The organism is Achromobacter maghribensis (assembly GCF_057334215.1).
The window spans coordinates 33732-125101 of the sequence record NZ_JBHFII010000009.1 but is presented as its reverse complement, the minus strand read 5'-3'; the positions used below and the strand labels follow the sequence as shown (position 1 = coordinate 125101).

Genomic DNA, 91370 nt, shown 5'->3' with positions numbered 1-91370 from the left:
GTGGACGCCCGAGCGACCGACGCGCGGCACGCCAGCGCGAACTGCAGGCACCAACGCCATTGATGCAGGTCCAGCCGAGGCCGGAAACGCAGTGGCGAATCCTGGCGCAACAACCAGCCGGGCACGTTGGGCAATACGCCCGGGCCGGCCAACGGCGCCACATAGCTATAACTGAGCTGGCCGCCGTTGGCGTAGCTGGACACTTCCGCCGGGCGCGCCTGGCTGTCCACCAACACCACATCGTGCCCTTGGCGCGCCAGGAAATAAGCGGAGGTCACGCCAACAACGCCCGCACCAATTACGCAAACGCGCATGCCCGAGTCCTAAAAAAAAAGGGTTTATGCCCCCACGCCGCTATTCTGGAACGTGCAGCGCCCGCGCGGCAAATGCCAAAGCGGGCAGCATCCATAACAAAACGTCATGCCCCGCGTCAGGCGGCGCGGTGCAGCTTGATGATGGCCGCGGCGGTAGGGTCTCGCACCAGGTCAGCCAGCGTGTAGGCGTTAAGGGCGTCGTAGAAGGCGTTCAGGGTTTGCGCCAGCACGCCGGACAGGCGGCAGGAGCCGTCCAGGGCACAGGGCGGTTCGCGGCAATCGATCAAAGGCCCCTGCTGTTCAAGTTCGCGGATCAGGTCGCCCACCCGGTATTCGGAAGCTGGCCGGGCCAGATTCAGGCCCCCGCCCTTGCCGCGCGTGGTGTTGACCCATTCCCGCTGCGCCATGAAGTGCACCACCTTGACCAGGTGATTGCGGGACACGTCGAAGCGTCCGGCGATCTCCGGGATGGTGACGGCGGCGTGCCGGTCGCGGCATTGCGTCAGATACATCAAGACGCGCAGGCCGAAGTCGGTGAATCGGGTCAGTTGCATAGGAGGAAGACGGGTGCCTGGCGGCCCAGGCGGATCAGGCCGCCAGGATACACCGTCAGGCCGGCGCGCCGCCGGTGCCGAAAGCTTCGGCATGGATGCGGTCAGGCCCCACGCCTAGCGCCAGCAGTACTTCGCGCTGAGCCAGCATGAACGGCGCGGGTCCGCACAGGTAGTAGTCGGCGCCGGGCACGATGACGTCATCGCGGATGGCGCGCAAGTCCAGGCGGCCGGCGTGATCGTAGTCGCGCCCCGGTTCATCATCGTGGCCGATTTCTTCATAGAACACAGCCTTGCGCACGTTGCCGCGCTCGGCGGCGATGCGGTTGACGTGGTCTTTCATGGCATGCACCGACCGGTTGCGACAGCCGTGCACGAAGCGGATCTGGCGCTCATCGTTGTTGCGGACCAGATGGTTCAGGATCGACACCATCGGCGTCAGGCCAACGCCGCCACTGAGCAGCACGACGGGCGCGTCGCTGTCCGCCTTCAGGTGGAAATCGCCTTGCGGCGGCGCCACGTCCAGCACGCCGCCCTCTTCCAGCCGGTCGTGAAGGGCATTGGACACGCGCCCCGCCGGCGTCTGCGCCCCGGCGGGTTCGCGCTTGACCGAAATACGCAGGCGGTCTTGCCCGGGTGCGTCCGACAGGCTGTATTGGCGGGGCTGCATCAGCCCCAGTTCCGGCACGTAGACGCGCACGGACACGTATTGCCCGGGTTGATACGCGGGCACCGCGCCGCCATCGGACGGCGCCAGGTAGAACGACGTGATCTCAGCGCTTTCGGCCTGCTTGCCCACCACGCGGAACGCCCGCCAGCCCGTCCAGCCGCCCGGCTTCCCGGCGGATTCGGCGTACAGGCGTGCCTCTTCGCCGATCAGCAGATCCGCCAACTGACCATAGGCGGCGCCCCAGGCGTCGACCAGTTCGTCGGTGGCGGCCTCGCCCAGCACCTCGCGAATGGAGGCCAGCAGGTGCTTGCCCACAATGGCGTAATGCTCGGGCCGGATGCCCAGGCTGACGTGTTTGTGCACGATGCGAGTCACGACCGGCATCAGCACCGACGGATCGTCGATGTGTTCCGCGTAGGCGGTGACCGCCCCCGCCAGTGCGTGCTGCTGCTGCCCACCGGCCTGGTGGGCCTGGTTGAAGATGTGCTTCAACTCGGGATTGTGTTCGAACATACGCGCATAAAAATGGCGCGTCAGCGCCACGCCGTGCGTCTTCAGGACAGGGGCCGTGGCTTTGACCAGCGCACGGACTTGGGGGCTCAACATCAGGGGCTCCTTGCGTTGCGAGCGGGCTCGCTTTTAAAGATATATTCATAATACATCTTTAAAAGCGCATGGCAAAACGCCCGGGGGCGATCACCCTGCGGCAGACGCCCAATGACCGATAAGCGTCACCGGCGGCAACGGACAGACGGTTGGCGCCCGCCACTGCGGTGACATTGCGTTATCACTGAACGCCAACCAGACCATCGACGCCATCCACGCGCCCCCCACCCGCCAACTGCATGCCCGCCACGCGCCCGCCGGCGCGTTCAGGCGCCACTCCCCGCCCGCGTCCGGCGCCAGACCCACGGACGCCATGTCCGCCGGAAAGTCCAGGTTGGCCGCCTTGATGAAGGCTTCTTTCAAGGTCCAGAGCAGATAGAAGCGCTCTCGTTGCGCGTCACCGTCCAGGGCCGCCAGCGCGGCGGCTTCGGCCGGCGAACAGACCCAGTCCGCTAACCGGAGGACGTCGCGCGGCCGCATGTGTTCAAGGTCGGCCCCCAATTTCCAGCCTGCCGGCGCCTGGGCGCAGATGGCATGGCCGCCGCTGTGGCTCAGCGACAACACCGCGCCAGGCGTCATCGCCGACCTGGCTTCGTGCAGTAAGACGCGGCTGACCTGCCAGTCGTCCTTTCTTGCCTGCCGGCTATCGCTCGCGGGCACCCGGCGCGCGTCCTCGGCGGACACGTTCTCGTCCTGATAGAGAACGGCGGCGCGATGGTCCGCCCAGTACATGAATAGTTCCTGAATTTCCACAGCAATACGTAACCAATTATTCCAGCCAAACAGATGCTTACAGTGACGAATTGGCCATAAAGTAACCATCCAAAACAAAATCAACGGGTAGCGGCATAGTAGAATCGCGCGCTATGTTGACGTTCTCAATCGCGCAATGGCAGGGGTGGGCGCAAGGAATCGATACGCCCACCGACTGGTTGCAGTGGGCCGAACATCCTTACTGCCCCCTCGCGGACCAATGCGCGCCCCGCCTGGATTTCCTGCCTCCGATGCAGCGCCGCCGCCTCAGCTCGCTGGCTCGCGCCGTGTTCGCGTGCGCCTGGCCGCTGGCTGCGGAAGGCGCGGGCATGCCGCTGGTATTCGCGTCGCGCCACGGGGAAACCACCCGCAATTTCGGCCTATTGCAGTCGCTGGCGGCCGATGAGCCGCTATCGCCCACCGCCTTCGGCCTGTCCGTGCACAACGCCATCGCGGCGCAATGGTCGATCATACGCCGCGAAACCACCGAATCCATCGCCCTGTCCGTGGAAGACGACGGGCTTGAGCATGCCTTTATCGAAGGCGCGATGCTGTTCGCCCAGGGTCACGAAGACGTCCTGGTGGTGCTGGCGGAAGAACGCCCTCCCGCTCCCTACGCCCCCTGGATCGACGACGTGCCATATACGTATGCGACGGCGTTCCACCTGCGCCCCGGAACGGAATGGACGCTGGCGATGGCAGCCTCCCCGGACGGCACGCCGCCTGACGCCGCGCAGACCTGGCCCAATCCGCTGAACCTGCTGCGTCACCTGACTTTGAAAACACCCGCCTGGACGCATCAGAATCACGCCCGACGCTGGACCTGGACACGCACGGCATGACAAGCCCCCCACAATCCCGGCAGGACTTCTGGCTTTGGCGCCTGGTCGCCACCGGCATGGCCTTCACGATGTTCGGGCTGGGCGGCGTGCTGCTGCGCGTGCTCGTCTTTCCGCCGCAGCGCCTGCTGCCGGGCGGCAAGGCAGACCGCCAGCGCCGTGCGCGGTCGGCGCTGAACCGTACTTTCCGGTTCTTCATCCGTTTCATGGTCCGCGTCGGCATCCTGACGGTGGAGTTCAAGGGCGCCGACCGCCTGGGCAAGCCGGGCCAGATGATCCTGGCGAACCACCCCTCGCTGCTCGATGTCGTGTTCCTGGTCGGCCACGTCAAGAACGCCAACTGCATCGTCAAGCACGGCCTGGCCACCAACCCGTTCACGCGCGGCCCGATCGCCAACGCCGGCTACATCACCAATGATGAGAGCTTCGACATGTTCGACCGCGCCGCCGACGTGCTGCGCAATGGCGAAACACTGATCGTCTTCCCAGAGGGCACGCGCACGCCTCCCGATGCGTCGCCGCAATTCCATCGCGGCGCCTGCGCCATCGCGCTGCGCGGCGCGAGAGTCGTCACGCCCGTAGTCATCCGGATGACCCCGCGCAGCCTTACCAAAGGCGAACCCTGGTACCGGATTCCACCGCGCCGCATGCGCTATGTGATCCAGGTGGGCGAGGATATCGACCCGGCCGTGTGGGGCGACGCGCATCCCCTGCCGATCGCCGGGCGCAAAATGAATGCCTGGCTACATGCCTATTTCGAAGCCGAGCTGGCGCGCCCCGCGCCGGCCGGCGCTCTCATGAACGAACCCACCCAGCACGGTGGTAGCGGAGTCTAAGCGGGATGAATGAATTGGAACTTGAGCTCAAGATGCTCGTCATCGAATCGCTGGGGCTGGAAGACATGACGCCCGCCGACATCGCGTCCGACGACCCGCTCTTCGGTGACGGACTCGGGTTGGACTCGGTGGACGCGCTGGAGCTGGGCCTGGCGGTGCAAAAACGCTACGGCATCACCATCGATCCCGAAACGCGCAACATGCGCGATCACTTCACCAGCATCAATAGCCTGGCGGCCTTTGTCGCCGCGCAACGGCGCGCCTAACGCATACGGAGTCCACGATGCATACCCGCGAGGACATCTTCAATACGCTGCGCGATGCGCTGGTCGAACTCTTCGAGATCGAACCGGATCGCGTCACGCCGCAAGCCAATCTGTATACGGACCTGGAGATCGACAGCATCGATGCCATCGACCTGATCGACCACGTCCGCCGTCAAACCGGCCGCAAGCTGGACGCCAACGATTTCCGCACGGTACGCACCGTCGAAGACGTCGTCCAGGCGATGTGGCAAAAGCAGGCGCCCGACGCATGAAACGCGGCGTCGCGGCCGGCCTTGCCGCCGCCGGCGTCGCGTATCCCTTTGCCGTCTACGCGACGCTGGGGCACGTGAATCCGGCCTGGCTGGCACTGCCGCTGGCCGCGCTGTGGCTGGCGCGCGGCCTGACCGCGCGCGCCGCGCAACCCGGCGGACGGTTGCTGCCCGCCGTCGCCGTCGCGTTCTGTCTCGTGCTTGCCGCGACCAACTCCGAAGCCTGGCTGCGCTGGTATCCCGTGCTGGTCAACGCCATGATGCTTACCGTTTTCGGCATTAGCCTGCGGGTGGGCCGCCCGGTCATCGAGCAACTGGCGCGCCTGCGCCATCCCGACCTGCCGCCCGAAGGCGTGCGCTATACCCGCAACGTAACTCGCGTGTGGTGCGCGTTCTTCGCGGTGAACGGCGCCATCGCGGCGAGCTTGGCCGCGTGGGCGCCCTGGAGCTGGTGGGTCGCTTACAACGGGGCCGTCAGCTACGGCCTGATGGGCCTGCTGATCGCGGGCGAATGGCTGCTGCGCCCGGCAGCCGCCAAGGCGGCCTGAGCATGCGCTGGACGCCGCTGGAACGCCTGTTGCTGCCGTCGGCCGATGCCGGCGGCGTGCCTGTCGCCGACTCCCCCCCATTGACGCGCGCCGCCTTCGCAGAAGCCAGCCTGCTGGCCGCGGGTGCGCTGCGCGCGCGCTCGGCGCGCCGGCTGGCGCTGTGGTTTGACGACGCCGCCGCACTGGCCACCGCCCTGTTTGCCTGCTGGCGCGCGGGCGTGGTCGCCGTGCTTCCCGGCGATGCGCAGGCGCAGACTTGCGCCACGCTGGACACGAACGTCGACGCCTGGTTGACCGACAGCGCTCTGCCCTTGCCCGCCGAAAGGCAGTGGCGCCTGTCCGGCCTGCACGACGGCGACGCCATGACGCCCGCCCAGCTGGATCCCTCCCTGACGCTGGTGCTGTGCACCTCGGGTTCAAGCGGCAGTCCCAAGCACCTTGTCAAACAATGGCGGCAACTGGCGGCGGAAGTCTCCGCGCTGCAACAGCAATGGCCCGAGCCTGACTCGCCGGTGTTGGGCAGCGTGTCGGCGCAGCACATGTACGGCCTGCCGTTCCGCGTGCTGTGGCCGCTGTGCGCGGGCCGGCAGATCGACCGCCGCCAGCGGCTCTACCCCGAAGAGCTGCAGCAGGCCAGCCTGCGCTACCCGTCCTTCACCTGGATCGCAAGCCCCGCGCTATTGCGCCGCCTTGGGCAACGGCTGGATTGGGCCCAACTGCGCGGCCGGCTCGTCCGCATCCATACGTCGGGCGGCGCCTTGCCCATCGAGGTATCCGACGCCATCGAGCGCGACCTGGGGCTGCGCCCCACCGAAATCTACGGCAGCTCGGAAACCGGTGCCGTGGCGTGGCGCACGGGTTCGGACGATTGGCAACCATTGCCTGGCACGGCCGTCAGCCTCAACGCCGAAGGCGCCTTGCGCGTGCAGTCGCCGTGGGTGAATCCCGCCGACCAGCAAACCTCCGACGGCGCGTGCCTCACGCCAGGCGGCTTCCAATTGCTGGGCCGGCTGGACCGCATCATCAAGATCGAAGAAAAGCGCATCTCGCTGCCCATGCTGGAGCAGTTCCTGATGCGCCATGCCTATGTGGACGACGCCCGGCTGGGCCGGCCTTCCGGCGCCGCGCGGCTGACAGGGCTGGTCGCCTTGTCAGCCACCGGTTTGCACGCTTTGCGCAACCAGGGCCGCAAAACGGTCGTGGACACCTTGCGCGCGCACATGGGCACCGGCTTCGAATCGCTGGCCATTCCCCGCAGCTGGCGCTTCTATCGGCACCTGCCCGCCAATGCCCAGGGCAAGCTGCCGCAGGCCGACTTCGACGCGGCGGCCGGCGCGCGCGCCGTCGATCCCATCGCGGTGGAATTGCCCGGCCAGCCCGCTGGCGAACGCCGCTACGCGCTCGACATCCCCTACGACCTGGCGCACTTCAGCGGGCATTTCCCGTCGGTGCCGGTCGTGCCTGGCGTTGCCCAGATCGGTTGGGCGGTATCGCTGGCGCAACGCGACCTGCGCCCGGACTTGCGCGTGGGCGGCATGGAAGCCCTGAAGTTCCAGAAGCTGCTGCGCCCGGGCGACGTCGCCGTGATGGCGCTGCGCTGGGACGAAACGAAGCAGAAGCTGTATTTCACGTGCACCGTCGACGACGCGCCTTGCTCGTCGGGCCGCATTCTGCAGGCGGACAGCCATGCCGGAACATAAGCTCTGCGCGGTCATTCCGGTCTACAACCACGGCGCCACGGTCGCGGCCGTGCATGCGCGCCTGGCCGCGCAGGACCTGCCTTGCGTCCTGGTCGACGACGGCTCGGACGCGGACTGCGCGGCGGCCCTGGACGCGCTGGCCAGGCTGCCCCGTACGCATCTGGTGCGCCGCATCGTGAACGGCGGCAAGGGCGCCGCGGTGCAGGACGGCCTGCGCGCCGCCGCCGCGCTGGGATACACCCACGCCTTGCAGGTGGACGCCGATGGACAGCATGCGCTGCCCGACGCAACCGCGTTTGCCGATGCCTCGCGGGCCCGGCCGCAAGCCGTGATCTGCGGCGCACCCGTCTACGGCGACGACGTGCCGCGCAGCCGCCTTTACGGCCGCTGGCTGACGCGCGTCTGGGTCTGGATCAACACCCTGTCGCTCGAAATCCCCGACGCCATGTGCGGTTTCCGCGTCTACCCGCTGGCGCACGTGCTGCCGGTGATCGACGGCGCTCGCGTGGGCCGCCGCATGGACTTCGACATCGCCATCCTGGTGCGTCTGCATTGGCGCGGCGTCGCCATGACGTGGCTGCCCACGCGGGTGGTCTATCCCGAAGGTGGCATTTCGCATTTCAAGGGCCTGCGCGACAACCTGCTGATCAGCCGCATGCACGCGCGGCTGTTCTTCGGCATGCTGGTCCGTTCGCCCGCCCTGCTGTGGCGCCGACTGGCGCGAGGGCCGCGGCCTTGAGCGCCGCCGATCCCCATTGGGCCGCTCAGGCCGAACGCGGCAGCCCCGTGCTGATGCGCCTGACGGCGTGGGCGGCCCGCCGGCTGGGCCGCCGCGTCGTCGCCCCCGTGGTCTGGCTGGTGGTGCTGTACTTCTACGCCTTCGGCGGCCGCGCCCGGCGCGCCATCGCGCAATATCAGCAACGGCTGACCCAAGCCGGCGGATTGCCCGCGCCGCTGCCGCGCGCCGCGCCCGTCTACCGCCAGTACCTGGCGTTCGCCCACGCCATGCTGGACAAGCTGGACGTATGGCAAGGCAAGATCACGCTGGCCGACCTGGACATTGCCGACCCCGACGGCCTGCACGGGCAAATGGGCACCGGGCGCGGTCAGATCCTGGTGGGGTCGCACCTGGGCAACATCGAAGTCTGCCGTGCGCTGGCGGAACGGTCCGGCGCGCTGCGCCTGAATGTCCTGGTCCACAGCAAGCACGCCGTCCACTTCAATCGCCTGCTGTCGGAGGCCGGCGGGGGCCCGCGCATGATCCAGGTCAGCGAGCTGGACGCGCCAGCCATGCTGGACCTGGCGCAGCGCCTGGATCGCGGCGAATGGCTGGCCATCGCTGGCGACCGGGTCCCGCTGCAAGGCGACCGCACCACGCCCGTGCAGTTCCTGGGCGCCAGCGCCCCGCTGCCGCAAGGGCCCTGGCTGCTGGCCGGCCTGCTGCGCTGCCCGGTCAACCTGCTGTTCTGCACCCGCCACGGCGCGCGCTACCGCGTCGCGATGGAACGCCTGTCCGACGGCATCGAATGGACGCGCGCCACGCGCCAGGCGCGCATCGCCCATTGGGCGCAGCGCTACGCCGACCGCCTTGCCGCGCATTGCCGCGAGGCGCCGCTGCAATGGTTCAACTTCTACCCCTTCTGGAAAGACGATGCGTAAACGAGGCCTAATCGGCGCCGAAGTGGAAGTCCGTGTCCCGTTCTTCGACGTCGACTCGCTCAACGTCGTGTGGCACGGCCACTACGTGAAGTACCTGGAGCAAGCGCGCTGCGAACTGCTGGACCAGTTGGGCCATAACTACGAAGCCATGCGCGCCAGCGGTTACGCCTGGCCGGTCATCGATATGCACCTGCGCTACGCGCAGCCCGCCCAATTCGGCCAGCGCCTGACGGTGCGCGCCGAACTGGTCGAATGGGAAAACCGCTTGAAGATCAACTACCTGATCCTTGATGCAGCGACCGGCACCCGGCTGACGCGCGCAACCTCGGAACAGGTTGCGGTCTGCATTGAAACGCGTGAAATGCAACTGGCGTCGCCCGCCGTGTTCGTGGAAGCGGTGCAACGCAAGCTGCAATCCCTGGAGGTCCGCGCATGACGATGGCTTTCCTGAAGACGGCGACGCGCCTGTTCCTGCTGCTGGCGTTGACCGCCCTGCCCTGGACCGCCCGGGCGTTCGACCTGAACGACTTGCAGGCCCAGTTGCGCGCCACGCCGGTGGTCCGTGGCCATTTCGTGCAGCAGAAATTCCTGCGTTCGCTCCCCCAGCCGCTGACCAGCCGCGGCGACTTCACGCTGGCGGCCGGCAAAGGGCTGTTGTGGCTGCTGCGCACGCCTATCGCCCAGGATCTGCGCATCAACGCCAACGGCATTTCGCGGCGCGATGAATCCGGCGCCTGGCAGGCGCTGCCGCAACAGACGGGATCGGGCCGCGAAAACCGCCTGTTCCTGTCGGTGCTGGCGGGCGACACCCGCGGGTTGCAAGAGAACTTCGACCTGGCGCTGACGGGCCAGGCCGATGCCTGGCAATTGCTGCTGACGCCGCGTTCGGCCTTGCTGCGCCAGATTTTCGACAACATCCAGATCAACGGCGGCAAACTCGTCGACCGCATCGAACTGCGCGAAACGCAAGGCGACCGAAGCGTTCTGCAGATGACGGACGCGGCCGCCGCCGACCGGTTGACCCCCGAGGAGCAACGTGCGTTTTCAGACTGAACGCTGGCTGCCGCGGCTATTCAAGCTGGGCCTGCTGCTGGTGCTGTGCGCCGGCGTCTGGCAGTGCCGCAACGGGTGGCCGGTATCCGCCAACCTGATGGATCTGGTGCCGCGGGCAACGGCCGACGCCACGCACAAGTTGGCCGAAGCCCGCATCCAGGAACCGCTATCGCGCCAGATCGTGGCGCTGGTGGCGGCGCGGCCGGACGCGGACCCGGTGGCCCCTGCGCGCCTGCTGGCCGAACGCTGGACCCGCAGCGGGCTGTTCTCGTCCGTGCAGATGGAACTGAACGTGGACGTTGCCGCGTTGCGCGCGCAGTTGCTTGCCAGCCGCCTTGCCATGCTGCCCGCAGCGGACCGCGAACAATTGGCATCCGACCCCGCCGCCTACGCCCAGCGGCGCGCCCGCGAACTGTCGGACCCGTTCTCGTCTTCCGGCCTGGTGCCCGCCGATCAGGATTGGCTGGGCCTGACGCGCCGCGCCGAACAAGCGCTGCGCCCCGGTGGCACGGTGCAGTACGACATGGGCACTGGCACGCTGCAAGCCGAACACGGCGGCAAGCGCTGGGTGCTGATACGCGCCGAAACCCGCGCCGACGCCTTCGACAGCGACGCGCCTCAGGGCATTTCGCAGCAGATCGATCAGGACCGCCAGGCGCTGCACGCCAGCGGCGCCCAACTGCTAATGGCGGGCGGGCCGCTCTACGCGGCCGCCGGGCGCGCGCAGGCCGTGGCGGAAAGTTCCTGGATCGGTTCAAGCGCCATGGTCGGCATCGTGCTTGTGCTGCTGCTGGCCTTGCGCCGCGCGCGTGCGCTGCTGGCGTTCGTGCCGGTCGCGGTAGGCCTATTGACCGGCGCCGTGGCCTGCGTCGCGGTGTTCGGTTCGATCCACGTGCTGACGCTGGTGATCGGCGCCAGCCTGATCGGCGTGGCGGTCGACTTCCCCATGCACTGGCTCGGCAAAAGCTACGGCATGGCCGACTGGCAGGCATGGCCGGCGCTGCGCCGCGTCTTGCCAGGCCTGACGATCAGCCTGGCGGCCAGCCTGGTGGGTTACATCGCGCTGGCCTTCACCCCCTTTCCCGCGTTGACGCAGACGGCCGTATTTTCCGCGGCCGGGCTGTTGGGCGCCTATGCCTGCACGGTGTGCCAATTGCCCGCCTGGATGGACGGCTGGCGTCCCCGGCCCTGGCCCCCGCTGCTGCGCGCAGCCGATGCGGCGTTGCGCCTGCGCGCGCGGCTGGCCGGCCGGCGCGCCCTGCTTGGCGTGGGCGCACTGGCGCTGGCAGCGGCAACCATCGGCGGCATCAGCCGGCTGGCCATCCAGGACGACCTGCGCCAGTGGCTCAGCCTGCCCGCGCCCCTGCTGCAACAGGCGCGCCAGATCGGCGACATCACCGGCTTTACACCGACCAGCCAGTTTTTCCTGGTCCGCGCCGACAGCGAAGACGCGCTGCTGCGCCGCCAATCGCAGGTCGCCCAAAAGCTGGACGCGCTGGTCAAGCGCGGCGACCTGGCGGCCTACAGCGCCCTGAGCCAACTGGTCTCGCCCGCCGGCGATCAACTTGCGCTGGGCCAGCGGCTGGCCGCCCTGGCCTCGCAGCCCGGCACCTGGAAGCCGCTGACGGACATCGGCATTCCTTTCGACCTGCTGCGCCAGGAGCTGCAAGCGATGGCCTCGCTACCCGCGATCACGATCGACGGCGCGCTGCAAGGCCCCCTGGCCGAACGCTGGCGCGCGCAATGGCTGGGCGTGCGCGATGGCGAAGCGGCGGGCATGGTTACCCTGCTGGGTCTGCGCGATGCGGCCGCGCTTGAGGGCATTGCGGATGGCCTGCCGGGCGTCATGCTGGTGGACCGCAGCGGCGACCTGAACCGGATGTTCGCCTCGACCCGCATCGAAGCCGCCGAACTCAAACTGCTGTCGTACGCCGTGGCCGCGGTGCTGCTGCTGCTGACCCTTGGGCGCGCCGCCGCCTGGCGCATCCTGGCGGTGCCGCTGGCCGCCACCGCCTGCTCGCTGGCCGCCCTGGGCTACCTGGGTCAGCCGTTGACCTTGTTCAGCCTGTTCGGCCTGCTGCTGGTGTCCGCCATCGGCGTGGACTACGCCATCTTCATGTATGAGCGCGTCGCGGGGGCCGCCGCCAGCCTGGTGGGCATCTTGCTGGGCGCCGTCACCACGCTGCTGTCATTCGGGTTGCTGGCCATCAGCCAGACCCCAGCCATCGCCAACTTCGGACTGGCGGTAGCCCTTGGCGTGGCTTTCTCCTTGCTATGGGCCCCCTGGATCCGTCCGCCGGGCACGGCCTGAGCCCCTTCCTCCCCTTTTCTTCGTACCGACATGGAATCATTCCGCATGGAACATCGTGAAGTCGTCGTCATCGGAGCCGGCCCCGCCGGCGCCGTCGCCGCTGCCCTGCTGAAACGGCAAGGGCACGATGTGCTGATGCTGGAGCGCCAGCAGTTCCCGCGCTTTTCCATCGGCGAAAGCCTCCTGGCGCACTGCCTGGAATTCGTTGAGGAAGCCGGCATGATGCCCGCCGTCGCGGCGGCGGGTTTCCAGGTGAAGAACGGCGCCGCCTTCGCGCGCGGCGACCAATACACGTATTTCGACTTCCGTGACAAGTTCACCGCGGGCCCGGGCACGACCTTCCAGGTGCAGCGCGCGCAGTTCGACAAGGTGCTTGCCGACGATGCCGCCCGCCAGGGCGTGGACGTGCGCTACCTGCAGGAAGTCACCGCTGCCGATTTCAGCGGCGACACCCCCGTTCTGGACGTGCGCGGCGCAGACGGCGCCACCTACCAGGTCAAGAGCCGCTTCGTGCTGGACGCCAGCGGCTACGGCCGCGTGCTGGCGCGCCTGCTGGATCTTGAACGCCCGTCGTCGATGCCGCCGCGCAAAGCCATCTTCACCCATATCGAAGACCGCATCGACGACCCCGGTTTCGACCGCGAAAAAATCCTGATCAGCGTGCATCCCGAGCAACCGGGCATCTGGTATTGGCTGATCCCGTTCTCGAACGGCCGCTGCTCGTTTGGCGTCGTCGGCGGGCAAGACCTGTTCGGCGCGCCCGACCAGGACCTGATGAGCACCCTACGCGCCATGGCCGACGCCGCGCCCAACCTGAAGCGCATCCTCGCGAACGCGGTCTGGGATACGCCCGCCAATACCATCGGCGGCTATTCGGCCAGCGTCACGCGCTTGCACGGCCCGGGCTACGCGCTGCTGGGCAATGCCGCCGAATTTCTGGACCCGGTGTTCTCGTCCGGCGTCACCATTGCCCTGCGGTCGTCCAAACTGGCCACCGACGCCCTGCACCGCCAACTGGGCGGAGAACCGGTCGACTGGCAACGCGATTTCGCCGATCCGCTGATGGTGGGGGTCGAGACGTTCCGCGCCTACGTGCAAGGCTGGTATAGCGGCGAATTCCAGGATGTGGTCTTCTACAAAAACGCGCAACCGGACATACGCCGCATGATCAGCTCGATCCTTGCGGGCTACGCCTGGGACGCCGACAATCCTTTCGTCGCCAGCCCGCAGCGCCGCCTGCGCATGCTGAGCGAACTTTGCCGCGGCGCCAATGCGCAGGCGGAACCCGCCTGATACCGACATGCGCTCGTCCTTGCCCCTCCTGTCCCCCTGCCGCGTCATCGCCGCGGTGATCGCCATCGCGCTGCTGGCGGGCTGCGCCGGCGCGCCGCCCGTGCCTGCGCGCGAAACGGCTTTCACCGTGCCGCGCCAGTTGCACGTAGTGCAAGCGGCCGCCGGCCAGCCGTCACTGGATACGATGCTGGTGGTGCAACGCGAAGGCGCCGCGCTGCGGTGGTCGCTGTTCGACCCGATGGGCGTGCCCCAGGCCCGGCAGATGTACGAGCACGGACAGTGGCGCAACGATGGATTTCTTCGTCCGAACGCCCAGGCTCGCAGCCTGTTCGCGGCCCTGATGTTCGCCTGGACGCCGCAAGCCGAACTTGACGCCGCCTACGGCGTCGGCGCCTGGCAGGCCCGCCACACTCCTGACGGCGCGGCCGAACGCAGCTTGCGGGATCGCGGCGCCACACGCTGGACCGTCCGCTGGCCGCAGGCCGCCGACCCGGACGTCTTTTCCATCACCGGCGCCGACGGCAACACCTGGCGGATCGCGCCGCTCAAGGAGCAGCCATGAACAGCTGGCTGGGCACACCCGGCATCGTCTGCGCGCTGGGCGCCGGCATCGATGCGGCGGCGCAAGCCGCGTTCAACGGCGATACGGGCGGCATGGTGGCCCAGACGGGCTGGGTCGACGGACGCAGCCTGACGCTGGGCGGCTACACCGGCGCCTTGCCGGCAATACCCGACACGCAGCCCGCGCAGCATCACAGCCGCAACAACCAATTGCTGCTGGCCTGCGCCGCGCAGATCGAACCACAGCTGCAACGTGCCATCGACCGCTATGGCCCGGCGCGCGTCGCCGTCGTGCTGGGCACCAGCACGTCGGGAGTCAACGACAACGCGCCCGCCTTCCGCCAGTTGGCCGCCCAGGGAGCCTGGCCCGCCAGCTACGACTATCGCCGCCAGGCCCTGTCTTCGCCCGCGGCTTTCCTGGCGGCCTATCTGGGCGTGTCAGGGCCGGCCTACACGCTGTCGACGGCCTGCACGTCAAGCGCCCGCGCGCTGTTGTCGGCGCACCGGATGCTGGCCGCCGGCCTGTGCGACGCCGTGGTCTGCGGCGGCGCGGACACGCTGTGCCGCTTGACGATCAACGGCTTCGCCACGCTGGAAGCCGTGGACGACGCGCTGTGCCTGCCGTTCTCGGCCAACCGCCGTGGCATCAACATCGGCGAAGCCGGCGTCCTGTTCCTGATGGAACGCGATGCCGCCGACCCGCACGCCGTCGCCCTGCTGGGTGGCGGGGCCAGTTCCGACGCTTGGCACATGTCCGCCCCCGAGCCCTCCGGCGCCGGCGCGCGCCTGTCCATGCAGGCCGCCCTGCGCGCCGCCGACGTGTCACCCGCCGACATCGGCTGGGTCAACCTGCACGGCACGGGCACGACCCACAACGACGCCATGGAAAGCCAGGCCATGCATGCCGTGTTTCCGGAAGGCGTGCCCTGCGCCTCCACCAAGGCGCTGACCGGCCACACGCTGGGCGCCGCGGGCGCCATGGAAGCTGCGCTGGCATGGATCACGCTGTCGGCGGGCAACCCCGACGGCCGCTTGATGCCCCACGTCTGGGACGGCCACCCCGACCCCGCGCTGCCTGCGCTGGACTTCAGCACCGGCCAGCACCGCTACGCCCAAGGCCGGCCGCGCATCGCCATGAGCAACTCTTTCGCCTTCGGTGGCAACAACGCCAGCCTGATCTTCGGAGCCCGCGCATGAACCCATGCCCCTGGCCCGTCGCCAGCCTGCTGCCTCACGCCGGCAACATGATCCTGATCGACGACGTGCAAGCCTACGACGCCGACAGCCTGAGCGCGCGCGCCGTCGTTCGCCCCGGTCCCTATTCATGGCCCGACGGCTCGCTGCCGCCCTGGCTGGGCATGGAACTCATGGCGCAAGCCGTGGGCGCCTGGGCCGGCTGTCAGGCGCGCCAGGCAGGCCAGGCCGTCAAGCTGGGCTTTCTGCTTGGCACGCGGCGCTACGACTGCCACGCCGACCGCCTGCCCGCCGGGGCCGCGTTAACCATCCATGTTCGACGCGGCCTGATCGACGCCAGCGGCATGAGCGTCTTCGAATGCGAACTGCACGACCAGACCCGCCTGCTGGCCCAGGCCCGGCTGAATGTCTATCAGCCCAAAGATCCCACCGCATTTATCCAGGAAGCCCCCCTTCAATGAGCGCTGCCCCTATCCTCGTAACCGGCTCCAGCCGCGGCATCGGCCGCGCGATCGCGCTGGCCCTGGCCGACGCCGGCCATGACCTGGTGCTGCATTGCCGCCAGCAGCGCGACCAGGCCGAGGCCGTGCTGGCCGACGTCCTGGCCCGTGGACGCCAAGCCCGTATCCTGCAGTTCGACGTGGCGGACCGCGCGCAATGCGCCGCCGTCCTGCAAGCGGATGTCGATGCCCACGGCGCCTACTATGGCGTCGTGCTGAACGCCGGCCTGACGCGCGACGGCGCCTTCCCCGCCTTGACGGGCGACGACTGGGACCAGGTGCTGCGAACCAACCTCGACGGCTTCTACAACGTGCTCAGTCCGCTTGCGATGCCGATGATCCGGCGCCGTGCCGCGGGGCGCGTGGTCTGCATGGCTTCGGTCTCCGGGCTGGTGGGCAACCGCGGCCAGGTCAACTACAGCGCATCCAAGGCCGGTTTGATCGGCGCCGCCAAAGCCCTGGCCGTTGAACTGGCCAAGCGCCAGATCACCGTTAACTGCGTCGCCCCCGGCCTGATCGATACCGACATGATCGACGAGCACGTGCCCGTGGAAGAAATCCTGAAGGCAGTGCCGGCCCAGCGCATGGGCCGGCCTGAAGAAGTGGCCGCCGCCGTGGTGTTCCTGATGTCGCCGGGCGCGGCCTACATCACCCGCCAGGTCATTGCCGTCAACGGAGGCCTGTGCTGATGAAGCGCGTCGTCATTACCGGCATGGCCGGCATCAGCGCCCTGGGTTCCGATTGGGCCCACATACAGCAGGCGTTCGCGTCGGGCCGCAGCGCCATCCGGCACATGCCGGACTGGTCCCGGTACGCCGAACTGAATACCCGGCTGGCGGGCCCCGTCGAAGATTTCCAGGTGCCCGCGCACTGGACCCGCAAGCAATTGCGCAGCATGGGGCGCGTTTCGCAGTTGGCCGTCCGCGCCGCCGAACTGGCGCTGGCCGACGCCGCGCTGCTTGGCGACCCGAGCATCACCGACGGCCGCATGGGCGTGGCCTGCGGGTCTTCCGTGGGCAGCACGGCCGAAATCCGCGCCTTCGGCAACATGCTGCTCAACGGCGTCACCGAAGACCTCAACGCCAACTCGTACGTGCGCATGATGCCGCACACCACCGCGGCCAACGTCGGCATCTTCTTCGAACTGAAGGGCCGCATCATCCCCACGTCCAGCGCCTGCACGTCGGGCAGCCAGGGCATCGGCTACGCCTACGAAGCCATCCGCTACGGCCGCCAGGAAATGATGCTGGCCGGCGGGGCGGAAGAGCTCTGCGCCAGCGAGGCGCTGGTGTTCGACGCGCTCTACGCCACCAGCCAGCAGAACGACACGCCGGAACTCACGCCCCGCCCCTACGACCGCGACCGCGACGGGCTGGTGATCGGCGAAGGCGGCGGCATGCTGGTACTGGAATCACTGGACCACGCCCTGGCCCGCGGCGCCCGCATCCATGCCGAGGTCGTCGGGTTCGGCAGCAATTCGGATGGCACGCACATCACCCGCCCCGAGGCCCGCACCATGCGCATCGCCATGGAAATGGCGCTGGCGGACGCGGCGTTGCCGCCGCAGGCCATCGGCTATGTCAACGGACACGGCACGGCGACCGAACAGGGCGACATCGCCGAAACGCAAGCCACGCACAGCCTGTTCGGCAGCGGCATGCCCATCAGTTCGCAAAAGAGCTACCTGGGGCACACCCTGGGCGCCTGCGGCGTACTGGAATCCTGGTTCAGCATCGAGATGCTGAACAGCGACTGGTACGCCCCCACGCTGAACCTGCGCAACGTCGACCCCCGCTGCGGCGAACTCGATTACGTGCAGGGCGAAGGCCGGCGCATGAACAACGAATACGTCATGAACAACAATTTCGCCTTTGGCGGCATCAATACTTCCCTGATTTTCCGGCGGTGGCGCTGAACACGGCGCCCGCCCTTTTCAACTTTCCATCCATGGAGCGCGTTTGATGACCTTCCCTTCCCGGCTGCTTGGAGCCCTGTCCCTTTCACTGGCTTGCTCGGCGCAGGCGCTGGCCGCCGACCGCACCGTGTTCCTGCCGTTGCAGCCCGCCATCGATGCGGCCCTGGCCGCCGGCAAGATCGACGGAAGCGTCAAGTTCTATCTGGCAGGCACCGGACCCAAGGGACGCGTCCTGGAAGCTGGCGTCGTGACCAACCGCAAGACCAATGCGTTCGCGAAGAAAGACGCCGAGGCCTGCGAATGGGTAGCGCAGTCCGCCGTCATCGCCATGCACGAAGCGGCCAAGAAGGCCAATGCGAACGCCGTGACCAACATCGTCAGCTACTATCGCAAGAACGAATACGCCAGCAAAACCGACTACGAATGCCATGCGGGCGCGGTGGTCGCCGGGGTGGCCCTGCGCGGCGACCTGACCCAATTGAAGTAGGCCCGTCCGGTTTACACTTCCCATTTGCCGCAACACCATACAAAAGGTTCCCCGATGAGCACTGCTACGCTCAAGACCCGCCTCTCCGATTCCGTCAAGGATGCGATGCGCGCCAAGGCCGCCGAGCGCCTCACGACGCTGCGTTTCCTGCTGGCTGCCGTCAAGCAGAAGGAAGTGGACGAACGCCGCGACCTGACCGACGCTGAAATCACCGCCATCATCGAAAAGCAGGTCAAGCAACGCCGCGAATCGATCGCCGCGTTCGAACAGGCCGGCCGCACCGAAACGGCAGAGCAGGAAAAAGCCGAAATGGCCGTGCTGCAGGAGTTCCTGCCGCAAGCCGCCACGCCCGAGGAAGTGGCCGCCGCCATCGACGCCGCCCTGGCCGAAGTTGCCGCGCAAGGCGTGACCGGCGCGCCCGCGATGGGCAAGGTCATGGCGCTGCTGAAGCAGGCCCTGGCCGGCCGTGCCGACATGACCGCGCTGTCCCAGCAAGTGAAAGCCCGCCTGGCCTGATCCAGCCAGTCAGAACGCGCCGCCGAACAGATCCGGCTGGCGCGACTGCTCGGCGGGATCGGCAAAATTGCTCATCCCGACCCCGGCCAGCCGGTACAGCGTTTCCGGCGGCAATTCCACGCGTTCGCACAACAACCGCGCCACGGCGGCCAGCTCGGCCGCCGATGCCGGCGGATTCGGGCTGGTCTGGCTGCGCGTCAGAATGCGGAACCGGTCCGTCTTCAACTTCAGCACCACCGTGCGTCCCAGCGCGCCTTTCTTCAGCGCCTGGTCCCATACCCGGTCGGCCATGCGGTCGATCGCGTCGCCCAGCGCATCCAGCTGGATGTCTTCCGAAAAGGTCGTCTCCGCCGAAACCTGCTGCAACGGCTGGTCGGTCTGCACCTCGCGCTCGTCGATGCCGCGCGCCAATTCGTACAAGCGCCTGCCATAGCGGCCAAAGTAATGCTCAAGCTCTTCGGCGCTGTGCGTGGCCAGATCGCCCACGGTAAGGATGCCCAGCTGCTCCAGCCGGGCCTGCGTCACTTTGCCTACCCCGGGCACTTTGCGCACCGGCAAGGGCTGCAGGAAGGCCAGCACCTTGCCGGGCCGAACGACGAACTGCCCGTCGGGTTTGTTCCAATCCGACGCGATCTTGGCCAGGAACTTATTGGGCGCGATGCCCGCCGACGCGGTCAACCCCGTCTCTTCCCGGATCTGGTGCCGGATGACCTGCGCCACTTCCGTGGCCGACGGCAGCCCGCATTTGTTGATCGTGACGTCCAAGTAGGCCTCGTCCAGCGACAGCGGTTCGATCAGGTCGGTATGGCGGGCGAATATCTGGCGGATCTGGCGCGAGACTTCGCGGTAGCGGTTGAAGTCCGGCGGCACATAGATGGCCTGCGGACAGAGCCGTTCCGCCCGGACGGCGGACATGGCCGAATGGATGCCGAAGCGCCGGGCCTCGTACGACGCGGCGCACACGACCGAACGCGGGCCGGTCCAGGCCACGACCACCGGCTTGCCACGCAGTTCAGGGTTGTCGCGCTGCTCCACGGACGCGTAGAACGCATCCATGTCCACATGCACGATCTTGCGCATTAATTGAGACATTCCGCTCGGAACACCGTGGCCGGCGCAGCGATGCGCTGGCGGCCACTGCAAAAAAATATATTATGACCGGCTGATCCCGCTATCCCTTTCCGCTCACAACCGTTCCATGACCGCACCCGCCCAAACTGATTACTTCGGCCTGACGATACCCTTCATGAATTTCATCGGCCTGGTGCCCGAGAGCATCGCGCCGGCTTACGCCCGCACCACGCTGCCGTGGCGCCAGGACCTGACCAACAGCCGTGGCGACGTGCATGGCGGCACACTGATGAGCGTGCTGGACTTCACCCTCAGCGCTGCGGCTCGCGGTTCGGCCAACGCCACCGAAGGCATGGCCACCATCGACATGAACACCACGTTCCTGTCGCCTGGCACGGGCGATCTGGTCATTGAAGCGCGCTGCCTGCGCCGTGGCGCGTCCATCGCCTTCTGCGAAGGCGACATCCGGCGCGCCGACGGCGAACTGGTCGCCCGCGCCACCGCCACCTTCAAGATCATCCGCCGCCGTCCCGGCGGCGATTGACGCTAGTTCGGCAGGTCGCGCGACGGTTTGACCGGCGGCCGCGGATCCAGCGGCATGTAGGTGCTGCATGACGTGATGCTGTAGTAGATTGCGTCCTGCATCGCGCGCATCGCCGCGGCGTCCCAGGTGCCCTTGCCCCACATCACGATGCGTACATCCGTGGACTTCTCGCCCGCGGCCTTCAGGTCGACCCGCGACATCTCGTTATCGCTGTACGGCGCCAGCACGCGCACCACGGCCGACTGCGCGCCTTCGTTCAGTTCGGGGATCACGCGGTAGGCGTTGTCCGTGCTGCGCAGGCAGTTGTTCGACTGCCGGATCACCGTGGCGTAGGCATCCTTGAAGGCGACCGGCGCCTTGAACTCGCTGTGCGGCGACGCGCTGTCCTGCGAAATGCCCAGCGAGCAGCCCGCCAGGCCCAGCGCCAGCGCCGATGCCGCGACCAGATTCCTGTACATGTAATTCTCCAGATGAATTGCCGCGATTATCCCGCAAACCGTCCGGCGGCATAAGTGGGGCCGGTTCGACACCGCCCGCGCGACTATGGCATTATCGACGAGCCGCCGGCGCCCGGCGCCGGCACGCGCCGCAGTCCGCCAATGCCCATCACGTATTGCCATAACGTAAGGCATTGAAATCACGGAGGTCTCCCCTTGTTTTCATTCATGACGCGCACCGTTCTCGCCGCCAGCATCGTCGGCACCACACTGGGCGGCTGCGCCACGCCGCCGCCCCCTCGCGCCTACCCCCTGAAAGACTTCTTCCGCAATCCGGAACGCGGTTTCTTCCGCCTGGCCGAAGACGGCCAGACGCTGGCGTTCATGCAGCCCACCAGCGTGGACGGCAATCCGGCCCGCATGAACATCTATGTGCAGCCGCTGGAAGGCAGCAAGCTGGTGGGCGAGCCCCGCCAGCTGACCCGCGAAACCGCCCGCGACATCAGCAACTATTTCTGGAAGGGCGGCGACGTCGTGCTCTACCAGAAGGACTTCGGTGGCGACGAGAACTACCATGTGCTCGCCGTCAACGCCAAGACCGGCCAGATCACCGACCTGACCCCGTATGAAGGCGCCCGCGCCAGCATCGAAGACGACCTGGAAGACGATCCCGACCACGTCCTGATCAGCCACAACCAGCGCAACCCTGAAGTCTTCGACGTCTACCGCGTCAACGTCCATACCGGCGCCGCCGTGCTGGTGGCGCAGAACCCCGGCAACATCGTCGGCTGGCAGACGGACCACGCGGGCAAGGTGCGCGCCGCCGTCACCAGCGACGGCCTGAACACCACCCTGCTCTACCGCGATGACGAAGCCTCCGAGTTCCGTCCGCTGATCACGACCGATTACCGCACCAGCGTCAGCCCGTCCTTCTTCACCTTCGACGACAAGAAGATCTACGCGCTAAGCAACCGGGGCCGCGACAAACTGTCGCTGGTCGTTATCGACCCCGCCAAGCCCGACGCCGAAGAAGAAGTCTTCACGCCGGATACCGTCGATCTGGACGGCGCCGGCTATTCGCGCAAGCGCCGCGTGCTGACCTTGGCCGCCTACCAGACCGACAAGCCGCAATACAAGTTCTTCGACGCCCAGTCCGAAGCGCTGTTCAAGACCTTGTCGACAAAGCTCAAAGGCTATGAGGTCGCGCTGCAGGGCTCCAACCGCGATGAAAACAAGTTCATCGTCGCGGCCTACAACGACCGCACGCCCGGATCGCGCTACATCTACGACGCCGCCACCGACACGCTGACCAAGCTGGCCGACATCAACCCGGCCATCCCGGAAGCGGACATGTCGCGCGTGCGTCCGATCAGCTACCAAAGCCGCGACGGCCTGACCATCCACGGCTATCTCACGCTGCCGGCCGGCCGCGACCCGAAGAACCTGCCCTGCATCGTGAACCCGCATGGCGGCCCGTGGGCGCGTGACGGCTGGGGCTACAACCCCGAAACGCAGTTCCTGGCCAACCGCGGCTTCTGCGTGCTGCAAATGAACTTCCGCGGATCGACGGGCTATGGCCGCGCTTTCTGGGAAGCCAGTTTCGGGCAATGGGGCCTGAAAATGCAGGACGACATCACCGACGGCGTTCAATGGCTGATCAAGGAAGGCATCGCCGACCCCAAACGCATCGGCATCTACGGCGCCAGCTACGGCGGCTACGCCACGTTGGCCGGCGTGGCCTACACGCCTGACCTCTATGCCGCCGCGGTCGATTACGTGGGCGTGTCGAATCTGTTCACGTTCATGAAGTCCATTCCGCCGTACTGGAAGCCCATGCTGGACAAGATGCAAGACATGGTGGGCCATCCGGAGCGCGACCGCGACCGCCTGGCCGCCACGTCGCCGGCGCTGCACGCGGACAAGATCAAGACGCCGCTGTTCATTGCGCAGGGCGCCAAGGACCCCCGCGTGAACAAGGATGAAAGCGACCAGATGGTCAAGGCGCTGAGGGCCCGCGGCATCGAAGTGGAATACATGGTCAAGGACAACGAAGGCCACGGATTCCACAACGACGAGAACAAGTTCGAGTTCTACGAGGCAATGGAAAAGTTCCTGACGGAACACCTCAAACCCTAGGCCCCAGCCCACACCAGGAGGCGCCAGGGCTGCTAGTCGCCCGACGCCTCCTGGACGGCCAACGGCGCGTTGGCCGCCTGCCCAGTCACGTGCACCCGGCCGGCGCCGCGGCCTGAAAAGGCCATCTCCACACGGTCGCGCCCTTGCTCCTTGGCGCGGTACAACGCCACATCCGCGCGCGCCAAAATCACATCGGCGCTGTCACCCGCCTGGTAGGACGCCAGGCCCCCGCTGGTGGTCATTGGTACTTCGCACCCCTGCAGGTACAGCGGCGTATCCCGCAATGCGTCGCACACCCGCTGCGCGTGGATCAACGCCCGCGCGGGATCGCAGTCGTACATCAGCAGTACGAATTCTTCGCCTCCCAGCCTGCCAAAGCGGTCCGACGCCCGCACTGCGTTCTGCACCACGTGCGCGTAGTGCCGCAGCGCCGTGTCGCCGGCCGCGTGGCCGTAGCGGTCGTTGATGGATTTGAAATGATCGATGTCCAGCACCAGCACCGCCAATTGGCCGCCCGTGCGGCTGCACCGCTGCAGCTCATGCTCCAGTTCGTCCAGGATGCTGCGGCGCGAGTAGGCGCGCGTCAGGCTGTCGAACGTCAGCGCGGCCTGCATCTGTTCCGACAGGCGGGTCTGGATCAGCAGCAGCAGCCCCAGGAACAGGGCCGGCACGGTGGCCGACCCGCATACGATGAAGAACAGCCCCCATGCCGACGGCTGCAGCAGCGACACCGGGGGTTCCAGGCCGGTGCTGTAGACCACGACGCGCAGCCCGTGCAGGCCGGCCAGGCCGCCCGTCGCCAGCATCAGATAGAGCGTCACGCCGCGGGTCAGGATCTGCTTGCGCTGGCGGAAAATCACCCGCCCCGCCATCGCCATGTACCCGCAGGTGTAGATGGAAAACAGCATCATGCGCCCGCTCATGTTGTCGTTGCCGTACAGCATCAGCGCAAGCGCCAGCAGACAGGCCGCGCCGATGCCGACGGTGCGCGCGATGTGCGGACGCAGGCCGAAGAACTGGCGCAGGCCCACGTAGACCAGGCCCACCGCGCACACCCACGCGGCGTTGGACACCATCACATAGACGCCGGGCGCCAGGAAGTCGCCCGACGCATACGACAGCAGGGACAGCACGGCCAGTGCATTCGCCACGATGAAGGCCCGGACGCCGCCCACGCCGCGCGCCAGGAACGGCAGCAGCAGCGGCAACGCCAACGCCGTGGCAAGCCCCCACATCAGGAAGAACAAGGAAGTCGTCATGGTTTTTACGGCTTGCGCCGCAGGGCGCTTACCGTCGCTTGGAATTGCCGTTGCACTGGGTTCGTAAGTGGAGACGCGTTACACGTCAGCATTTTTGATGCTTTTTGTTACCAGACGGACAAATAGCCGCATTGCACGCAAGACGGCCAATGGCCGACGCGAGGCGAATGCGATGTGTCCAGAACCTTTACTACCCGCGCCAGGACGATTGCACGGTATGCGACGAAGAATACGCCAAGGGCAACGCGCCTGGCCCCCCCTTTGCAGTAATTGACAGTTGAATTGGCGGAAAACCCCTACATTCTCGCTTGTCGAAGAAGCCAGAAGAAGCTCCTCGACCACGCCCCACGGGCGTGGCGCGTACTAGCCATGCACCCGCCTCAGCGCGCGTGCGAAGGTCCCCGTAGCGGGCGCCGCGCAGTCCAAACCACATGTTCGTTTCGCCTTCCGAGCGCGCCTTGCGCGCCGCTCGCGTCGCTGCCGGTTCGTCCGCCAGCGCGCCCGCCGGGCGGCGGAGCCATGAACATCCCTAGTCGCAACTGCGGAAGTACAACCGATGCAAAGAAGAGGCCCCAAGCAACCCCAGGTTGCCCGAACGACACTTCGCCGCCTGGCCGCCTGTGCAGCCCTGGCTCCGGCCCTGGCCCTTGCGGGGCCATCAGCCGATTACGACGCGCTGATCCTCCGCGCCCGCGCCGGCGACTACGAACCCGCGCTGGCCATGCTGCGCCAGCAAGGCCCGACGGCCAGCACACGGGCGATCCACGATCACATCATCATTGCCGGTTGGGCCGGCAAGCCCGCCGAGGCCATCACGGCCTATGAACGGCTACCGGCCAGCGCGGTTCTGCCCGCCGACGTGCAGTTGGCGGTGGCCCGAGCCTATCGCGATGAACAGCGTTGGCAAGATGCCCTGGCCCGCTACCGCGAAGGACTGCGCCGCCATCCGGCGCAGCCCGCTTTCGCCGCGGGTGAAATCATGACCCTCGCGGACGCCGGCCAGTTCGACGCGGCCCGGGCCGCCGGGCTGAAATGGGTGGCGCGCCAGCCCCGGAACCCGGACGCGCGGCTGGCGTTGGCCTATGTCCACGCCCGCCAAGGCCAGCCGTTCGAAGCCCTGCACCAGGCAGACTTGGCGCAGGGTCTTGCGCCCGAATCCCCTGCCGTGCAGCGCGAGTACATCTACGCGCTGCAACGCGCGCGCATGGCCGACGTGGCGCTGGAACGCGCGCAGCGGCGCCCGGACCTGTTCAATGCCGCGCAGATGCGGGGCTTCGAAGCCGACGCGCTGGCCCAGCAGGTTCGCCTGGCCGCAATGCCGACCCGCAGCGAGGCCGAACGCTTCGCGATCGCCGACCGGGCGCTGGCCGGCTATGACGCCCTGATCCCCGCGTGGCGGCAACTGGGCGAGGCGGCCCGCGACGATGTGGCTCGTGCCCGCATCGACCGCCTGCACGCCTTGCATGCCCGCGCGCGCATGGCGGACCTGACGCAGGAATACGAAGCGCTCATCGCCGAAGGCATCAGCGTGCCGCGCTACGCCTTGAACGATGTGGCGTCGGCCTATCTGTACCAACGCCAGCCCGAACGCGCGCGCGACCTCTACCGGCAGGTCGCCGCCGACGACGCCTTCGACCACGACGACCCCGAGCAGCGGCTGGCCAACCAGACCGGACGCTACTACGCGCTGGCCGAAGGCGAGCAATACGACGAGACCGGCGCCGTGACCGAAGCCGTGCAGTCGGGCTACGCCCCCTGGCTGTACCCCAAGGGCCAGGCCACCCGCATTCCCAACGACCTGAAGCTGGAAAGCAGCCAGACCCTTGCGGCGGCCCGGCTGCAGGCCGACGATACCGTCGCCGCGCAGCAGCACCTGGAAGACATGGTCGCCAACGCGCCCAACAATTCCGGCCTGCGCAGTGACCTGGCCATCGTCTATCGCGCGCGTGAGCTGCCGCGTGCTTCAGAGGCGGAACTGAAAATGGCGGAAACCCAGTCACCCCGCAGCCTGGGCGTGGAAAACGGCCAGGGCTTCACCGCGCTGGACCTGCAGGAATGGCGGCAGGCGGAAGCGCTGTCCGCCGACACGCTGGCGCGCGCGCCGGAAAACCTGACCAGCCGCCGCCTGGCGCGCGAATGGGAGGTCCACAACAAGGCCGAACTGCGCATTAGCGGCTACCGCGGCCTGGCCTCGGACAGCCCCGTCAATGGCAATGGCGACTTCGGCATCGACGCCGTGCTCTATTCATCGCCCATCCACTACAACTGGCGCGTATTCGGCGGCGGCGGCTATGCAACCGGCGACTTCGAGGAAGGCCGCGGCGACTACCGCTGGCTGCGGACGGGCGTGGAATGGCGGGGCCGCGACCTGACGGTCGAGGGCGAAGTCTCGACCCACGATTACGGACATGGCGTGAAGCCCGGGGTACGCCTGTCGGCCGCCTACGACCTGGACGACCACTGGCAAATCGGCGGATCGGGCGAAATCATGTCGCGTGACACGCCCCTGCGCGCCTTGACCAACGATATCTCGTCGAATCGCTTGACGGGGTACGTGCGCTGGCGCGCCAACGAACGGCGCGAATGGACGTTGGCCGTGGCGCCTTCCCGTTTCAGCGACGGCAACCAGCGATGGGAACTGGGCATCAACGGCCGCGAACGCGTCTATACCGCCCCCCACCTCAAGGCCGATCTGGAACTGGAGCTGTCATCCCAGCGCAATACACGCGACGACGCCCCCTATTTCAACCCCAGCGCCGACTTCATGGCGGTGCCCGGCGTGCGCCTGACGCACACACTCTACCGCCGCTACGAAACCGCATGGGAACAGATCGGCACGCTGGGCGCCGGCGCCTACAGTCAGCAAGGCTACGGCACCGGCGGCGTCATCGCGCTGGGCTATGGCCAGCGCTACCGCGCCAACGACGTGCTGGACATGGGCGCCATGGTCACCGGCATCAGCCGGCCCTACGACGGCGTGCGCGAACGCGAACTGCGCATCGTGTTCGACCTTGCCTACCGCTTCTGAACCTCCATCCGAACCCGGACCCGGAACCCGTCATGCCGCTTAACACCCCTACCCGTTTGATCCTGGCAGGCTTGCTGCTGCTGGTCATCCTGGCGTTGACCGCCTGTGCCAAGGACATTCCCGTCTACACGCCGCCGGCCGAACGCCCCCTGGCCGCCTCGGAACAGCCCTGGAAACCCGACCAATTCCTGGTGCTGGCCTATCACGACGTCGAAGACGAAGACCCCGACCAGGGCTTTCTCAGCGTCCGCACCGACCGGCTGGTCGAACAGTTGGCCTGGTTGCGCGCCAACGGCTACCAGGCCGTGTCCGTCGACCAGATCCTGACGGCGCGCCAGGGCGGCAAGCCGCTGCCCGACCGCGCCGTGCTGCTGTCGTTCGACGACGGCTACCGCAGCTTCTACACCCGCGTCCTGCCCATCCTGAAAGCCTATGGCTGGCCCGCGCTGCTGGCGCCCGTCGGGGTCTGGATGGATACGCCGGCAGGCCAGCCGGTGGACTTCGGCGGCAGCCCCGAGGCACGCGACCGCTTCTTGAACTGGGACGAAATCCGCGAGATCTCGAAATCCGGTCTGGTGGAGATCGCCGCGCACACCAACGCGTCCCACTACGGCGCGCTGGCCAACCCCCAGAGCAATACCGAACCGGCCGCGGCCATCCGCGCCTACAACGCGCAGACACGCCAGTACGAAACCGAAGCCGAATTCAACGCCCGCATGGGCCGCGACGTGGCCGCCATCACCGACAAGATTCGCCGCGCGACCGGCCGCGCGCCGCGCGTGTGGGTCTGGCCTTACGGGGCGGAAGGCGGCTCCACGCTGCGCATCGCGGGGGAACACGGCTATCAACTGGCGCTGACGCTGGAAGATGGCGCCGGCCGGCTGGGCCGCCTGATGTCCACGCCACGGTTGCTGCTGGCCAGCGACCCCGCGTTGAAACCCTTCGCCAACAGCGTCATCGGCATGGAAGCCAGCCCTTTCATGCGGGTGGCGCACATCGATCTGGACTACGTCTACGACCCCGATCCCGCGCAGACGGACCGCAACCTGGGCGAATTGGTGCAGCGCATCCTCGACATGCAGATCAACACCGTTTTCCTGCAGGCCTATGCGGACCCCGAAGGCGACGGCCTGGTGAAGTCGGTGTACTTCCCCAACCGCTGGCTGCCGATGCGCGCGGACCTGTTCAACCGCGCGGCCTGGCAATTGCATAACCGGGCCAACGTGATGGTCTACGCCTGGATGCCGGTGCTGGCGTTCGACCTTGATCCGTCCTTGCCGCGCGTCACCCGCTGGGAGCCCGAGGCGCAAGCGCCGGCGCAGCCCGACCCCGATCAGTACCGCCGCCTGTCTCCCTTCGACGCCACGGTGCGCACGCGCATCGGCGACCTGTACGAAGACCTGGCGCGCTACGCGATCTTCGACGGCGTGCTGTTTCACGACGACGCCCTGTTGTCCGACTTCGAAGACGCCAGCCCCGCCGCGCTTGCCGCCTACCGCGCGGCCGGCCTGCCCGGAAGCATCGAGGCGCTGCGCGCAGACCCGGACACCCTGCAGCGCTGGACGCGGTTCAAGAGCCGCGCGTTGGTGGACTTCACCGCCCAACTCGCGGAACGCGTGCGGGCGGTGCGCGGCCCGCAGATCAAAACGGCGCGCAACATCTATGCGCAACCCGTGCTGAATCCCGAGTCCGAGACCTGGTTCGCGCAGAATCTGGACGACTTCCTGGGTGCGTACGACTGGACCGCCCCCATGGCGATGCCCTTGATGGAAAACGTGCCCAAGGGACGCGAGAACGCCTGGCTGGATTCGATGGTGGACGCCGTCGCCCGCCGTCCGGGCGCGCTTGGCAAGACCGTGTTCGAACTGCAAAGCCGCGACTGGCGCGCAGGCCCCGGCCAGCCCGAGGGCGCGCCGGTGGACACCGCGGTGCTGGCCGGCTGGATGCAGCGCCTGCAACGGCGCGGCGCGCTCAGTTTCGGCTACTACCCCGATGACTTCTCGCAAGACCAGCCCCGGTTGCAAGGCATCCGGCCCGCCATCTCCGAAGCCTGGTATCCCCTCCGATGATCGACCGTCTGCTCGCCCTGATAATTCTTTGCGCGGTGCTCGGCGCGCCGTTCGGCTTCACGCTGATGCTGACCGGAGAAGCGCTGCTGGGCTTCGTCTTCTTCTATCCCCTTTTCATGTCCGGCATGTGGATGGCCGGTGGCATCTATTTCTGGTGGCATTGGGAGCGCCACTGGACATGGGGCAAGGACCGCAAGCCGCCCGTGCTGGCTGGCGATCCGCTGGTGTCTATCCTGGTGCCCTGCTTCAACGAAGCCGCCAACGGCGAAGAAACGTTGCTGGCCGCGCTGGGCCAGAACTATCCGCATATCGAGGTCATCGCCATCAATGACGGCTCCAGCGACGGCACCGCCGCCATGCTGGACCGGCTGGCGGCGTCGCAACCGAAACTGCGCGTCGTGCACCTGGCCCAGAACCAGGGCAAGGCAATGGCTTTGCGCATGGGCGCGCTGGCCGCGCGCAGCGAATACCTGGTCTGCATCGACGGCGACGCGGTGCTGGACCCGGATGCCGCGGCGTATCTGGTGGCGCCCCTGATCGACAACCCGCGAGTGGGCGCCGTCACCGGCAACCCGCGCATCCGCACGCGCTCCACGCTGATCGGCCGCATCCAGGTGGGCGAGTTCTCGTCGATCATCGGCCTGATCAAACGCACGCAGCGCGTCTACGGGCAGGTGTTCACCGTATCCGGCGTGGTCGCCGCGTTCCGCCGCGTAGCGCTGGACCGCGTGGGCTACTGGAGCCTGGACATGATCACCGAAGACATCGACATCAGCTGGAAACTGCAGCGCGACCACTGGTCGATCTTCTACGAACCGCGCGGGCTGTGCTGGATCCTGATGCCGGAAACCCTGCGCGGATTGTGGAAGCAGCGTTTGCGCTGGGCCCAAGGCGGCGCGGAGGTCTTTCTGAAGAACCTGCGTTCCATCTGGAGCTGGCGCCATCGCCGGCTGTGGCCGCTGGTGGCGGAATTCTGCCTGTCCACGGCCTGGGCATTCGCATTCGCGATCTCGGTGCTGCTATGGGTGATCAGCCAGTTCGTCGCCCTGCCCAACCAGATGCAGATCGCAAGCCTGATGCCGCCCGCCTTCACCGGCATGATGCTGGCGATGGTATGCCTGCTGCAATTCGCCGTCAGCATTCTGATCGACCGCCGCTATGAACCCGGCCTGACCCGCGCGCTGTACTGGGTCATCTGGTATCCGCTGGCCTACTGGATGGTCACCCTGTTCACCACGCTGATCAGTTTTCCCAAAGTCATGCTTCGCAAGCAGGCCCGGCGCGCGCGCTGGACCAGCCCGGACCGGGGCATCAAATCACCGGACGTCTCATGATCATCACCACGCAACGCTCGCGCGCGGGCTACCTCGTCGACCTGCTGCTGACCGCCGTCGGCTGGTTCGCCTTCGCCTACCTGTTCGGGTCGGGCATCGTCGCCATCCTGCGCGCCGCGGCGGGCGGGCCGGACGTGGCCTTGTGGCCCGTCTTCCTGCCCACCGCGCGCACGCTCTGGGGTTACGGACTGCTGGCGCTGGCGAATGCCGCCATCCTGGTGGGCTGGGCGGTCTACAACCACCGGCGCTTCGGCGGCAAGGACCGCCGCAAGCCGATCCGCCCGCTTTCGGACCACCGGCTGGCGCAGAGCTTCGCCGTCACGGCGGCTCAGCTCGCGGACCTGCGCACGTCGCAGATCTCGACCATCCACCATGGCCCCGACGGCGATATCCAGCAAATAGAAAAAAGCCAACCCCGCCTGCGCTCGGTGCAAGCGGGCTGACGGCTGGCCCCTTCAGCCCCGGGTGTTGCCAGCCCGGGGCTTCTCGACATTCGGCAACAGGATCGCCACCACGCCCAGCAACGGCAGATACGCGCACACCTGGTACACATAGCCCAGGCTGGTCGCGTCCGCCAGTTTGCCCAGCGCCGCGGCGCCCACGCCGCCCATCCCGAACGCGAAGCCGAAGAACAGGCCGGCGATCATGCCGACTTTGCCCGGCACCAGTTCCTGCGCGTAGACCACGATGGCGGAAAACGCCGACGCCAACACCATGCCGATCACGACGACCAGCGCGCCGGTCCAGAACAGGTTTGCGTACGGCAGCATCAGCGTGAAGGGCGCCACGCCCAGGATGGATACCCAGATCACGATCTTGCGGCCGACGCGGTCGCCGATAGGTCCGCCCACCACCGTGCCCACCGCCACCGCGGCCAGGAACAGGAACAGGTACAGCTGCGCCTCCCGCACCGACAAGCCGAACTTGCCGATCAGGTAGAAAGTGAAATAGCTGTTCAAGCTGGCCAGATAGAAGTACTTGGAGAACACCAGCACGCCCAGCACGGTCAGCGCGCCAAGCACCTGGTTGCGCGACAGCCCGTTGCCCGCCCCGTCGCGCCGCGCGCGTGGCTTGAGCCGCACGCGGTTGGCGCTGTACCAGCGTCCGATGCCCGTCAGCACCACGATGCCGAACAACGCCGCCAGCGAAAACCACGCCACGCTGCCCTGCCCGTGCGGAATGATGAACAAGGCCGCCAGCAGCGGCCCCAGCGCCGACCCCACGTTGCCGCCCACCTGGAAAAGCGATTGCGCCAGACCGTGTCGCCCGCCCGACGCCATGCGCGCCACTCGCGACGACTCCGGATGAAACACGGACGAACCCGTTCCCACCAGCACGGCGGCCACCAGCAGCCAGCCGAACGACGGCGCCACCGACAGCAGCAGCAGGCCCACCAGCGTGAAGCCCATGCCCACCGGCAAGGAATACGGCTTGGGATGGCGGTCGGTGTAGAAGCCGATGAACGGCTGCAGCAGCGACGCCGCCAGCTGATAGACCAGCGTGATCATCCCGATTTGTGCGAACGACAGGCTGAACGACGCTTTCAGCATCGGATAGATGGCCAACAGGATCGACTGGATCATGTCATTCATCAAATGCGCCACGCTGATGGCGCCCAGCACCTTGAACGCGGTGGACGGGTCCGAGGCCGCCGGTGCAGCAGCCGGCGTGGAAGCAGGAGTAGGAAGGGTGGCGTCCGTGACGTTGGCGACAGGGTTCTGGGCGGAATTCATGGTGCGCATGCAAGAGGGTCAGGGGCCCGGCGCCATGCCGGGGACCAGAAGACAGTGTAGAAATCCGCCGCAACGAAGATCTGCCAATTTTCGTCGGGCAAGTGACAAAATACGGCTACGGCCCTTTCAGGTTTCGCCTCATCCTTTTGTCGGAAGTGACACTCGTGCCTACCCGCCCGCCCCTGCCCGACGCCGCCCGCAGCATCAATGCCCAGGACTACCAGCACCTGCCGCGCGCGGTCACGGCCATGGCCAAGGAATTCCCGGCGGGCGCGCAAACCGGCGCGCACGCCCATCCCCGCGCTCAGTTGATCTATGCGGTCGACGGCGTGATGCGCGTCACCACGCCCAGCGGCTTCTGGGCGCTGCCGCCGCTACGCGCGCTGTGGGTGCCGGCGGGCGTGCCGCACGGCGTCGACATGGTTGGCGCGGTGTCCATGCGATCGCTCTACATCCAGGCCGGGGTGGCGGCGGATTACTGGCCGCAGTGCCAGGTGGTCGAGGTCAGCGGACTGCTGCGTGAACTGATCCTGGCGTTGACGGCGGCGCCCGCCGATTACCCGCTGGGCGGCCGCGAAGAACAGGTCGCGGCACTGATCCTGTCCGAACTGGCGGCCGCCCGCGTGGTGCCCATCCAGATTCCCTGGCCGCGCGACCGCCGCCTGCAGACCATCTGCATGGCCATCCTGGACCAACCCGGCCTGCAACGCAGCATCGAAGACTGGGGCAGCGACGTGGGCGCCAGCGCCCGCACCCTGATCCGTCTGTTCCAGGCCGAACTGGGCCTGAACTATCGGCAGTGGGTGCAGCAGGTCCGGCTGGCGGACGCCGTGTGCCGCTTGTCGCTGGGGGTACCGGTGGCGCGAATAGCAGCCGACCTGGGGTACCGCAGCCCCAGTGCGTTCAGCGCGATGTTCCACCGGGCGCTGGGCGCGCCGCCGCAACGGTACCTGCAAGACGCCAATGCGCTGAACCGACGCTGAATTCCGACAAAAGCGTGCAACCGGCCTTGCCGTTTGTCACGGCGCGCAATACATTTCACAGCGCATTTCGATGCGCACGCGCGCGAAACCCCCGCCCCGCGTATCCTAGACCCCGTCCCTATATTTACGTGGCACACGCCCCCCACCGCTCCCCGGCAACTTTGGTTACTGAAACCTTATTGCGCCATGGCCGGTCTATAGCGTTCTGTCCTAGAATCGCCTGCAATGAGCACCCCCCAGCAATCCTCCGCCACCCCGGGCGGCAAATCGGGCCTTCCCTGGAAACGAATCCTGGTCAAAGCGGGTATCGCCGCGGCCGGCGCTGGCGTGTGCGGGGCCGTTCTGCTTGGCCTTGCCCTGGCGCTGGCCTGGCCCAGCCTGCCCGATCTGCACGCCATGACGGACTATCGCCCGCGGGTGCCGCTGCGCATCTATACGGCCGATAAAGTGCTGATCGGTGAATACGGCGAAGAGCACCGCAACGTGCTGCGCTTCGACGAGATCCCGGCCGTGATGCGCCAGGCGGTGCTGGCGGCCGAGGACGACCGCTTCTACAGCCACGGCGGGGTGGACTGGATGGGCGTCGCGCGCGCGGTGCTGACCAACGTCGTCAAGGGCTCGAAGTCGCAAGGGGGCAGCACGATCACGATGCAGGTGGCGCGCAATTTCTACCTGTCGTCGGAAAAGACCTATTCGCGCAAGTTCTACGAGCTGCTGCTGACCTTCAAAATCGAAAACGAGCTCAGCAAGGACCAGATCCTTGAGCTCTACATGAACCAGATCTACCTGGGCCACCGCGCCTACGGTTTCGCGGCCGCCTCGCGTACTTACCTGGGCAAGCCCCTGTCCGAGGTGACGCCGGCCGAAGCCGCCATGCTGGCCGGCATCCCCAAGGCCCCCTCGCGCTTCAACCCCATCACCAACTTTCCGCGCGCGGAAATCCGCCAGCATTACGTGCTGGGCCGCATGAAGACGCTGGGCTACCTGACGCCCGAGCAGGCCGATGAAGCCCTGAAGCAGCGCCTGACGATCCGCGGCGCAGACGGCACCAGCGCGCGCGGCTTCGCCGTGCATGGCGACTACCCCGCCGAACTGGCACGCCAACTGATGTATGGCGTGTTCCAGGAAGAAACCTATTCCAAGGGCATCGACGTCTACACCACGATCGATTCCAAGGCCCAGGAAGCCGCCTACCGCGCCGTGCGCGACGGCGTGCTGGACTACACGCGCCGTGCCGTGTATCCCGGCCCGGAAGACCAGCTCGACCTGCCCGACGGCGTGGAAAGCGATCCCCTGGCACTGGACGAGATCCTGGACGGCGTGCAGGACAAGGCGCCCGACAGCGAAGACCTGCTGGCGGCCGTGGTGCTGGCGGCCAGCCCCACGGAAGTGAAGCTGGCCCGCAGCGGACGCGACATCATCACCATTTCGGACAAGAAGGCGCTGGCCGTCGTGGCCCGCGCCCTGAACCCGAAGGCCAGCGACAGCCAGCGCATCCGCCGCGGTTCCGTGGTCTACATCCACAAGACCGGCGACAAGGAAACGGACGGCTGGGAAATCATCAACATGCCGGCGCTACAGGCGGCGCTGGTGTCCATGGCCCCCCAGGACGGCGCCATCCGCGCCATGATCGGCGGCTTCGACTACAACCGCGGCACCTTCAACCGGGTGACCCAGGCCTGGCGCCAGCCCGGTTCCAACATCAAGCCGTTCGTCTACGCGGCGGCGCTGGAACGCGGCTTCACGCCCGCCACGCAGATCTCGGACCAGCCGTTCATGCTGACCGCGGCCCAGACCGGCTCGAAGGACTGGCAGCCCAAGAACGACGGCAACAAGTACGAGCCCATGCTCACCTTGCGCCAGGGCCTGTACCGTTCCAAGAACATGGTGTCGATCCGCATCCTGCAAGCCATCTCGCCACAGTATGCGCAGGACTACCTGACCCGCTTCGGCTTCGATAAGTCGCGCTGGCCGGCCGTGCTGCCGCTGGCGCTGGGCGCGGGCGGCGCCACGCCTTTGCAGGTGGTCAATGGCTACAGCGTCTTCGCCAACGGCGGCTATCGCGTCACGCCGTATCTGGTCGATCACGTCACCGACCGCTCCGGCAAAGTGCTGATGCAGGCGCAACCCGTCCGCGCGGGCGACGAAGCCGCCCGCGCCATCGATCCGCGCACCGCCTGGGTCATGGACGACATCCTGCGCGGCGTCACCACCAGCGGCACCGCGGCGCGCGCGCACCAGGTGCTCAAGCGCAACGACGTCGGCGGCAAGACCGGCACCACCAACGAAGCCGTGGACGTCTGGTTCTCGGGTTTCACGCCCGCGCTGGCCACCACGGTCTGGATGGGTTTCGATCAGCCAAAATCGCTGGGCACGAACGAATTCGGCAGCGGCCTGGCCCTGTCGACCTGGCTGGACTTCATGCAGCCGGTGCTCAAGGGCGTGCCGGACGCCAAGCAGGCGCCGCGCCCGGATGGGCTGCTGGTCGAGAACGGCGAGTACTACTTCTCGGAATTCCCGCCGGGCCAGGCCGTCGCCTCGCTGGACTTGTCCTCGGGCGATGCCCTGACCGACTTCCTCAACAACAACCGCTCCACCGACGGAGTCGACACCTCGGTCAAGCCGCTGCCGGCCCCTGGCACCTCCGTGCAGCCGCCGAACCCCAACAGCCCGATCCAGGCCCCATTGATGCCGATCCCGGCGCCCCGGGCGAACAACGCCCCCGCCGCAGGGTCGCCTGCTGCAGGAACACCTGCCCTCGGCCTGGACGGCAACGGCGTCAGCGCAAGCGCGATCACCACCTCTGCCCCAGTCGCGGCCCGGCCGCTCTGATCCCGGCCTTGCACCAACGCAAAGGGCGCCTCCAGGGCGCCCTTTTCCGTTCCACCGGCTGACGACCGGCGGCCTACTCCTCGGTCGCCAGCTCGGTGACGACCTCGCGTGGCCAGGCCTGCAGGGACTCCAGGTCCAGCAGCGTGAAATAACCCGACCGCCAGCCCTCGGTATCGATGTGATACACGTTGCCCAATAGCAGGGGCGCCGCCACCGGCGTATGTCCCGCCACCACCGCCCGCACGCCCTTGATGAACGTCCTGTCCATTTGCCGCAGGCGTTCCCGCGACCACTGGCACGCCGCGCTGGTGCGCTTGTAGCGGTCTTGCAACGCGGATTCCAGCCTTGGCCAGAACAGCACCGGGCAATCCGCGTGCAACAAACCGACCGCGCCGGCCGACGTCTCGACCTCGATGGCAATGGGCAGCCGCGCAAACGCTTCGGCAAAGACTTCCTGACGGTCGGGCGGCAGGTCCAGGAACCAGCCGCCGCCATAGCCTCGCCAGTTCATGACGTCCACCTGCCCCGTGCGGACGTGGCGGATCGCATAGTCTTCATGATTGCCCTGCACCGCATGGAACCAGGGCTGGGCCAGCCATTCCAGCGCGGCCTCGCTTTCCGGGCCCCGGTCGACCAGATCCCCCACCGAAAACAGCCGGTCGCGCGCCGGGTCGAAGCCCAGCCGGTCCAGACTTTCCTGTAGACGGGAAAAATGCCCATGCACGTCGCCCACCGCAAAATCGCGGCCGCGTTCATTGCGGGGAATTTTCAGAAATCGCTGCTCCATGATGATCCGGAAACCACCCACCGCGAACGGGGACGGATCCGTCCCCACCAGCCGGTCGTGGCAATGCCTGCCTGTTGAAACCTGACCCTTCTTTTTAACCCGCTTTGCTGCGCGGCGCCGTCTCGCCCCCCTCGGCGTCGGGGTCAAAATATTGCGTTACGAGAATCGGTATTGTTCGTGATAATGTTCCGACTTTCCCAACTAATAACTGAAAGGGGGCCGCGCAGGCCACCTTTTGCCGTCGCCATGACAGCCGCTTCCACCATCAAGACCTGGTACTGGATCCATAAATGGACCAGTCTCGTCTGCACCATCTTCCTGCTCATCATCTGTCTTACCGGCTTGCCGCTGGTGTTCCATCACGAAATCGAGCATTGGCTGGATGACGCCAAGCCCCTGTCGGACGTGCCGGCCAACACGCCGCCCGCCCACCTGGACAAGCTTGTCGAAAGCGCCAAGTCCCTGTATCCGGGTGAAGTGATCGACTACCTGTTCTTCGACCCCGACGAACCCCAGGTCTGGGTGGGCATGGCCAAGACGCCGGGCGACGGCCAGGTCTCCGGGCACGCCGTGCGCATGGACGCCCGCACGGGCGACGTGCTGCTCGAGGGCCCGCTTTATACTGAGGACAAGTTCTCTTTCATGGGCATCATGCTGGCCCTGCACGTGGACCTGTTCGCGGGGCTGCCGGGCGAACTGTTCCTGGGCTTCATGGGCCTGCTGTTCTGCGTGGCCATCGTGTCCGGCGTCGTGCTGTACGGCCCTTTCATGAAGAAGCTGGAGTTCGGCACCGTTCGCGCCGCGCGGTCCTCGCGCCTGAAATGGCTCGACCTGCACAACCTGCTGGGCATCGTCACGCTGGTCTGGGCGTTCGTGGTGGGCGTCACGGGCGTCATCAATGAACTGTCCACGCCGTTGTTCCGCCTGTGGCAATCGACCGAACTCGTGCGCATCCTGGAGCCCTACAAGGGCCAGACCGTGCCGACGGAACTGGCATCAGCCCAACTGGCGGCCGACACGGCGAAAAAAGCCCTGCCGGGCAACGAAGTGTCGTTCATCGCCTTTCCCGGCAACGCGTTCGGCAGCCCGCACCACTACATCGCCTGGATGCGCGGCGATACGCCGTTGACGTCTAAATTGAACACACCGGTGCTGGTGGACGGCAAGACCGGCGCGCTGACGACCGTGGCCAAGATGCCCTGGTACCTGACCGCGCTTGAAGTGTCCCGCCCCCTGCACTTTGGCGACTACGCCGGCCTGCCCCTGAAGATCATCTGGGCCCTGCTGGACCTGATCACCATCGTGGTCCTCGTCAGCGGCCTCTACCTGTGGGTGGCGCGCCGCCGCGCCACCGAAGCGCGCATCAACGAACTCGTGAAAAAGCACCAGGCCGCCGCCACCCCGCAAAGGACTCCCGCATGAGCGCCCGTAAAAGCAAAGGCGGCCGCGGCTTTATGTTTGTCTGGGGTGTGCCGATCCTGCTGGGCGCGCTAAGCGTGTTCGGCCTGCTGGCTGCCTTGCTTGGCACGGGCGGCTGGCACTGGGCCTCGTGGATCACGCTGACCATCCTGTTGGTCGTCATCGTGCGTTACTGGTGCTTTCCGCTGAAGCACTAGCCCGTCGGACAGAGGGGTGTCGGGGCCCCGCAGCCCCACCCCCGCCGATTTTTTTCGCTGGCCGGCCTTAGGCGCCGAAGCGCTCGGGGTCCGGCCCCAGGCGCGCGCCTTCCTTGATACCGTCAATCGCCGCCATGTCGTCGCCCGACAGCTCAAAGTCGAAAACGTCGATGTTTTCACGGATGCGGGCGGGCGTGACCGATTTCGGGATCACGATCAGATCGCTCTGCAAATGCCACCGCAGCGTGACCTGCGCAGGCGACTTGCCGTGCTTTTTGGCCAGATCCAGGATGACCTTTTCCTTGGTGATGCCGCCTTGGGCCAGCGGGCTCCAGGATTCCGTCGCAATCCCGTGCTTGGCATGGAACGCCCGCAGCTCGCGCTGGGTGAAGCCGGGATGCAACTCGATCTGATTCACCGCCGGCACCACTTTCGACGATTCCATCAGCCGCTCAAGATTGGCCTGCGTGAAATTGGATACGCCGATCGAACGGGCGCGGCCGTCTTCCTTCATCTCGACCATGGCGCGCCAGGCGTCCAGGAATTTGGTGCTGCCCGCCACCGGCCAATGGATCAGGTACAGGTCCACATACGCCAGGCCCAGCTTCTCCAGGCTCTCGTCCATCGCCTTGTGGGCGTCGTCGTAGCCATGGCGGTCGTTCCATAGCTTGGTGGTCACGAACAGATCCTTGCGTGCCACGCCGGCCGCTCGCAGCCCGGCGCCCACCCCCTGCTCGTTGCCATAGATGGCCGCGGTATCCACCGAGCGGTAACCCGCCGCCAGCGCCTCCTTGACGCTGGACGCCGCCTGCTCGTCCGGCACCTGCCAAACGCCCAGACCCAGTTGCGGGATCTTGTTGCCGTCGTTCAATTTCACTGCGGGTACTTTCGCCATAAGACCCTCCGTTGCTTGCACCGCGACACCGGCGCGGCGAATATGCGCCAGGTCGCGCAATCCTGGGCACAGCCCGGCTTACCCCAGGATTGAAGAGAAAAAAGGAGCGGGCTTGCCGAGCTACGCCCGCATCGCAATACCGGATAGACGTCCCCCGGCAATGGTCCGTATGCACCAGGGGTTATCAGCCAAATAATAGCGCCGGTGCCCGATAATGGCCGGCAGACGCCCTCCCGCCCCCCGCATCCGGTCCCCAGCCAGCCATGACTCCCCCTGACGCGCCGCCCAGCAACCGCGGCGGTTTTTCCACCTTGCGCACCCTGTTTCCCTATCTTTGGCCCCCGGGCATGACGGGGCTGAAAGTGCGCGTCGTCGCCGCCCTGCTCTGTCTGTTCGCCGCCAAGGCGGCGACCGTCTACGTGCCCCTGATCTACAAGCACGCCATCGACGAACTGGGCAAAGGCGCCCCCGGCGCCGTGACGGTACCGCTGGGGCTGATCCTGGCCTACGGCACGGCCCGGGTGCTGTCGTTGCTGTTCTCCGAACTGCGCGACGCCATTTTCGCGCGGGTCGGTCAGCACGCCATCCGCGCCGTCGGCCTGCGGATCTTCCGGCACCTGCACGCCCTGGCGTTGCGTTTTCATTTGTCGCGCCAGACCGGCGGGTTGACCCGTGCCATCGAACGCGGCACCAAAGGCATCCAGACGCTGCTGTCGTTCCTGCTGTTCAACATCCTGCCGACATTCTTTGAAATCGGCCTGGTCTGCATCGTGCTTTGGAAAATGTTCGATGTCTGGCTGGCGTTGGCCACGGGCGCGACCGTGATCCTGTACATGGCCTACACGCTTGCCGTCACCGAGTGGCGCGCCAAGTTCCGGCGCCAGATGAACGAGACCGACTCCGAGGCCAACACCAAGGCCATCGAAAGCCTGCTGAACTACGAGACCGTCAAGTACTTCGGCAACGAAGAGCACGAGGCACGCCGCTACGACGCCTCGCTGACCCGCTACGAACGCGCCGCCGTGCGCAGCCAGGTCAGCCTGTCGATCCTGAACGTGGGCCAGGCCGCCATCATTTCGGTCGGCCTGACGCTGGTGATGTGGATGGCCGCCACCGGCATCGCCGAAGGCCGCTACACGCTGGGCGATTTCGTGCTGGTCAACACCTACCTGCTGCAGCTGTACCAGCCGCTTAGCTTCTTCGGCTTCATCTACCGCGAGATCAAGCAGGCCATCATCGACATGGAACGCATGTTCGAACTGCTAGGCCAGGACCGCGAAGTGGCCGACCACCCCGACGCGCACCCGCTGCGGATCTCGGGCGGCCAGGTCGAATTCCGCGACGTCCATTTCGGCTACGACGCGCGCCGCCCCATTCTGAAGGGCGTCAGCTTCACCATCCCTGCGGGCAAGACGGTGGCGGTCGTCGGCACGTCCGGCGCCGGAAAATCCACGATCGGTCGCCTGCTGTTCCGCTTCTACGACGCCGATAGCGGCGCCATCGTCGTCGACGGCCAGAACGTGCGCGACGTCACGCAGGCCAGCCTGCGCGCGGCCATCGGCGTGGTACCGCAGGACACGGTGCTGTTCAATGACACCATCCACTACAACATCGGCTACGGCCGGCCCGGCGCAACCGATGCCGACATCCAGGCCGCTGCGCGGCTGGCGCATATCCACGACCTGATCATGACGATGCCCGATGGCTACCAGACCATGGTGGGCGAGCGCGGCCTGAAGCTGTCGGGCGGTGAAAAGCAGCGCGTGGCGATCGCCCGCACGATCCTGAAAAATCCCGCCATTTTCCTTTTCGACGAAGCCACCAGCGCGCTGGACACCCATACTGAACGCGAAATCCAGGCCAACCTGCGGGAAGTCAGCCAAGGGCGCAGCACGCTGATCATCGCCCACCGGCTGTCGACGGTCGCCGACGCGGACGAGATCATCGTGCTGTCCGAAGGCCGCGTCATCGAACGCGGCCGCCATCCGCAGCTGCTGGCGCAAGGCGGCGTCTACGCCGGCATGTGGGCCCGCCAGCAGGACAGCGCCCCGGTCCTGCCCGCCGATTGACAAGCCCCGCGCCCTGTCCGAAGATCGCACCCTTTTCCCCACGAGGCTTGCCATGCTGGAATCCCCCGCCGCCCCCGAAGTCCGAGTCTGCGCTGCCGCCGAGCTCGTCAACGGCGGCCTGGGCGTGAAAGTGCCGGTGACCGATAGCGCGGGCCGGACGACCGCGTTCTTCGTTCGCTATCAGGACCGCGTGCATGGCTACTTGAACCGCTGCGCCCACGTCGGGGTCGAACTCGATTGGGAAGGCAGCTTCTTTACCCGCGCCGGCGACCTGATCATGTGCGCACGCCACGGCGCAACCTACCAGCCCGACACCGGCCTGTGCGTGGGCGGTCCCTGCAAGAATGGCCGCCTGACGGTGCTTGCCGTCGAAGAACGCGACGGCGCCGTGTTCTGGCAGCCCGGCGGCAAGATCCGCCCGCTGGACGACCAGGCCTGACTGACCGACCGACGACCTCGACCGGCCCCCCGCTGGCTAAGCGCCCACCACCGCTTCCCGGGCCGGCTCCACGCGTTCCGCATAGCGGCGCGCCAACACGGCGCAGACCATCAGCTGCATCTGGTGGAAGATCATCAACGGCAGCACCACCACGCCCATCTGCGCGGTGCCGAACAGCACGGCCGCCAGCGGAATGCCCGAGGCCAGCGACTTCTTCGATCCGCAAAAGACCAGCGTGATCTCGTTTTCCTTGGACAGCCCGAGCTTGCGGCTGCCCCACGTCGTGATCAGCAGCACCGCCCCCAACAACATCGCGTTCACCAGCACCATCGTGGCCAGATCGATCGCGGGAAACGCATGCCAGATGCCTTGCGCCACCGCTTCGCTGAACGCGGTGTAGACCGCCAGCAGGATCGAACTGCGGTCCACCTTTGACAAGGCGCGGTTGTTGCGCTGCGCCCACGCCCCGATCCACGGCCGCAGCAGGCTGCCCACCGCGAACGGCAGCAACAGTTGCAGCAGGATGCGCCCCGCGTCGGCCAGCCCGTGGCCGCCGCCCTGGCGGTGCAACAGCACGGCCACCAGCAACGGCGTCAGCACGGTGCCCAGCAGATTGGACGCCGTCGCGGCGCAAATGGCGCCGGGCACGTTGCCGCGCGCCATGGACGTGAAGGCGATCGACGACTGCACGGTGGAAGACAGCGTGCAGACGAACAGGACGCCCAGCCACAGCGACGGCGCCAGCAATCCAGGGAACAGCGCCCTCAAGCCCAGGCCCAGCGCCGGGAACAAGACGAAGGTGCTTGCCAGGATCAGCCCATGCAAGCGCACATCCTTCACGCCCGCCACGATGGCGTCGGTGGACAGGCGCGCGCCATGCAGGAAGAACAGCAACGAGATGGCGATGTTGCTGGCCACCATCATGAATGACGCACCTTTGCCCACTGCGGGGAAAAAGCTGGCGAAAACCACGGTGGCGATCAGGGTGAGCGTGAATGAGTCGGGCAGGAAGCGGCGCATGGCGAGAGGATTTTCCGAGAAGTTACGGAAAACTATAGGCGCGCCTCTTGCCATCGTGAAGTCCACTGATTACTTTAACTGTCATCGGAATATCCTATGACCAGCCGTCGCCGCCATGCTCAATCCCCTCTGGCTCAAGACCTTTGCCGCGGCCGCCGCCGCGCCCAGCTTTACTGAAACCGCCCGGCGCCTGGGCCTGACCCAGCCGACCGTCAGCGAACATGTCCGGCAACTGGAACAGGCCGTCAACCGCCGCCTGTTTCTGCGCGACACGCACTCGCTCACGTTGACCAGCGATGGCCGCAGCCTGCTGGTGCACGCGCAGATCATCCTCGACGCCCATGAACGGGCCGAACGGCTGTTCGATGCGCCCCGGCTGCGCGGCCGCGTCCGCCTGGGCACATCCGACGATCTGGCGATGGGGCCGTTGCCCGACGTGCTGGCCGCCTTCCGGCTGGCGCATCCTGAAGTGGAACTGGACCTGACCATCGGCGTCACCAGCGAGCTCTACAAGCTGCTGGACGACAACGGGCTGGACGTGATGATCGGCAAACGCCGCCGCGGCGACCGCCGGGGCCAGACCTTGCACAAGGAAGCCTTGCTGTGGCGGGCCAAGGAAGGCTTGCGCATCACCGCCGACGAACCGCTGCCACTGATTCTGCTGCGCGAGCCCAGCGTGACCCGCACGCTGACGCTGGACGCGCTGGCGCGCGCCGGCCGCAGTTGGCAGATCGTCTGCACCAGCACCAGTTACGCCGGCTGCCAGGCCGCCGCCCGCGCCGGGCTGGGCATCACGGTGCAGCCCTCGCATCTGTCCACGGCGGGCTTGGCCGCACCTGCCGGGGCCGCCCAATTGCCCCCGTTGCCGCAAGTGGAATTCATCGTCATCGCGGCCCCTGCCCCGAACAAGCCGACGCGTGCGCTGACCGAAATCCTGATGCGCAGCACGCTGACCTGACCGGGTCGGATGCCCCGCCCCCCCATTTTATGCATGGGCTTCGCCATCGCGGTGTTACCTTCCGCGCATTAGCCATCCTCTGAAAGGTTCACATGCTGTCCAGAGCGGTAGCGCTTCAAGGCCTGCTGGAGGGCAACCTAATCGCCACACGATCCATCGCCGTCAATAAATTGCCCAGCCCGCCGGGCGCCGCGCCATCGATCCGGCCGCCCGGGCCGCAGACGTTGTCGGCGCTGGTCCAGCTCGGCGCCGTGCCGGGCAGCCGGCGGGCACGCAACCAGCCGTGCCGGTCCACCATGAATTGCGCGCCGGCCAGCGCATCGGGCGGCACACCGGCCGCCAACGCATAGGCGTCCCAGGCGCCGCGCGCGGCCGCCGTGCAATCGGCATTGACGTCGCCCACCGCGCCGCGGGTCAGCGCGATCGTCAACAAGCGCGGGTCTTGCGGCACATCCGGCGTGCCTGGCGCATGCGCTACCACGAGCAACGGCAAGCCACGCAATCCGCGCAGGGTCTCGGCCCGGCCATCGCGGCAAACCAGGCCCACCACTGGCGCGGGGATCGCCGGCATGCCTGCGCCGCCGCTCGTACCATACGCCCGCAAACGCAGATAGTCGAACACCCGCCAGATGTCGTCGGCGCTTAACACCGCCAGGAACCCGTGCTGCGACGAAGCGGACGGCTCGGCGCCCGGCAGCGTCCGATCCCCCTGCGCCACCCGCCAATGCAATTCGCCTTCAAGACGGTTGTCGAAAAGCGGCGCGCCCAACACGCTGGGCCATACGGGCAGACCGGCTGCACGCGGTCCCCGGCCGTCCGCCGCCACACCATGGCAGGCGGCGCAATGTGTCTGATACAGCCTCCCGCCCTGCAGCACGTTGGCGTCCGAAAACTCCAATGGCGAACGCTGGTAAGACGTGGTGTGCGCCTCCGTCAGCAGCATCTGTAGCCGCGGCCACGGCGCGCTAAGCGCCAGCACGCCCGCCAACGCCGTCAGCCCGTACCGCCAGCGCCGTAAAAGCAAGGCGCACACCAGTAGCGCCAGGGCAACGGCAGACTGCGCCAACGCCAGCCATAGCTGCCGCCACGTGTGCGCGCTGACGGGCAGGTCCGGGTCATAGCGCCACGCGAACGGCCAGTAAGACACGGTCAGCAACGCCTGCGGCTGCCGCAAAATCGCCACGGCAAAAGCCAGCCCCGCTAACCCCAGCACGGCCAACGCCACCCCCAGTCGCCTCACCACGTCGCATCCAGCCCCAGCAAGGCCAGCGCGCGATGACGCAATACCGCCAGCCTGGGGTCGCCGCGATGCCGCGGATACGGCAGGTCGTTGACGATCTCGTCCTTGATCCGCGCGGGCCGCTCGCTCAGCACCACGATGCGCGACGCCATGAACAGCGCCTCTTCCACGTCGTGCGTCACCAGCAAGGCCGTGAATCCCGCGCGCTGCCACAGCTCGACCAGTTCGGATTGCATGGCGATGCGCGTCAGCGAATCCAGCTTGCCCAAGGGCTCGTCAAGTATCAGGATGCGGGGATCATTGACCAGGGCGCGGGCCAGCGCCGCGCGTTGCGCCATGCCTCCCGACAGTTGATGCGGATACGCCTTGCCGAACGACGCCAGACCTACCCGCCGCAACGCGTCGTCCACGCGATGACGTTCGGTCTTCAACAGGCCGCGCGCCTGCAAGCCCAGTGCCACGTTGTTCCACACGGTGCGCCAGGGGTACAACGTGGGATCCTGGAATACGACAATGCGCGATGGCGACGGCCCATCGATCGGTTCGCCGTCCGCCAGTAAGCCGCCTTGTACCGGCGGCTCCAAACCCGCCACCAGCCGCAGCAATGTCGATTTGCCGCAGCCGCTGGGGCCCAGCAGCGCCACGAACTCTCCCGGTTTGACGTCGAGATCGATGTTGTCCAGCACCGGCAAAGCCGCGCCGTCCAGGTCGAAATGATGATTCACGCCCTGCACGGTCAGTGCCGCGCCGCGCGAACCGGGCGCTTGCGCCACGGCTGCCGCTACCATTTCACCACTCCTTTCTGCCACGCCAAGAGGCGGTCGCGCCCCACGAACAACAAGGTGATCAGCCCCGAGAACACCAGCGCCATGACGAATAGCGCGCCATACATGTTGGCGTAGGACGCCCAGCCCTGCGCCCACGACAAGTACCAGCCCAGACCGGACTTCACGCCCATCATTTCCGCGGCCACCAGTACCGAGAACGACGCGCCCAGCCCCATGAACAGGCCCACGAAGACCTGGGGCAAGGCAGCAGGAATCGCCACGCGCAACACCAGGAACCATTTATTCGCGCCCATCGTGCGCGCCACGTCGTAATAGGCGCGGTTTACACCCGCCACGCCGGACCACGTCAGCACCGTAACGGGAAACCACGTCGCCAACGCGATCAGGAACACCGCCGCCGACCAGCTGGAAGGAAAGAAGAAGAACGCCATCGGCAGTAACGCGGTGGACGGCACCGGCCCCAGAAAGCGCAGCACCGGATGCACCCAATAGCCCAGCCCGCGCGACCACCCGATTGCCACGCCCGTCAGGAAGCCAGCGGCCGCCCCAAGCAGGAAGCCATTGGCCAGCAGCCACAGCGAATTGACGAGGCTGTCCGCCAGGCGCTTGTAGTCGGTGACGTACACCTCGATCAACGACTGCGGCGGGGCGAAGAATGGGCTAGGCAACAGCGCCAGCTTCGCCGTCGCGATTTCCCAAGCGCCGACCGCGAAGGCAAGCGCCAGCAGCCACGGTCCGGCGCGCCTCAAGGCGCGCACCGGCCGTGCCTGCTCGACGCCCGACACCGCCGCCAGCAGAAGTAGCGCCGCCAGCCCCAAGGCCGCCACGCCGAACTCCCGCGTATAGCCCCAAGACGAAAAGCCCACCTCCACGTTCGGCCACCCCAGCGTCACGCCACCCACACCCGCCCACACAACGGCGGCGGCCATGCCCGTCTTCCACAAACGCCAGCGTGGCGCCGGCGCGATGCCCGCCACGCAGTCAGGCGATGCTTCAACCGAGAACATCGGGCACCACCACTTTCGCATACTTGTTGATGTCCAGGTTCGCGCTCAGCACCTTGATCGTCTTCAGATCCTTGGCGTAACCCACGATTTCCTCGCGCAGCGCAGACCCCGTGGACGCGTGCCCGTGGCTATGGCTGCGCAAGATCGCCGCCACGCGTTCGGGGGGCACCTTGCCGGGCACGTACGGCGCGAAGATACGCGCCGTCTCGTCGGGGTTGGACGCGGTCCAGCGCTGCGCGTCGATCACCGCGCGCGTGATGGCTGCTGCGGCTTCGGGATCCTTGCGAACCAGGTCGCCGCGCAAGCCCAGCACGCAGCACGTGCGGTTCTCGTAGTCACCCTCAATGTTGGTCGCGATCTCGCGCAGGTTGTTGTCTTCGCGCAGCGTGTAAATCAGCGGGTCGTCGCCTGCAATCGCGTCCACTTCGCCCTTTCTCAGCACCTCGCCGAACAGGTCCTGCGGATACTGACGCCAATCGACAGAATCGGGATCGATGCCCAGTTGCGCGACGCGGATCGCAAAGAAGTTCTTCACCGGGCTGGCTTGATCCGACACCGCGACGCGGCGGCCCTTCAAGTCGTTCACGCTCTTGATGGGCGAATCGTCAGCGGTCAGCAAGCGCATGCAGCCGCCGTGCGTGCCCACGGCCAGCTTCACGTCAAAACCCTGCTCCAGAGGCTTGAGCCAACGTAACGCCATGCCGATGCCGCCATCGGCGTGGCCCGTGGCGATCGCTTCCAGCAACTGATCGGTCGAGCCGCTGAAGTTGATGCGTTCGACCTTTAACCCGTACTTTTCGAAGAAGCCACGCTCAAGCGCCACGGACACGGGCGACTGGCAGACCGCCGTCTGGCTCCATGCAATCTTGAACGCGCGCGGAGCCGAATCGGCCGCCAGCACGCGCGAACCCAGCATGCCCAGCGGCGCGGCCAATCCCGCGACGCTTGCCGCGCGCAACAGGGCGCGGCGTGAGACTCCCCGCGCGGTAAGCGCGGCGAAATGGACGTTCGTATTCATCAACCTTCCTTTTGAGCAGACTGTGAATGGCGATGATTGCCATGCGGCATCATCAGCCTGCGCTCAGGCGTTCGACAAATACAAAGTCGGGATAACAATATGGGGCGCTGCGCCGGACATCACGCAGCCGGCCCGCCTGGGCCTGTCTTGCGCGCTACTCCGGCAGGTGGTCGGGAACGCCGTCCTCGTCCACGCTTTTCACGCGGTCCAATGCGTTGCGCGCCGCCGACATGGCTTCGATCGTGCTGCGGAAACGGCGGCTGACGAAGATCTCGAAGGGCTGACCTTCGGACTTGGCCGCATCCGGTTCCGCGGCTTCCCTCCCTTGGCCGCCTGCGTCCCCGTCCGCCTCTCCGGGCTTGGGCTTTGGCGCAAGACGCCTCGTCTCCAGGAACGCCCGCGGCGGCGTGCGGCCCTCGGGTTGCGTCGCGTACGCCACCACCGAAAATCCGTTGATCGTCTTCTCTAGCATTACGGTTTCCTATCGCCACAGCCGAAGGCGGCGCAGCTCGTTGTTAGCGACAACGGCCGACAGCAAGAAAACTTAAGTCTCTGAAAATGTGGCCCCCACGCCGCAGCCGCTGACGCGGCCTTGCTGCCCCCCAAGGGGGCTTTTTTTTCTCGGGGCGGCCCCACGAAAAAAACAGCCGGAATTGATCCACATCAATTCCGGCTTTTGGCGCGTTTACGCACACGCGAGTCTATTTTGTCGACGTAACGGCGTTCATGCGGACCCGCACGTAATCGGCCACCTGCTCCAGCACTTGCGACAGATGGCCGCGAAGCTGTTCGAAGCCCGGGTTGCGTTCGCGCGTGGCCTCGTCCATGTATAACGGACGCCGGATTTCCACTTGCAGGCTGTGACGGTTCAATGCCGGCTGCCCGATCTGCGCGATCAATTGCACGCCCTTGTAGGGATCGTTGCGCGCGACCGTATAGCCCAGATCACGCAGCGCCTTCTCGATCAGCGCGATGAATTCGGGCTCGCAAGTCGTGCCGTCGCGGTCGCCCAACACGAAGTCCGCCAACGGATGTTCGCTCTGCCGCCCCAGACGTTCGTAGGCGTCATTGGGCATGGAATGCAGGTTCAGGTGCCAGACGGCGCCGAAACGCTGCTCGACCCGGTTGATCGCCTGCGACAGGGCCGCATGGTACGGCGCGTAGTACGCCTGAATGCGGTGCCGAACTTCGTCCAGCGACAGCTTGCGATCGTAGATCGGCGTGGCCTTGTCCATCCGGCGCCAGATCAAGCCCTTGCCCAGCCGCGTCTTCTCGCCCGGCGACAGCGGTTCGGGCCAGGGCTCGGCCAGCAGTTCCGGGTCCAGGTCCTGCAACGTCCGGTTGGGGTCGATATACACGCGCGGAAAATTCGCCGCGATCAGCGTGGCGCCCAACGCGGGGGCCGCCGACCACAACGCGTCCACATGCGTGTCTTCGCCCTGGCGTAGCTGCGCGTGCGTCGCCGCGGCCCCGAAGTCATCGGGATAGCGTTCACCGCTATGGGGCGAATCACAGACCAGCGGCAGGGCCGGCCCTTGGGGTTCATGCACGGAAACCGCGTTGAAATCGGCGTTTCTCATCGTCAGTCAGCCTGGATGTTGGCGGCCTTGGCCACCTTGGCGTAGCGGGCCAGGGCCTGTTCGATCTGGACCTGGAACTCTTGCGGCGTCGTCGGCATCAGCGTACCACCCACGTCCTCGGCCTTCTTCTGGAACTCCGGGTCCTTCATCGCGGCGCGCACCGCCTGGTTCAAGCGGTCGACCACGGCGGACGGCGTGCCGGCCGGCGCCACCAGGCCGAACCAGCCGCCCGTGCCCATGTCGGGATAGCCCAGTTCGATGTAGGTAGGCACGTCCGGCAACAGCGGCGAACGCTCGGCCCCCAACACGGCCAGCGGACGCAATTTGCCGCCCAGCACCTGCGGCAACGTCGACGACAGGTTGTCGGTGATCGCATCCACCTGCCCGCCCATCACGTCGTTCAAGGCCGGGCCCGCGCCACGGTACGGCACGTGCAGCAGCTTGATGCCCGACAGCATCATGAAATTCTCGATGTTCACGTGGCCCAACGAGCCAACGCCCGGCGAGGCGAAGCTGTAGCGGTCGGCCGGCGCGCGCTTTGCCAGCGCCACGAATTCGGCCATGTTCTTGGCCGGCAGGTTCGGATTGATCGCAAAGATGCTGGGCACGGCCACCACATTGGCCACCGGAACGAAGTCCTTTACCGGGTCGTAATTCATCTTGCGATACACGGCCGGGTTCGAGCCATGCGTGCTCATCGTGGCCATGCCGATCGTGTAGCCATCGGGCGTGGACCGGGCCACTTGCTCCATACCCATCGAACCGCCCGCGCCCGCCTTGTTTTCGACAACGATGGTCTGCTTCAGGTCGCGGCCAGCGTATTCCGCCACCAGGCGGGCGACGATGTCGGTCGAGCCGCCAGCGGCGAACGGCACCACCAGCTTGATGGGACGGGAAGGATAGTCGGCGGCTTGGGCGACACCGGCAAAGGACAGCGTGGCAAACATGCCGGCAAGCGCGAAACGCGCGGACCGGCCCAACAGGCGGCGGGACATGGGGCTACTCCGAAAATTGAAAAGTCGTTGTGGGTCTGCAGATACGGCCGCCAGTGTCCAAACTTTACGATCCCCTTTCAAACGACTATATTGCACTCCTTCATTACCAAAGGTCATGCTCAATGCGCCTGCACTCGCCGTCCATGTCAGAGTTGCACGCCTTCATCACGGCCGCGCGTCTGGGCAGCTTCACGCAAGCGGCGCAGACACTGTGCGTGACCCAGGGCGCCATCAGCCGGGCCATCTCCCGCCTGGAAGCACATTTTGGCCAGCCCCTGATGCACCGGAACGCGCACGGGCTGACCTTGACCGACACGGGCAAGCGGCTTTACGAAGGGGCCCAGGCGCCATTGCAGGCGATCGAAATGCTTAGTACCGAACTGCGGGCCGACGACCGCCGCTTCCGCCTGACGTTGTCTACCGTTCCCACGCTGGCCAGCGCCTGGCTGGTGCCGCACCTGCCGGATTTCCACCAGCGCCATCCCGAGATCCAGCTGAGTTTCGCGGCCTATCGGCGCAATGAGGACTTTTCAGGCGCAACGCCGGATGCCAGCATCCTGTCCGGGACGCCCGAACAGTGGCCGGGCTGGCAGGCCGACTACGTGATCGGCCGGGAAATGGTCGTGATCTGCCACCCGGGCCGGTTGGCGGCAAGGCAGGCCCAGGGCCTGTGGAACACGCCGCACGGCCTGCTCGGCGAACCGCTGCTGTATCACTCGAACGGCAAGGACAACTGGGCGCAATGGTTCACCGCCGCAGGCGTGCCCCGCGACGCCGTCACGCTATCCAACGGTTTCGATCAAGTTTCCATCCTGGTCCGTGCCGTGATGGCCGATATGGGGATCGCGGTACTGCAACGCTGCCTGGTGCGCGACGAGCTCCAGTCCGGCCGCGTTGCCGCCCCATTTCCCGATCTGCCCATCCGCCTCAGCCGCGGCTACCACCTGTGCGCGCCCGCCCAACGCCGGGATCACTACGCCCTGGCCTGCTTTCGGCAATGGCTGCTGCAAACCGCCAGCGCGGATCCCGACGTCGTGGCCGCCAGCCCCGGCCGGCAGGCGGCTTGAGCCAGCGGCGCGGAACCATAACGTTTCACAAATACCCTGCGAACAATTTCAAAATGAAACGGGCCTCTTCTCAGAGGCCCGGTCGGCATACGGTAACGCAGCGCGATCAAGGCGCGAGCTTGAAACCCAGGTCCACGCCCCACTTGTCCGTTTCACGCAGCCATTTCGCCCCGCAGCTCAGGCAGCGGAAGTGGTCTTCACGGCTTTCCTCACGCCCTTTCTGGGTGGGATTGGTGAAACCTTGATGTCCCAGGTGCGAATGCGGCGCAACGCCCGACAGCCCCGGGTTAATGCGTTGGCAAGCCAAGCACATAACGCTCATTGATGCTTCCCTACAAACAGTGTTAGCAAATTGTAAGGGATTTCACCAATGTTTTTCTATCAAATCCTAACAATAGAACGACAATAATTGTTAACGCCGCAATTAAACAACGTCCGGCAAGGCGGCCAGGCAGGTTGCCAGATGATAAGGCGACGTAGACGGCATGTCGGCGCGCACCACCGCCCCGCCGGCGTCCAGGCACTCGAACCAGCCCCCGTCATGCAGGAACCGGGCGCGGAAATCGGCCAGCCCCGATGCCAGCGCGGGCCGATCGCCCAGCACCGCCAAGGCGCGCAGGTATTCCGTCTGCGCCCAGATGCGCCGGGTACCGTCAACAACGGCGCCCGATTCGTCCAATGACGCCAGCACGCCGGGCCCGGCAACATCCACGCCATGCTGGCGCGACCACAGCACGGCGCGCGGCAGCGATTCCACCAGGTCCAGCCCATCGAAAACCTCGGCGGCGCCATGCACCAGCGACAGCCATTCAAACTGGTGCCCCGGCTCAAGGCGGTTATCCGCCGTGCCTTGCAACGCTTCCGAAATGCACTGCGTCGGCACATGGACGAAGAACTGGCTGATCGCCTGCGCCAAACTGCGCAAATGCTGTGCGAACAGCGCGGGCTCGGCCACCTGCGCCGCAGCCAGATACGCCTCGGTCAGGTGCATCATGGGATTCTGCGCGGGCGGGCGCAACGGCTGGCTAAAGTCGGGGCTGAGCGCAGCGTGGTACAGCCCGTCACGGGTCTTGAAACGCGCCTCGATGGTTGATGCGGTGGCCAGCATCAGCTTGCGGGCATCGGCCTGGTGGCTGCGCTGAAAATAAGCGGCGCATGCCAGCACGACAAACGCATGGGTGTAGAGATCCTGGGTTTCGTCCAGCGGCCGCGCATCGGCGTCCACGCTGTACCGCCAGCCGCCCTGCGCTTCGTCGCGGAACACGCGGCGCAACGAATCGAACAGGCGGTCCGCATGCTGGCCGGCGAGCGCGCCGGGCGCCTGCGAAAACACGTACAGCTGGCGCGCGCAGGCCATGGCACGGTAGCGCACCGGTGCAAGCGGCGCACCCGTCGCGGCATCCAGGGATTCGTAAGGGAGACCGGCCGCGTCATTGAAACCCTGCCCCATCCACAAAGGCAGAATGACGCTATCGAAATGTTCGCGCAACGCGCGGATATGATCCGCGAGAGAGTGGTTGGTCTGTGCGGCAGTCATCTTGGAACGACGCATGCCCGAATAGGGCCCCAGGTTTTGGAGCAGCAACGATAACCGAAATTTTCGTCGCAAACTTTCGAGCATTCTCCGCAGCGTCATGCACGCACAGACCAGTTTAACCGCTTAGCTTCGCCCAGGGCGCAATGCCCTATCGGAAGATATTTTCCTCAACCCAGTTCTGCGCGAAAATTTCCGCGCGATCACGTGCTTCGTCCAACGAAGCGCAGTTGCCCAAGTGGGAAAACGCGGCATCCACTTCGGTGCCGCCCTCGGCCGTTACCGTCAGCAAAACGCCATATCCGCCGGTATCCATGGCCGCTGTGGAAACGTCGATCAGTACTTCCTGGTCACGATGCTGCATGTGCTACCTCCCAGTCGGTTACCTAAACGCGTGAACCACGCGTGACGTGGCGGGTGGAGAAAATCCCGCATAAATAAATAGACCTGAAAGCGTCACGCAAGTTCATCTTACTGGCGACGAAGCCTGTGCGATACGTCTGGAAGATGCCAAACCGAACATTCCGTCTCAGGAGATTCCCGTACTGTCCGGCCAATAACCGCGAACGGGCGACATACTGCGAAATCATTCGCAAACTATGCCGATATTCGGGCTAAGGACCAGGGCAGCCGCGATGCGGGGACGATTGATTGGCAACCGGGACGGGATGGCAGCCAGGACGGGATGGCAGCCAGGACGGGATGGCAGCCAGGACGGGATGGAAGCGCCTGGCACACCTGCCGGCGTGCTTGCCGGTCAACGCACGTGAATTGCGCCAGGCTCTTCCATACGCAGGGCAAGCTTGCCCTTTTCGGTGATCGTCCAGCGGCCATCGACGCCGGCTTGAACGCAACGCAGGGTGACCAGCGCCTTCGCGACTTCATCGGGCACGTCGACTTGAGCGGCGCCGGGTTCGGAACTGTCAGCCACCAGCCGCAGCCAATGACCCAATTCGCCTTTTTGGAAACGATGCAATGCCATGCGTGGTTCTCTCTTGAATCCCTCAACGATAGCACGCCCGCCTTCCCGCCCCAGGGTCAGGCCAGCAACCATTCCAGGGCGTTCTAGGAAGGACGCAGCACCATCGCCCGCTTGAATCGGGAGGCTACGGCGGACGCGGCCACGCTTGCGCCGATCAGCGACAGGCCCAACACCAAATCGCCCGACATGCGTTCATGGAACACCAGCGCGGACACGATCAGGCCGATCACCGGCACGCACAGCATCGCAATCGACGTGGCGACAGGCGGCATCTTCTGCGTCATGCCCAGCACCACGATGAAGGTCAACGCCGTGGCCAGCGGGCCGGTATAGAGAATGATGGGCCAAGCCTCGGGCACCGCCAGAAAATCCGGCGCACCGTCGCGCATCCACGCCAGCGCAGCCAGCGGCACCGTGGCGATCGCGGTTTGCCAAGGGATCATGTCCGCTCCCAGGCGCACATGCCGGTTGCCGCGCAGCTGGATGATGTTGCAGGCCCACGCGAACGAGGCGCCCAGCAGCATGGCCAGGCCGATCACCGTATGCGCCTGCCACGGGCTGAACGCCGGCGCGACGATCACGCCGATGCCTGCGTAGCTCAACGCGGTGGCCAACCATTGACCGGCCGACAACCGCTCTTTCAGGATCAGCGCCGACAACGGAATGACCCAGATCGAAGTCGCGTAGGCGATGACGGATGCGCGCCCGGGCGCCACGTATTGCAGCGCCCACAGCGCCAACGCGGTGAACGCGCCCATCTGCAGCAGCGCCACGCCTGCTACCAGCGGCCATTCCTGCCGCGTCGGCAGGCGCAGGCGTCCCATGGCGCCCAGCACCAGCACGCTGATCAGCGCCGCCGACCCGAAGCGGCTGGCGGCCAGCCACAGCGGGCTCATGTGCGTCAGCCCCAACTTCATGACCGGCCAATTCCCGCCCCAGACCATGACCGCGCCGATCAATGGCAAAAACTTGCGCAACGTACTTTGCTGACTCATTACTGCCCGGTCTACTGCTTGATTATTCTGCGCTTTGGCCGATTAGCCGAAGGAAGAAATAGTCTATAGGGTAAACCCCGGCATATTTCACTTCAATTCACTTCGATAAACTCTTCCCACAGCACAAAGCGACTGCACATTCACCATACCTAGGTAACTTATGCCGGAAATCAACCTGGATGCCACTGACATCCGAATCCTCAACGAACTTCAGCGCGATGCGAGACTGACGAATGTCGAGCTTGCCGCCCGCGTGAACCTGTCAGCCTCGCCCTGCCTGGCTCGTGTTCGCCGCCTGGAAACCGAGGGCTTGATCGATCGCCGCGTCACGCTGCTGAACGCGCGCAAACTGGGGCTGAAAGTCAACGTGTTCATCCAGATCTCGCTGGACAAGCAGCGCAAGGCCGCCCTGGACGTCTTCGAGCGCGAAATCGCCGTCCTGCCGGAAATCATGGAGTGCTATCTGATGTCGGGAGACGCCGACTATCTGATCCGGGCACTGGTGCCGGACGTAGACGCGCTGGAACGCCTGATCGTCGAGCACATCACCCGCATCCCGGGCGTCGCCAGCATCCGTTCAAGCTTCGCGTTGAAGCAGGTGCTGTACACCACCGCGGTTCCGCTCGCTTGACGATACCGCGCGTCGCTTTTCGGAAACTTGCGGGATGCCGCCGCCGCCCGCACAATGAGCGCGTCGGCTGCTATCACGCCGGCATCCCTCCCATCGCTTAGCAAGGAGCAAACCATGCCCGAAACTGAATGGTTCCCCGGTGGCACGCTACCCGATCGTCAGGGCTACTTTGAAGTGGAATTCGACACAGGCGAAACTGAAATCACGCGCTACGGCATGCTGGGTTGGGAACCCGAGCAAGACCGCGGACGCATCGTGCGCTGGCGCGGCCTGGATCCGGATATCGAAGAAGCCGAAATGCAGCGCGAAAACGCCGTGCGCACCAACGGCGACACCCTGCTCGGCTAAGCACGCCGACCCAAAAACAAAACGCCGCGGAGAAATTCCGCGGCGTTTTGTCTTGAGCGCTACGCGCTTACCAGTTGAGCTTGGAGATCTTGGTGCCGGCCAGCGACACGCCAGCCATGAGGCCGCCGTTGTTCATCACGAAACCGACAATCGGTTGCTGCGCCGTATTGGTATCGATACGGCCGTTCGCGCCCACATTCACGACCGCCACCGTGGCATCGGCGCCGACGGTCCAGCCGCTGCTGTTGCGGAACTTGTTCAGCGCATCGTCCGTCATGAACAGCAACACCATGGCCTTGGATTGCGCACCGGCCTGGAAGCCGATCGAACCCGCGGTCGTGCTGTAGTAACCCGCATTGGCGCCGCCGACTCGCAGCACGCCATTGCCATGCTCGGCGCCTACGATGAAGCTGCCGCTAAGCACGTCAGGAAACACCAGCACGCCTCTTGCGCGCGCCACCAATTCCTTGGATTGCGGCGAGGCCTCGTACAGCTTGGTCAACGTGGCGTTGGCCGCGCTGTTCATCGACTCGCGCTTCTCCGAGGATGTCGCGGAGTCTTTGGGGCTGGTGGTGGAGCAGCCTGCGAACAGCAGACTCGCTACACCGATCGTCGCCGCCGCCAGGCCAACACGACGCAGGACAGGAAAAGTATCAAACATGGAACTCTCCTTTTTGTTGCCATCCGCTACCACTGTACCGGCCAATCCCACCGGTATACGGCACGCGATTGTGATAAACGAAACAAAACCTACCGGTTGCCGCTTCCGTTAACGCGTGCCGTCCTCAAGTGTCATGCACCTGCCCGACCCCTCTGAGCTGTCGAAAACCAGCAACATTTGGTAGGGCAATGGCAGGACAATCGGGGGGTCCGCGCCCTTATAGAATGCCATAACGGGGCTCGCCCGTGGCCTTGTCCACCGAAACAATCCCCGACAGCACCAATTCGGCATGGCGCCTTGCTACCGCCGCATCCGCGAACGTCACGAATCTGGGCAAGGACCAGCGCTGCACGCCTTCGCCGTCGCCCGAACGCCGCACCGTCACTTCGATGGCCAGCACGCCAGCATCCAGGCTCACGATCTCGCATCCCACTTGAAAACCATCGATATGGCGCTGCGGCCACGCGCTCATGCTTATCGCTCCTGAAATGGTTGTATCCGGGCGCAATATGCCAAAAATAGAAGCGCTTGAAAAGGAGTCCTTTCAACGGGTCATGACGCACTAATCAGGGTAGTGCGGGCGCATCTTGCAGAGGGTAAAAAAACACGCGAATTCAGGCTTATTGGCCCCCGCGCGCGTTTTTCGGAAATGGCGGGAAATGAGGGGCCGACGCCCTATTTCGGTGCAAGGTCTTCGCCCGCTGGCCGGATCCACTTCGACTCCCACAGATCTTCGCCGCGTTCCAAGGCCGCGCCCAGCGCTTTGCGGCTGCGCTGCGCGACGGCGGCCAACAACGCGTTGCACACTGAAAACGCCGCCGTATAGGAATCGAACGGGGACGCGCTTGAACTGCGCGCGACCAGCACATGGTGCGCCGATGCGGCGGCAGGCGCCGACGCAGCGTCCGTGATCAGCACCACCTTGCCGCCCCGCTGCCTGAAGACCTTCACCGCATTCGCCGTGGCAACCGAATACCGCCTGAAGGTGAACGCCAGCAGCACATCGTCGGGGCCGATCCACAGCAACTGGTCTTCCAGGAACATTGGCCCCGGCCCGCCTATCGGCCTGACCGCCGGAAGGCACAGATTCAGGTACAGCGCCACATGGCTGGCCAAAGGTGCCGCTTGCCGCAAGCCCAGCACATGCACGCGGGATTTGCGCTGCGTCAGCAGGCGCACGGCGCCTTCGAACGCCCCCACGTCGAGGGCGGCGAACGTCTCCTGCAGATTGTGCTGATCATGCAGCAACGCGTTGTGCAGGCAGGCCCGCGCCGACGGATTGTCGCCGCTGACCGCGTCGGCGCGTTCGCCCGGTGAAGCCAGGCGCGCCGTCACTTCCGAACGCGCCTCCATCTGCGCCTGCGCAAAGCTCTCATAGCCCAGCTTGGCCAATAAGCGGACAACGGTGGACGCGCTGGTGCCGACGCGCTTGGCTAGCGCAGTCGCCGATTCCAGCAGGCTTTGCGGATAGCGCGCCTGCATCTCCTCGACCAGCAGGCTTTCGGTCTTGCTGAGCTTCTTGGCGTAGGTGGCGATGCGTTGGTTCAGATTCATGATGGCAGCGATTCCACAATAGGCGGCACTAGGTGATAACCCCAAATTCCACAATATTCATTGCATCTTATATTCTTGCCTGCAATGAGTATTGCAAAATAGACCAATCCGACTTCGACCACAAGAGAGCGCCATGAAGCATCCCTCCGCTGCGCCGTCCCTGATGCGCCGCAGCCTCGTCCTTGCCGGGCTGGGCGCAGCCGCCCTGCCCCTGACGGCACGGGCCAATGCCTACCCCTCCCGCCCCATTACGCTGGTCGTGCCGTTTCCCGCAGGCGGATCCGTCGACTTGATCGGCCGTATCTACGCGGACGCGCTGGGCCGGGCGCTAGGCACGACCATCGTCATCGAAAACCGCGATGGCGCGGGCGGTGCCATCGGCAGCCAGCGCGTGGCGCGCGCCAAGCCTGACGGCTACACGCTGGTCGCCTCGTCGCAAAGCTCGCATCTGGCCAACCCCCTGATGCGCAATGATCTGGGCTATGACCCGATCAAGGATTTCATCTCGATCTCGCAGTTGTCGCGCACGCCGAATGTGCTGGTGACGAACATCGACGTGCCAGCCAAGACCCTGACCGAATTCGTCGCGTTGCTGAAGGCCCGTCCCGACGAGCTGCACTACGCAACGGCCGGCATCGGCAGCATGGGCCAGCTCAACGCGGAACTGTTCAAGAACACCCTGCAGGTGCAGGCCATGCATGTGCCGTACCGTGGCGGCGCGCCCTTGATCAACGCCCTGCTGTCCAATCAGGCGCAGTTCGCGCTGGACAACCTGGCGCCCTTCCTGCCCCACATCCAGGTAGGCAAGATGCGCGCGCTGGCCGTGGCGGCGCCCAAGCGCCTGGACGCCCTGCCCGACGTGCCGACCTTCGCCGAATTAGGCTACCCGGTCCTGAACGCAATGTCGTGGATCGGGCTGGCCGCCCCGGCCGACACGCCAGACGACATCGTCCAGGCCCTGCTTGCCGCCGTACGCTCGGCCGCCAGTCAGGACGGCATGCCGCAAGCGCTGGAGAAGGCCGGCGCCCTGCCGCCAGAGAACCAGACTCCGCAATAGTTCACCACCATGATGACCGAACGCCTGGCGCTGTATAAAGACCTGATCGACCGCGCCGGCATCCGCCCTGAATAGGCCCCATCCCATGCAAAATCCCGCTTTCGAACCCGACACCGCCCCCCTTGAAGTCTTGCCCCGCGACCTCTCGGCCTACCGGGAGGGCAACACCGGCATCCCTTACGTCCACCGCTTCGAGTCCGGCGTACCCGGCCCGCACGTGCTCATCAACGCCATCACCCACGGCAATGAGATCTGTGGCATGGTCGCCGCGACCCATCTGCTGGACACCGGGGTGCGCCCGAAGATCGGCACGCTCACAGTCAGCTTCGCCCACGTCGAAGCGTATGAGGCGTTCGACATCGACCAGCCCTACGAAAACCGCCAGCTGGTGCACAACCTGAACCGCATCTGGTCCGCAGCCATGCTGGACGGCACTGAAGACAGCCCCGAATTGCGCCGCGCCCGCGAACTGCGCCCGGTGCTGGATGCCGCCGATTTCGTCCTGGACATCCATTCGACCCGCGCGCCGGTCCAGCCATTCTGGGTCTACAACGAGATGGACCGCAACACCGCGCTGGCCGCCGCCGTGGGCGCGCCGTTGGTGCACCTGGTCATGCCGCAGCACAAGTTCCCGGGCACGGGCGTCATGGGCTATGGCCATCATGGCGATCCGCTATCTGACAGCGGCGGTTCGCTGGTGGTGGAATGCGGGCAGCACTTCGCCAAGTCCGCCGCCGACCTGGCCACCGATGTCACGATGCGCTTCCTGGCGCACACGGGCCTGATCGATGCCCCGGCCGGCGCCGTCCCGCCCCCGGCCCCGCAGCGATACCGCCTGCTGGAGGTCCACATGGTGAAGTCCGACGACTTCCGCTTCACGCGCCCAGTCATCGGGTTCGAGACCTTCGACAAGGACGAGCTGATCGCCACGAACGGCACCGAAGAAATCCGTTCGCCATGCGACCACTGCACGATCTTCATGCCAACTCGCATGCCGATCATCGGCCGCGAGGCCGTCTACCTGACCGTCGCGATCTAAACAACGGCTGCGTCGGCCGCGGACGGATCCGGCACATCCCCGTGCCGGATCCGTTCCGCTTAAAGGTCAGGGATCAGCCGCTTGCCCAGGCTGACCACCTCGTCTTGCTGAAACCCCAGCGATTCGTAAAACCCTTGCACCGCCACGTTGCCCGCGCGGATCAGCAGATTGATCTTGGGGCACCCCATTTCCAGCAGCTTTCGCTCCACCGCGCGCATCAGCGCGGTGGCGTAGCCGCGCCGCTGATGCGTGGGCGAAACCGCCAGGTAGTTGATCCAACCGCGATGGCCGTCATAGCCGCCCATCAGCGTGCCCACGAGCGCGCCCTGCGCCTCACCCACCAGGAAGAGATCGGACTGCACGGTCAGCTTGCGCGCGATGTCTTTCACCGGATCGTTCCAGGGTCGAGTCAGGCCGCAATCGTGCCATAGCTGGACGATGGCGCACTCATCGGCGGGATGGTAGGGCCGGATGGAAAGGTCTTGGGGGGTCATGCTTCGTTCCTTTGACAAGGGGACGAAAGCCTGGCGATACGCCTCGCGAGCGGGAACGGCAAAGCACCAACAAAAAGGCCACGAGGGGTATCGTGGCCTTCAGGATGGAGCGCCGAAAATTCAGCGCCTGAACGTGACTTGCCACTCAACGTAGACGTCGAGTGATTCGTCGGTTATCTGCGCGGCGTGCCGGCGCGAAGTGCATTGCGTTCATGCAAAGAGCATACACGAGCCCCTGCGCGGCAGGCAACACCGTGCAACACGGCTTGAGCCATCAAGACGCCTCGGGCGCAGGCAACGTGCCTTCCATGACGATGACCGCCTGGCCCGCAACGCCCGCCCAGACGCCGTCGGACCGAGACTCTGCGTGCGCCAGCAGCAAGCTTGCCCGGCCCATGTCCACACCCTGCTTCACGCGTAGCCGCAACATCCCGTCGCCTCGCAGTGCCGCGCGCAACGCCGTCATCGCCGCCGTCGCGCTGCCCGTGGCGGGGTCTTCGGTCATGCGTCCGGTGAACATCCGGGCCTGGATGTCCGCCGGCGCGTCGCCGGCGTCTGCGGCCGTGTCGGTGGTATAGGCATAGATGGACTTCGCACCGTCCAGCGGCAGCAGCGCGGCATAGCCATCAACGTCCGGCGCCGCGCGGCGCAGCGCATCGCGGCTGCGCAACTGCACGACCAGAAAGATCAGCCCCACCGAGACAACCTGCGGCGCGTGCGCCGACGTGTCGATGTCGGCGGGCTCCAATTTCAAGGCCCGGGCCACCGCCGCCACCGGCGCTTCGCTGGCGCGCGACAACGGCTGCGGCGCCAACAGTTCCACGCCCTCCACACCCTTTGCGCCCGCCGTCACCGAGATCCGCACCAGGCCCGCCGCCTCTTCGAAAACGAATGCGTCCGGCGCGGGACGCCCGGCGGTGATCATCTCGCGCGCCAGCACTGCCGCGGTACCCACATTGGGATGCCCGGCGAACGGCACTTCGCGGTCAGGCGTGAAGATGCGTACCCAGGCGGTATGCGCCGGGTCTTTCGGCGGCAACACGAAGCTGGTTTCCGAATAATTGAATTCGCGCGCGATACGCTGCATCTGCGCGGACTCCAGCCCCTGTGCGTCCAGCACAACCGCCAACGGGTTGCCGCTATAGGGCTCGGTGGTAAAGACATCGGCGGTGACGTATCGGTAGCGCATGCAGGCTTCTCTTTGTGCGAAGGAAAGGACGCAGTATGCAAGGGCGCGGCCACCGCGCGACAGGCACAGAACGGCAGAACTTTCGCCATAACAGCACGGCGCGGCGCGCGGGTCGAGTAACCTGTCCGCCAAGGACGCATTCGCGCCCCAATGCACGCTTACCCGAAAGGAATGCACCATGGAAAACCCTTTTGGCGACTCCGACGAACCCTCCAGCGACCACCGGCAATATCTGGTCCTGATTTCGGCATCGAAAGACAACGCCTCGCTCGCACAGAAGCTGCTCGAAAACCTGAAGAAACACGTCGACGAGCGCGCCGCCCCGCTGTGGATCGACGCCAAGGGTATTGGCGTCCTGTTGACGACGGATCTGGTCGCCTCGGACATCTGGCGGGAAATGTTCCAGAAGGAACCCGGCCAGGACTACGGCGATACCCGCAATATGCTGGTGCTGGAAATCGGCCGCGATTGGGCTGCCCGCAGGGACGACAAGATCGAACACTGGCTGGCCAGCCACGTCGGCAATCCCCTGCCGCCCGCGCCGCGGCGGGCAGATAAGCGCCGTTAAATAAAGCCCGTCAGCAGGCGTGAAACCGCGTCTGGTTGATCCAGGGTGAGCAAGTGGGCCGTGCCCGTTACTTCCATCTGCGCCCGCCACATCCGGCGATCACAAATCGCCGCATGCAGGAAGATAACGGGGTCGCCCCTCCCCATGACTTCCGCGGCCAACATGGCGCGGCCGGCTTGGATTTGACGAAAGGAGTTCATGGGGATCGACCTTACCGACGCTCGCGGTACGCAACGGCGCACATCGTCGTGACCATCATCACCATTCCGAGACAGAGCAGGATGCCCAACAGGCCAAGTGCAATCGCGGCAAGCGACATGTCGGATATCGCCTTCGACAGCAAGGCGCCCGTAAGCACCAAAAATACCGCCAGCAAGAACAGCACGCTCATCATGGACCAAGCCGGTGTCTGCCCTTCTTGGCGCGTCCGCCAAAAATCGTAGCGCCCCGATACGGCCGCCCGTGCAAGGCTCTGGAAAAACGTGCTGACCAGATACAGTACCGGCAACCAGATAGCCGCCAGCGCCAGGAACAGGCTTACGAAGAACACGCTATCGAGAACGCCGTCCAACGCAAAATAAAGAACCACGGGCACCCGGGCGGTGGCGTACATCAAACCTGTGCCTATCGCGATAAGCAGCGCCAGCAGGCCAAGAGACATCCACTCGGGCTTGCCCAAGCGCCAGTCCGGGCTGTTCGCATGACCGCCGGGAACGACTTGCCGAAGCCAGGCGACCGACACGCGCGTCAATGCCAGCAAATTTACGACGATAAACAGGAAAAATGCCGAATACACCGAGGACCGATGCGGCAACAGCAGCGCGACCGGAAGCGTCATGACAAACACGGCAAACGCCCATGGCGTCGATTTCAATAGTCGACCGCCTTGCTGCCGGAGCGCACTTGCGGTCAACGCGAAATAGCGGTTTGCCGGGAGATTGCTCGACACGGGGATCCTTTGCACGATTGGTTTTGCTCTGATGCGCGGAAGTTATACCAGCACTTTGCCCTTTCGGCATGCCACCCAAACCGCGCGCGGCCACACCGCCCTCCAATCCTTTCGTCTATTGGCTCCAGACCTGCTTACATCTTTATCAGTTTGGCATCTACGCCAAAAGGCTTGCCCGCCCTAGAATTGGATTGCTGTATTTCGGCTAATCCGCCAACCAGGAGCCATCCATGAGCGCCCTCACAACCAAAAAATTCATTACTGCGGCCATTTGCTGTGTGTTCCTGGGCGGCAATGCCCTGGCCGCTCCTCCCGAAGGAAAAGGCAAGTCCGACAATTCGGGTCAAGGCCAGGGGAATTCAAGCAACGGTAAAGGCTCGGGCAAGGGCAACGGCAACGGCAACGGCTCAAACAAGGGCAATAGCGGCAATAACGGCAATGGCGGCAATGGCGGTTCGTCAAAAGGCGGCGGAGGCGGTTCCGGTGACGTGAATGTCACGCTTCGCCACGCCGGCATCACGATCACCACCGCCAGAGGCTACGCCTCAGAATATGGGATGTCTGGCTACAGCTCGTTGCCGCCAGGGGTCCGCAAGAACCTGGCTCGCGGCAAGCCCCTGCCTCCTGGCATCGCAAAGAAGATGGTCCCGGGCCCGATGCTGGCTCGCCTGCCGGTTTATCCCGGCTATGAATGGAGAGTCGCCGGTTCGGATCTGATTCTCGTAGCGGTGGCTACCGCAATCGTCGCCGATGTGCTTTTCGACGTTTTTGACTGACGTAAAACCCAAAACGAAAGGGCCGGATCCAATGTTTCAAAGGATCCGGCCCTGCCAATCTGCCATCAAGCTGCTTGCGCTACGGCAAGCAGCTCAGCGCAATTAGATCAATTTGATCATGGTCGCCTGAGGACCTTTCTGTCCTTGGCCGGCGACGAACGAAACACGCTGATTCTCTTCAAGCGATTTGTGCCCGTCACCCTGAATTTCGGAGTAATGCGCGAAGAGGTCTTTACCACCCAGTTCCGGGGAAATAAAGCCGTAGCCCTTGTCGTTGTTGAACCACTTCACGATACCAGTTTCAATCTTCAATGTATGTCCTAGAGGTACAGGGAAAAAATATTCCCGCGGCCACTATGGGCGATTCGTCTCCATAAAGATATCGCTGTTTCGCAATAACACATCTTAGGCCCCTGCCCAGCGACCATCGCTCATAGATGCACCCAGCAAAGGGCAATGCACCACAGCTTCCCAAATACAAAAAATACGAAATACGAATACGAAAAACCAATGAGAAAGGCCGTTAGTGATTTCTCACTAACGGCCTTGGAACTTCTGGTCGGGACGGCGGGATTCGAACTCGCGACCCCTTGCACCCCATGCAAGTGCGCTACCAGGCTGCGCTACGCCCCGAAAGAAAGAGAGTATAGCAGAACAAAAATTTGTTTGCACGCATTGGTGCAAAAAAAGTGCTGAATACTCAAAAAAATTTGCGCTTCATGTTCCTCGCCTGCACAAGCGGTGTGCAAGGCGGCGCACGAAGCGCAACGTACTGCTTGCTGGCATCGCGCGTCGCTTCAAGCGCCACGCGCGATGCAGGTACTACGTTCGATCAAATGATCTTGGACAACTGCGCCTTCACCGCTTAAGCGGCGGTGCCGACGGTGCTTGCGCTGGCCGGTACGCTCGCCGCCGCGTTTGGCGGCAAGCCCAACGCATCGGCCAACATCGTCGAGACGTTGCCGAGCTCGTTGCGCAAGGCCTGCATTTCGGCGCCCGACAGACGCACCGCGGCATCTTGATCATGCGGCGTGTCGCGCGCGTCGCCCAGGCGATTGCGCGCGCCGCTGATCGTGAAGCCTTGCTCGTACAGCAAGGAGCGGATGCGCCGGATGAGCAGCACTTCGTGATGCTGATAGTAGCGGCGGTTGCCGCGGCGCTTCACGGGTTTGAGCTGCGTGAATTCCTGTTCCCAGTACCGCAAGACGTGGGGCTTGACGCCACACAACTCGCTGACTTCGCCAATGGTGAAGTAACGCTTGGCGGGGATGGGCGGTAAGGTAACGGTGGGTTCAGTACGTGTCATAAGCGAATTTTATGCCGCGCGGGCGCAGGAAGCCGATAACAATTACCGACAAAGCGTATCACTCCGCGGCGTCCGCGGCATCGGGCGCAGCAGGGGTCGCCTGCTCCACCACGCTCTTGAGTTTCTGACTCGCGTGGAACGTGACCACGCGGCGTGCGGCGATGGGAATGGTCTCGCCGGTCTTGGGATTGCGGCCAGGGCGCGGCGGCTTGTCGCGCACCTGGAAATTGCCAAAGCCCGAAAGCTTGACCGAATCTCCGCGAGCCAGGGCATCGCGGATTTCTTCGAAGAAGGTATCGACGATGTCCTTGGCTTCGCGCTTGTTCAGGCCGACACGCTCGAAGAGCAGTTCGGCAAGCTCAGCCTTGGTCAGAGTGCGCGGCTCGGCAGCAAGCATACTGTTCCCCATGGTTCAAGCACGCTGGCGCGCGCCGTGGGCACTGACCAATGCATCCTTGATGCGGGACAGGCAATCGGCCACACGGGCTTCGTCCAGAGTAACTTCAGTGTCCTGTAGCCAGAAACGGAAAGCAAGGCTTTTCTCGGTGACGGGTTCGCTGCCGTGGGACTTCTCGCGCCACACGTCGAACACGCGCACATCCTGCACCACGGCCAATTGCGCATCCGCCTTGACGGCCGCAGCCACCGTGTCCAGCATCGACTGCGTGGACACAGGAGCATCCACCCACAATGCCAGATCGCGCACCACCACGGGCTGACGCGACAGTTCGCGCACTTCGGGCAGCTCGCCTTCGGACAAGGCGTCAACGTTCAATTCGAAGACCACCGGCGCGTGCGCCAGGTCCGCTTGCTGCGCCCAACGCGGGTGCAGTTCGCCGATCCAACCGATCGCACGGCCGTCCAGTTCGATGCGAGCGCTACGGCCCGGATGCAACGCGGGATGCGCGGCGGCTTCGAAACGCAGGCGGCGGCCGCGTGCACCGAACAGCGCTTCGACATCCATCTTCACGTCATAGAAGTCCACCTGGCGCGTCGCGACGCCCCACTGCTCTTCCACTGCCGGCCCCCAGGCCGCGCCAGACAAGCGCATCGGCTGGCTCACACCCGCCACTTCCAGCGGACCGTCCTCTACGGACGCGTCGCGCATGAACACGCGGCCCAATTCAAACAGGCGCACGCGCGACTGCTTGCGGTTGGCGTTGTGGCGAATGTTGGCGATAAGGCCGCCGATCAAGCTGGAACGCATGACCGACAGATGGCTGGCAATCGGGTTGACCAGACGAACCGGCGTTTCGTTGCCGGCGTAGTCGCGTTCCCAATCCGCTTCGACGAAGCTGTAGTTCACGACTTCCTGGTAGTCCTGCGCGGCGGTCAGGCGGCGCAGCGCATGCGCGCCGCGGTGCACTTCCGGCTGCGAGAACATCTTGGCGCGCGCCATCGGCGGCACATCGGGGATGCTCTCGAAACCGTAGATGCGGGCCACTTCCTCGATCAGGTCTTCTTCAATCTGAAGATCGAAACGATACGACGGCGGGCTGACGATGAAGTCATCGCCTTCGACCGTGAAATCCAGGCCCAAGCTACCAAAGATCTTCGCGACCTGTTCCTGCGTGACGGGCACGCCCAGCACGCGGTGGCAACGCGCCAGGCGCATGCGCACGGGCGGACGGGCCGGCAGGTTGACGATCTGGTCGTCGATGGGGCCAACCTGGCCGCCGCAGATATCGACGATCAGGCGGGTGATGAATTCCAGGTGCTCGGGGATGCTGGCGTAATCCACGCCACGCTCGAAGCGGTGGCTGGCTTCCGAGCTGAACTTGTAGCGGCGCGCGCGGCCCGCAATGGCTTGCGGCCACCAGAACGCGGCTTCCAGATAGATGTTCTGCGTATCCAGCGTCACGGAGGTGGCTTCGCCGCCCATGATGCCCGCCAGGCTTTCCACCTGATCGCCTGCCACCACCACGCCCACTTTCGGGTCGAGCGTGATGGTTTGGCCGTTCAGCAGTTCCAGCGTTTCGCCTTCATGCGCCCAGCGCACGCTGATGTCGCCGCCGATCTTATCCAGATCGAACACGTGCGACGGACGGCCCAGTTCCAGCATGACGTAGTTGGAGATATCCACCAGCGCCGACAACGAGCGCTGGCCGGCGCGCTCCAGGCGCGTCTTCATCCAGCCCGGCGTTGCCGCACGGGCGTTCACGCCACGAATCACGCGGCCGCCAAAACGGCCGCACAGATCAGGGGCTTCGATCTTGACGGGCAGGCGCTCGTCCAGCGTGACGGGCACGGCGACGGCGGTCGGCACGGACAGCGGCGCACCCGTCAGGGCAGCCACTTCACGCGCCACACCCAGGATCGACAGGCAATCGGCGCGGTTGGGCGTGAGCTTGAGCGTGAAGAGCGTGTCGTCCAGGTCCAGCGCTTCGCGGATGGATTCGCCGGGCACCATGTCGGCGGGCAGTTCCAGCAGGCCGGCGTGGTCTTGCGACAGGCCCAGTTCGCGGGCCGAACACAGCATGCCCGACGATTGCACGCCGCGCATTTTGGCCACGCCGATCTTCATGCCGCCAGGCAGCTCCGCGCCCACGCGGGCCAGCGGCACTTTCAGGCCGGCGGCCGCGTTCGGCGCGCCGCACACGATTTGCAGGCGTTCGCCGGAGCCATCGTCCACCTGGCAGACGCGCAGCTTGTCGGCGTCGGGGTGCGGAGCGATGTCGACGATATGGCCCACGACCACACCGGTAAAGGCAGGCGCGGCGGGCACGGTGTCTTCGACTTCCAGGCCGGCCATGGTGAGCCGGTGCGCGAGTTCATCGGTTGCGATCGGAGGGTTGACCAGCGTACGCAGCCAGGATTCGGGAAATTGCATGATCAGCCGTCTGTTATTCGTTGAACTGGCGCAAGAAGCGCAAATCGCCTTCGTAGAACTGGCGCAGATCGTTGACGCCGTAGCGCAACATCGTCAGGCGCTCAAGTCCGGAACCGAAGGCAAAGCCGATGTAGCGCTCGGGATCAAGGCCGAAATTGCGCACCACTTCGGGGTGCACCTGGCCCGAGCCGGAAATTTCCAGCCAACGGCCACGATTGGGACCCGACGTGAACATCATGTCGATTTCGGCGGACGGTTCCGTGAACGGGAAGAACGACGGACGGAAGCGCACGACGAGATCGTCGCTTTCAAAGAAGCAACGCAGAAAATCGGTATACACGCCTTTCAGATCGGCAAACGAGATGTCCTCGGCGATCCAGAGCCCTTCCACCTGGTGGAACATGGGCGAGTGCGTGGCGTCGCTGTCGACGCGGTAGGTGCGCCCGGGTGCAATCACCTTGATGGGCGGCTTGTGCATGCGGGCGTAGCGCACCTGCATGGGGCTGGTGTGCGTGCGCAGCAGCAGCGGCAGGCCGTCGGCGTCGTTCATGTCGACGTAGAACGTGTCCTGCATCGAACGCGCCGGATGGTCCAGCGGGTTGTTCAACGCGGTGAAATTGGTCCAGTCGTTTTCCACTTCGGGGCCGTCGGCCACATCGAAGCCAATGGAACGGAAGATGGCTTCCACGCGCTCCCAGGTCCGGATCACCGGATGGATGCCGCCCGGCGCGCGACCGCGTCCAGGCAACGTGACGTCAATGGTTTCCGAGGCCAGCCGGGCATCCAACTCCGCCTGCGCCAACGCGGCGCGGCGAGCGGTCAGAAGCTCTTCGACTTGTTGCTTGGCCTGATTGATCCGGGCGCCCATTTCGCGCTTCTGCTCGGGATCGAGTTTGCCAAGGCCTTTCAGCAGCACCGTCAGTGCGCCTTCCTTACCCAGGAATCGAGCCTTTGCGTTCTCAAGCGCGGCGGCATCCGTAGCCGCGGCGAACCGTTCTTGCGCCTGGGAGACCAGGTCGTCAACCAATAGAGTCATGAAATCCAGCCTTCAAAACGCAAACGGGGCTATTACAGCCCCGTTTGCAGCGATGCGCGATGAGTTAAAGCGCGCGATCAGGCAGCCAAGGCAGCCTTGGCTTGCTGCACGATGGCGGCAAAGCCGGCCTTGTCGCGCACGGCCAGATCGGCCAGGACCTTACGGTCGAGTTCAATCGAAGCCTTCTTCAGACCAGCGATGAACACGCTGTAGCTAACGCCATGTTCGCGGACGGCAGCGTTGATACGCGTGATCCACAGAGCACGGAACGTGCGCTTCTTGTTACGACGGTCGCGGTAGGCGTATTGGCCAGCGCGCATGACTGCTTGCTTGGCAATACGGAACACATTACCGCGGCGGCCACGGTAACCCTTGGCGGCGGCAATGACTTTTTTGTGACGTGCGCGGGCAGTTACGCCGCGTTTGACGCGAGGCATATTAGATCTCCCTTATCAAGCGAAAGGCATCATGGCCTTGACGGAGGCCACGTTGGATTCATGAACCGCTGCCGAGCCACGCAGTTGACGCTTGGCCTTGGTGGTCTTCTTGGTCAGAATGTGGCGCTTGAACGCCTGACCACGCTTGATGGAGCCGCTGCCGCGAACCTTAAAGCGCTTGGAGGCGCTTTTCTTGGTTTTCATCTTGGGCATGATGATTCCCTAAACTAAACTCATTGTTGATTTGACATGACGCGAGGTGTTTGGCGTTGCTGGCCGAAAGCCCTAGGGCTAGCACCGATGCGACGGCAAAACTTGTAGACCTGTTGCCACTTCTTGGGGTACTTCGGGGTCTTGCTGGGTTATTTCCCTCCGCCATGGCATTGCTGCCACGCACGGCCTCCCCCAGCTCTTGGCAAAAAATGGCCGAGATCCGGGAAAGCCTTTGATTATATGGTGATTTCCTGGTCTTTGTCGAGTCGGCCGCGGCAAAAAGCCAAGCGGACCCGTCCAGGGGTTCCCGCGGGACATCATACGCCAGGGCGACGGTACTGCACCGCCTGCGCCACGTGCCCGGCAGCCAGCACGTCCGCCCCGTCCAGATCGGCGATTGTGCGCGCCACCCGCAGCGCCCGGTGTAACGCCCGCCCAGACCCCGCCATACGGCGCATGGCTTGAAAAAGCAGCGCCTGCGCCTCGCCGTCCATGACGCAATGCCGGTCCAGCTCTGTCCCCGTCAAGGCGGCGTTCAGTTTGCCCTGCCGGGCTTGCTGGCGCTCCTGGCAACGTATCACCCGCTCCTGGACAGGGCCGGACGCCTCGCCGGGAGGGCCGCCCATGGACTCGGGGTCGGATGGCGGCAACGCCACATGCAGGTCGATGCGATCCAGCAACGGCCCCGATATCTTGCCAACATAGCGCGTCACCTGATCGGGCGAGCAAAGACAGGCCCGCGCCGGATGCCCACGCCAGCCACAAGGACAAGGATTCATCGCCGCGACCAATTGGAAGCGCGCAGGGAATTGGGCGGCATGCAAGGCACGGGCGATCACCACCCTGCCCGCCTCAAGCGGTTCACGTAACGCTTCCAGCGTGCGCCGACTGAACTCCGGGAGTTCATCCAGGAATAGCACGCCATGGTGCGCCAGGCTGATTTCGCCCGGCCGGGGACGGCTGCCGCCGCCAACCAGCGCCGCGACGCTAGCCGAATGATGTGGCGATCGGAACGGAGGATGCCCCATCAGCGCCTCGGGCATTCCCGCCAGCGCGGCCACCGCGGCCGCTTCCAGGGCCTGGCTGCGCTGCAAGGGCGGCAACAAGCCCGGAAGGCGGGATGCCAGCATGCTCTTGCCTGCGCCAGGCGGGCCGATCATCAGCAGGCTATGACCGCCGGCCGCGGCCACTTCCAGCGCACGCCGCGCGCCGGGCTGCCCCCGCACATCCGACAAGCAGGGCACGGGCGGCGCCGGCGGCCACGCCTTGGGCACCGCGTTCGGTAACCGGCACGCCCCCGTGACGTGCGCGGCCACGTCCGCCAGGCTGCGTGCCGACAACACATTAAGCCCCGGCACCCAAGCCGCCTGCTCCGCGCTGCCCGCCGGCAGGATCAGCGTGGCATCGGGCGCCTCGCGGGCCACGCTCAACGCAATCACCAACGGGGCGGCAACAGGCACCAGCGCGCCGGTCAAGGACAATTCGCCCGCCAACACCAAGCCGGCCAGCGTGGGGTCGGCTACAGGCAGATCCGGCCCGCTACCGTCCGTGGGCGCGGCCAGTTGGCCGGAGGCCAGCAACAACCCCAGCGCAATGGGCAGGTCGAACCGGCCCGATTCCTTGGGAATATCGGCGGGCGACAGGTTCACCGTGATACGCCCGGGCGGAAAGCCAAAGCCGCTATTGAGAATAGCCGCGCGCACGCGTTCACGGCTTTCGCGCACTTCGGTGTCGGGCAACCCCACGACATTGAAACTGGGCAGCCCCGGACCCAGATGGGTTTCAACCCGGACGGCGTGCGCATGCAGCCCACTAAGCGCCCGGCTGGCAAGAACGGCAAGCGTCAAGACGCTCTCCCGAAGGGAACAAGAGCATCAGTATCCGCAATTACACCGCGCCCGCAGGCGAGAGCGTGACAAAAACAACCGCTCTCCAAGGTGCCGTGTCGATCATTCCATTGATGGTCGCGGCACATAACGCGGCCAAAAAGAAGACGGCCAAAAAAACGACCGCTCCGGGCGGTCGTCGTCGTGCCAGCGCCGAGCGGCGCCAGCCTACTTGTCCAATGCCGACAAGCGCTCTTCCAGCTGCTGCACCTGCGCCGCCAACTGGTCCACGCGAGCACGGGTGCGCGCCAGCAGGTCGGCCTGCACGTCGAATTCCTCGCGCGTGACCAGATCCATCTTGGTGAAAGCCTGGGCCATCATCGCGCGCACGTTCTTTTCAACGTCAGCCGCAGGGCTGCGGGCGATCAGGTCGGAAATGTTTTTCTGGATGTCTTCCATCCATTGGGTGCGGTTATTCATAGCGGCCTCTGGGTGTTCTTGATGCCTCGAGTGTAGTGCTTCAAGCGCCACGCTGCAGGACGAACGGGCAAAAAAAGAGGGCGGGCCGCATGCGGTGACCGCCCATCAAAGCACAGGAGAAAACCGGGCTGCCATGGCGGCAACCCCCTACCAACATCGTTACGGGCAACCCATCTGGGTTGCCGATTGCGCGAACAGGTCCGACGATTGCTTGCACTGCGCTGCCAATTGAGTCTTGTCGGGAATCGCCGCCCACTGCGACTTGGCCGACTCGAGCTGCTGCTTGATGCTGGCAGCCGCCGGGTTGCTGCTGCCCAGCTTGTCCATGCAAGCATTGACCTTGGCCAGATACGCCTCGCACTCGGCCGGAACAGAAGCCGTGGCGCCCGTCGCCGGCGGCGTCGTCGCGGAAGGCGCGGGCGTCGTCGGTGCCGGCGTCGTGGCGGCCGGAGCCGGCGCAGAGGAAGCAGCAGGCGCAGCCGCCTTTTCGTCGCTCTTGTTGCAGCCGGCCAGTACGCCGACCGATGCCGCCAACACCAACATGCCGATCATCTTGCGTTGAATATTCATGGTGCCCTCTTTCCGTTCTTGCTTTTTATTTGGGCGGGCCGCCACACCGGCAACGTCTCTCCGGCAGCCCGATTCGCCCTGGCTCTTTCTGGATAAGCCATGGGCTGTTGTTGATTCTTCTTCAGTGCCCCCTCCGCAACAAGCGTATCCGTGTAAACCCCGGTATCAAACACATCCCTATTTTTTCGCCGCTCCGACCCCAAAAAGGGGGGCGGCTGAATTGCCTCCCCTTTCCCCGACACCCACGGCCCGTAACGCTGTCCGGCCCGCAGTGCTGGAACGAATGACGTGCGCGGCCGCTTCGCAATCCACTACAAACCGCAACACCCCCAGCATCAACTGGCTACAAATGGGGGCGTTGAAACATATTTCGTTTCAAGCCCGGGATGCCCCGCGTTACGCACCAATTTGAGGCCGTTGTGTGGTGCATGAAGCACCATCTTGGTGCAAACAGGCACAACTCAAGCGCCTGCCCCCCGCTCACCCGGGTTTCACCAACATGGCATGAAATTTGCTTGATAGTCGAGGCCAACGTGCAACCATGAGAGGAAATGCCATGAAACTCATCATCGCCATCATCAAGCCCTTCAAGCTCGACGAAGTGCGGGTGGCTCTATCCGGAATCGGCGTCCAAGGTCTGACCGTCACTGAAGTCAAGGGATTTGGACGCCAGAAGGGTCACACCGAGCTGTATCGCGGCGCGGAATACGCCGTCGACTTTTTGCCCAAGCTGCGGGTCGAAGCCGCGGTGCCAGACCACCTTGTCGATCAAGTCATCGAAGCGATCGAACAAGCCGCCCGTACCGGAAAGATCGGCGACGGCAAGATCTTTGCCGCCCCGCTGGAACAGGTGATCCGTATCCGCACAGGTGAAGCTGGCGAAGCTGCGCTGTAAATAAATAAAGAAAGACTCATTGGAGCCTGAAAATGGATAAAGCAGATATCTCCTGGTTGCTCGTCTCTACCCTGCTTGTATTGATGATGGCCGTACCCGGTCTGGCGATGTTCTATGGCGGCCTGGTACGCAGCAAGAACGTGCTGTCTGTGTTGCTGCAAGTGCTGTGCACGTTCGTGCTGGGCCTGGTTCTCTGGTTCATCTACGGTTATTCGCTTGCCTTCACCGAAGGCAACGCGTTCTTCGGCGGCCTGTCGCGCGCCTTCTTCTCTGGCATGTTCACACCGGCTGACGGCAAGTACGCCATGTCGAACACCTTGACCGAGCTGCTGTTCGCCTCGTTCCAGGCCACGTTCGCCGGCATCACCTGCGCGCTGATCGTGGGCAGCTTTGCCGAGCGCGCCCGGTTTTCGGCCGTGCTGGTATTCACGGTGATCTGGTTCACGTTTGCCTACGTGCCAATCGCCCACATGGTGTGGTTCGCCTCCGAAACGGCGCCTGGCCTGCTGAATGCCAAGGGCGCGCTGGACTTCGCCGGCGGCACCGTGGTGCACATCAACGCCGGTGTAGCCGGCCTGGTGGGCGCCTATGTGGTGGGCAAGCGCGTGGGCTACGGCCGCGAAGCGATGCAGCCGCACAACCTGCCGATGACCTTCGTGGGCGCCGCCCTGCTGTGGGTGGGCTGGTTCGGCTTCAACGCCGGTTCGGCCCTGGCCGCCAACGAGAACGCCACCCTGGCCTTCTTCAACACGATGATCGCGACTGCTGGCGCCGTCCTGGCCTGGCTGTTCACGGAATGGGCCATCAAGGGCAAGCCCTCGATGCTGGGTGCCGCCTCCGGCGCGATTGCCGGCCTGGTGGGCATCACCCCCGCCGCCGGCCTGGTTGGCCCGGTGGGCGCACTGATCATCGGCGTGGTTGCCGGTATCGTCTGCGTCTGGGGCGTGAATGGCCTGAAGCGCCTGCTGCGTGCCGATGATGCACTGGACGTGTTCGGCATCCACGGCGTGGGCGGTATCGTCGGCGCCCTGCTGACGGGGGTGTTCAATGCACAAGTCCTGGGTGGCCCCGGCCTGGCCGAGCCTGGCATGATCGCCCACCAACTGTGGGTCCAGCTGGAAGGCGTGCTGCTGACCATCGTCTGGTCCGGCGTGGTGGCGTGGATTGCCTACAAGATCGCCAATGCCCTGTGCGGCATGCGTGTGCCCGAAGACCAGGAGCGCGAAGGCCTGGACGTCACGAGCCACGGCGAATCGGCGTACCACAGCTGATCACAGTAATCGGGTTGTGAAGGACAAAAAAGCCCGGACCGCAAGGTCCGGGCTTTTTCTATTCCGCTGCTTGGCGGCGCCGAAGCGCAACGCTGGTTCAGGTCGGATCCAGCGCGTCCAGATCCACCGGCAAGGCGCGGTTCAGCGCGGTGGCGACCTTGATCCGCAACGCGTTGGAATGCGCCCGGCGCACCTCGCGCTTCACGTCCAGCAACTGTTGCGGGTGCATCGAGAACTCGGTCAGACCCAGGCCCAGCAGCAGGCGGGTCATACGGGAATCGCCCGCCATTTCACCGCAGACCGCCACCGGCTTGCCTGCACGCTCGCCCGCATTGATGGTGTTGGCCACCAGGCGCAGCACGGCGGGATGCAGGGGATCGTAAAGCGTCGCCACGTCATGGTCGCCGCGGTCGATCGCCAGGGTGTACTGAATCAGGTCGTTGGTGCCGATGGACAGGAAGTCCAGCGCCTGGACGAAGGGCTCGATCGCGATGGCAATGGCGGGCACCTCGACCATGGCGCCGACTTCCATGTGCGGCGCATACGCCTGCCCGCGCGCATCAAGCTCGCGCCGGGCGGACTCGATCGCCGCCTTGGTCGCCACCACTTCGTGCATGTGGGCGATCATCGGGATCAGCAAACGCACCGGCCCGTGGGCTGAAGCCCGCAAGATGGCGCGCAACTGCGTCGCGAACATTTCCGGACGCGCCAGGCAGTAGCGGATTGCGCGCTGGCCCAGCGCAGGATTGGTGGCCACGGTGGCCTCGCCGTCCAGCGTCTTGTCCGACCCGATATCCAGTGTGCGAATGGTGACGGGCCGGCCGGCCATGACCCGCACGACCGACGAATAAGCTTCGTACTGCTCTTCTTCGCTGGGCAGGTCCGGACGCCCCATGAACAGGAATTCGCTGCGGAACAAACCAATGCCGTCCGCTCCCGAGGCCAGCGCCAGCGCAGCCTCGTCGGGCAGCTCGATATTCGCGTGCAGCACCACATCGATGCCGTCCAGCGTGACCGAGGGCTCGTCGCGCAACAGGCCGAGTTCGGCCCGTTCGTCGGCGTAGGCGGCCTGACGACGGCGATATTCCTGAAGGATGCGGTCAGACGGGTTGACGACCACGGCGCCCGCAGCGCCATCGATGATCAACATGTCGCCGTCGCGGACCAGCTCGCGCACGTTGCCCATGGCCACAACGGCAGGCACGCCCATGCTGCGCGCGACGATTGCCGTATGCGAGGTCGGGCCACCCAGGTCGGTCACGAACGCCGCGAAGCGGCCGCCGCGCAGGCGCAGCATGTCGGCCGGCGAGATGTCGTGCGCCACCACCACCAGCGCATCGTCGCCGCCCATATGAGACATGTCGGGCAAGATGGCGGACGTGCCGGCCAGCACATGCAGCACGCGTTCGATGACTTGGCGGACGTCGGCCCCGCGCTCGCGCAGGTACTCGTCCTCCATGGCGTCGAACTGCTGCCCCAAAATCTGGCCTTGCGTGGTCAACGCCCATTCGGCGTTGTAATGGCGCTCGGCGATCAGGGCGAGTGTCTGCTCGGCCAGCAACGGATCGCCCAGCAGCAAACTGTGCACGTTCAGCATGGCGCCCAGCTCGCGCGGCGCATCGGCCGGCAAGGTGTCGGCCAATTGCCGAAGCTCGTGCTGCGCCGAGTCCAGGGCGTCGGTCAGGCGGGCACTTTCCGAAGGCACGTCTTCCGGAGATATCCGGTAGTGCGCCACTTCCAGCGCAGCGGCGCCCATGACGACGGCCCGCCCGATGGCGTATCCCTTGGCAACCCCCTTGCCGTAAAGACAAACGACGGGGCTGGCAGCGCCAGATCCGTCGTAAGCGGGGTCCCGGGTCGAGGACGATCCGGCCTGGGCAACACTCAGGCCGGCGGATCCAGGGGGGGGTCTATTCCTGCTCACCGAATTTGCTGTCGAACAGAGTTTCGATTTCGGAAAGGGCTTGTTCGGCATCGCCGCCCGAAGCCTCCAGCTTGACCGTCACGCCCAGCCCGGCCGCCAGCATCATGACGCCCATGATGCTCTTGGCGTTCACGCGCTGCGCACCGCGCGAGATGAAGATCTCGCTTGAGAACTTGCTGGCAAGCTGCGTCAGCTTCGCGGCCGCCCGCGCATGCAAACCCAATTTATTGCTGATGACGATGTCTGTAGTAGGCATAGGAAATATTATGACCGCGGATGAACGCCGCAGTGTTGATCACAGCAAAACGTCAAACCGCCAACTGCTTTTCGGCTTGAATTGCCAGCCGACATAATAGGGCAAATTCCTGCCCGTCAGTCTACACGCAAGACACCCTGCACCCCGCCAGCCAAGGCCTTCTCGCGGGTTTCCGCCAACGGCAAGTTGCGGTAGGTCAGCGCCCGCAGCAGCATCGGGGTATTCAGGCCCGCCAGCACGCAGCATTGGATGCCTTGCGCCTGGGCGTCGGCCACCGCCCGCTTGGAGATATTGGCGGGCGTGGCGCCGATCAGGTCCGTCAGCACCAGCACGCCGGCGCCGTGGTCCTGCCCAAGGATGTCTTTCAAGACATCAGGCGCCAGGTCGTCCGGCCGGTCTTCGGGCTGGATATCGTGAATGGCCAGCATGCCGTCAAGGTTGCCCATGACGTGGCTGGCGCATTCGCGCATCGCCGCGCCCAGGGGCGCGTGCACGACGATAACAATACCCGTGGTCATGACGGATTCCAGAGAGATCAGGCCGCCCGGGCAGTGGTCGCCACGGCGCTTTCTAGCGCCTGGACGAACATGCCCGCGACATCGAAACCGGTCTGTTCGGCAATCTCTACGAAACAGGTGGGGCTGGTGACGTTGACTTCGGTGACGTAGTCGCCAATGACGTCCAGGCCGACCAGCAGCAGACCGCGCGCGGCAAGCTTGGGAGCCACGGCTTCGGCGATTTCGCGGTCACGCGCGGACAGTTCCTGTGCGACGCCACGGCCGCCCGCGGCCAGGTTGCCGCGCGTTTCGCCAGCCAGCGGAATGCGGGCCAGCGAGTACGGGACGGGCGCGCCGCCGATCAGCAGGATGCGCTTGTCACCGTTGACGATCTCAGGGATGTACCGTTGGGCCATGATGGTGCGCGCGCCGTTGTCGGTCAGCGTTTCCAGGATGGCGTTCAGGTTGGGATCCTTGGGCTGCAAGCGGAACACGCCGGTACCGCCCATGCCGTCCAACGGCTTCACGATCACGTCATGATGCGTGTCGTGAAAGGCCTTCAGGCGAGCCATGTTGCGCGTCACCAGCGTCGGGGCGGTGAACTCGCTGATCTCGGTGATCGCCAGTTTTTCAGGATGGTTGCGAATGGCGGCGCCGGTATTGAACACGCGCGCGCCTTGTGCCTCGGCGTATTCGAGCAGATGCGTGGAATACACGTATTCCATGTCGAAAGGAGGGTCTTTGCGCATGACCACAGCGCCAAAATCCGCCAGCGGCAGGTCTTGCGCGGCGGACTCCGCCCACCAATCGTGGCCGTGCAGATCGGCGTCCGCCACCAGCGAGATGGGCGTGGTGACGGCCTTGACCGTGCCGGCCTCAATGTAGAGGTCGCCCTGCATGGCCACGCTAAGCGTGTGACCGCGCGCCACGAGGGCACGCATCATGGCAACCGAACTGTCCTTGTACGCCTTGAGAAGCGGCAAGGGATCAATAACGAACAATACATGCATCGCGACACCCTGAACGTACGCCGCCTTCCCTAGTGGGAAGGCGGCTTTTTTACATCGTAGCGCAGAGCCGCCCAATAAGCGAACCCGCCGGTCACGCAATGGACGGCGGGTCGGATGGGAAGCGGCCTAGCCCTCCAGGGAAGGCCAAGGCTGGAACTTACGCCGCCGACTCAGGCTTGCCCGCAGCGGGCACGGCCTTCTTCTTCGGCGCCAGCACCATGACCATCTGACGGCCTTCGAGCTTCGGCATGGCTTCGACCTGGGCAAGTTCCAGCAGATCGTCACGCACACGTTCAAGCACGCGCATACCAAGTTCCTGGTGGGCCATTTCGCGGCCACGGAAGCGCAGCGTCACCTTGGCCTTGTCGCCCTCTTCGAGGAAGCGGCGCAAATTGCGCAGCTTGACCTGGTAGTCGCCCTCGTCGGTGGCCGGACGGAATTTGACTTCCTTGACCTGGATGACCTTCTGCTTGGAACGAGCTTCGGCTTGACGCTTCTGCTCTTGGTACTTGAACTTACCGTAGTCCATCAAACGGCAGACCGGCGGCTCGGCGTTCGGCGCGATTTCCACCAGATCCACGTCGCTTTGCTCGGAAAGACGGAACGCGTCGGCGATCTTGACGATGCCCAGCTGTTCCCCTTCCAGACCTATCAGGCGCACCTCGGGGACGCGGATTTCACCGTTGATGCGATTGGCTTTTTCAGTGGCGATGTTGAAAGCTCCTAGAAATGTTAAGCAGCACTGCTATCAGGTTGATTGACGTCGCGACGGGTGGACACATCCTCGGACAATCGCGCGACGAACTCGTCGTATGCGATGGCGCCAAGGTCCAGTCCGCCCAGACCGCGTACGGCTACGGTGCCGTTTTGCTTCTCCTTGTCGCCGACGACAAGAATGTACGGCACCTTTTGCAGGCTGTGCTCCCGAATTTTACGAGTGATTTTTTCACCACGCAAATCGGACTCTACTCTAAAGCCTTGTTTTTTCAGGCTTTGTGTGATTTCAGCCGCATAATCGGCTGAAGGTTCGGAAATGCAGCATACGACAGCCTGCACCGGAGCCAGCCAGGGAGGCATCGCGCCGGCATGGTTTTCGATCAGCATACCGATAAAACGCTCGAGCGAACCCAGGATGGCACGGTGCAACATGACCGGCGGACGGCGCTGGTCATTCTGGTCCACGTATTCGGCGCCAAGGCGCACGGGCATGGAGAAGTCGACCTGGATGGTACCGCATTGCCAGTGACGGCCGATGGCGTCCTTCAGGGTGTATTCCACCTTCGGGCCGTAAAAGGCGCCTTCCCCGGGCGAAATCTCGAATTCGCAGCCCGTGCGGCGCAAGCTTTCCATCAGGGCCTGTTCGGCCGTATCCCAGACTTCGTCCGAGCCGATGCGTTTTTCAGGACGCGTGGCGACCTTGTACAGCACTTCGGTGAAGCCGAAGTCGCGGTAGACCTTTTGCAGCAAGGCCGTGAAGTCGGCGCATTCGTCCTGAAGCTGTTCTTCGGTACAGAAAATGTGACCGTCGTCCTGCGTGAAACCGCGCACCCGCATCATGCCGTGCAGCGAGCCCGAGGGCTCGTTGCGGTGGCATTGGCCGAATTCGCCATAGCGCAGCGGCAGCTCGCGATAGGAATGCAGGCCGGAATTGAAGATCTGCACATGGCCCGGGCAGTTCATCGGCTTCAAGCCATAGACCCGGTTCTCGGACTCGGTCGTGAACATGTTTTCACGATAATTGTCCCAGTGGCCCGTCTTCTTCCACAGCGACAGGTCCAGGATCTGCGGCGCTTTGACTTCCTGGTAGCCGTTGTTGTTGTACACGGCGCGCATGTATTGCTCGACCTGCTGCCAGAGGGCCCAGCCCTTCGGGTGCCAGAAAATCAGGCCCGGCGCTTCGTCCTGGAAGTGGAACAGATCAAGTTCGCGGCCAATCTTGCGATGGTCGCGGCGTTCGGCCTCTTCCAGCATGTGCAGGTAGGCTTCCTGGTCTTCCTTGGTCGCCCAGGCGGTGCCGTAGATGCGCTGGAGCATCTCGTTCTTGCTGTCGCCGCGCCAATAGGCGCCCGCCACCTTCATCAGCTTGAAGACTTTCAGCTTGCCCGTGGACGGCACGTGGGGGCCGCGGCACAGGTCGATGAAATCGCCTTCGCGGTACAGGCTGAGCGGCTCGTTCGAGGGAATCGAAGCGATGATCTCGGCCTTGTACGTCTCGCCGATGCCCTTGAAGAATTCGACGGCGTCGTCGCGCGACCATTCTTCGCGCGTGACGACTTCGTCCTTCTTGGCCAATTCGGCCATCTTCTTTTCGATGGCGGCCAGGTCTTCCGGGGTGAACGGGCGCTTGTACGAAAAATCGTAGTAGAAGCCGTTGTCGATCACGGGGCCGATGGTGACCTGGGCGTCAGGAAACAAGGACTTGACGGCGTAGGCCAGCAAGTGGGCCGTGGAGTGACGGATCAGCTCGAGGCCGTCGGCGTCCTTGGTGGTGACAATCGCCAGGCGAGCGTCGCCTTCGATGCGGAAGCTGGTGTCGACCAGCTTGGATTCCGCGCCTTCGACCGTCACGCGGCCGCCCAGGGCGGCCTTGGCCAAGCCCGTGCCGATCGATTGCGCCACTTCGGCGACCGTTACCGGCCCCGGATATTGGCGCTGCGAACCATCGGGCAATGTGATCTGTACCATCGGGAGTGCTTCCTGGGGTTCTTGGAACTGGAAAAAACAAAAATCGGAAACGAAAAACGCGGCCTGAGAGCCGCGTTCTAGTGGTTGTCTTGCTGAGTCCTACCGCTGACCTGACACGGTGAAACCCGACGCACGAAAAACTAACGCGACATAGGGCGAAAGTTCCGGGTCGTAGTTCGTGCCAGCGGGAAAAACATGGTTCTAAGCCTGTTGGTACGCGCCCGAGGCGGCGCGAAGCAAAGTGGCGCAATCGGGATCAACGGATCAATTGCGTTTATCGTTGCCGATTGTAGCACCATTTGCGCCCTTTTCGTCGCGTAAACGAGACAACCTCCCCTCACGCCAGGTTGCGGCTGCCCGCGAGGGCAGCCAGTGCGTGCCGCACGCCGTCCCGCCATGGCGGCGAGTGGATCCCGAATTGCCGTTCGAGCAAACCGGTGTCCAGGCACGAGTTCAAGGGCCTGCGCGCCGTGGAGGGGTACTGGCGGGAGGGGACGGGCTGGATGTCGGCCGGCGTCAACGTGATGGGCAGGCCCGCGATCCGCGCCTGCTCTGCAACAAAGCAGGCGTATTCGTGCCAGGAAGCATGGCCTGCGGCCGCAAGGTGATACAGCCCGAACGGGAATCCGTCGCCGCCGCGCAAATAGCGCGCCACCGCGAACGCCGTCACGTCGGCAACGAACGCGGCGCCGGTCGGCGCGCCTCGCTGGTCGCTGACAACGCGCAGCGGCTCGGGCTGCCGCAACGCCATCAGCATGGATCGCAGGAAGCTGTTGCCGAAGACGCCGTAGATCCACGACGTGCGGAACACGAGATGCGCCGGGTTCATGACCTGGACGGCGCGCTCGCCCGCGAGCTTGCTGCGCCCATAGGCGTTCAGCGGCGCGGGCGTGTCGGTTTCGACGTAAGGATCGGGTTTGGCGCCATCAAACACGTAATCGGACGAGTAATGGACAATCAGCGCGCCCCGGCTTGCCGCCAGGGCAGCGAGCTCGCCCGCTGCCTCGCCGTTGATCCGCATAGCCCGCACCACGTCTTCTTCGGCGCGCTCGACCGACGTCAGCGCGGCGGCATTGACGATGACGTCGGGTTTTTCGCGGCGGACCACGCGCGCCAGCTGCAGGCGGTAGGTCAGGTCGCACTCGCTTTTGCCCACCGCTGCCACGATGCCCAGCGGCGCAAGGCTGCGCCTGAGCTCAAAACCCAATTGGCCGTCTCGCCCTAACACCAGGATCTTCTTCAACATGCTTACGCTCTATATCAGGCCAAGGGTGCAACAGTCTGATTTTGGCGCTTTTCCTGTCCGGACAACCGTACGAAAACGTAATCTGCCTTCGCAAATTTCAGACAACCGCGACGCGTGCTTCGGATTTCGCCCTGAACCGGATGAAACCGCAATCGGCGTTCCTTTTTACCGGCCTATGGGGCATCGATGAAATCTGTTTCAACGCCTGTGACCGTGGCGTCATTCTTTTCGTCTCCGCCTCGCAGCGGCGACAGCGATGATCGCCCAGGCGCTCGCAGGCACCTGCTGCTGTCGCGCCCTCCCCCCACCATTCGGGTCGCCGTGCTGGACGACCATCCCGTGGTGGCGCTGGGTGTGGCCGCCTACCTGGAAAGCCGCCCGGGCTTCCGGGTCGTCCATCGGGAAACCTCGGCGCGTTCCCTCTTGGAAAAGCTCGGCCAAACGCCCTGTGACGTAGCCCTGATAGATTTTTACCTGCCCCAGGAACCCTGGGACGGCGTCAATTACCTGCGCCGCCTGCGTCGATACCACCCCAATCTGGCGATCATCACGTTTTCGGCCGGCAACCTCTATGAAACGCAATATGCCGCCTTTCGCGCGGGGTCCAACGGGTACCTGGCCAAGCAGTGGGGAATGGTCTTGCTACCGGACATGATCCGCGGAGTCCTGAACGGCAAGGACCTCTTCCTGTCAGTCGAAGAAGGCAAGGTCCGCCCCCTGCAGCCGACGCACCCGCAAGCGCTCCTGACCACCTCCGAGGTGGAAATTCTTCGGCATATCAGTCAGGGGTTATCGGTGACGCAGATCGCCGTCCGGCTCATGCGCAGCAAAAAGACGGTCAGCACGCACAAGCGCCGGGCCATGCGCAAGCTGCAGCTGGCCGACGACCTGTCGTTGGCGCTGTACCTGCGCGAGAAGTTCGCTGAATAATGATGCGCAAGGCGCCCGAGGCGCCTTGCGCAGGCCGGTCAGATGATGCGGGAATAGCTGGCGCTGGTGCTCACAGTGCGCAAATAGCCGTCAAACGCCATGGCGACGGCGCGCACGAAATACCAGCCCAGCCCGGTCACCTGGACTTCGCCCGCACGCAAATTCACAAGGCCCAATTCGGCCAGGTTCGCCATTTGCAGCAATTCGCGGCTGAAATAGTCGCCAAAGCGCAGGCCATGGCGGGCCTCGATTCGCGCGAATTCCACGCGGCCCTGGCACATGATGTCCATGATGACCTCGCGCCGCACCAGGTCGTCGGCATTGAGGGCCAAGCCGCGCTCGACGGCGAAATGCCCGGACTCGATGGCGGCGTAGTAGGCGTCCAGGACTTTGGCGTTTTGGCTGTAGGTATTGCCGATGCGGCCGATGGCCGACACGCCCAGCGCAACCAGATCGCGGTCGGGCTGCGTGCTGTAGCCCTGGAAATTCCGGTGGAGTTCGCCGCGCTGCTTGGCAATGGCGAGCGCGTCGGTGTTCAACGCGAAATGGTCCATTCCGATGTAGGTGTAGCCCTGCTGCAGGAAGCCGTCGATGGCCGAGCTGAGCAGGCCGACGCGGGTGGTGCGGTCAGGCAAGTCGGCGTCATTGATGCGGCGCTGCGGCTTGAAACGTTCCGGCAAGTGCGCGTAGGCGTACAACGCGATGCGGTCGGGCCGCAGCGCCACTACCTGCGAAATCGTGCGCGTGAACGATTCGGTCGTCTGCAAGGGCAGCCCGTAGATAAGGTCTACGTTGACCGAGTCGTAGTCCAGTGCTCTGGCGCTTTGCATCAGCGCTCGCACGTCTTCGAAGGACTGCACCCGGTGCACCGCCACCTGCACTTTGGGGTCGAAATCCTGCACGCCGAAGCTCAGCCGGTTGAAGCCCAGCTGCCGCAAATGGGCCAGGCGCGCAGGCGTGGCCGTGCGCGGGTCGACCTCGATCGAGATTTCCGCGTCCGGCTCGAACCGGAAACTCGCCCGCAGGTCTTGCATCAGGCGGGTCAGTTCGTCGTCGGACAGGAAGGTGGGCGTGCCGCCGCCGAAATGCAGTTGCGACACCGGGACGCCCGCGCCCAGTTCCTGAACATGCAAGGCGATTTCGTGGGCCAGCGCATCCAGGTAGCGGGCCGCGCGTTCGTGATGCCGCGTCACCACCTTGTTACAGGCGCAGTAGTAACAGACCGAATCGCAAAATGGGATGTGCACGTAGAGCGAGAGGGGCTCGTTGGGCGTGGCGACGCGCCGCTGTTGCAACGCCTGCCGGTAGTCTTGTTCGCCGAAACCGGCGTGATAACGGTCAGCCGTGGGATAAGAGGTGTAGCGAGGCCCGTTTTTGTCCAGCCTGGCCAGCAACTGGGGCGGAAAAAATGGCTCGGCGGCGGCAGGGGCCGATGGTTCTGAAACGAGTGGGCGTAGGGCGGCTTGCATAACCCGGATTATTCGCCTGTGGCGCCCTTCCCACCTTGATCTTGCGCAAATCCCGGTCCAAGCGGATGCGCGCGCGGTCTGGCCCTTAAAATGCGCCCATTCACGATGCAGAACAAGGACACCCTCATGGACACTGAACTGGAAGGCCGCTTGCTGGCCATGCGCCAGGCGTTGGCGATCGCCATCGCCCTTTCCACCCGCAGCAGCCCCCAGGCGACCGATATGGCGCTGGAACTGCTGGATGACCTGAAGGCGAACATGGACAAGACGCCGTCGGACAGCCCGTTCGAAAAACCGGAATGGGTAGTGGGCGCGCACGACGAATTGGACGGCATCGCGCGCCTGGTGCGCGCCTTCACGCAAACGCCGGAGCCGGACAGCGACGCGCAATAGCCCACTGCCTAGCCGTTCGCGCGGCAGACGGCGCCGGGTGGAAGCACCCGCCAGTGCAGGCCCGGGAAACCCGCTCCGACCGGCTCGAAGCCCGGTGGACGCGCATTCATGCTGAGTTCCAGCGCTCCGCATGTGGCCGCCAACCCGGGGGGCACCCACGGGCTGAAGCGCAACTGCCCGTCGATCAGTACCAGGGGTTGCTCGGGCAGCCGCAAAGCCAGTGCGCCAGCTTCCGCCGGCGGCCCCGAAATCACCCGGACCGGCCCGCCCAGGGCTTGCGTGGCCCGCCCATGCAGGGCCTGTGCCAACGCCTGCGAATCGAAATACCGCCAGTCCGCCGCACGGCGTGCCAAGCCCGCCCCCGCGGGCGAGGTCAGTTCCACGCGCGCCATCAGCAGCACCTGGATCAGCATGAACACCGCTGCTGCTTCCCGTGGCCTGACACGCCCCCACCCTGCGCGGCCGCGCAGCAGTTCCATCGCGGCCGGGACCGCGAACAACAGATACGGCGTGCCCCAATGCAGTTGAACGTGGGAACCGGTGGCCAGCGTCATCGCGCTGACAAAGACCAGCGGCGTGAAACCGAAGGCCAGCAACAGCGCGCGCCCGGGATCGCCAGACGCAGCGACTGGCGTGACCGGGATGGCCCCGCGGAATGGCCGGCGCCGCGCCAGCAGCCACACCGCCCCCAACAGCATCCATGCCGGCATGGCTCGGTTCAGCAACTGGTCGCCCCACCATCGCACCACCTCTTGCACGCGGGCGGGCCACGACAAACTGGCGGCCAGCGACGATGACATGGCGTAACCCAACGACTCAAAGTCGTTGGCTGCCAGCCAGACCAGATGCGGCGAAAACACGGCCAACGCCGTCAGCCCCGCCACCTGCAGGCCAAACCCCTGCATGGGGTCGCGCCAACCACGCTGGCTAAGCCAGAAGACGAGCACGGCCACGCCCGCCACCACGATCTGGTACTTGGCCAAGGCGCCCAACCCCAGGCAGACACCGAGCGCGAGCCACCAGCCGATACGGCGCGTCGTGTAGGCCTTCCAGCAGGCCGCCGCGCAGCCCACCACCAGCGGAATCAGCACGATCTCGTGGTTATAGAAGTACAGGCGGCCGTTGTAGAAGGTGACGCACAAGCCGGCCAGCAAAGCGGTCATGGCATAGGCGCGCCCGCGCAGTTCGCGCACCAGGCGCCACAGCAGCGCGAAAGCGCCCAACGTGCACGCCGCACCCGCGACATACGTTGCCCACGCCGACCATCCCAGCAACTGGACCACCGGCCATAGCAGCCACGTGGGCAACGGCGGATGCTTGTAATACCCCCATTCCAGGCTGCGCACCCAGGTCAATTGCTCGATATTGTCGGTAGGCGGCGCCAGCGCCCCCCGGTCCAGCAGGGGCAGCCAGCACAAGGCGAACACCAGCAGCCCCACGCCAATCGCCCAGCCCTCCAGCCGGGCCACCCGCATTGCCCCCATTCCCACTCCGCATCTCCCTGCCACCCACCGGCGGACGGCCTTGCCAGCCCGACATCGGACCGGCGGAATTATCGATTTGCGGAGCCGCCGAAGCCCGGCGGTTTTGTTGGCCAATTGTTCTGAAACTGTAAAGCCGGGGACCGGTTTGGATCATGCCTAACTGGCCTGACCACTTGCGAGGAAGACGTGAAATCCCTCTGATCGTTTTCCCTGAATAACCGATATTTCTCTTCTATTTCAATGGCGGCATGCCTATATTGGTGGCCTGACCACCAGGCCATTCAAGTTGGGCAATCACGCCATGAGCACGTTCCAGGCTGTCGCTGCTACCCGGCTGTACCGCATGATCGCCGACCAGATCGCCGGCCGGATCCGCGCGGGTGATTTCCCCCGCAGCGGGCGGCTGCCGTCCGAGCGCGAACTGGCGGAACAATTGCAGGTCAGCCGGGCGTCGATCCGCGAAGCCTTGATCGCCCTGGAGATCGAGGGCTACGTGGAAGTGCGGGTCGGTTCTGGCGTGTTCGTGACGATCGCGCCGGATGGCGCCGGATTTCCAGCGGCCGCCGGTTCGGCATCGCACGGCGCGGCGGACCGCGACGACTTCGGCCCCTTCGATCTGCTGGAAGCCCGCATGTTGATCGAGCCCGAATGCGCCGCACTTGCCGCGCACCAGGCGACGCCCGCGCAGATCGCCGCCATCCGCGACGCACATGCCGACATGTCGCTGACCGACTCGCCCGGCCGCCACGACCGCGAATTCCATAGCGCCATCGCCGTCGCTTGCGGCAACGCGGCGTTGGCGTCCGCCGTCGCCCATTTGTGGAATCTCAGCCAGGCGAGCCCGGTGTACAGCCGCATGCAGGATTACTTCGTCACCACGCAGGCGTGGGCCGCCGCTCATGCCGAACACCAGCGCATCCTGAACGCCATCGTGGCGCGGGACCCCATCCGGGCACGGCATGCCATGCATACGCACCTGCTGGGCATCCTGGCGCGCCTGCGCGAAGACTTCGATTCATTCACCGACCTTCGAGGCAACCCATGACATCGTCTTCCCTTTCCATCAACGGCAAGCGGCTGTGGCAATCACTGATGGATCTGGCGCAGATCGGCGCCACGCCCAAGGGCGGCAATTGCCGTCTGGCGCTGACCGCGCTGGATGGACAGGGCCGCGACCTGGTGACGGGCTGGATGCGCGACGCCGGCATGACGGTGCGAGTGGACCAGGTCGGCAACATCTTCGCGCGCCGCGCGGGCCGCAACAACGATCTGCCGCCCGTCATGACCGGCAGCCATATCGATACGCAGCCCACGGGCGGCAAGTTCGACGGCTGTTATGGGGTGCTGGCCGGGCTTGAAGTCATGCGCACGCTGAACGACGCAGGCGTCGAGACCGAAGCGCCGCTGGAATTGGCCATCTGGACGAACGAGGAAGGATCGCGCTTCGTGCCGGTCATGATGGGATCCGGCGTGTTCGCGGGCAAGTTCCCGCTGGAGACGGCGCTGTCGGCACGAGACGCTCAGGGCCTGTCGGTGCGCGATGAACTCCAGGCGATCGGCTACGCAGGCGCCGACCCCGTCGGTGGAAGGCCGGTCGACGCCTATTTCGAGGCGCATATCGAACAGGGCCCGATCCTGGAGCACGAAGAGAAGATCATCGGCGTGGTGACCGGCTCGCTAGGCCTGCGGTGGTACGACATCACGGTGACGGGCATGGAGATGCACGCCGGCCCCACGCCCATGGCGATTCGCCGCGACGCGCTGTTCGCCGCCAGTTTCCTGGTGCAAGCCGTGATCAACATTGCAAACACGCATCAGCCGCATGGGCGCGGCACCGTAGGCGAAATTCACGCCTATCCGGGCTCGCGCAACGTCATCCCGGGCCAGGTCCGGTTTACCGCGGACCTTCGCCATGAAGACGAGGCGACGCTGGCGCGCATGGACCAGGCCTGGCGCCGCGCCTGCGACGACATTGCCGTCGCGCATGGCGTGCGGGTTGAACTGAAAGACGTGCAGACCTTCCTTCCCACGCCCTTCGACCCGGATCTGGTGGAAAAGGTGCGCCAGGGCGCGGCCCACCGCCGCCTGCCCGCCATGAACATCGTGACAGGCGCGGGGCACGACGCGGTCTACATGGCCGCGGTCGCCCCGACCGCGATGATCTTCGTGCCCTGCAAGGACGGCATCAGCCACAACGAGATTGAAGACGCGCAGCCGGAGCATCTGGAAGCAGGCTGCAACGTGCTGCTTGATGCCATGGTGGCGCGCGCCAACGCCGCGCGTTAGCACCGCCGATTTCGCCGCAATGGTGCGCGGCCGTCTTACCCAGCACCTGTATGAAGCATGGTTGTATCGGCTTCACCCGTAGTACCCCTGAGAAATGCAGGTGGCACGAGGTTTGCTTGTTATTGCCCGGCATCCCGCCGCGCGACGGCGGTCACCTGTCAGTCCCTTTCCAGCCCGGAGGCTCGCAGTGAAATCGAAGAAATGGTTCTCCTTGAAGTTCGGCGCATTGGTCCTTGCGGCCGCGCTGCCCGCCACAGAAGCCCTGGCCCAGACCAAGGGCGGCACCTTGAACATGATCGTTCAGCCGGAGCCGCCCGTGATCGTCACGGCCATCAACCAGCAAGGCCCCACGCAATTCGTCGCGGGCAAGATCTATGAAAGCCTGCTGACCTACTCCACCGACCTGAAGCCGCAGCCGGGCCTGGCCAAATCGTGGGAAGCCGCGGCCGACGGCCTGACCTACACGTTCCACCTGCAAGACAACGTCAAGTGGCATGACGGCAAGCCGTTCACGTCGGAAGACGTCGTGTTCTCGCTGGCGGACATGCTGCCCAAGACGCATGCACGCGCCCGCGTGATCCTGAACAAGTTCGTCGATTCGGTGCAGGCGCCCGACGCCAAGACCGTCGTCATCAAACTGAAGACGCCCTTTCCCGCCTTCATGTTGATGTTCGAGCCGGGCTTTGCGCCGATGATGCCCAAGCATCTTTATGCCGGCACCGACTACATGACCAACCCGGCCAACCAGAAGCCGGTGGGCACGGGCCCCTTCATGTTCAAGGAATGGAAGCGCGGCGAATACATCAAGCTGACGCGAAACCCGGCGTACTGGAAGCCGGGCATGCCGTATCTGGACGAACTGGTGTTCAACGTGATTCCCGACGCGGCTTCGCGCGCCGTGGCGTTCGAGCGCGGCAGCGTGGACGTGCTGCGCGGCGGCGATGTGGACAACGTGGACATCAAGCGCCTGCGCGCCTTGCCCAAGGTGGAATACACCACGGCGGGCTGGGAAATGTTCTCGCCGCAGGCCTACCTGATCTTCAACATGCGCAAGCCGCCGTTCGACAACCTGAAGGTGCGCCAGGCGGTGATGGCCGCGATGAACCGCAACATGGTCGTCAACAACATCTTCTTCGGCCTGGGCAAGGTGTCGACCAGCCCCTTCGTGACCACCGAGATGTTCTATGACAAGAACATGCCGGCCATGCCCTTCGACATGAAGAAGGCGCGCGCGCTGATCAAGGAATCGGGCATCAAGCCCGAGGACTACACGATCCGCCAGCTGAGCTTCCCTTACGGCTCCACCTGGGACCGCCTGGGTGAATACACCAAGCAGGCGCTGGAACAACTGGGTTTCAAGGTCAATCTGGAATCGACGGACGCGGGCGGCTGGGCCAGCCGCACGGGCAACTGGGATTTCGACATGACCACGACCTTCACCTACCAGTACGGCGACCCCGCGCTGGGCGTGCAGCGGCTGTACATCACGTCGAACATCGTCAAGGGTTCGCCGTTCGCCAACGTGCAGGGCTACAGCAACCCCGAGACCGACAAGCAATGGGAAGCCGCCGCCTCCGAAGTCGATCCGGCCAAGCGCCAGGCGCTCTACACCTCGCTGCAGACGACGCTGGTCAATGAAGTCGCCAACGGCTTCCTGGTGGACATGGAGTTCCCCACCCTGTATCGCGGCAACGTGAAGAACCTGGTCAAGACCGCCATCGGCTTGAACGAGTCGTTCGACGACGTGTACATCGAGAAGTAAGCGCAGCAAGACGCCGCCGCGGAGTCCCCGCGGCGGCGGCT

The 91370-nt window shown here is 65.1% G+C and carries 95 protein-coding genes, 1 tRNA gene and 1 pseudogene; 47 read left to right on the top strand and 50 right to left on the bottom strand.

Annotated features, from left to right (window positions below; translation table 11 throughout):
* The 4 genes from ACE039_RS04080 to ACE039_RS04065 all read right to left on the bottom strand — a co-directional run.
* Positions 1-314: FAD-dependent oxidoreductase (locus ACE039_RS04080; RefSeq protein WP_485821737.1), on the bottom strand; the 314-nt coding region annotated here is incomplete at its 3' end.
* Between the two features lie 116 nt (positions 315-430).
* The gene (locus ACE039_RS04075; RefSeq protein WP_448709084.1) at positions 431-868 is read right to left on the bottom strand and encodes an Rrf2 family transcriptional regulator; all 438 of its coding nucleotides are present in this window, start codon (positions 866-868) and stop codon (positions 431-433) included.
* Positions 869-923: 55 nt separating this feature from the next.
* Complete coding sequence (gene hmpA / locus ACE039_RS04070; protein WP_485821736.1) at positions 924-2141, bottom strand: NO-inducible flavohemoprotein; 1218 nt, start codon at positions 2139-2141, stop codon at positions 924-926.
* Positions 2142-2231: 90 nt separating this feature from the next.
* Positions 2232-2963 (bottom strand): 4'-phosphopantetheinyl transferase family protein, encoded by a 732-nt coding sequence (locus tag ACE039_RS04065; protein WP_485821735.1) that lies wholly within the window; start codon positions 2961-2963, stop codon positions 2232-2234.
* A gap of 44 nt (positions 2964-3007) precedes the next feature.
* Here ACE039_RS04065 and ACE039_RS04060 point away from each other — a divergent pair, with 44 nt between their 5' ends.
* The 19 genes from ACE039_RS04060 to ACE039_RS03970 are packed head-to-tail and all read left to right on the top strand — an operon-like array spanning position 3008 to position 18841.
* Complete coding sequence (locus ACE039_RS04060) at positions 3008-3736, top strand: beta-ketoacyl synthase chain length factor (protein ID WP_485821734.1); 729 nt, start codon at positions 3008-3010, stop codon at positions 3734-3736.
* Complete coding sequence (locus ACE039_RS04055; protein WP_485821733.1) at positions 3733-4569, top strand: lysophospholipid acyltransferase family protein; 837 nt, start codon at positions 3733-3735, stop codon at positions 4567-4569. Before ACE039_RS04060 ends, ACE039_RS04055 begins: the two co-directional genes overlap by 4 nt.
* A 5-nt stretch (positions 4570-4574) precedes the next feature.
* Positions 4575-4835: a phosphopantetheine-binding protein gene (locus ACE039_RS04050; RefSeq protein ID WP_105558899.1), complete on the top strand. Its 261-nt coding sequence runs from the start codon at positions 4575-4577 to the stop codon at positions 4833-4835.
* 17 nt (positions 4836-4852) lie between these two features.
* Positions 4853-5107, top strand: coding sequence for an acyl carrier protein (locus ACE039_RS04045; protein ID WP_105558898.1), 255 nt, complete (start codon positions 4853-4855; stop codon positions 5105-5107).
* A complete protein-coding gene (locus tag ACE039_RS04040) occupies positions 5104-5652 on the top strand; it encodes a COG4648 family protein (RefSeq protein WP_313462743.1) in 549 nt (182 codons plus the stop codon). The genes ACE039_RS04045 and ACE039_RS04040 overlap by 4 nt, the downstream gene beginning before the upstream one ends.
* A complete protein-coding gene (locus ACE039_RS04035) occupies positions 5616-7352 on the top strand; it encodes an ApeI family dehydratase (RefSeq protein WP_485821732.1) in 1737 nt (578 codons plus the stop codon). The genes ACE039_RS04040 and ACE039_RS04035 overlap by 37 nt, the downstream gene beginning before the upstream one ends.
* Positions 7339-8091 carry a glycosyltransferase family 2 protein gene (locus ACE039_RS04030; RefSeq protein ID WP_485821731.1) on the top strand — a complete coding sequence of 251 codons (753 nt, stop codon included), beginning with the start codon at positions 7339-7341 and terminating at the stop codon, positions 8089-8091. Before ACE039_RS04035 ends, ACE039_RS04030 begins: the two co-directional genes overlap by 14 nt.
* Positions 8088-9011 (top strand): lysophospholipid acyltransferase family protein, encoded by a 924-nt coding sequence (locus ACE039_RS04025; RefSeq protein ID WP_485811734.1) that lies wholly within the window; start codon positions 8088-8090, stop codon positions 9009-9011. Before ACE039_RS04030 ends, ACE039_RS04025 begins: the two co-directional genes overlap by 4 nt.
* Entirely contained in the window at positions 9004-9447 is a 444-nt protein-coding gene (locus tag ACE039_RS04020) for an acyl-CoA thioesterase (protein ID WP_485821730.1), read from the top strand. Before ACE039_RS04025 ends, ACE039_RS04020 begins: the two co-directional genes overlap by 8 nt.
* Positions 9444-10064 carry an outer membrane lipoprotein carrier protein LolA gene (locus ACE039_RS04015; RefSeq protein ID WP_448709099.1) on the top strand — a complete coding sequence of 207 codons (621 nt, stop codon included), beginning with the start codon at positions 9444-9446 and terminating at the stop codon, positions 10062-10064. Before ACE039_RS04020 ends, ACE039_RS04015 begins: the two co-directional genes overlap by 4 nt.
* Positions 10048-12375 carry an MMPL family transporter gene (locus ACE039_RS04010; RefSeq protein WP_485821729.1) on the top strand — a complete coding sequence of 776 codons (2328 nt, stop codon included), beginning with the start codon at positions 10048-10050 and terminating at the stop codon, positions 12373-12375. The genes ACE039_RS04015 and ACE039_RS04010 overlap by 17 nt, the downstream gene beginning before the upstream one ends.
* A 45-nt stretch (positions 12376-12420) precedes the next feature.
* Positions 12421-13668 carry an NAD(P)/FAD-dependent oxidoreductase gene (locus ACE039_RS04005; protein ID WP_313464696.1) on the top strand — a complete coding sequence of 416 codons (1248 nt, stop codon included), beginning with the start codon at positions 12421-12423 and terminating at the stop codon, positions 13666-13668.
* A 7-nt stretch (positions 13669-13675) separates the two neighbouring features.
* Positions 13676-14230 (top strand): DUF3261 domain-containing protein, encoded by a 555-nt coding sequence (locus tag ACE039_RS04000; RefSeq protein ID WP_485821728.1) that lies wholly within the window; start codon positions 13676-13678, stop codon positions 14228-14230.
* Positions 14227-15426, top strand: coding sequence for a beta-ketoacyl-ACP synthase (locus ACE039_RS03995; RefSeq protein WP_313464698.1), 1200 nt, complete (start codon positions 14227-14229; stop codon positions 15424-15426). The genes ACE039_RS04000 and ACE039_RS03995 overlap by 4 nt, the downstream gene beginning before the upstream one ends.
* Positions 15423-15884, top strand: a complete 462-nt coding sequence (locus tag ACE039_RS03990; RefSeq protein WP_332009628.1) for a hotdog family protein — start codon at positions 15423-15425, stop codon at positions 15882-15884. Before ACE039_RS03995 ends, ACE039_RS03990 begins: the two co-directional genes overlap by 4 nt.
* On the top strand, positions 15881-16612 hold the full coding sequence (gene fabG / locus ACE039_RS03985; protein ID WP_105558890.1) for a 3-oxoacyl-ACP reductase FabG: 732 nt from the start codon (positions 15881-15883) through the stop codon (positions 16610-16612). The genes ACE039_RS03990 and fabG overlap by 4 nt, the downstream gene beginning before the upstream one ends.
* The gene (locus ACE039_RS03980; RefSeq protein ID WP_313462343.1) at positions 16612-17838 is read left to right on the top strand and encodes a beta-ketoacyl-ACP synthase; all 1227 of its coding nucleotides are present in this window, start codon (positions 16612-16614) and stop codon (positions 17836-17838) included. The genes fabG and ACE039_RS03980 overlap by 1 nt, the downstream gene beginning before the upstream one ends.
* Positions 17839-17884: 46 nt before the next feature.
* Positions 17885-18325, top strand: a complete 441-nt coding sequence (locus ACE039_RS03975; protein WP_485821727.1) for an excinuclease — start codon at positions 17885-17887, stop codon at positions 18323-18325.
* 54 nt (positions 18326-18379) lie between these two features.
* Entirely contained in the window at positions 18380-18841 is a 462-nt protein-coding gene (locus ACE039_RS03970; RefSeq protein WP_105558887.1) for a GatB/YqeY domain-containing protein, read from the top strand.
* A gap of 9 nt (positions 18842-18850) precedes the next feature.
* Here the strand turns inward: ACE039_RS03970 and dinB are convergent, their stop codons facing one another.
* Positions 18851-19933, bottom strand: a complete 1083-nt coding sequence (dinB, locus tag ACE039_RS03965) for a DNA polymerase IV (RefSeq protein ID WP_310033430.1) — start codon at positions 19931-19933, stop codon at positions 18851-18853.
* 106 nt (positions 19934-20039) lie between these two features.
* Here dinB and ACE039_RS03960 point away from each other — a divergent pair, with 106 nt between their 5' ends.
* Positions 20040-20456 carry a PaaI family thioesterase gene (locus tag ACE039_RS03960; RefSeq protein ID WP_485821726.1) on the top strand — a complete coding sequence of 139 codons (417 nt, stop codon included), beginning with the start codon at positions 20040-20042 and terminating at the stop codon, positions 20454-20456.
* Between the two features lie 2 nt (positions 20457-20458).
* Here the strand turns inward: ACE039_RS03960 and ACE039_RS03955 are convergent, their stop codons facing one another.
* Positions 20459-20914, bottom strand: a complete 456-nt coding sequence (locus ACE039_RS03955) for a BPTD_2524 family lipoprotein (RefSeq protein WP_105558884.1) — start codon at positions 20912-20914, stop codon at positions 20459-20461.
* Positions 20915-21121: 207 nt separating this feature from the next.
* Here ACE039_RS03955 and ACE039_RS03950 point away from each other — a divergent pair, with 207 nt between their 5' ends.
* Entirely contained in the window at positions 21122-23029 is a 1908-nt protein-coding gene (locus ACE039_RS03950; RefSeq protein WP_369868617.1) for a S9 family peptidase, read from the top strand.
* Between the two features lie 32 nt (positions 23030-23061).
* Here the strand turns inward: ACE039_RS03950 and ACE039_RS03945 are convergent, their stop codons facing one another.
* On the bottom strand, positions 23062-24288 hold the full coding sequence (locus ACE039_RS03945) for a sensor domain-containing diguanylate cyclase (RefSeq protein WP_485821725.1): 1227 nt from the start codon (positions 24286-24288) through the stop codon (positions 23062-23064).
* 556 nt (positions 24289-24844) lie between these two features.
* Here ACE039_RS03945 and pgaA point away from each other — a divergent pair.
* From pgaA to pgaD, 4 genes are read left to right on the top strand one after another with little or no spacing between them, the layout of a single operon-like run.
* The gene (pgaA, locus tag ACE039_RS03940; RefSeq protein ID WP_485821724.1) at positions 24845-27316 is read left to right on the top strand and encodes a poly-beta-1,6 N-acetyl-D-glucosamine export porin PgaA; all 2472 of its coding nucleotides are present in this window, start codon (positions 24845-24847) and stop codon (positions 27314-27316) included.
* Positions 27317-27348: 32 nt separating this feature from the next.
* A complete protein-coding gene (gene pgaB / locus ACE039_RS03935; protein ID WP_485821723.1) occupies positions 27349-29385 on the top strand; it encodes a poly-beta-1,6-N-acetyl-D-glucosamine N-deacetylase PgaB in 2037 nt (678 codons plus the stop codon).
* Complete coding sequence (pgaC, locus tag ACE039_RS03930; protein ID WP_448712995.1) at positions 29382-30719, top strand: poly-beta-1,6-N-acetyl-D-glucosamine synthase; 1338 nt, start codon at positions 29382-29384, stop codon at positions 30717-30719. The genes pgaB and pgaC overlap by 4 nt, the downstream gene beginning before the upstream one ends.
* Positions 30716-31162, top strand: a complete 447-nt coding sequence (gene pgaD / locus ACE039_RS03925; RefSeq protein WP_310033420.1) for a poly-beta-1,6-N-acetyl-D-glucosamine biosynthesis protein PgaD — start codon at positions 30716-30718, stop codon at positions 31160-31162. Before pgaC ends, pgaD begins: the two co-directional genes overlap by 4 nt.
* Before the next feature lie 12 nt (positions 31163-31174).
* On the opposite strand, the gene ACE039_RS03920 is transcribed toward pgaD, so the two are convergent.
* A complete protein-coding gene (locus ACE039_RS03920) occupies positions 31175-32452 on the bottom strand; it encodes an MFS transporter (RefSeq protein ID WP_485821722.1) in 1278 nt (425 codons plus the stop codon).
* A gap of 164 nt (positions 32453-32616) precedes the next feature.
* Here ACE039_RS03920 and ACE039_RS03915 point away from each other — a divergent pair, with 164 nt between their 5' ends.
* On the top strand, positions 32617-33435 hold the full coding sequence (locus ACE039_RS03915) for an AraC family transcriptional regulator (RefSeq protein ID WP_485821721.1): 819 nt from the start codon (positions 32617-32619) through the stop codon (positions 33433-33435).
* A gap of 225 nt (positions 33436-33660) precedes the next feature.
* Positions 33661-36267, top strand: coding sequence for a penicillin-binding protein 1A (locus tag ACE039_RS03910; RefSeq protein WP_485821720.1), 2607 nt, complete (start codon positions 33661-33663; stop codon positions 36265-36267).
* Positions 36268-36340: 73 nt separating this feature from the next.
* On the opposite strand, the gene ACE039_RS03905 is transcribed toward ACE039_RS03910, so the two are convergent.
* A complete protein-coding gene (locus ACE039_RS03905; protein WP_448713002.1) occupies positions 36341-37054 on the bottom strand; it encodes a metallophosphoesterase in 714 nt (237 codons plus the stop codon).
* A 246-nt stretch (positions 37055-37300) separates the two neighbouring features.
* On the opposite strand from ACE039_RS03905, the gene ACE039_RS03900 reads away from it, so the two are divergent.
* Together ACE039_RS03900 and ACE039_RS03895 are read left to right on the top strand one after the other, a co-directional pair.
* Positions 37301-38476 carry a PepSY-associated TM helix domain-containing protein gene (locus tag ACE039_RS03900; protein WP_105558874.1) on the top strand — a complete coding sequence of 392 codons (1176 nt, stop codon included), beginning with the start codon at positions 37301-37303 and terminating at the stop codon, positions 38474-38476.
* Complete coding sequence (locus ACE039_RS03895; RefSeq protein ID WP_105558873.1) at positions 38473-38670, top strand: hypothetical protein; 198 nt, start codon at positions 38473-38475, stop codon at positions 38668-38670. Before ACE039_RS03900 ends, ACE039_RS03895 begins: the two co-directional genes overlap by 4 nt.
* Before the next feature lie 67 nt (positions 38671-38737).
* Here ACE039_RS03895 and ACE039_RS03890 read toward each other — a convergent pair whose 3' ends face one another.
* Complete coding sequence (locus ACE039_RS03890) at positions 38738-39565, bottom strand: aldo/keto reductase (protein ID WP_105558872.1); 828 nt, start codon at positions 39563-39565, stop codon at positions 38738-38740.
* 263 nt (positions 39566-39828) lie between these two features.
* Here ACE039_RS03890 and ACE039_RS03885 point away from each other — a divergent pair, with 263 nt between their 5' ends.
* Positions 39829-41634, top strand: coding sequence for an ABCB family ABC transporter ATP-binding protein/permease (locus ACE039_RS03885; RefSeq protein ID WP_199196889.1), 1806 nt, complete (start codon positions 39829-39831; stop codon positions 41632-41634).
* A 52-nt stretch (positions 41635-41686) separates the two neighbouring features.
* Positions 41687-42073 carry a Rieske (2Fe-2S) protein gene (locus tag ACE039_RS03880; protein WP_310033408.1) on the top strand — a complete coding sequence of 129 codons (387 nt, stop codon included), beginning with the start codon at positions 41687-41689 and terminating at the stop codon, positions 42071-42073.
* A 36-nt stretch (positions 42074-42109) separates the two neighbouring features.
* Here the strand turns inward: ACE039_RS03880 and ACE039_RS03875 are convergent, their stop codons facing one another.
* Positions 42110-43093, bottom strand: a complete 984-nt coding sequence (locus tag ACE039_RS03875; RefSeq protein ID WP_105558870.1) for a bile acid:sodium symporter family protein — start codon at positions 43091-43093, stop codon at positions 42110-42112.
* Between the two features lie 115 nt (positions 43094-43208).
* On the opposite strand from ACE039_RS03875, the gene ACE039_RS03870 reads away from it, so the two are divergent.
* Entirely contained in the window at positions 43209-44051 is an 843-nt protein-coding gene (locus tag ACE039_RS03870) for a LysR family transcriptional regulator (protein WP_448713009.1), read from the top strand.
* 115 nt (positions 44052-44166) lie between these two features.
* Here ACE039_RS03870 and ACE039_RS03865 read toward each other — a convergent pair whose 3' ends face one another.
* From ACE039_RS03865 to ACE039_RS03835, 7 genes are all read right to left on the bottom strand, one after another.
* Entirely contained in the window at positions 44167-45294 is a 1128-nt protein-coding gene (locus ACE039_RS03865; RefSeq protein WP_485821719.1) for a c-type cytochrome, read from the bottom strand.
* A complete protein-coding gene (locus ACE039_RS03860) occupies positions 45288-46079 on the bottom strand; it encodes an ABC transporter ATP-binding protein (RefSeq protein WP_448713012.1) in 792 nt (263 codons plus the stop codon). Before ACE039_RS03860 ends, ACE039_RS03865 begins: the two co-directional genes overlap by 7 nt.
* Positions 46073-47086, bottom strand: a complete 1014-nt coding sequence (locus tag ACE039_RS03855; RefSeq protein WP_485821739.1) for an ABC transporter permease — start codon at positions 47084-47086, stop codon at positions 46073-46075. Before ACE039_RS03855 ends, ACE039_RS03860 begins: the two co-directional genes overlap by 7 nt.
* On the bottom strand, positions 47073-48104 hold the full coding sequence (locus ACE039_RS03850; RefSeq protein WP_105558866.1) for an ABC transporter substrate-binding protein: 1032 nt from the start codon (positions 48102-48104) through the stop codon (positions 47073-47075). The genes ACE039_RS03855 and ACE039_RS03850 overlap by 14 nt, the downstream gene beginning before the upstream one ends.
* A gap of 154 nt (positions 48105-48258) precedes the next feature.
* Positions 48259-48576 (bottom strand): hypothetical protein, encoded by a 318-nt coding sequence (locus tag ACE039_RS03845; RefSeq protein ID WP_105558865.1) that lies wholly within the window; start codon positions 48574-48576, stop codon positions 48259-48261.
* 229 nt (positions 48577-48805) lie between these two features.
* Positions 48806-49684 (bottom strand): N-formylglutamate amidohydrolase, encoded by an 879-nt coding sequence (locus ACE039_RS03840; RefSeq protein ID WP_485821718.1) that lies wholly within the window; start codon positions 49682-49684, stop codon positions 48806-48808.
* A 2-nt stretch (positions 49685-49686) separates the two neighbouring features.
* A complete protein-coding gene (locus ACE039_RS03835; RefSeq protein WP_485821717.1) occupies positions 49687-50679 on the bottom strand; it encodes a Bug family tripartite tricarboxylate transporter substrate binding protein in 993 nt (330 codons plus the stop codon).
* A gap of 122 nt (positions 50680-50801) precedes the next feature.
* Here ACE039_RS03835 and ACE039_RS03830 point away from each other — a divergent pair, with 122 nt between their 5' ends.
* Positions 50802-51746 (top strand): LysR substrate-binding domain-containing protein, encoded by a 945-nt coding sequence (locus tag ACE039_RS03830; RefSeq protein ID WP_485821716.1) that lies wholly within the window; start codon positions 50802-50804, stop codon positions 51744-51746.
* A gap of 106 nt (positions 51747-51852) precedes the next feature.
* Here the strand turns inward: ACE039_RS03830 and ACE039_RS03825 are convergent, their stop codons facing one another.
* From ACE039_RS03825 to ACE039_RS03805, 5 genes are all read right to left on the bottom strand, one after another.
* On the bottom strand, positions 51853-52068 hold the full coding sequence (locus ACE039_RS03825; RefSeq protein ID WP_082386981.1) for a hypothetical protein: 216 nt from the start codon (positions 52066-52068) through the stop codon (positions 51853-51855).
* Between the two features lie 102 nt (positions 52069-52170).
* On the bottom strand, positions 52171-53283 hold the full coding sequence (locus tag ACE039_RS03820; RefSeq protein ID WP_485821738.1) for an AGE family epimerase/isomerase: 1113 nt from the start codon (positions 53281-53283) through the stop codon (positions 52171-52173).
* 148 nt (positions 53284-53431) lie between these two features.
* Complete coding sequence (locus tag ACE039_RS03815) at positions 53432-53644, bottom strand: hypothetical protein (protein WP_006218759.1); 213 nt, start codon at positions 53642-53644, stop codon at positions 53432-53434.
* 393 nt (positions 53645-54037) lie between these two features.
* A complete protein-coding gene (locus tag ACE039_RS03810) occupies positions 54038-54262 on the bottom strand; it encodes a hypothetical protein (protein WP_448713051.1) in 225 nt (74 codons plus the stop codon).
* 83 nt (positions 54263-54345) lie between these two features.
* A complete protein-coding gene (locus tag ACE039_RS03805; protein ID WP_448713022.1) occupies positions 54346-55257 on the bottom strand; it encodes a DMT family transporter in 912 nt (303 codons plus the stop codon).
* Between the two features lie 160 nt (positions 55258-55417).
* On the opposite strand from ACE039_RS03805, the gene ACE039_RS03800 reads away from it, so the two are divergent.
* Both ACE039_RS03800 and ACE039_RS03795 read left to right on the top strand, forming a co-directional pair.
* Entirely contained in the window at positions 55418-55888 is a 471-nt protein-coding gene (locus tag ACE039_RS03800; RefSeq protein ID WP_006226939.1) for an Lrp/AsnC family transcriptional regulator, read from the top strand.
* Positions 55889-56002: 114 nt separating this feature from the next.
* On the top strand, positions 56003-56236 hold the full coding sequence (locus ACE039_RS03795; protein ID WP_105558859.1) for a hypothetical protein: 234 nt from the start codon (positions 56003-56005) through the stop codon (positions 56234-56236).
* Between the two features lie 67 nt (positions 56237-56303).
* Here the strand turns inward: ACE039_RS03795 and ACE039_RS03790 are convergent, their stop codons facing one another.
* The 3 genes from ACE039_RS03790 to ACE039_RS03780 all read right to left on the bottom strand — a co-directional run bounded on the left by ACE039_RS03790 (position 56304) and on the right by ACE039_RS03780 (position 58451).
* Complete coding sequence (locus ACE039_RS03790) at positions 56304-56897, bottom strand: BPSL1445 family SYLF domain-containing lipoprotein (protein WP_105558858.1); 594 nt, start codon at positions 56895-56897, stop codon at positions 56304-56306.
* Positions 56898-57114: 217 nt separating this feature from the next.
* On the bottom strand, positions 57115-57369 hold the full coding sequence (locus tag ACE039_RS03785) for an RNA-binding protein (RefSeq protein ID WP_448713025.1): 255 nt from the start codon (positions 57367-57369) through the stop codon (positions 57115-57117).
* A 203-nt stretch (positions 57370-57572) separates the two neighbouring features.
* Positions 57573-58451, bottom strand: coding sequence for a MurR/RpiR family transcriptional regulator (locus ACE039_RS03780; RefSeq protein WP_448713027.1), 879 nt, complete (start codon positions 58449-58451; stop codon positions 57573-57575).
* Positions 58452-58584: 133 nt separating this feature from the next.
* Between ACE039_RS03780 and ACE039_RS03775 the strand changes: the two are divergent.
* Together ACE039_RS03775 and ACE039_RS03770 are read left to right on the top strand one after the other, a co-directional pair.
* Positions 58585-59583, top strand: a pseudogene (locus ACE039_RS03775) (Bug family tripartite tricarboxylate transporter substrate binding protein).
* A 10-nt stretch (positions 59584-59593) separates the two neighbouring features.
* Positions 59594-60547, top strand: coding sequence for a M14 family metallopeptidase (locus ACE039_RS03770; protein WP_448713030.1), 954 nt, complete (start codon positions 59594-59596; stop codon positions 60545-60547).
* Between the two features lie 59 nt (positions 60548-60606).
* Here the strand turns inward: ACE039_RS03770 and ACE039_RS03765 are convergent, their stop codons facing one another.
* Both ACE039_RS03765 and ACE039_RS03760 read right to left on the bottom strand, forming a co-directional pair.
* Entirely contained in the window at positions 60607-61041 is a 435-nt protein-coding gene (locus tag ACE039_RS03765) for a GNAT family acetyltransferase (RefSeq protein ID WP_313458768.1), read from the bottom strand.
* Between the two features lie 274 nt (positions 61042-61315).
* Entirely contained in the window at positions 61316-62230 is a 915-nt protein-coding gene (locus ACE039_RS03760; protein ID WP_485821715.1) for a PhzF family phenazine biosynthesis protein, read from the bottom strand.
* A gap of 178 nt (positions 62231-62408) precedes the next feature.
* Between ACE039_RS03760 and ACE039_RS03755 the strand changes: the two genes are divergently transcribed.
* Positions 62409-62798: a hypothetical protein gene (locus ACE039_RS03755; RefSeq protein ID WP_105558851.1), complete on the top strand. Its 390-nt coding sequence runs from the start codon at positions 62409-62411 to the stop codon at positions 62796-62798.
* On the opposite strand, the gene ACE039_RS03750 is transcribed toward ACE039_RS03755, so the two are convergent.
* Entirely contained in the window at positions 62795-62998 is a 204-nt protein-coding gene (locus tag ACE039_RS03750; RefSeq protein WP_485821714.1) for a hypothetical protein, read from the bottom strand. The genes ACE039_RS03755 and ACE039_RS03750 overlap by 4 nt on opposite strands.
* Positions 62999-63009: 11 nt before the next feature.
* Positions 63010-63747, bottom strand: a complete 738-nt coding sequence (locus ACE039_RS03745; protein WP_485821713.1) for a hypothetical protein — start codon at positions 63745-63747, stop codon at positions 63010-63012.
* Between the two features lie 230 nt (positions 63748-63977).
* Here ACE039_RS03745 and ACE039_RS03740 point away from each other — a divergent pair, with 230 nt between their 5' ends.
* Complete coding sequence (locus ACE039_RS03740) at positions 63978-64523, top strand: anti-virulence regulator CigR family protein (RefSeq protein ID WP_485821712.1); 546 nt, start codon at positions 63978-63980, stop codon at positions 64521-64523.
* 102 nt (positions 64524-64625) lie between these two features.
* Here ACE039_RS03740 and ACE039_RS03735 read toward each other — a convergent pair whose 3' ends face one another.
* Both ACE039_RS03735 and ACE039_RS03730 read right to left on the bottom strand, forming a co-directional pair.
* Positions 64626-64835, bottom strand: coding sequence for a cold-shock protein (locus ACE039_RS03735; RefSeq protein ID WP_105558848.1), 210 nt, complete (start codon positions 64833-64835; stop codon positions 64626-64628).
* A 244-nt stretch (positions 64836-65079) separates the two neighbouring features.
* Positions 65080-65156: transfer RNA gene (locus ACE039_RS03730), tRNA-Pro, on the bottom strand.
* Between the two features lie 29 nt (positions 65157-65185).
* Here ACE039_RS03730 and ACE039_RS03725 point away from each other — a divergent pair.
* Positions 65186-65392, top strand: coding sequence for a hypothetical protein (locus ACE039_RS03725; RefSeq protein ID WP_485821711.1), 207 nt, complete (start codon positions 65186-65188; stop codon positions 65390-65392).
* Here the strand turns inward: ACE039_RS03725 and ACE039_RS03720 are convergent.
* The 9 genes from ACE039_RS03720 to ACE039_RS03680 all read right to left on the bottom strand — a co-directional run bounded on the left by ACE039_RS03720 (position 65389) and on the right by ACE039_RS03680 (position 73221).
* The gene (locus tag ACE039_RS03720; protein ID WP_448713040.1) at positions 65389-65829 is read right to left on the bottom strand and encodes a MerR family transcriptional regulator; all 441 of its coding nucleotides are present in this window, start codon (positions 65827-65829) and stop codon (positions 65389-65391) included. The two genes, ACE039_RS03725 and ACE039_RS03720, sit on opposite strands and share 4 nt — an antisense overlap.
* 58 nt (positions 65830-65887) lie before the next feature.
* On the bottom strand, positions 65888-66238 hold the full coding sequence (locus ACE039_RS03715; protein ID WP_105558846.1) for an integration host factor subunit alpha: 351 nt from the start codon (positions 66236-66238) through the stop codon (positions 65888-65890).
* 3 nt (positions 66239-66241) lie between these two features.
* The gene (gene pheT / locus ACE039_RS03710; RefSeq protein WP_485821710.1) at positions 66242-68659 is read right to left on the bottom strand and encodes a phenylalanine--tRNA ligase subunit beta; all 2418 of its coding nucleotides are present in this window, start codon (positions 68657-68659) and stop codon (positions 66242-66244) included.
* Between the two features lie 13 nt (positions 68660-68672).
* On the bottom strand, positions 68673-69695 hold the full coding sequence (gene pheS, locus ACE039_RS03705; RefSeq protein WP_105558844.1) for a phenylalanine--tRNA ligase subunit alpha: 1023 nt from the start codon (positions 69693-69695) through the stop codon (positions 68673-68675).
* Positions 69696-69772: 77 nt separating this feature from the next.
* Positions 69773-70132: a 50S ribosomal protein L20 gene (gene rplT, locus ACE039_RS03700; RefSeq protein WP_006218741.1), complete on the bottom strand. Its 360-nt coding sequence runs from the start codon at positions 70130-70132 to the stop codon at positions 69773-69775.
* A gap of 15 nt (positions 70133-70147) precedes the next feature.
* On the bottom strand, positions 70148-70345 hold the full coding sequence (gene rpmI / locus ACE039_RS03695) for a 50S ribosomal protein L35 (RefSeq protein WP_006226956.1): 198 nt from the start codon (positions 70343-70345) through the stop codon (positions 70148-70150).
* Positions 70346-70662: 317 nt separating this feature from the next.
* Positions 70663-72192: a YifB family Mg chelatase-like AAA ATPase gene (locus tag ACE039_RS03690; protein ID WP_485821709.1), complete on the bottom strand. Its 1530-nt coding sequence runs from the start codon at positions 72190-72192 to the stop codon at positions 70663-70665.
* A gap of 207 nt (positions 72193-72399) precedes the next feature.
* Positions 72400-72651, bottom strand: coding sequence for an accessory factor UbiK family protein (locus ACE039_RS03685; RefSeq protein WP_105558842.1), 252 nt, complete (start codon positions 72649-72651; stop codon positions 72400-72402).
* Positions 72652-72810: 159 nt separating this feature from the next.
* Positions 72811-73221, bottom strand: coding sequence for a DUF5339 family protein (locus ACE039_RS03680; protein WP_105558841.1), 411 nt, complete (start codon positions 73219-73221; stop codon positions 72811-72813).
* Positions 73222-73777: 556 nt separating this feature from the next.
* On the opposite strand from ACE039_RS03680, the gene ACE039_RS03675 reads away from it, so the two are divergent.
* Positions 73778-74116, top strand: coding sequence for a P-II family nitrogen regulator (locus ACE039_RS03675; protein ID WP_006218735.1), 339 nt, complete (start codon positions 73778-73780; stop codon positions 74114-74116).
* Positions 74117-74148: 32 nt separating this feature from the next.
* Positions 74149-75387, top strand: a complete 1239-nt coding sequence (gene amt / locus ACE039_RS03670; RefSeq protein WP_105558840.1) for an ammonium transporter — start codon at positions 74149-74151, stop codon at positions 75385-75387.
* 97 nt (positions 75388-75484) lie between these two features.
* On the opposite strand, the gene ptsP is transcribed toward amt, so the two are convergent.
* The 7 genes from ptsP to rfbD all read right to left on the bottom strand — a co-directional run bounded on the left by ptsP (position 75485) and on the right by rfbD (position 83005).
* Positions 75485-77362 (bottom strand): phosphoenolpyruvate--protein phosphotransferase, encoded by a 1878-nt coding sequence (gene ptsP / locus ACE039_RS03665; protein ID WP_485821708.1) that lies wholly within the window; start codon positions 77360-77362, stop codon positions 75485-75487.
* The gene (locus ACE039_RS03660; RefSeq protein WP_006226962.1) at positions 77298-77567 is read right to left on the bottom strand and encodes an HPr family phosphocarrier protein; all 270 of its coding nucleotides are present in this window, start codon (positions 77565-77567) and stop codon (positions 77298-77300) included. Before ACE039_RS03660 ends, ptsP begins: the two co-directional genes overlap by 65 nt.
* A gap of 116 nt (positions 77568-77683) precedes the next feature.
* A complete protein-coding gene (locus ACE039_RS03655) occupies positions 77684-78085 on the bottom strand; it encodes a PTS sugar transporter subunit IIA (protein ID WP_006226963.1) in 402 nt (133 codons plus the stop codon).
* A gap of 17 nt (positions 78086-78102) precedes the next feature.
* Positions 78103-79074: a glutathione synthase gene (gene gshB / locus ACE039_RS03650; RefSeq protein WP_485821707.1), complete on the bottom strand. Its 972-nt coding sequence runs from the start codon at positions 79072-79074 to the stop codon at positions 78103-78105.
* 157 nt (positions 79075-79231) lie between these two features.
* Positions 79232-79786, bottom strand: coding sequence for a translation initiation factor IF-3 (infC, locus tag ACE039_RS03645; protein WP_081534364.1), 555 nt, complete (start codon positions 79784-79786; stop codon positions 79232-79234).
* Between the two features lie 20 nt (positions 79787-79806).
* Positions 79807-81759, bottom strand: a complete 1953-nt coding sequence (gene thrS, locus ACE039_RS03640; RefSeq protein WP_448709765.1) for a threonine--tRNA ligase — start codon at positions 81757-81759, stop codon at positions 79807-79809.
* 337 nt (positions 81760-82096) lie between these two features.
* On the bottom strand, positions 82097-83005 hold the full coding sequence (gene rfbD / locus ACE039_RS03635) for a dTDP-4-dehydrorhamnose reductase (protein ID WP_485821706.1): 909 nt from the start codon (positions 83003-83005) through the stop codon (positions 82097-82099).
* Positions 83006-83191: 186 nt separating this feature from the next.
* On the opposite strand from rfbD, the gene ACE039_RS03630 reads away from it, so the two are divergent.
* Entirely contained in the window at positions 83192-83935 is a 744-nt protein-coding gene (locus ACE039_RS03630) for a response regulator transcription factor (RefSeq protein WP_485811414.1), read from the top strand.
* A 38-nt stretch (positions 83936-83973) separates the two neighbouring features.
* Here ACE039_RS03630 and hemN read toward each other — a convergent pair whose 3' ends face one another.
* Positions 83974-85404 (bottom strand): oxygen-independent coproporphyrinogen III oxidase, encoded by a 1431-nt coding sequence (hemN, locus tag ACE039_RS03625; protein WP_485821705.1) that lies wholly within the window; start codon positions 85402-85404, stop codon positions 83974-83976.
* A gap of 126 nt (positions 85405-85530) precedes the next feature.
* On the opposite strand from hemN, the gene ACE039_RS03620 reads away from it, so the two are divergent.
* Entirely contained in the window at positions 85531-85797 is a 267-nt protein-coding gene (locus ACE039_RS03620; RefSeq protein WP_448708954.1) for a hypothetical protein, read from the top strand.
* An 8-nt stretch (positions 85798-85805) separates the two neighbouring features.
* Here ACE039_RS03620 and ACE039_RS03615 read toward each other — a convergent pair whose 3' ends face one another.
* Positions 85806-87281, bottom strand: a complete 1476-nt coding sequence (locus tag ACE039_RS03615) for a glycosyltransferase family 39 protein (RefSeq protein ID WP_485821704.1) — start codon at positions 87279-87281, stop codon at positions 85806-85808.
* Positions 87282-87582: 301 nt separating this feature from the next.
* Between ACE039_RS03615 and ACE039_RS03610 the strand changes: the two genes are divergently transcribed.
* From ACE039_RS03610 to ACE039_RS03600, 3 genes are all read left to right on the top strand, one after another.
* Entirely contained in the window at positions 87583-88326 is a 744-nt protein-coding gene (locus ACE039_RS03610; RefSeq protein WP_485821703.1) for a FadR/GntR family transcriptional regulator, read from the top strand.
* Positions 88323-89567 (top strand): Zn-dependent hydrolase, encoded by a 1245-nt coding sequence (locus ACE039_RS03605; protein ID WP_485821702.1) that lies wholly within the window; start codon positions 88323-88325, stop codon positions 89565-89567. Before ACE039_RS03610 ends, ACE039_RS03605 begins: the two co-directional genes overlap by 4 nt.
* A 187-nt stretch (positions 89568-89754) precedes the next feature.
* Complete coding sequence (locus tag ACE039_RS03600) at positions 89755-91329, top strand: ABC transporter substrate-binding protein (protein ID WP_448708948.1); 1575 nt, start codon at positions 89755-89757, stop codon at positions 91327-91329.
* Positions 91330-91370: the final 41 nt, after the last annotated feature.

What these genes read in the sequence shown, in the direction of transcription:
- ACE039_RS04075 (WP_448709084.1), bottom strand. Translation starts at nt 868, where the DNA reads ATGCAACTGACCCGATTCACCGACTTCGGCCTGCGCGTCTTGATGTAT.
- hmpA (WP_485821736.1), bottom strand. Translation starts at nt 2,141, where the DNA reads ATGTTGAGCCCCCAAGTCCGTGCGCTGGTCAAAGCCACGGCCCCTGTC.
- ACE039_RS04065 (WP_485821735.1), bottom strand. Translation starts at nt 2,963, where the DNA reads ATGGTTACTTTATGGCCAATTCGTCACTGTAAGCATCTGTTTGGCTGG.
- ACE039_RS04060 (WP_485821734.1), top strand. Translation starts at nt 3,008, where the DNA reads ATGTTGACGTTCTCAATCGCGCAATGGCAGGGGTGGGCGCAAGGAATC.
- ACE039_RS04055 (WP_485821733.1), top strand. Translation starts at nt 3,733, where the DNA reads ATGACAAGCCCCCCACAATCCCGGCAGGACTTCTGGCTTTGGCGCCTG.
- ACE039_RS04050 (WP_105558899.1), top strand. Translation starts at nt 4,575, where the DNA reads ATGAATGAATTGGAACTTGAGCTCAAGATGCTCGTCATCGAATCGCTG.
- ACE039_RS04045 (WP_105558898.1), top strand. Translation starts at nt 4,853, where the DNA reads ATGCATACCCGCGAGGACATCTTCAATACGCTGCGCGATGCGCTGGTC.
- ACE039_RS04040 (WP_313462743.1), top strand. Translation starts at nt 5,104, where the DNA reads ATGAAACGCGGCGTCGCGGCCGGCCTTGCCGCCGCCGGCGTCGCGTAT.
- ACE039_RS04035 (WP_485821732.1), top strand. Translation starts at nt 5,616, where the DNA reads ATGGCTGCTGCGCCCGGCAGCCGCCAAGGCGGCCTGAGCATGCGCTGG.
- ACE039_RS04030 (WP_485821731.1), top strand. Translation starts at nt 7,339, where the DNA reads ATGCCGGAACATAAGCTCTGCGCGGTCATTCCGGTCTACAACCACGGC.
- ACE039_RS04020 (WP_485821730.1), top strand. Translation starts at nt 9,004, where the DNA reads ATGCGTAAACGAGGCCTAATCGGCGCCGAAGTGGAAGTCCGTGTCCCG.
- ACE039_RS04015 (WP_448709099.1), top strand. Translation starts at nt 9,444, where the DNA reads ATGACGATGGCTTTCCTGAAGACGGCGACGCGCCTGTTCCTGCTGCTG.
- ACE039_RS04005 (WP_313464696.1), top strand. Translation starts at nt 12,421, where the DNA reads ATGGAACATCGTGAAGTCGTCGTCATCGGAGCCGGCCCCGCCGGCGCC.
- ACE039_RS04000 (WP_485821728.1), top strand. Translation starts at nt 13,676, where the DNA reads ATGCGCTCGTCCTTGCCCCTCCTGTCCCCCTGCCGCGTCATCGCCGCG.
- ACE039_RS03995 (WP_313464698.1), top strand. Translation starts at nt 14,227, where the DNA reads ATGAACAGCTGGCTGGGCACACCCGGCATCGTCTGCGCGCTGGGCGCC.
- ACE039_RS03990 (WP_332009628.1), top strand. Translation starts at nt 15,423, where the DNA reads ATGAACCCATGCCCCTGGCCCGTCGCCAGCCTGCTGCCTCACGCCGGC.
- fabG (WP_105558890.1), top strand. Translation starts at nt 15,881, where the DNA reads ATGAGCGCTGCCCCTATCCTCGTAACCGGCTCCAGCCGCGGCATCGGC.
- ACE039_RS03980 (WP_313462343.1), top strand. Translation starts at nt 16,612, where the DNA reads ATGAAGCGCGTCGTCATTACCGGCATGGCCGGCATCAGCGCCCTGGGT.
- ACE039_RS03975 (WP_485821727.1), top strand. Translation starts at nt 17,885, where the DNA reads ATGACCTTCCCTTCCCGGCTGCTTGGAGCCCTGTCCCTTTCACTGGCT.
- ACE039_RS03970 (WP_105558887.1), top strand. Translation starts at nt 18,380, where the DNA reads ATGAGCACTGCTACGCTCAAGACCCGCCTCTCCGATTCCGTCAAGGAT.
- dinB (WP_310033430.1), bottom strand. Translation starts at nt 19,933, where the DNA reads ATGTCTCAATTAATGCGCAAGATCGTGCATGTGGACATGGATGCGTTC.
- ACE039_RS03960 (WP_485821726.1), top strand. Translation starts at nt 20,040, where the DNA reads ATGACCGCACCCGCCCAAACTGATTACTTCGGCCTGACGATACCCTTC.
- ACE039_RS03955 (WP_105558884.1), bottom strand. Translation starts at nt 20,914, where the DNA reads ATGTACAGGAATCTGGTCGCGGCATCGGCGCTGGCGCTGGGCCTGGCG.
- ACE039_RS03950 (WP_369868617.1), top strand. Translation starts at nt 21,122, where the DNA reads ATGACGCGCACCGTTCTCGCCGCCAGCATCGTCGGCACCACACTGGGC.
- ACE039_RS03945 (WP_485821725.1), bottom strand. Translation starts at nt 24,288, where the DNA reads ATGACGACTTCCTTGTTCTTCCTGATGTGGGGGCTTGCCACGGCGTTG.
- pgaA (WP_485821724.1), top strand. Translation starts at nt 24,845, where the DNA reads ATGCAAAGAAGAGGCCCCAAGCAACCCCAGGTTGCCCGAACGACACTT.
- pgaB (WP_485821723.1), top strand. Translation starts at nt 27,349, where the DNA reads ATGCCGCTTAACACCCCTACCCGTTTGATCCTGGCAGGCTTGCTGCTG.
- pgaC (WP_448712995.1), top strand. Translation starts at nt 29,382, where the DNA reads ATGATCGACCGTCTGCTCGCCCTGATAATTCTTTGCGCGGTGCTCGGC.
- pgaD (WP_310033420.1), top strand. Translation starts at nt 30,716, where the DNA reads ATGATCATCACCACGCAACGCTCGCGCGCGGGCTACCTCGTCGACCTG.
- ACE039_RS03920 (WP_485821722.1), bottom strand. Translation starts at nt 32,452, where the DNA reads ATGAATTCCGCCCAGAACCCTGTCGCCAACGTCACGGACGCCACCCTT.
- ACE039_RS03910 (WP_485821720.1), top strand. Translation starts at nt 33,661, where the DNA reads ATGAGCACCCCCCAGCAATCCTCCGCCACCCCGGGCGGCAAATCGGGC.
- ACE039_RS03905 (WP_448713002.1), bottom strand. Translation starts at nt 37,054, where the DNA reads ATGGAGCAGCGATTTCTGAAAATTCCCCGCAATGAACGCGGCCGCGAT.
- ACE039_RS03900 (WP_105558874.1), top strand. Translation starts at nt 37,301, where the DNA reads ATGACAGCCGCTTCCACCATCAAGACCTGGTACTGGATCCATAAATGG.
- ACE039_RS03895 (WP_105558873.1), top strand. Translation starts at nt 38,473, where the DNA reads ATGAGCGCCCGTAAAAGCAAAGGCGGCCGCGGCTTTATGTTTGTCTGG.
- ACE039_RS03890 (WP_105558872.1), bottom strand. Translation starts at nt 39,565, where the DNA reads ATGGCGAAAGTACCCGCAGTGAAATTGAACGACGGCAACAAGATCCCG.
- ACE039_RS03885 (WP_199196889.1), top strand. Translation starts at nt 39,829, where the DNA reads ATGACTCCCCCTGACGCGCCGCCCAGCAACCGCGGCGGTTTTTCCACC.
- ACE039_RS03880 (WP_310033408.1), top strand. Translation starts at nt 41,687, where the DNA reads ATGCTGGAATCCCCCGCCGCCCCCGAAGTCCGAGTCTGCGCTGCCGCC.
- ACE039_RS03875 (WP_105558870.1), bottom strand. Translation starts at nt 43,093, where the DNA reads ATGCGCCGCTTCCTGCCCGACTCATTCACGCTCACCCTGATCGCCACC.
- ACE039_RS03870 (WP_448713009.1), top strand. Translation starts at nt 43,209, where the DNA reads ATGCTCAATCCCCTCTGGCTCAAGACCTTTGCCGCGGCCGCCGCCGCG.
- ACE039_RS03860 (WP_448713012.1), bottom strand. Translation starts at nt 46,079, where the DNA reads ATGGTAGCGGCAGCCGTGGCGCAAGCGCCCGGTTCGCGCGGCGCGGCA.
- ACE039_RS03855 (WP_485821739.1), bottom strand. Translation starts at nt 47,086, where the DNA reads ATGTTCTCGGTTGAAGCATCGCCTGACTGCGTGGCGGGCATCGCGCCG.
- ACE039_RS03850 (WP_105558866.1), bottom strand. Translation starts at nt 48,104, where the DNA reads ATGAATACGAACGTCCATTTCGCCGCGCTTACCGCGCGGGGAGTCTCA.
- ACE039_RS03845 (WP_105558865.1), bottom strand. Translation starts at nt 48,576, where the DNA reads ATGCTAGAGAAGACGATCAACGGATTTTCGGTGGTGGCGTACGCGACG.
- ACE039_RS03840 (WP_485821718.1), bottom strand. Translation starts at nt 49,684, where the DNA reads ATGAGAAACGCCGATTTCAACGCGGTTTCCGTGCATGAACCCCAAGGG.
- ACE039_RS03835 (WP_485821717.1), bottom strand. Translation starts at nt 50,679, where the DNA reads ATGTCCCGCCGCCTGTTGGGCCGGTCCGCGCGTTTCGCGCTTGCCGGC.
- ACE039_RS03830 (WP_485821716.1), top strand. Translation starts at nt 50,802, where the DNA reads ATGCGCCTGCACTCGCCGTCCATGTCAGAGTTGCACGCCTTCATCACG.
- ACE039_RS03825 (WP_082386981.1), bottom strand. Translation starts at nt 52,068, where the DNA reads ATGAGCGTTATGTGCTTGGCTTGCCAACGCATTAACCCGGGGCTGTCG.
- ACE039_RS03820 (WP_485821738.1), bottom strand. Translation starts at nt 53,283, where the DNA reads ATGACTGCCGCACAGACCAACCACTCTCTCGCGGATCATATCCGCGCG.
- ACE039_RS03815 (WP_006218759.1), bottom strand. Translation starts at nt 53,644, where the DNA reads ATGCAGCATCGTGACCAGGAAGTACTGATCGACGTTTCCACAGCGGCC.
- ACE039_RS03810 (WP_448713051.1), bottom strand. Translation starts at nt 54,262, where the DNA reads ATGGCATTGCATCGTTTCCAAAAAGGCGAATTGGGTCATTGGCTGCGG.
- ACE039_RS03805 (WP_448713022.1), bottom strand. Translation starts at nt 55,257, where the DNA reads ATGAGTCAGCAAAGTACGTTGCGCAAGTTTTTGCCATTGATCGGCGCG.
- ACE039_RS03800 (WP_006226939.1), top strand. Translation starts at nt 55,418, where the DNA reads ATGCCGGAAATCAACCTGGATGCCACTGACATCCGAATCCTCAACGAA.
- ACE039_RS03795 (WP_105558859.1), top strand. Translation starts at nt 56,003, where the DNA reads ATGCCCGAAACTGAATGGTTCCCCGGTGGCACGCTACCCGATCGTCAG.
- ACE039_RS03790 (WP_105558858.1), bottom strand. Translation starts at nt 56,897, where the DNA reads ATGTTTGATACTTTTCCTGTCCTGCGTCGTGTTGGCCTGGCGGCGGCG.
- ACE039_RS03785 (WP_448713025.1), bottom strand. Translation starts at nt 57,369, where the DNA reads ATGAGCGCGTGGCCGCAGCGCCATATCGATGGTTTTCAAGTGGGATGC.
- ACE039_RS03780 (WP_448713027.1), bottom strand. Translation starts at nt 58,451, where the DNA reads ATGAATCTGAACCAACGCATCGCCACCTACGCCAAGAAGCTCAGCAAG.
- ACE039_RS03770 (WP_448713030.1), top strand. Translation starts at nt 59,594, where the DNA reads ATGCAAAATCCCGCTTTCGAACCCGACACCGCCCCCCTTGAAGTCTTG.
- ACE039_RS03765 (WP_313458768.1), bottom strand. Translation starts at nt 61,041, where the DNA reads ATGACCCCCCAAGACCTTTCCATCCGGCCCTACCATCCCGCCGATGAG.
- ACE039_RS03760 (WP_485821715.1), bottom strand. Translation starts at nt 62,230, where the DNA reads ATGCGCTACCGATACGTCACCGCCGATGTCTTTACCACCGAGCCCTAT.
- ACE039_RS03755 (WP_105558851.1), top strand. Translation starts at nt 62,409, where the DNA reads ATGGAAAACCCTTTTGGCGACTCCGACGAACCCTCCAGCGACCACCGG.
- ACE039_RS03750 (WP_485821714.1), bottom strand. Translation starts at nt 62,998, where the DNA reads ATGAACTCCTTTCGTCAAATCCAAGCCGGCCGCGCCATGTTGGCCGCG.
- ACE039_RS03740 (WP_485821712.1), top strand. Translation starts at nt 63,978, where the DNA reads ATGAGCGCCCTCACAACCAAAAAATTCATTACTGCGGCCATTTGCTGT.
- ACE039_RS03720 (WP_448713040.1), bottom strand. Translation starts at nt 65,829, where the DNA reads ATGACACGTACTGAACCCACCGTTACCTTACCGCCCATCCCCGCCAAG.
- ACE039_RS03715 (WP_105558846.1), bottom strand. Translation starts at nt 66,238, where the DNA reads ATGGGGAACAGTATGCTTGCTGCCGAGCCGCGCACTCTGACCAAGGCT.
- pheT (WP_485821710.1), bottom strand. Translation starts at nt 68,659, where the DNA reads ATGCAATTTCCCGAATCCTGGCTGCGTACGCTGGTCAACCCTCCGATC.
- pheS (WP_105558844.1), bottom strand. Translation starts at nt 69,695, where the DNA reads ATGACTCTATTGGTTGACGACCTGGTCTCCCAGGCGCAAGAACGGTTC.
- rplT (WP_006218741.1), bottom strand. Translation starts at nt 70,132, where the DNA reads ATGCCTCGCGTCAAACGCGGCGTAACTGCCCGCGCACGTCACAAAAAA.
- rpmI (WP_006226956.1), bottom strand. Translation starts at nt 70,345, where the DNA reads ATGCCCAAGATGAAAACCAAGAAAAGCGCCTCCAAGCGCTTTAAGGTT.
- ACE039_RS03685 (WP_105558842.1), bottom strand. Translation starts at nt 72,651, where the DNA reads ATGAATAACCGCACCCAATGGATGGAAGACATCCAGAAAAACATTTCC.
- ACE039_RS03680 (WP_105558841.1), bottom strand. Translation starts at nt 73,221, where the DNA reads ATGAATATTCAACGCAAGATGATCGGCATGTTGGTGTTGGCGGCATCG.
- ACE039_RS03675 (WP_006218735.1), top strand. Translation starts at nt 73,778, where the DNA reads ATGAAACTCATCATCGCCATCATCAAGCCCTTCAAGCTCGACGAAGTG.
- amt (WP_105558840.1), top strand. Translation starts at nt 74,149, where the DNA reads ATGGATAAAGCAGATATCTCCTGGTTGCTCGTCTCTACCCTGCTTGTA.
- ptsP (WP_485821708.1), bottom strand. Translation starts at nt 77,362, where the DNA reads ATGCCGAACAAGCCCTTTCCGAAATCGAAACTCTGTTCGACAGCAAAT.
- ACE039_RS03660 (WP_006226962.1), bottom strand. Translation starts at nt 77,567, where the DNA reads ATGCCTACTACAGACATCGTCATCAGCAATAAATTGGGTTTGCATGCG.
- ACE039_RS03655 (WP_006226963.1), bottom strand. Translation starts at nt 78,085, where the DNA reads ATGACCACGGGTATTGTTATCGTCGTGCACGCGCCCCTGGGCGCGGCG.
- gshB (WP_485821707.1), bottom strand. Translation starts at nt 79,074, where the DNA reads ATGCATGTATTGTTCGTTATTGATCCCTTGCCGCTTCTCAAGGCGTAC.
- thrS (WP_448709765.1), bottom strand. Translation starts at nt 81,759, where the DNA reads ATGGTACAGATCACATTGCCCGATGGTTCGCAGCGCCAATATCCGGGG.
- rfbD (WP_485821706.1), bottom strand. Translation starts at nt 83,005, where the DNA reads ATGTTGAAGAAGATCCTGGTGTTAGGGCGAGACGGCCAATTGGGTTTT.
- ACE039_RS03630 (WP_485811414.1), top strand. Translation starts at nt 83,192, where the DNA reads ATGAAATCTGTTTCAACGCCTGTGACCGTGGCGTCATTCTTTTCGTCT.
- hemN (WP_485821705.1), bottom strand. Translation starts at nt 85,404, where the DNA reads ATGCAAGCCGCCCTACGCCCACTCGTTTCAGAACCATCGGCCCCTGCC.
- ACE039_RS03620 (WP_448708954.1), top strand. Translation starts at nt 85,531, where the DNA reads ATGGACACTGAACTGGAAGGCCGCTTGCTGGCCATGCGCCAGGCGTTG.
- ACE039_RS03615 (WP_485821704.1), bottom strand. Translation starts at nt 87,281, where the DNA reads ATGGGGGCAATGCGGGTGGCCCGGCTGGAGGGCTGGGCGATTGGCGTG.
- ACE039_RS03610 (WP_485821703.1), top strand. Translation starts at nt 87,583, where the DNA reads ATGAGCACGTTCCAGGCTGTCGCTGCTACCCGGCTGTACCGCATGATC.
- ACE039_RS03605 (WP_485821702.1), top strand. Translation starts at nt 88,323, where the DNA reads ATGACATCGTCTTCCCTTTCCATCAACGGCAAGCGGCTGTGGCAATCA.